The 115,343-nt window shown below is 35.7% G+C and carries 101 protein-coding genes, 2 pseudogenes and 1 other annotated feature (1 of these 104 cut by a window edge); of the genes and pseudogenes, 91 read left to right on the top strand and 12 right to left on the bottom strand.

The window, feature by feature from the left end:
• From LB888_RS03405 to LB888_RS03305, 21 genes are all read left to right on the top strand, one after another.
• Nucleotides 1–104, top strand: the end of a protein-coding gene (locus LB888_RS03405) for an ABC transporter substrate-binding protein (protein ID WP_318753625.1). It extends 1,162 nt beyond the left edge of the window; only the last 104 of its 1,266 coding nucleotides appear in the window; the start codon falls outside the window, past its left edge; the stop codon is at nucleotides 102–104.
• Between the two features lie 309 nt (nucleotides 105–413).
• On the top strand, nucleotides 414–1,007 hold the full coding sequence (clpP, locus tag LB888_RS03400) for an ATP-dependent Clp endopeptidase proteolytic subunit ClpP (protein WP_066125953.1): 594 nt from the start codon (nucleotides 414–416) through the stop codon (nucleotides 1,005–1,007).
• 478 nt (nucleotides 1,008–1,485) lie between these two features.
• Nucleotides 1,486–2,526 (top strand): sugar-binding transcriptional regulator, encoded by a 1,041-nt coding sequence (locus tag LB888_RS03395; protein ID WP_318753624.1) that lies wholly within the window; start codon nucleotides 1,486–1,488, stop codon nucleotides 2,524–2,526.
• 30 nt (nucleotides 2,527–2,556) lie between these two features.
• Nucleotides 2,557–3,558, top strand: coding sequence for a type I glyceraldehyde-3-phosphate dehydrogenase (gene gap / locus LB888_RS03390; RefSeq protein ID WP_276933953.1), 1,002 nt, complete (start codon nucleotides 2,557–2,559; stop codon nucleotides 3,556–3,558).
• A 103-nt stretch (nucleotides 3,559–3,661) separates the two neighbouring features.
• On the top strand, nucleotides 3,662–4,852 hold the full coding sequence (locus LB888_RS03385; protein ID WP_311920294.1) for a phosphoglycerate kinase: 1,191 nt from the start codon (nucleotides 3,662–3,664) through the stop codon (nucleotides 4,850–4,852).
• Nucleotides 4,853–4,928: 76 nt separating this feature from the next.
• Complete coding sequence (gene tpiA, locus LB888_RS03380) at nucleotides 4,929–5,687, top strand: triose-phosphate isomerase (RefSeq protein ID WP_311920295.1); 759 nt, start codon at nucleotides 4,929–4,931, stop codon at nucleotides 5,685–5,687.
• Nucleotides 5,687–7,216: a 2,3-bisphosphoglycerate-independent phosphoglycerate mutase gene (gpmI, locus tag LB888_RS03375; protein ID WP_318753623.1), complete on the top strand. Its 1,530-nt coding sequence runs from the start codon at nucleotides 5,687–5,689 to the stop codon at nucleotides 7,214–7,216. Before tpiA ends, gpmI begins: the two co-directional genes overlap by 1 nt.
• Before the next feature lie 112 nt (nucleotides 7,217–7,328).
• Nucleotides 7,329–8,630 carry a phosphopyruvate hydratase gene (eno, locus tag LB888_RS03370; protein WP_318753622.1) on the top strand — a complete coding sequence of 434 codons (1,302 nt, stop codon included), beginning with the start codon at nucleotides 7,329–7,331 and terminating at the stop codon, nucleotides 8,628–8,630.
• 1,188 nt (nucleotides 8,631–9,818) lie between these two features.
• Nucleotides 9,819–10,502 (top strand): response regulator transcription factor, encoded by a 684-nt coding sequence (locus LB888_RS03365; RefSeq protein ID WP_318753621.1) that lies wholly within the window; start codon nucleotides 9,819–9,821, stop codon nucleotides 10,500–10,502.
• Complete coding sequence (locus LB888_RS03360; RefSeq protein WP_318753620.1) at nucleotides 10,495–11,409, top strand: sensor histidine kinase; 915 nt, start codon at nucleotides 10,495–10,497, stop codon at nucleotides 11,407–11,409. The genes LB888_RS03365 and LB888_RS03360 overlap by 8 nt, the downstream gene beginning before the upstream one ends.
• A gap of 88 nt (nucleotides 11,410–11,497) precedes the next feature.
• Nucleotides 11,498–12,256 (top strand): ABC transporter ATP-binding protein, encoded by a 759-nt coding sequence (locus tag LB888_RS03355; protein ID WP_318753619.1) that lies wholly within the window; start codon nucleotides 11,498–11,500, stop codon nucleotides 12,254–12,256.
• A gap of 2 nt (nucleotides 12,257–12,258) precedes the next feature.
• Nucleotides 12,259–14,247: an FtsX-like permease family protein gene (locus LB888_RS03350; protein WP_318753618.1), complete on the top strand. Its 1,989-nt coding sequence runs from the start codon at nucleotides 12,259–12,261 to the stop codon at nucleotides 14,245–14,247.
• 161 nt (nucleotides 14,248–14,408) lie between these two features.
• Nucleotides 14,409–15,353: an exonuclease domain-containing protein gene (locus tag LB888_RS03345; protein WP_318753617.1), complete on the top strand. Its 945-nt coding sequence runs from the start codon at nucleotides 14,409–14,411 to the stop codon at nucleotides 15,351–15,353.
• 39 nt (nucleotides 15,354–15,392) lie between these two features.
• Nucleotides 15,393–15,752, top strand: a complete 360-nt coding sequence (locus LB888_RS03340) for a hypothetical protein (protein ID WP_318753616.1) — start codon at nucleotides 15,393–15,395, stop codon at nucleotides 15,750–15,752.
• Nucleotides 15,637–16,401 (top strand): GNAT family N-acetyltransferase, encoded by a 765-nt coding sequence (locus tag LB888_RS03335; protein ID WP_318753615.1) that lies wholly within the window; start codon nucleotides 15,637–15,639, stop codon nucleotides 16,399–16,401. The genes LB888_RS03340 and LB888_RS03335 overlap by 116 nt, the downstream gene beginning before the upstream one ends.
• Nucleotides 16,402–16,411: 10 nt before the next feature.
• Nucleotides 16,412–16,951: a DUF1697 domain-containing protein gene (locus LB888_RS03330; RefSeq protein WP_318753614.1), complete on the top strand. Its 540-nt coding sequence runs from the start codon at nucleotides 16,412–16,414 to the stop codon at nucleotides 16,949–16,951.
• Between the two features lie 12 nt (nucleotides 16,952–16,963).
• Nucleotides 16,964–17,380, top strand: coding sequence for a GNAT family N-acetyltransferase (locus LB888_RS03325; protein WP_318753613.1), 417 nt, complete (start codon nucleotides 16,964–16,966; stop codon nucleotides 17,378–17,380).
• Nucleotides 17,381–17,687: 307 nt separating this feature from the next.
• The gene (locus LB888_RS03320) at nucleotides 17,688–18,131 is read left to right on the top strand and encodes a helix-turn-helix domain-containing protein (RefSeq protein WP_318753612.1); all 444 of its coding nucleotides are present in this window, start codon (nucleotides 17,688–17,690) and stop codon (nucleotides 18,129–18,131) included.
• 10 nt (nucleotides 18,132–18,141) lie between these two features.
• On the top strand, nucleotides 18,142–18,696 hold the full coding sequence (locus LB888_RS03315; protein ID WP_318753611.1) for a hypothetical protein: 555 nt from the start codon (nucleotides 18,142–18,144) through the stop codon (nucleotides 18,694–18,696).
• A 24-nt stretch (nucleotides 18,697–18,720) separates the two neighbouring features.
• Nucleotides 18,721–19,713 carry an ATP-binding cassette domain-containing protein gene (locus LB888_RS03310; RefSeq protein ID WP_318753610.1) on the top strand — a complete coding sequence of 331 codons (993 nt, stop codon included), beginning with the start codon at nucleotides 18,721–18,723 and terminating at the stop codon, nucleotides 19,711–19,713.
• Nucleotides 19,714–19,816: 103 nt separating this feature from the next.
• A complete protein-coding gene (locus tag LB888_RS03305) occupies nucleotides 19,817–21,781 on the top strand; it encodes a S9 family peptidase (protein WP_318753608.1) in 1,965 nt (654 codons plus the stop codon).
• Nucleotides 21,782–21,911: 130 nt separating this feature from the next.
• Here the strand turns inward: LB888_RS03305 and LB888_RS03300 are convergent, their stop codons facing one another.
• Genes LB888_RS03300 through LB888_RS03285 form a run of 4 tightly spaced genes read right to left on the bottom strand, consistent with a single transcriptional unit; the run spans nucleotide 21,912 to nucleotide 24,811 of the window.
• Entirely contained in the window at nucleotides 21,912–22,565 is a 654-nt protein-coding gene (locus LB888_RS03300; RefSeq protein ID WP_276645877.1) for an amino acid ABC transporter permease, read from the bottom strand.
• An 11-nt stretch (nucleotides 22,566–22,576) separates the two neighbouring features.
• Nucleotides 22,577–23,227, bottom strand: a complete 651-nt coding sequence (locus LB888_RS03295) for an amino acid ABC transporter permease (RefSeq protein ID WP_318753607.1) — start codon at nucleotides 23,225–23,227, stop codon at nucleotides 22,577–22,579.
• A gap of 1 nt (nucleotide 23,228) precedes the next feature.
• Nucleotides 23,229–24,065 (bottom strand): transporter substrate-binding domain-containing protein, encoded by an 837-nt coding sequence (locus LB888_RS03290; protein ID WP_318753606.1) that lies wholly within the window; start codon nucleotides 24,063–24,065, stop codon nucleotides 23,229–23,231.
• 11 nt (nucleotides 24,066–24,076) lie between these two features.
• Nucleotides 24,077–24,811 carry an amino acid ABC transporter ATP-binding protein gene (locus LB888_RS03285; RefSeq protein ID WP_318753605.1) on the bottom strand — a complete coding sequence of 245 codons (735 nt, stop codon included), beginning with the start codon at nucleotides 24,809–24,811 and terminating at the stop codon, nucleotides 24,077–24,079.
• A gap of 453 nt (nucleotides 24,812–25,264) precedes the next feature.
• Between LB888_RS03285 and LB888_RS03280 the strand changes: the two genes are divergently transcribed.
• The 10 genes from LB888_RS03280 to LB888_RS03235 all read left to right on the top strand — a co-directional run bounded on the left by LB888_RS03280 (nucleotide 25,265) and on the right by LB888_RS03235 (nucleotide 39,455).
• Complete coding sequence (locus LB888_RS03280) at nucleotides 25,265–26,128, top strand: 3-hydroxyacyl-CoA dehydrogenase family protein (RefSeq protein WP_078755888.1); 864 nt, start codon at nucleotides 25,265–25,267, stop codon at nucleotides 26,126–26,128.
• A 52-nt stretch (nucleotides 26,129–26,180) separates the two neighbouring features.
• Nucleotides 26,181–27,398, top strand: coding sequence for an acyl-CoA dehydrogenase family protein (locus LB888_RS03275; RefSeq protein WP_318753604.1), 1,218 nt, complete (start codon nucleotides 26,181–26,183; stop codon nucleotides 27,396–27,398).
• A 97-nt stretch (nucleotides 27,399–27,495) separates the two neighbouring features.
• Nucleotides 27,496–28,743, top strand: a complete 1,248-nt coding sequence (locus tag LB888_RS03270; protein WP_318753603.1) for a thiolase family protein — start codon at nucleotides 27,496–27,498, stop codon at nucleotides 28,741–28,743.
• Nucleotides 28,744–28,759: 16 nt separating this feature from the next.
• Nucleotides 28,760–30,808, top strand: coding sequence for a 3-hydroxyacyl-CoA dehydrogenase/enoyl-CoA hydratase family protein (locus tag LB888_RS03265; RefSeq protein WP_318753602.1), 2,049 nt, complete (start codon nucleotides 28,760–28,762; stop codon nucleotides 30,806–30,808).
• A 52-nt stretch (nucleotides 30,809–30,860) separates the two neighbouring features.
• A complete protein-coding gene (locus tag LB888_RS03260; protein WP_318753601.1) occupies nucleotides 30,861–32,402 on the top strand; it encodes a class I adenylate-forming enzyme family protein in 1,542 nt (513 codons plus the stop codon).
• Between the two features lie 39 nt (nucleotides 32,403–32,441).
• Nucleotides 32,442–34,028: an acyl CoA:acetate/3-ketoacid CoA transferase gene (locus tag LB888_RS03255; RefSeq protein WP_078755883.1), complete on the top strand. Its 1,587-nt coding sequence runs from the start codon at nucleotides 32,442–32,444 to the stop codon at nucleotides 34,026–34,028.
• Nucleotides 34,029–34,381: 353 nt separating this feature from the next.
• Nucleotides 34,382–34,624 (top strand): hypothetical protein, encoded by a 243-nt coding sequence (locus tag LB888_RS03250; protein ID WP_318753600.1) that lies wholly within the window; start codon nucleotides 34,382–34,384, stop codon nucleotides 34,622–34,624.
• Between the two features lie 173 nt (nucleotides 34,625–34,797).
• Nucleotides 34,798–36,999: a helix-turn-helix domain-containing protein gene (locus tag LB888_RS03245; protein ID WP_078755881.1), complete on the top strand. Its 2,202-nt coding sequence runs from the start codon at nucleotides 34,798–34,800 to the stop codon at nucleotides 36,997–36,999.
• A 283-nt stretch (nucleotides 37,000–37,282) separates the two neighbouring features.
• Nucleotides 37,283–38,959, top strand: coding sequence for a DUF6020 family protein (locus LB888_RS03240; protein ID WP_318753599.1), 1,677 nt, complete (start codon nucleotides 37,283–37,285; stop codon nucleotides 38,957–38,959).
• A gap of 67 nt (nucleotides 38,960–39,026) precedes the next feature.
• A complete protein-coding gene (locus LB888_RS03235) occupies nucleotides 39,027–39,455 on the top strand; it encodes a pyridoxamine 5'-phosphate oxidase family protein (protein WP_276648329.1) in 429 nt (142 codons plus the stop codon).
• Between the two features lie 336 nt (nucleotides 39,456–39,791).
• On the opposite strand, the gene LB888_RS03230 is transcribed toward LB888_RS03235, so the two are convergent.
• Complete coding sequence (locus LB888_RS03230; RefSeq protein ID WP_318753598.1) at nucleotides 39,792–41,009, bottom strand: D-alanyl-D-alanine carboxypeptidase family protein; 1,218 nt, start codon at nucleotides 41,007–41,009, stop codon at nucleotides 39,792–39,794.
• Nucleotides 41,010–41,389: 380 nt separating this feature from the next.
• Between LB888_RS03230 and LB888_RS03225 the strand changes: the two genes are divergently transcribed.
• The 13 genes from LB888_RS03225 (at nucleotide 41,390) to rplT (ending at nucleotide 56,683) form a co-directional block, all read left to right on the top strand.
• Nucleotides 41,390–42,340: an O-antigen ligase family protein gene (locus LB888_RS03225; protein ID WP_318753597.1), complete on the top strand. Its 951-nt coding sequence runs from the start codon at nucleotides 41,390–41,392 to the stop codon at nucleotides 42,338–42,340.
• A 494-nt stretch (nucleotides 42,341–42,834) separates the two neighbouring features.
• The gene (locus LB888_RS03220; RefSeq protein ID WP_318753596.1) at nucleotides 42,835–43,512 is read left to right on the top strand and encodes a phosphoribosylaminoimidazolesuccinocarboxamide synthase; all 678 of its coding nucleotides are present in this window, start codon (nucleotides 42,835–42,837) and stop codon (nucleotides 43,510–43,512) included.
• A gap of 14 nt (nucleotides 43,513–43,526) precedes the next feature.
• Nucleotides 43,527–47,159 (top strand): phosphoribosylformylglycinamidine synthase, encoded by a 3,633-nt coding sequence (locus LB888_RS03215; protein WP_318753595.1) that lies wholly within the window; start codon nucleotides 43,527–43,529, stop codon nucleotides 47,157–47,159.
• Nucleotides 47,160–47,187: 28 nt separating this feature from the next.
• Nucleotides 47,188–47,658: a 5-(carboxyamino)imidazole ribonucleotide mutase gene (purE, locus tag LB888_RS03210; RefSeq protein ID WP_318753594.1), complete on the top strand. Its 471-nt coding sequence runs from the start codon at nucleotides 47,188–47,190 to the stop codon at nucleotides 47,656–47,658.
• A 10-nt stretch (nucleotides 47,659–47,668) separates the two neighbouring features.
• Nucleotides 47,669–48,913: an amidophosphoribosyltransferase gene (locus LB888_RS03205; protein WP_318753593.1), complete on the top strand. Its 1,245-nt coding sequence runs from the start codon at nucleotides 47,669–47,671 to the stop codon at nucleotides 48,911–48,913.
• 1 nt (nucleotide 48,914) lies between these two features.
• Nucleotides 48,915–49,940, top strand: a complete 1,026-nt coding sequence (purM, locus tag LB888_RS03200; protein WP_318753592.1) for a phosphoribosylformylglycinamidine cyclo-ligase — start codon at nucleotides 48,915–48,917, stop codon at nucleotides 49,938–49,940.
• Complete coding sequence (purN, locus tag LB888_RS03195; protein ID WP_318753591.1) at nucleotides 49,937–50,515, top strand: phosphoribosylglycinamide formyltransferase; 579 nt, start codon at nucleotides 49,937–49,939, stop codon at nucleotides 50,513–50,515. Before purM ends, purN begins: the two co-directional genes overlap by 4 nt.
• Nucleotides 50,500–52,014 (top strand): bifunctional phosphoribosylaminoimidazolecarboxamide formyltransferase/IMP cyclohydrolase, encoded by a 1,515-nt coding sequence (gene purH / locus LB888_RS03190; protein ID WP_318753947.1) that lies wholly within the window; start codon nucleotides 50,500–50,502, stop codon nucleotides 52,012–52,014. Before purN ends, purH begins: the two co-directional genes overlap by 16 nt.
• Before the next feature lie 10 nt (nucleotides 52,015–52,024).
• Nucleotides 52,025–53,272: a phosphoribosylamine--glycine ligase gene (gene purD / locus LB888_RS03185; protein WP_318753590.1), complete on the top strand. Its 1,248-nt coding sequence runs from the start codon at nucleotides 52,025–52,027 to the stop codon at nucleotides 53,270–53,272.
• 20 nt (nucleotides 53,273–53,292) lie between these two features.
• Nucleotides 53,293–54,969, top strand: coding sequence for a formate--tetrahydrofolate ligase (locus tag LB888_RS03180; RefSeq protein ID WP_318753589.1), 1,677 nt, complete (start codon nucleotides 53,293–53,295; stop codon nucleotides 54,967–54,969).
• A 413-nt stretch (nucleotides 54,970–55,382) separates the two neighbouring features.
• Nucleotides 55,383–55,515: a sequence feature (ribosomal protein L20 leader region), on the top strand.
• A 28-nt stretch (nucleotides 55,516–55,543) separates the two neighbouring features.
• Nucleotides 55,544–56,077: a translation initiation factor IF-3 gene (gene infC, locus LB888_RS03175; protein ID WP_078755868.1), complete on the top strand. Its 534-nt coding sequence runs from the start codon at nucleotides 55,544–55,546 to the stop codon at nucleotides 56,075–56,077.
• 21 nt (nucleotides 56,078–56,098) lie between these two features.
• On the top strand, nucleotides 56,099–56,296 hold the full coding sequence (gene rpmI, locus LB888_RS03170; protein ID WP_066124248.1) for a 50S ribosomal protein L35: 198 nt from the start codon (nucleotides 56,099–56,101) through the stop codon (nucleotides 56,294–56,296).
• 30 nt (nucleotides 56,297–56,326) lie between these two features.
• Entirely contained in the window at nucleotides 56,327–56,683 is a 357-nt protein-coding gene (rplT, locus tag LB888_RS03165) for a 50S ribosomal protein L20 (protein WP_318753588.1), read from the top strand.
• 72 nt (nucleotides 56,684–56,755) lie between these two features.
• Here the strand turns inward: rplT and LB888_RS03160 are convergent, their stop codons facing one another.
• Nucleotides 56,756–57,850: an AraC family transcriptional regulator gene (locus LB888_RS03160; protein WP_318753587.1), complete on the bottom strand. Its 1,095-nt coding sequence runs from the start codon at nucleotides 57,848–57,850 to the stop codon at nucleotides 56,756–56,758.
• Between the two features lie 101 nt (nucleotides 57,851–57,951).
• Between LB888_RS03160 and LB888_RS03155 the strand changes: the two genes are divergently transcribed.
• The 6 genes from LB888_RS03155 to LB888_RS03130 all read left to right on the top strand — a co-directional run bounded on the left by LB888_RS03155 (nucleotide 57,952) and on the right by LB888_RS03130 (nucleotide 65,837).
• Nucleotides 57,952–59,919 (top strand): right-handed parallel beta-helix repeat-containing protein, encoded by a 1,968-nt coding sequence (locus LB888_RS03155; protein ID WP_318753586.1) that lies wholly within the window; start codon nucleotides 57,952–57,954, stop codon nucleotides 59,917–59,919.
• A 15-nt stretch (nucleotides 59,920–59,934) separates the two neighbouring features.
• Nucleotides 59,935–61,374, top strand: coding sequence for an alpha-N-arabinofuranosidase (locus tag LB888_RS03150; RefSeq protein ID WP_276648298.1), 1,440 nt, complete (start codon nucleotides 59,935–59,937; stop codon nucleotides 61,372–61,374).
• Nucleotides 61,375–61,377: 3 nt separating this feature from the next.
• Nucleotides 61,378–61,623 carry a DUF6171 family protein gene (locus LB888_RS03145; protein WP_318753584.1) on the top strand — a complete coding sequence of 82 codons (246 nt, stop codon included), beginning with the start codon at nucleotides 61,378–61,380 and terminating at the stop codon, nucleotides 61,621–61,623.
• An 18-nt stretch (nucleotides 61,624–61,641) separates the two neighbouring features.
• Nucleotides 61,642–62,610 carry an aldo/keto reductase family protein gene (locus LB888_RS03140; RefSeq protein ID WP_318753583.1) on the top strand — a complete coding sequence of 323 codons (969 nt, stop codon included), beginning with the start codon at nucleotides 61,642–61,644 and terminating at the stop codon, nucleotides 62,608–62,610.
• 84 nt (nucleotides 62,611–62,694) lie between these two features.
• Nucleotides 62,695–64,347, top strand: coding sequence for a sialate O-acetylesterase (locus LB888_RS03135; RefSeq protein ID WP_318753582.1), 1,653 nt, complete (start codon nucleotides 62,695–62,697; stop codon nucleotides 64,345–64,347).
• 20 nt (nucleotides 64,348–64,367) lie between these two features.
• Nucleotides 64,368–65,837 (top strand): GH39 family glycosyl hydrolase, encoded by a 1,470-nt coding sequence (locus LB888_RS03130; protein ID WP_318753581.1) that lies wholly within the window; start codon nucleotides 64,368–64,370, stop codon nucleotides 65,835–65,837.
• 104 nt (nucleotides 65,838–65,941) lie between these two features.
• Here LB888_RS03130 and LB888_RS03125 read toward each other — a convergent pair whose 3' ends face one another.
• The gene (locus LB888_RS03125; RefSeq protein ID WP_318753580.1) at nucleotides 65,942–66,787 is read right to left on the bottom strand and encodes an AraC family transcriptional regulator; all 846 of its coding nucleotides are present in this window, start codon (nucleotides 66,785–66,787) and stop codon (nucleotides 65,942–65,944) included.
• A 316-nt stretch (nucleotides 66,788–67,103) separates the two neighbouring features.
• Here LB888_RS03125 and LB888_RS03120 point away from each other — a divergent pair, with 316 nt between their 5' ends.
• From LB888_RS03120 to LB888_RS03055, 13 genes and pseudogenes are all read left to right on the top strand, one after another.
• On the top strand, nucleotides 67,104–68,780 hold the full coding sequence (locus LB888_RS03120) for an extracellular solute-binding protein (protein ID WP_318753579.1): 1,677 nt from the start codon (nucleotides 67,104–67,106) through the stop codon (nucleotides 68,778–68,780).
• A 90-nt stretch (nucleotides 68,781–68,870) separates the two neighbouring features.
• Nucleotides 68,871–69,830 (top strand): ABC transporter permease, encoded by a 960-nt coding sequence (locus LB888_RS03115; RefSeq protein ID WP_318753578.1) that lies wholly within the window; start codon nucleotides 68,871–68,873, stop codon nucleotides 69,828–69,830.
• 12 nt (nucleotides 69,831–69,842) lie between these two features.
• Nucleotides 69,843–70,739, top strand: coding sequence for a carbohydrate ABC transporter permease (locus LB888_RS03110; protein ID WP_078755858.1), 897 nt, complete (start codon nucleotides 69,843–69,845; stop codon nucleotides 70,737–70,739).
• 21 nt (nucleotides 70,740–70,760) lie between these two features.
• Nucleotides 70,761–71,381, top strand: coding sequence for a DUF624 domain-containing protein (locus LB888_RS03105; RefSeq protein ID WP_318753577.1), 621 nt, complete (start codon nucleotides 70,761–70,763; stop codon nucleotides 71,379–71,381).
• Between the two features lie 27 nt (nucleotides 71,382–71,408).
• Nucleotides 71,409–73,520 carry a glycoside hydrolase family 3 C-terminal domain-containing protein gene (locus LB888_RS03100; RefSeq protein ID WP_318753576.1) on the top strand — a complete coding sequence of 704 codons (2,112 nt, stop codon included), beginning with the start codon at nucleotides 71,409–71,411 and terminating at the stop codon, nucleotides 73,518–73,520.
• 13 nt (nucleotides 73,521–73,533) lie between these two features.
• Nucleotides 73,534–74,652: a glycosyl hydrolase family 8 gene (locus tag LB888_RS03095; protein ID WP_318753575.1), complete on the top strand. Its 1,119-nt coding sequence runs from the start codon at nucleotides 73,534–73,536 to the stop codon at nucleotides 74,650–74,652.
• Entirely contained in the window at nucleotides 74,652–76,184 is a 1,533-nt protein-coding gene (locus LB888_RS03090; RefSeq protein ID WP_318753574.1) for a glycoside hydrolase family 43 protein, read from the top strand. The genes LB888_RS03095 and LB888_RS03090 overlap by 1 nt, the downstream gene beginning before the upstream one ends.
• A 20-nt stretch (nucleotides 76,185–76,204) precedes the next feature.
• Nucleotides 76,205–76,582 (top strand): annotated as a pseudogene (locus tag LB888_RS03085) (polysaccharide deacetylase family protein).
• Between the two features lie 30 nt (nucleotides 76,583–76,612).
• Nucleotides 76,613–78,793 (top strand): endo-1,4-beta-xylanase, encoded by a 2,181-nt coding sequence (locus tag LB888_RS03080; protein ID WP_318753573.1) that lies wholly within the window; start codon nucleotides 76,613–76,615, stop codon nucleotides 78,791–78,793.
• Nucleotides 78,794–78,930: 137 nt separating this feature from the next.
• On the top strand, nucleotides 78,931–79,128 hold the full coding sequence (locus tag LB888_RS03075; RefSeq protein ID WP_318753572.1) for a hypothetical protein: 198 nt from the start codon (nucleotides 78,931–78,933) through the stop codon (nucleotides 79,126–79,128).
• 34 nt (nucleotides 79,129–79,162) lie between these two features.
• The gene (locus LB888_RS03070) at nucleotides 79,163–79,708 is read left to right on the top strand and encodes a polysaccharide deacetylase family protein (RefSeq protein WP_318753571.1); all 546 of its coding nucleotides are present in this window, start codon (nucleotides 79,163–79,165) and stop codon (nucleotides 79,706–79,708) included.
• A 112-nt stretch (nucleotides 79,709–79,820) separates the two neighbouring features.
• A pseudogene (locus LB888_RS12145) lies at nucleotides 79,821–81,187 on the top strand (MATE family efflux transporter).
• Complete coding sequence (locus tag LB888_RS03055; RefSeq protein ID WP_318753569.1) at nucleotides 81,174–82,115, top strand: alpha/beta hydrolase; 942 nt, start codon at nucleotides 81,174–81,176, stop codon at nucleotides 82,113–82,115. The pseudogene LB888_RS12145 and the gene LB888_RS03055 overlap by 14 nt, the downstream one beginning before the upstream one ends.
• A 62-nt stretch (nucleotides 82,116–82,177) precedes the next feature.
• Here LB888_RS03055 and LB888_RS03050 read toward each other — a convergent pair whose 3' ends face one another.
• Nucleotides 82,178–83,041, bottom strand: a complete 864-nt coding sequence (locus LB888_RS03050) for an AraC family transcriptional regulator (protein ID WP_318753568.1) — start codon at nucleotides 83,039–83,041, stop codon at nucleotides 82,178–82,180.
• A gap of 138 nt (nucleotides 83,042–83,179) precedes the next feature.
• On the opposite strand from LB888_RS03050, the gene LB888_RS03045 reads away from it, so the two are divergent.
• From LB888_RS03045 to LB888_RS03025, 5 genes are all read left to right on the top strand, one after another.
• On the top strand, nucleotides 83,180–84,460 hold the full coding sequence (locus LB888_RS03045; RefSeq protein ID WP_318753567.1) for an ABC transporter substrate-binding protein: 1,281 nt from the start codon (nucleotides 83,180–83,182) through the stop codon (nucleotides 84,458–84,460).
• Between the two features lie 74 nt (nucleotides 84,461–84,534).
• Nucleotides 84,535–85,410: a carbohydrate ABC transporter permease gene (locus LB888_RS03040; RefSeq protein ID WP_078755850.1), complete on the top strand. Its 876-nt coding sequence runs from the start codon at nucleotides 84,535–84,537 to the stop codon at nucleotides 85,408–85,410.
• Nucleotides 85,400–86,224, top strand: a complete 825-nt coding sequence (locus LB888_RS03035) for a carbohydrate ABC transporter permease (protein WP_078755849.1) — start codon at nucleotides 85,400–85,402, stop codon at nucleotides 86,222–86,224. The genes LB888_RS03040 and LB888_RS03035 overlap by 11 nt, the downstream gene beginning before the upstream one ends.
• 18 nt (nucleotides 86,225–86,242) lie before the next feature.
• The gene (locus tag LB888_RS03030) at nucleotides 86,243–89,224 is read left to right on the top strand and encodes a glycoside hydrolase family 2 TIM barrel-domain containing protein (RefSeq protein WP_318753566.1); all 2,982 of its coding nucleotides are present in this window, start codon (nucleotides 86,243–86,245) and stop codon (nucleotides 89,222–89,224) included.
• Between the two features lie 10 nt (nucleotides 89,225–89,234).
• Nucleotides 89,235–91,412 (top strand): alpha-galactosidase, encoded by a 2,178-nt coding sequence (locus LB888_RS03025; protein ID WP_318753565.1) that lies wholly within the window; start codon nucleotides 89,235–89,237, stop codon nucleotides 91,410–91,412.
• A gap of 398 nt (nucleotides 91,413–91,810) precedes the next feature.
• Here LB888_RS03025 and rnjA read toward each other — a convergent pair whose 3' ends face one another.
• Both rnjA and LB888_RS03015 read right to left on the bottom strand, forming a co-directional pair.
• Nucleotides 91,811–93,538 carry a ribonuclease J1 gene (gene rnjA, locus LB888_RS03020; protein WP_318753564.1) on the bottom strand — a complete coding sequence of 576 codons (1,728 nt, stop codon included), beginning with the start codon at nucleotides 93,536–93,538 and terminating at the stop codon, nucleotides 91,811–91,813.
• Nucleotide 93,539: 1 nt separating this feature from the next.
• Nucleotides 93,540–93,755, bottom strand: coding sequence for a DNA-directed RNA polymerase subunit epsilon (locus LB888_RS03015; RefSeq protein ID WP_318753563.1), 216 nt, complete (start codon nucleotides 93,753–93,755; stop codon nucleotides 93,540–93,542).
• Nucleotides 93,756–94,010: 255 nt separating this feature from the next.
• Between LB888_RS03015 and comGA the strand changes: the two genes are divergently transcribed.
• The 17 genes from comGA to LB888_RS02930 all read left to right on the top strand — a co-directional run bounded on the left by comGA (nucleotide 94,011) and on the right by LB888_RS02930 (nucleotide 108,103).
• Nucleotides 94,011–95,021 (top strand): competence type IV pilus ATPase ComGA, encoded by a 1,011-nt coding sequence (gene comGA, locus LB888_RS03010; RefSeq protein ID WP_276649385.1) that lies wholly within the window; start codon nucleotides 94,011–94,013, stop codon nucleotides 95,019–95,021.
• Nucleotides 94,975–96,051 (top strand): competence type IV pilus assembly protein ComGB, encoded by a 1,077-nt coding sequence (gene comGB / locus LB888_RS03005; protein WP_318753562.1) that lies wholly within the window; start codon nucleotides 94,975–94,977, stop codon nucleotides 96,049–96,051. Before comGA ends, comGB begins: the two co-directional genes overlap by 47 nt.
• A gap of 17 nt (nucleotides 96,052–96,068) precedes the next feature.
• Nucleotides 96,069–96,413, top strand: coding sequence for a competence type IV pilus major pilin ComGC (comGC, locus tag LB888_RS03000; protein WP_078755843.1), 345 nt, complete (start codon nucleotides 96,069–96,071; stop codon nucleotides 96,411–96,413).
• Nucleotides 96,403–96,816, top strand: coding sequence for a competence type IV pilus minor pilin ComGD (comGD, locus tag LB888_RS02995; RefSeq protein ID WP_311921078.1), 414 nt, complete (start codon nucleotides 96,403–96,405; stop codon nucleotides 96,814–96,816). Before comGC ends, comGD begins: the two co-directional genes overlap by 11 nt.
• Nucleotides 96,797–97,129: a type II secretion system protein gene (locus LB888_RS02990; RefSeq protein WP_143412045.1), complete on the top strand. Its 333-nt coding sequence runs from the start codon at nucleotides 96,797–96,799 to the stop codon at nucleotides 97,127–97,129. The genes comGD and LB888_RS02990 overlap by 20 nt, the downstream gene beginning before the upstream one ends.
• Nucleotides 97,101–97,526, top strand: a complete 426-nt coding sequence (locus LB888_RS02985; RefSeq protein WP_318753561.1) for a competence type IV pilus minor pilin ComGF — start codon at nucleotides 97,101–97,103, stop codon at nucleotides 97,524–97,526. Before LB888_RS02990 ends, LB888_RS02985 begins: the two co-directional genes overlap by 29 nt.
• Nucleotides 97,516–98,274 (top strand): hypothetical protein, encoded by a 759-nt coding sequence (locus tag LB888_RS02980; RefSeq protein WP_318753560.1) that lies wholly within the window; start codon nucleotides 97,516–97,518, stop codon nucleotides 98,272–98,274. Before LB888_RS02985 ends, LB888_RS02980 begins: the two co-directional genes overlap by 11 nt.
• 249 nt (nucleotides 98,275–98,523) lie before the next feature.
• Nucleotides 98,524–99,585: an aminopeptidase P family protein gene (locus LB888_RS02975; RefSeq protein ID WP_318753559.1), complete on the top strand. Its 1,062-nt coding sequence runs from the start codon at nucleotides 98,524–98,526 to the stop codon at nucleotides 99,583–99,585.
• 60 nt (nucleotides 99,586–99,645) lie between these two features.
• Complete coding sequence (locus LB888_RS02970; RefSeq protein WP_159443868.1) at nucleotides 99,646–100,077, top strand: Asp23/Gls24 family envelope stress response protein; 432 nt, start codon at nucleotides 99,646–99,648, stop codon at nucleotides 100,075–100,077.
• Nucleotides 100,067–100,516, top strand: coding sequence for a transcription antitermination factor NusB (gene nusB / locus LB888_RS02965; protein ID WP_234982918.1), 450 nt, complete (start codon nucleotides 100,067–100,069; stop codon nucleotides 100,514–100,516). The genes LB888_RS02970 and nusB overlap by 11 nt, the downstream gene beginning before the upstream one ends.
• 428 nt (nucleotides 100,517–100,944) lie before the next feature.
• A complete protein-coding gene (locus LB888_RS02960) occupies nucleotides 100,945–102,225 on the top strand; it encodes a serine hydrolase (protein WP_318753558.1) in 1,281 nt (426 codons plus the stop codon).
• Nucleotides 102,226–102,460: 235 nt separating this feature from the next.
• Entirely contained in the window at nucleotides 102,461–103,927 is a 1,467-nt protein-coding gene (locus LB888_RS02955) for a DUF1538 domain-containing protein (RefSeq protein WP_318753557.1), read from the top strand.
• Nucleotides 103,928–103,946: 19 nt separating this feature from the next.
• A complete protein-coding gene (locus tag LB888_RS02950; RefSeq protein WP_318753556.1) occupies nucleotides 103,947–104,939 on the top strand; it encodes a hypothetical protein in 993 nt (330 codons plus the stop codon).
• Between the two features lie 1,075 nt (nucleotides 104,940–106,014).
• Nucleotides 106,015–107,220, top strand: coding sequence for an LPXTG cell wall anchor domain-containing protein (locus LB888_RS02945; protein ID WP_318753555.1), 1,206 nt, complete (start codon nucleotides 106,015–106,017; stop codon nucleotides 107,218–107,220).
• Nucleotides 107,221–107,289: 69 nt separating this feature from the next.
• Nucleotides 107,290–107,424 (top strand): asparaginase domain-containing protein, encoded by a 135-nt coding sequence (locus LB888_RS02940; protein ID WP_318753554.1) that lies wholly within the window; start codon nucleotides 107,290–107,292, stop codon nucleotides 107,422–107,424.
• A 132-nt stretch (nucleotides 107,425–107,556) separates the two neighbouring features.
• On the top strand, nucleotides 107,557–107,850 hold the full coding sequence (locus LB888_RS02935; RefSeq protein ID WP_318753553.1) for an asparaginase domain-containing protein: 294 nt from the start codon (nucleotides 107,557–107,559) through the stop codon (nucleotides 107,848–107,850).
• Nucleotides 107,851–107,893: 43 nt separating this feature from the next.
• A complete protein-coding gene (locus LB888_RS02930; protein WP_318753552.1) occupies nucleotides 107,894–108,103 on the top strand; it encodes a hypothetical protein in 210 nt (69 codons plus the stop codon).
• Between the two features lie 173 nt (nucleotides 108,104–108,276).
• On the opposite strand, the gene LB888_RS02925 is transcribed toward LB888_RS02930, so the two are convergent.
• The gene (locus tag LB888_RS02925; protein WP_078756639.1) at nucleotides 108,277–109,083 is read right to left on the bottom strand and encodes a helix-turn-helix domain-containing protein; all 807 of its coding nucleotides are present in this window, start codon (nucleotides 109,081–109,083) and stop codon (nucleotides 108,277–108,279) included.
• Between the two features lie 170 nt (nucleotides 109,084–109,253).
• Here LB888_RS02925 and LB888_RS02920 point away from each other — a divergent pair, with 170 nt between their 5' ends.
• A complete protein-coding gene (locus tag LB888_RS02920; RefSeq protein ID WP_276647929.1) occupies nucleotides 109,254–110,432 on the top strand; it encodes an iron-containing alcohol dehydrogenase in 1,179 nt (392 codons plus the stop codon).
• A gap of 248 nt (nucleotides 110,433–110,680) precedes the next feature.
• Here LB888_RS02920 and LB888_RS02915 read toward each other — a convergent pair whose 3' ends face one another.
• Nucleotides 110,681–111,382, bottom strand: coding sequence for a glucosamine-6-phosphate deaminase (locus LB888_RS02915; RefSeq protein ID WP_276933944.1), 702 nt, complete (start codon nucleotides 111,380–111,382; stop codon nucleotides 110,681–110,683).
• Between the two features lie 268 nt (nucleotides 111,383–111,650).
• Between LB888_RS02915 and LB888_RS02910 the strand changes: the two genes are divergently transcribed.
• The 5 genes from LB888_RS02910 (at nucleotide 111,651) to LB888_RS02890 (ending at nucleotide 114,603) form a co-directional block, all read left to right on the top strand.
• Nucleotides 111,651–112,352, top strand: a complete 702-nt coding sequence (locus LB888_RS02910) for a hypothetical protein (protein WP_318753551.1) — start codon at nucleotides 111,651–111,653, stop codon at nucleotides 112,350–112,352.
• A gap of 9 nt (nucleotides 112,353–112,361) precedes the next feature.
• On the top strand, nucleotides 112,362–112,730 hold the full coding sequence (locus LB888_RS02905) for an arsenate reductase family protein (RefSeq protein ID WP_276648625.1): 369 nt from the start codon (nucleotides 112,362–112,364) through the stop codon (nucleotides 112,728–112,730).
• Nucleotides 112,723–113,883: a hypothetical protein gene (locus tag LB888_RS02900; protein ID WP_318753550.1), complete on the top strand. Its 1,161-nt coding sequence runs from the start codon at nucleotides 112,723–112,725 to the stop codon at nucleotides 113,881–113,883. Before LB888_RS02905 ends, LB888_RS02900 begins: the two co-directional genes overlap by 8 nt.
• 112 nt (nucleotides 113,884–113,995) lie before the next feature.
• Nucleotides 113,996–114,370 carry an ArsR/SmtB family transcription factor gene (locus LB888_RS02895; RefSeq protein WP_078756633.1) on the top strand — a complete coding sequence of 125 codons (375 nt, stop codon included), beginning with the start codon at nucleotides 113,996–113,998 and terminating at the stop codon, nucleotides 114,368–114,370.
• Between the two features lie 71 nt (nucleotides 114,371–114,441).
• A complete protein-coding gene (locus tag LB888_RS02890) occupies nucleotides 114,442–114,603 on the top strand; it encodes a hypothetical protein (RefSeq protein ID WP_159443925.1) in 162 nt (53 codons plus the stop codon).
• Nucleotides 114,604–115,343 lie beyond the last annotated feature (740 nt).

Below are 115,343 nucleotides of genomic sequence, written 5' to 3'. Positions count from 1 at the left end.
CTGAGTTCAAAACAGCATTAGAAAATATTATTATTAATGATGCTGATGCAGCAACTGAAATGGCAAATATCGAAACATTAGTAAAAGGATTTTTAGGTCTATAATTAACAAGACGATCGAGAAATGACAACAGTACGGAAAATGAAGGCTTTAACAGAGGCCTTCATTTTGTTTTATAGGCTCTTTGTCAAATAGTGTGAATGAACAGAGGCATTTTTGTTGACCCACACCGAAAAGTATAGAACCGTTTTATAAAAGATAAACAAAATGATTGTTTCTTAGAATGCTTTTTATTGAAACTTGTATCAGTGTTCGATAAAATGACGAAGGAAATATTCAAGTCAATAAGATTGACCTTATTTGACTAATGGAGTATAATGAATCCAGATAAAGTGAGAAAAGGAGCGATAAATTTGAATTTAATACCTACAGTAATTGAACAATCTTCACGTGGAGAACGTGCCTATGATATTTATTCTCGTTTATTAAAAGATAGAATTATTATGCTAAGTGGACCTATTGATGATAATGTGGCTAACAGTGTCATTGCCCAATTATTATTTTTAGAAGCCCAAGACTCAGAAAAGGATATCTATTTATATATTAATTCACCTGGGGGGAGCGTTTCTGCTGGATTAGCTATTTTTGATACAATGAATTTTATTAAGTCTGATGTACAAACGATTGTTATCGGAATGGCTGCGTCGATGGGTGCTTTCTTATTAGCAGCAGGACAAAAAGGCAAACGCTACGCTTTGCCTAATTCTGAAGTGATGATTCACCAACCATTAGGTGGAGCGCAAGGTCAAGCAACTGAAATCGAAATAGCTGCCCGTCATATTTTACATACGCGCGAGCGTCTTAATACGATTTTAGCTGATCGTACAGGGCAACCAATCGATATTATTGCCCGCGATACGGACCGTGATAATTATATGACTGCGGAACAGGCAAAAGAATATGGTTTAATTGATCATATTATGGAAAATAACAAATCGTTAAAATAATTGAGCGAAAAGAGGATGGGCAAAAACTTTTTAAATTCTGTTCAGGCATATCTATTTAATTAAAAGCGCAGTGGTTGAGTGGCCTCAAACTGTGTCTTTCGACTTGTTTGAGGCCTACTCAACTGTTCGGGGGTGGACAGACGAAGCGAAAATCAACTGATTTTCTACTTCTTGCCCACTCCCAAAGAAAATCTTAATTCTGGACGAAAGTCCAGAATTTTTTTATGAAAATATATGTAATATTAAATCCTTTCAAAGAAAGCCCTTAACCATTTGTTAATATTGAAATAATTCATCTTATTGGCCAATAATCGCCCATATAAGAGGGTTCAATGTCGGCTAATATTATTTGATTTTGATTGCAAACAATATTCAATAATGGTATAGTAGTAATATGGAAAACGATGAACTGATTATTTAGAAGAGTTTTTTATAAACTTGATTGATTGGTCATTTGTTGCCCAAGAGGAGGAACACCATGAAGGATGTTTTTTCTATGATGCAAGCAATAGCACCCGATTTAAGTGCAACATTGCGAACGCGCTATGAAATCCTCTATCACTTAAGACAAGTTGGTGAACCTTTAGGTCGAAAAAATTTAGCTGAACGGATTAACAGTTCTGAACGTTCAGTGCGAACGATTATTGATTTAATGCGTGAACAAGATTTAGTTGAAGTGACAAGAGTGGGGATTCGCTTAACGGAACATGGACATATTGTTTCAGATATGATTTCTGAGACAGTTAAAAACTCAAGTCGTTTACACGATATTGAAGAATCATTAAAAAGTCATTTAGGTATCTCCAATTGTTGGGTTGTACCAGGTGATTTAGATCATGATTCGGTCGTCTATCGGGAATTGAGTTACGCTACTCAACAAGTATTAGAACGCTACTTGAAGTTTGGTCGTAGTATTATTGCGGTGACAGGTGGTGAGACCTTAGCTCATGTCGGCGAAGGTTTAACTGAGAAATTGTCCCAAAATCGTGAATTAGTATTTGTTCCAGCCCGTGGCGGTGTTGGGGGTGGATTTAATATCCAATCCAATATTGTTGGCGGTGTGATGGCTCAAAAAACGAATTCAAAATATGTTCCTTTATTTCTACCTGATGCAATGGAAGAAGATGCGTCGAAAATATTGATGACAGATCCTTCGATTAGTCAGGCAGTGGCATTGAGTAAGAAAGCAGATTGTTTATTAGTCAGTGTTGGATCCGCCGAAGTGATGGCAGAGCGTCGGGAGCTTACTGCACAACAACAACAATTATTAAAAGAAAAAAAGGCTATTGGTGAAGCGTTTGGCGTGTTTTTTGATGAACAAGGCCAAGAAGTATTACGATTACCACGGATTGGTATTCAAATAGAAAACGTGAGCCACATTCCTTTAGTTCTAACAATAGTGGGTGGTGCTACAAAAGCACGTGCCGTAGAAGGCTATTGTAAATTAGTCCAACATCATGGATGGTTAATCTGTGATGAGGGCATCGCAAATATGATTTTAAATGGGGAAACTCATTAAAATAAAAAATCCTTAAGGAGGAAGTCAATTATGACAGTAAAAGTAGGTATTAATGGTTTTGGACGTATTGGTCGTTTAGCATTCCGTCGTATCCAAGAAGTAGAAGGAATCGAAGTAGTAGCAATCAACGACTTAACAGATGCTAATCAATTAGCTCACTTATTAAAATATGATACAACTCAAGGACGCTTTAATGGTGAAGTTGAGGTGTTAGACGGAGCTTTCCGTGTTAACGGTAAAGAAGTTAAAGTTTTAGCTAACCCAAATCCAAATGAATTACCTTGGGGCGAATTAGGAGTTGAAATCGTATTAGAATGTACTGGTTTCTTCACTTCTAAAGAAAAAGCTGAATTACACTTACAAGGTGGCGCTAAACGTGTTGTTATTTCTGCACCTGGTGGTAATGATGTACCAACAATCGTTTACAATACTAACCATGATATCTTAACTGGTGACGAAACAGTTATCTCTGGTGCTTCATGTACTACTAACTGTTTAGCTCCTATGGCAAAAGTATTACATGACAGCTTCGGAATTGTTGAAGGTTTAATGACAACTATCCATGCTTATACTGGTGACCAAAATACTTTAGATGCACCACATCGTAAAGGTGACTTACGTCGTGCTCGTGCTGCAGCTGAAAACATTATTCCTAACACAACAGGTGCTGCTAAAGCTATCGGTTTAGTTATTCCAGAATTAAACGGTAAATTAGACGGAGCTGCACAACGTGTTCCTGTAGCAACTGGTTCATTAACTGAATTAGTAACTGTATTAGAAAAACCAGTTACAGCTGAAGAAGTTAACGCAGCTATGAAAGCAGCAGCTAACGAATCATACGGTTATAACGAAGACGAAATCGTTTCTTCTGATATCGTAGGTATTACTTATGGTTCATTATTCGATGCAACTCAAACAAAAGTTATGACTGTTGGCGACAAACAATTAGTTAAAACTGTTGCTTGGTATGACAATGAAATGTCATATACTGCACAATTAGTTCGTACTTTAGAATACTTCGCTAAAGCTTAATTTATCAAATAGCGTTTCAAAAGCGTCTATCCAAAAGTGCGGGGAGGCAAAGACGCTTCCCTGCATTTTTTATTTATAAAAAACTCTTTAGGAGGAGAAAAGTATGGCAAAAAAAACAGTTGAAGATTTACAAGTCCAAGGCAAAACAGTATTAGTGCGTGTGGATTTTAACGTTCCAATGAAAGATGGTGTTATTACCGACGATAATCGTATTGTTGCGGCTTTAGATACCATCAAATATTTAATCAACAATCAAGCTAAAGTTGTTTTATTCTCTCACTTAGGCAAAGTGAAAACGGAAGAAGACAAAGCTGGTAAATCATTAAAACCAGCTGCTGACCGTCTAGCTGAATTATTAGATCAAGAAGTAAAATTCTCTCCAGTAACTCGTGGTGCAGAATTAGAAGAAGCTGTTAAGTCTTTAAATGAAGGTGAAGTATTAGTTGTTGAAAATACTCGTTTCGAAGATATCGACGGCAAAAAAGAATCTGGTAATGATGCTGAATTAGGTAAATATTGGGCTTCATTAGGTGACTTATTCGTCAATGATGCTTTCGGTACAGCTCACCGTGCACATGCTTCTAACGTAGGCATTGCTTCTCATTTAGAATCTGCTGCAGGTTATTTAATGGAGAAAGAAGTAAAATTCTTAGGTGAAGCAGTGGATAACCCTGTTCGACCATTCGTGGCTATTTTAGGTGGAGCAAAAGTATCTGATAAAATTAAAGTGATTGAAAACTTATTAGACAAAGCTGATAAAGTTATTATCGGTGGCGGTATGGCTTATACATTCTTAAAAGCTCAAGGTAAAGAAGTTGGTAATTCATTATTAGAATTAGATCGCGTTGAGTTAGCTAAAGAATTATTAGCTAAAGCGGGTGATAAAATTGCTTTACCGGTAGATGTCGTTGTAGCTGATGACTTCTCAAATGATGCGAATACTAAAGTAGTATCTATCGACGATATTCCTGCTGATTGGGAAGGTTTAGACTGTGGACCTAAATCAGTAGAGTTTTACACTGAGATCTTAAAAGATGCGAAAACAGTGGTATGGAATGGCCCAATGGGTGTATTCGAAATGCCTAATTTTGCTAAAGGTACTATTGGTGTTTGTGAAGCTATTGCTAACTTAGAAGATGCCACAACAATTGTTGGTGGTGGAGACTCTGCGGCAGCAGTTTTACAATTAGGATATGAAGATAAATTCTCACATATCTCTACTGGTGGTGGTGCGTCATTAACTTATTTAGAAGGCGCAGTTTTACCAGGCGTCGAAGCAATTAACGACAAGTAATCAGAAAGCTCAATGCCAGGGTGGGGGAGTAACTCTACCCTGTCATTAGTTAAGAAATATAAAAGGAGAAGATAGAATGTCACGTAAACCAATTATCGCTGGTAACTGGAAAATGAATAAAACGGCTACTGAAGCTCGTGAATTTGTGGATGCTGTCAAAAACAATATCCCATCAAATGATTTAGTTGATACAGTTATCGGTTCACCTGCATTATTCCTTGAAGGAATGAAAAAAGGGGTTAAAGATACAGAAGTTAAAGTAGCAGCTCAGAACTGTTATTTTGAAGATGAAGGTGCATTTACTGGAGAAATTAGTCCTAAAGCTTTAGGTGCCTTAGGAGTAGAATATGTCATTATTGGTCACTCTGAACGTCGTGAATATTTCCACGAAACAGATGAAGACATCAATAAGAAAGCACATGCTATTTTCCGTAATAACATGACACCAATCATCTGCTGTGGTGAAACTTTAGAAACTTACGAAGCAGGTAAAGCAGAAGAGTTTGTTGGTGCTCAAATTAAAGCAGCCTTAAAAGACTTAACGGCAGACCAAGTAGCTTCATTAGTCATTGCTTATGAACCAATCTGGGCAATCGGTACTGGTAAATCAGCAACTCAAGATGATGCTCAAAAAATGTGTAAAGCTGTTCGTGACGTGGTAGCAGATGACTTCGGTCAAGATGTTGCAGATAAAGTTCGCGTACAATACGGTGGTTCAGTTAAACCTGAAAACATTAAAGACTACATGGCTTGTCCAGACGTTGACGGCGCATTAGTAGGTGGCGCTTCTTTACAACCTGATTCTTTCTTAGCATTATTGGAGGCAGTAAAATAATGAGTAAATCTCCCGTAGCGATTATCATCTTAGACGGATTTGGCTGGAGAGCTGATAGCAATGGTAATGCGGTTGCTTTAGCTAAAAAACCAAATTTTGATCGATATTACAATGAATTTCCACATTCAACAATGAAAGCATCAGGATTAGATGTTGGTCTTCCTGATGGTCAAATGGGTAACTCTGAAGTTGGACACACCAATATTGGTGCTGGACGTATTGTTTATCAAAGTTTAACCCGTATCGATAAAGCCATTGCTGATGGTGAATTCGCAACGAATGATGCTTTGGATCACGCTTTTCAACAAGTATTAGATAATGATTCAGCTTTACATTTATTTGGTTTATTATCTGATGGTGGTGTTCATAGTCATATAAATCATTTATTAGCCTTAGTAGATACTGCTAAAGCTAAAGGAATCGAAAAAGTTTATATCCATGCCTTTATGGATGGACGTGACGTGGATCCAAAAGCTGGACCAGGTTATGTTAAAACTTTAGAAAATCACTTAGCTGCAACCGGCGTAGGTAAAATTGCCACTGTATCTGGTCGTTATTATGCGATGGACCGTGATAAACGATGGGAACGTGTGAAATTAGCTTATGATGCTATTTTCCATAGCGAAGGACCAACCTTTGATTCAGCACAAGCTGTTTTAGAACATAGCTATGCTGAAGGCGTAACAGATGAGTTTATCGTTCCAGCTGTGATTACAGAGAATGGCCAACCAATTGCTAAAGTTGAAGACAATGATTCAATCATCTTCTTTAACTTCCGTCCAGACCGTGCGATCCAATTATCAAATGCAGTTACCGATAAAGAATGGGATAACTTTGATCGTGGCGTACAAGCGAAAAATGTTAAATTAACAACTATGACGCTTTATAATCCTAGTATTGATGCAGAAGTAGCATTCCCACCAATTCCAATGAAAAATGTTATCGGTGAAGTATTATCAAATGCTGGATTAAAACAATTACGTATCGCTGAAACGGAAAAATATCCACACGTTACATTCTTTATGAACGGTGGACGTAATGAGGAGTTCCCAGGCGAAAATCGTATTTTAATTCCATCACCAAAAGTAGCTACTTATGACTTAAAACCTGAAATGTCAGCTTACGAAGTAGGCGATGCTTTGTATAATAGCATTATGAATGATGAAAATGACGCGATTATCTTAAACTTCGCAAACCCAGATATGGTTGGACACTCTGGTATGTTAGAACCAACCATCAAAGCAATCGAAGCAGTTGACGAAAACTTAGGTAAAGTGGTTGATGCTATTTTAGAAAAAGGTGGCTATGCGATAATTTTTGCTGACCACGGAAACTCAGAGACGATGATAACTCCTGAAGGAACGCCACACACCGCTCATACGACAGTTCCAGTTCCAGTGATTGTCACTAAACATGGAATTGAATTAAGAGAAGATGGTCGATTAGCAGACGTAGCGCCTACAATGTTAGATTTATTAGGTCTTGAAAAACCAGCAGAAATGACTGGTGAATCATTAATTAAAAAATAATGAAAAACCTCGAAATGCTTTGCATTTCACCCGATTTATAATTACAATAGAGATAGGTATTTTATACGATCTCAGTGTAAAAATTTATACCAAATTAAAGGAGAAATAAAAAATGCCATTTATTACAGATGTTTATGCACGCGAAGTTTTAGATTCACGCGGTAACCCAACAATCGAAGTTGAAGTTTATACAGAAAGCGGTGCTTTCGGTCGCGGTATGGTACCTTCAGGTGCTTCTACTGGTGAACACGAAGCGGTTGAATTACGTGACGGAGACAAAGAACGTTACTTAGGTAAAGGTGTTTCTAAAGCAGTTGATAATGTTAACAATATTATCGCTGAAGCTTTATTAGGATACGATGTTTTACAACAACAAGCAATCGATAAATTAATGATCGAATTAGACGGTACTCCTAACAAAGGTAAATTAGGTGCAAACGCAATCTTAGGTGTTTCTATCGCTGTTGCACGTGCAGCTGCAGATTACTTAAATGTTCCTTTATACCAATATTTAGGTGGATTCAATACTAAAGTTTTACCTACACCAATGATGAACATTGTTAACGGTGGATCTCACTCTGATGCTCCAATCGCTTTCCAAGAGTTCATGATTTTACCTGTTGGTGCTCCTACATTTAAAGAAGCTTTACGTTGGGGTACTGAAGTATTCCACGCATTAAAAGCAATCTTACATGACCGTGGTTTAGTAACTGCTGTAGGTGACGAAGGTGGATTTGCTCCTTCATTCGAAGGAACTGAAGATGGTGTTGAAACTATCTTAGAAGCTATTAAAAAAGCTGGTTTAGAACCAGGTAAAGATGTATTCTTAGGATTTGACTGTGCTTCTTCTGAATTCTATGAAAACGGCGTTTACGACTACACTAAATTCGAAGGTGAAAATGGTGTAAAACGTACAGCTGAAGAACAAGTTGATTATTTAGAAGAATTAGTAAACAAATACCCAATCATCTCTATCGAAGATGGTATGGATGAAAACGACTGGGAAGGTTGGAAATTATTAACTGAACGTATCGGTGATAAAGTTCAATTAGTAGGTGACGACTTATTCGTAACAAACACTGAAATCTTAGAACGTGGTATCGAAAACGGCGTTGGTAACTCAATCTTAATCAAAGTTAACCAAATTGGTACATTAACTGAAACATTCGATGCAATCGAAATGGCTAAAGAAGCTGGTTACACAGCAGTTGTATCACACCGTTCAGGTGAAACAGAAGATTCAACAATCGCTGACATCGCTGTTGCAACTAACGCTGGCCAAATCAAAACAGGTTCATTAAGCCGTACAGACCGTATCGCTAAATACAACCAATTATTACGTATAGAAGATGAATTAGGCGAAGTTGCTAAATACAACGGCTTAAAATCATTCTACAACTTAAAAAACAAATAATTAGTTAATAACTAATTGATGTCGCGCTCCCTCAATGAGGGGGCGTTTTTGTGCTTACATGGATAAAAGTTGGAAGGGTGCTATTTATCAATTATAGGTTGCAAGCATGAAATAGCAAAAAAGCAAAGAAATGCGAATAGATTGCAATTTCTCTGCTTGAAATTTGATTGTAGAATTGATAGATAGATTATCGCATGTTACGCATGATACTGCCCTAATCGATTTTTTACATTAGGAAAAAAGCCCACTTGTTGCGAGAACTAGGAAAATGAAATAATAAAGATAGAGTCCTACAATGAGCTGATTCAAAGAGCGCTGTCTTTTGAATAGAATCAGGACCATTATGATTAAAAGAGTCGAACTTAACTTATTGTTAAGGATGATGTTAACATCAAGCAAATGGAACGGTAGACTGACAATCGGTAAAAGAAAGTATATCAGTAGCAAAATGATTTGTAAGCTTTTCGAATAGATAAGTCTCATAGTATTCACTCCTTTAAATTAATATATACCCTACCTATTTCTTTAGCATTTGTATCATTAAACAAATTGCTTTTTTGTTTCTAAGGAAAAATGGATACAAGTCCATATGGCGACTCCCTAAAGATAAAACTCGGTCAATTAAATTTTGAGAATTAATAAGTCCTACTCATATTTCACTTATATTTTAACAAAAAAACAAGAAAAATCAAACTAGTCTTAAGATTTGGAATGTGGTCTAATTCAACAATAACTCTGCAATAATTAAGTTAATGAAAAATCGAGAAAAGAGTCAGACGGCTAGAAGTTGAATGTTTTATTATTTTTTAGGTTAGTCTATACCTACTTATCATTGGTTATTTGTTTATAAAATGGTAAGATAAATCTAACAGAAATCACGTGATGAATTTCATAAAGAGAGGACGGTAATATGCGAAAACAACGAGAAATGAGTGCCCGTGAATGGTTAATCAGGCGTAGACTAAGTCGTGTTTTTCATTTCCTATTAATCGTATTAGGTATTATTCTCTATTATAAAATTTGGCGCAATCCCTATTTAATGTATCCAGTCATTAGAATAGCCTTCATTTTTGTGCTTATTTATTACCCGATTCAATGGCTTTTATTAATCTATGACAAATGGAAAAGAAGAAAGCGACGTTAGTATGAGTTTAGTAAAATAGTGTTAAATAACTTAGGAGGTGGCTTATGCAAATACTCATTGTTGAAGATGATAAAATAATTGCTCGACAATTAAAAGGCGAGTTGGAAAAGTGGCAATATCAAGTTGCTTTAATTGAAGACTTTACGAAAGTCATTGAAGAATTTAAAGCATTCGAACCTCATTTAGTATTAATGGATATTGGGTTGCCAGCTTTTAATGGCTATCATTGGTGTCAACAAATTCGACAATTTTCAAAAGTACCCATTATTTTTATTTCTTCTCGAGCAGACAATATGGACCAAGTGATGGCAATTCAAATGGGAGCGGATGATTACTTAACCAAGCCGATTGATATAAGTTTATCTTTGGCTAAAATCCAAGCGCTCCTTCGCCGTTCTTATGATTATACTGTTGAAGCGCCACAAACGAGCTATGGCGGGTTAAGTATCGATTTTGCTAATGCGAGTGTTCTCTATGAAGGAACAACGGTCGAATTAACTCATACTCAATTACAAATCATGGAGTCATTAATCGAAGCTAAAGGTGGATTTGTCTCGCGAGAAGCGATTATGGATCATTGTTGGGATCAAGCTAATTTTATTGATGATAATACCTTGTCCGTCAATATTTCGCGCATTCGTAAACGCTTGGAAGATCAAGATGTCAAAATGAGTATTCAAACAAAAAAAGGACTTGGTTATGCTCTGAAGGTGAATGAAAATGAATAGATTGAAACAATATCTTAAACTAAAATGGACATCTTTGCTTTTGTATATAACACCAATCGTTTTAACGATGATTGTCATGATCGTCTACCAATTAGATGGACAGATGATTCAATATATATTATGGTTGAGCTTATTTGTCGGCGTAATTTTATTTGTAATTAGTTTAATTCGCTTTGAACATGACCAATTACAACAAGAAGAATTGCAAGTTTTACAAGATGAAAATCACCATTTAAAACAAGAACTCCATCATATCCGACTCGAAACCGAGACGTATTTTCTGACTTGGCTTCATCAGATGAAGACGCCGATTGCGGGGGCACAATTATTATTGAGAGAAGAGTGCGGTGACAATGCCAATGAATTACGCTTATTAATGACCGAAATTGATAAATACACGAGTATGGCATTATCATATATAAAATTAATGAATCCTGGTACGGATTTGGAGTTTACTAAGTTAACATTAGATGAATTGTTAAGTCCACTGATTAAGAAATATCGATACCAATTCTTTTATTATAATGTGAGTTTGGAATATGAGAGATTAATACAAGTGGTGATTACTGACGGTCACTGGAGCTCCCTGATGATTGAACAAATTCTTTCAAACGCATTGAAATACTGCCAAAATGAAAATGACGCAAAAATATCAATATATTTTAATGAGGCAACACAAGAGTTGGCAATTCAAGACAATGGTATTGGTATACAAGCAAGTGATTTGACTAAAATCTTTGATAAAGGCTATGTTGGCTTTAACGGACGTTTACATGAAAAAGCCAGTGGTCTGGGGTTATATTTAGTCGATCTAATCTCAGAACGCTTAACACAACCTGTTAGAGTTGAATCAGAACTGGATCAAGGTTCTATTTTCTATATCAAGTTTAATCTTGCAAAAATGTAAGATTAGACTTGTTTTTGTTAGATTAGATAAAGGCAGCTACTCTTGATATCCGGTAAACTTAAGTTAACAAATCAAAGGAGTGAGCAAAATGTCATTATTAAAAATACAAAATGTTGAGAAAGTATATGGTAAAAAAGGTTTTGGTGTACTAACGAAAGCTCTTAAAAATGTTAACTTTGAAGTCAATGAAGGAGAATTTGTCTCAATCATGGGGGAGTCTGGTTCGGGTAAAACAACCTTACTAAATATCATAGCAACTTTGGACCAACCGACGAATGGACAAGTTCTACTAAATAATTTACCATTATCTGAGATTAAGTCAAAAGATATTGCGAAGTTCCGTCGAGAACGTCTCGGGTTTGTTTTCCAGGATTTTAACGTGTTAAATAACTTCAATAATAAAGACAATATCCTCTTGCCATTAGTTCTCTCGGAAAAAAAGATAACCGAAATGGAACAACGTTTATCAGAGATTACCCCTATCTTAGGGATTGAATCCTTATTAGAGAAGTTTCCGTACCAAATATCAGGAGGGCAACGTCAACGCATTGCGATTGCGAGAGCGATTATTACGCAACCGGATATTTTATTAGCTGATGAGCCAACGGGAGCATTAGATTCGAAAACCTCCCAAACAATTTTAGAATTATTTCAGTCATTAAATGAGATGGGACAAACGATTTTAATGGTAACCCACTCGATTAAAGCTGCAGCAATGTCGAATCGCGTCTTATTTATTAAAGATGGGATTGTCTTTCATGAAATTTATCGTGGGAATGATTCAGTACAGGTGTTCCAAGAACGAATTGCGGATAGTTTAACTGCAATGAATCAAGGTGGCGAATAATTATGAAATTAGGACTTTATTTACAACTTGCTTGGCGAAATTTAAAAGCCAATCATCAATTGCAAATACCATTCGTATTGGCCAGCAGTATCATGTTTGCAACGCTGTACATCATGGCATCATTAAAGACCAATAAATTTGTGACAGAACGCCATACGGAGTTACCCATCTTAATGGGACTGGGGATTTTTATTGTAGCTTTATTGGCCATCATCTTTACCATCTATGGTCAAACATTTATCGCAAAAAGAAGAAGTAAAGAATTCTCATTGTATTCTATTTTAGGATTTGAGAAATTGCATATTTCAATGGTTATTCTAATTGAGCAATTTATTAATTTTGTGGTGATTGGTTTATTGAGTATTGTAATGGGGCAATTAGTTGGGACGATTATGTTTAAGGTGATGACAAGACTGCTTAAAGACGTAGCCGCCACCTTAGGCGATTATCCACTTTCTTGGTATGCTATCTCTGTAGTACTAATTTTATTGGCGGGTATCTTGTTCGTATTATATCTATTTCAAACATTCCGAGTAAGCTTGTTAAATCCAATTGATTTAATGAGCCAACAAAAATCTGGAGAAAAAACTGGGAAATTTCAATGGATTTGGTTAATTTCTGGATTGGTGTCACTGGGTGCGGGTTATTATATAGCTTGGACTACAAAAGGTCTCTTGGATGCCATTTTAATGTTCTTCATAGCAGTACTGCTCGTGATGATGGCAACCTATTTCTTATTTATGACATTAATCTCATTTGTATTGAATCAATTAAAGAAAAATAAGAACTACTATTATCAACCAAATCATTTCCTATCAATATCTGGAATGTTATACCGAATTCGTTCAAATGCTATAAGTTTAGCGAGTATTGCCATTTTAAGTACAGGTTTTATGTTAGCGTTAGGAAGTACCATTTCGATTTATGGCGGGATTGAAGATACTATAAAAATGCGTCATATACGCGATTATGAAGTTTATTCTTATGATCATGACTATTTTTTAGATGAAAGCCCCGACGCTATTTTGGCAAAGAAAGAAGCACTTCAAGAGCAAATAAATCAGTTATCGGACGTTCAAGAAGTAAAGGATGTTTATCTAACTGAAAGTATTTATATAAATTTAAGATTATCAAAGGATATGAATACTTTAGAAAAATTAGCAAATATCGAGATCATGTCAAAAGATCGGACTTTTATTGGAACGATTATGACCATAGAAGATTATAATCAATTGCATGGGACCAAGCATCAATTAAATGAAGGCGAAATATTATTAAATGATTTGAACGAGGTTTTAAAAGATAAGAAAGAGCTCAATATTGCCGGGAAACAGTATCAAGTCAAATATAATACCGATCCTATTTATACCAATGTTATTATTGATTATGTCCAACTTGTGGTACCAACACGAGAAGAGATGATGGAACTTGGTAAGTATTATCAACTAGAGAATACGGTTATGGGGCCAGGTAGTTTTAGAATTTCCTTTGATGTAACGAAAGATAGTGATGCTCTAAAAGATAAAATAGCAACTGTTTTTGCTGGGGGTAATCAACGTGTATTAAGCGTTGAACAGACCCGTAAAGAAACGTATCAATTTAATGGTGGGTTCCTATTTTTAGGGATTATGATTGGTGTGGTGTTACTGGTCGGTACCGTCTTAATGATTTATTATAAACAAATAACCGAAGGGTATGATGATAAAGCCAACTTCCAAGTCATGAAACAAGTTGGATTACCAGAAGAAATGATAAAAACAACGATTAAACAGCAAACGTTTTGGCTCTTCGCCTTACCGATTATTGTGGCTGTTATTCATGGTTTAGTTGCAAGTAAGATAATTTTCCGCCTTTTAGGGTTGTTCGGTATTTATAAATTATCACAATTCTTTATCCCTTATCTGATTGTTATTACTGTTTTCGTGGTAATTTATTACATTGTGTATCGTGTTACTTCAAATGTTTATTATCAAATTGTGAATGAAGAATAAATTTACTAAATAACCGTTAATTACATTTTTGCGGTGAAAATGAATCTATTGGGAGTGGGCTAGAAGTTGAAAGTACTTCAAGAGCTCGCTCCCTTTTCTGTTCTCTCTTTTATCGGCATGTTATAATAAAAGAGCAAAAATAAGAAAAGGGTGTGGTAGTCATGACAGAATTACCAAAACAATTTGATTGTTGCGTCATCGATTTTGAGACCGCAACACATTATAATAATTCAGCCTGTTCCATCGGTATGGCGTTTATTAAAGACCTTGAAATCGTTGAGCAATTTTATAGTTTAATCCAACCACCAGGAAATCGTTATGCTCAGTCCAATATTCGCGTGCATGGCATTACCTCGAAAGGGACTGCAACAGCGCCAACTTTTGGCGAAATTTGGCCGCAGATTGAATCCAAAATCAATTCAACGCACTATATTTCAGCTTATAATAGTCAATTTGATATGGGTGTTCTGCTTGAATCCGCACGATATTATGGCATCAAAGTTCCGGAATTTAAGACATTTGATGCGATGTTTTTTAATCCAAGTTATCGCAATCAGACTATGAAATTAAGTGCCTTAGCCCGTCAATTTGGTTTTACTTTTGAAGCGCATAATGCAATGGCAGATGCCGAAGTAACAGCCAAAATTTTAATTGCGACGATGAAAGAATATCGTACGGATAATTTTGGGGAGTTTTTAAAACTTCATCAAATATTTGTCAAACCAATAAGTCGATTTAATACGACAACGGCGAATCATTTTAAACCGAAGTTTCAAAAATTTAAAAAAGCACTGAAAATTACCGATATTAATCAAGTGCCACCAAAAGAAGAATTCTCTGGCCATTGGTTACAAGATAAAAATGTAGTCTTAACGGGTGAGTTTGAAACTGGAAAAGATGAATTAATGATGAAAGTGCGCTATCATGGTGCAATTTTAAAATCAACGGTTACTAAAACGACGAATGTTCTAATTGAGGGCTGGCAAGATCCGAAATATCAAGATGAAAATGGTCTGGTTGAAAAACAACGGAAGGCTCGCCAATTAGTAGAAGAGGGGCATCCAATTATGATCCTATCAGAAGCTGATATATTGGAACAATTGTAAGGGAAGTTAATGCTTCAATCAAAGAAGGAGATACATTTTATGATAGAATTAAAGCCTTTTAATGAGCAAGATTTAAAAATAATTTGGGCCATTGGTTTTAAAGAAGATTATCCAGAATGGTCAAAATGGAATTCCCCATATTTTGATGAATATCGTTCGTATCAAACCTTCGAAGAATTCAAACAAAGTAAAGTATTTGATTATTTGATGTCTGATACTTGTCGAGGGATTTATTTAGATAATAAGCCGATTGGGATGGTGTCACGCTATTGGGAAAATAAAAATGACCCGTTGGTTAGAGATTGGGATTATCATTTATCAATCGAATGTATGGTCAAAAGGGATTGGCTCCATGGCATTAACTCAGTGGGTTACCCAAACATTTACCGATTTTCCTGAAGTACAACGAGTTGGTTTGACGACTTGGTCGGGTAATCAAAGAATGATGCGTGCGGCTGAGAAAATTGGGATGACACAAGAAGCGTGCATTCGAAAAGTAAGATACTTTGAAGGTATCTATTATGATTCAGTCAAATATGGCGTCTTAAGAGATGAATGGGAAAAGCATCAAGATGCATTGGGAAGTAGTTTCAAGGAACTAGAGAATTTTCCCAACATTCGTAGAGCAAAAGTAAAAGATGCGGATGCTATTGCGGAATTAAGTCGTGTTTCATTGGGTTATGAATGTAACAATGAAGAAGTTAAGTCTAAGCTCACAGAATTATGCAATAAATCGAACCTAATCATTCTTGTACATGTTGCTGCAGAGTCGGAAAAAGTGGTAGGCTTCGTACAAGCAGAACTTTATCAGGCAGTTTACTTCAAAGATGGATTAAATATATTAGGTTTAGCAGTATTACCAGCGTATCAAGGGCGAGGAATTGGTCGACAATTAATGACAGCCGTTGAATCATTCGCTAAAGCAAATCGATTATCATTCATTCGATTAAATTCTGCAGAATACCGTCATGAAGCGCATGCTTTTTACGAAGGAGTTGGCTACCGTTCGAATAAAATACAAAAAAGATTTATTAAAGAAATTGAGTAGGGGTGGTAGGATGCGATATGTATTATTGTTACGAGGAATCAATGTGGGTGGCAACAATCGCGTGGTTATGAAAGAATTAAAAGAACAATTGACAAAGGTGGGCTTTCAAAATGTGAGTTCCTATATTAATAGTGGCAATCTGTTTTTCGAAACGGAACTTGAGCGAACAACGATAATAGAACGTCTCAATCAGCTTTTTGAAATACATTATTCATTTGACCTTAAGTATTCATTGATAGATGCGAAAAGATATTTAGCAGAATTTAACCAGCTTCCAATCTGGTGGCAAGAGGAAATGGCTCGTAAAGACGTCTTGTTTTTTACAGATGAAATTAATCGAGAAGCAGCCATTAAGAAAGTCAGCCAATATTCTTTACATAATGAAAAAGTACATTTTGGTGAGTTAGCTATTTATTGGGGAAAACTAGATGAAGCAGAATTTTTAAAAACGGCCTACCATAAGCAATTAGCAAAAGAATCATTTTATAAACAAATTACTATACGCAATGGCAAGACCTATCAAAAAATTAAGGAGATTCTTGAAAGTTAGGAGTGAATTAAGTTGCAATATATTGAAAACCCAAAAATTGACCTTGATCAATTACTTGATTTGTATAAGTCAGTGGGATGGACAAGTTATACCGGTCAACCAGAAATGTTGAAAAATGCCTATCGTCATTCACTCTATACCCTAGCTGCTTATGATGGTGAGCGACTCATTGGAATAATTCGAGCCGTTGGAGACGGTTATTCCATTCTTTTTATTCAAGATTTGTTAATTTTACCGGAATTTCAACGTCAAGGAATAGGATCAAACTTGTTAAATAAAGTCATTGATACGTTCCCTAATGTTTACCAACTGCATTTATTAACGGATAATTCCGAAAAGACCAGAAAATTTTATGAATCTAATGGCTTTAAAGATGTCAAAGATATTCAATGTACCGCCTTCACTTTTATCGGAAAAGACAAGAAATAAAAAAACATTAATTTTCTCGCTTTATTGTCCTATAAACATCTCAATATTATTATAAACCAGAACGGTCCTCTAAATCTTAGTGTACTGCTCTCCAAAAGTTAGTTTCTTGGTCTAACTTTTGGGGGCACTACATAGTTCGCATTTAGGGGGCTTTTTTTGATGCTATTTAAAAAGTGATATTAATGCTCATTTCCTGAATTTTAAGAAAAGTGAAGAATGCTCCTTGACATTTATTAGTTTATATAGGAAAATATAGGAAATTGAAGTTAGGAAAAACTAGGAAACAAAATGGGGAGGGGAAGAGAATATGAATTCAGAACAAACTTATTATACTGGGAAAGAAGTCGCTGAAATGCTAGGAGTAACAACCCGTACGATTCGTAATTATTTAAAAGAGGGTAAACTAAAAGGTACTAAATTTGGTGGTCGCTGGAATTTTACTCAAGCAGATATTGATGATTATATTCAACAAGAAGAGCAACAGTACAAATCAAATTCAAATGAAAGGTTTGAAGGAGTTGAACATTTTAATCTAGAAATAATACAAATATTTACCAATGCGCATTTACTAGAAAAAGCAATTGAAAATGTTTTGACTTTGATGAATCAGTTAATATTAGATAAACCAGAATATCAATATCGTTTTTTTTATAAGAGGATCGGTGAGACGCAAGCTGTGTTTAATTTTAATGGTCTATTGAGCGGATTTTCTTTATTAAGTGAAAGCATAGCACAGGTATTAAAGGATTAGGTGAGTAATTATGCAATTATTAAAGAAAATTGGTCCGAAAATTTATTTGATAATACTGATAAATGTGATAATCATTGTCTTATCACGTATCGTAATTCCGTTATTAGTACCTAATAATCAAAGCCTATTGTCAATGGATACCCGTACTATTTTATTCTTTTTTGGATTTGTTATGCTGGGTTCATTTACGATCCAATCAGTACTGAGTATTTTATTTGAAAATTTGATGACGCAATATAAAGTAGAACTATATTTAGATCAGGTCGCTAAACTCCAACAAATGCAATATGATGCCATCTTAAAATTAGGAACGACATCCATTGTGACTCGATTTTTTGAAATGGTTGATGCCATTTATTTCTTTCTCTCGGGTGGTTTAGCTTCGTTCTCATTAGCACTCATTCTAATTATTATTTCCTTAATTATTGCTTGGTGGATTGACATAAACGTGTTTATTGCCTTAATTACCTTAATTCCGATCAACTATTTTGGGTTTAAGAGAATCAATCAAGAATTGTCGAGACGCATGGCCTTATTTCAAAAGACCTTTAGTAAGACACAATAAAATATTATACAAGCGCTAAATAATGTGGAATTTTTAAAAACAAGATCAAATACAGAACAAGTTCAAAATTTGATAAGTTCGGATTTATATCATTCCTATCAAGCGCTTGCAGAGACCAATAAATTTGCAGGTATCTCATCTAATCTTATTGGAATGTTAAATCAATGTGTTCAATATTCTATCTATATTTCCATAACATTATCAGTAGCAAGAAATCAAAGTTCTATTACCCACTTGTTAACCACTAGTATTGTGTTGCCTACCTTTTTTCAAGCGTTAAGGGAATTGAACAGCGCCAATCTTGATTTTTCATCATTACGAGTGTCTAACGAGTACCTTGAGAAAGAAATAACCCCATTTGTTGAAGTGGAGCCAGCAGGTCAAAATTTAACGGAAGTCACTCAGGTCGAGATGACAGAAGTACGATACCAAATAGAAGAGCAGCGGTTCCAGATACCTGTGCATCAAGTTTTTTATAAAGGTGATTGGATTCATATTGCTGGACCTTCAGGAGTAGGTAAGAGTTCATTAGTCAAATTATTGTTAGCTTTAAGGGAAAGCACAGGCATCAAAATTAATCAAGTGCCGCTCGATTCATTTGAAAAAGCCAGTTTAAGAAAAAAGATTGCTTATGTGACACAGGAAATTCCAATTTTTAATAAAACTTTAGAGGAAAATATTGGATTAGGACGATGCTTATCACCGAAAGAAAAAGAAAAGATTGAGGACAGTCAAATTTTAAGTTCAATTTTAAGAACAAAAGACTGGCAAACATCCATTTTAAATGCCGGAAATAATCTTTCAGGTGGTGAAAAACAACGGATTGCGATTGCGCGTTTGCTTTCATCTAATCCAGACATCATCATTATAGATGAGAGTACAAGTGCCATTGATCATCAAACATCTGAAGCCATATATCAATTGTTAAAATCAACCTTTAGCGACACCATTGTCTTTGTAATTACTCATGATCAGACTAAGCAAGTGTTTTGCAATCGTGTTATAAAATTAGGGTAGATACCATTTATTTATTGTTATTGTCGATTTATTGATGGAAAAATAACATAAAAAGGGTTAAACTATTAACAATGCTAAATACTTTTATGTGTGGAGGAAAAGAATGAAAAGAATTACCAATGACAGTCTCTTTGAATTAAAAAGCTTGGCGAATCCTAAAGTAGCACAAAACAAAGTGTTCTTTATTGAAACCCAAATGCGTAAAAAGGAAAATGATTATTTTGGTGAGATTAAAAGTTATGATTTAGATACGAAACAGCTTAAAGTGTGGAGTCCAAACAATGTTTCCGTACAAAGTTTTGATATTTCACCTGATCAAACGTTCTTAAGTTATACGGCAAAAATTGAAGGCAATGAAAAGTCACAATTATTTTTGATGCCTATGGATGGTGGCAGTCCAATTCAGTTAACCTCAGAAAAGGCTGATATTACGAGTTACCTTTGGTCTAAAGATAGTCAAACGGTCTACTATCAGGCAACCAAAAAAGAAGAGATAGATGCTGACGAGAAAAAAGATAACTCATCAAAAGAATTTCCACAACCAATTCATATTGAAAAAATTACCTATAAAAATGATGGTGCAGGATATGTTAAAACTGATTTAACCTACGCGATTAATAAAGTTTCAGTGGCAACGAAAGCGGTAGAAGAGGTAATTGTGTTGCCTTACTCTGTAAGCTTCGCTGATATTACGAAAGATGAATCAAAACTATTTATTAATACGAATCAAGCCAATGAAGACGAACTGGCATTTGCTAAAGGCGCCATTAAATGGATAGATTTAAAAGCGAAAAGTTTCGAGTCGTTTGAAGCAACTAAGGAATTTGCTTCAGCAGGATTTGTTGCCTTAAATCCAAGAGAAACGCATTACTTATTAGTTACCAATGACTTTACTAATGGTTTTGTAACCCATTCAAAATTATATGTATATGAAGTGGCTACGAAGAAATTAACCAATGTACTGCCAAAATTTGAGTACGATTTAGATGATAGCTTGGTGGCGGATTTCCAACAAGCGGTTCATGGATTCGAATTTAAATGGCTCGATGATAAGCGCTTTATCTTTTCAGCTACTGTAAAAGGTGAAATTCATTTATTTGAGGGTAACCTTAAGGGCGAAGTAGAAGGCAAATTGTCCCAGTCAATGCATCTTACTTCGGGTATCGAAGAGTCTGGACGTTATTATATTACTTATTCTACCCCAACTGTTCCAAGTCGTTTAGCGGTAGTTGAGGCTGACAAACAATTAGAAGATTTATATAATCCGAATGAGCAATTTGAAGCAGAGCATGAGATTGTGAATCCTGAACGATTCTGGTTTAAAGGTTATGATAATTGGGATATTCAAGGTTGGTATTTAGCACCAATCACTGAAGAAAAACAACATCCGGCAATCTTATACGTTCATGGTGGACCTCAAGTCGCTTATGGCGAAAGTTTCTTCCATGAAATGCAAGCTTTAGCACAAGCAGGGTACGGTATCATCATGTTAAATCCTCGGGGAGGAAGTAGCTATAGTCAAGAATTTGTTGCAGCTATTTTAGGTGAATATGGTCATCACGACTATGATGATTTGATGTTAGGGGTTGATTATGTTTTAGCACAACACCCTGAAATCGATCAAGACAGATTATTTATTGCAGGTGGTAGCTATGGTGGCTTTATGACCAATTGGATTGTCGGCCATACTGATCGCTTTAAAGCGGCTGTGAGTCAACGTTCTATCTCAAACTGGATTAGTTTCTATGGCGTTAGTGACATTGGGATGTTCTTTGTCGAGTACCAATTACAACGCGATTTATCAGATGTGGAAGGTCTATGGAAGTTATCTCCACTTGCATACGCTCAAAATGTGAAGACACCAATCCGCTTCTTGCATGGACAAAGTGATTTAAGATGTCCTCAAGAACAAGCGGAACAAATGTATATTGCAATGAAAAAACATGGAGTGGAAACGGACTTAATATTATACCCACAATCAAGTCATGGATTGTCACGTGAAGGTCTTCCTAACTTGAGAATGGAACGATTAAATCATGTGAAAGAATGGTTTGATCGTTACAAATAAACAAAATATTAGTAAAAAACGATATTAAAAGCTCACTTAGACGCTAATTTTTAGTTTCTAAGTGAGCTGTTTTTTTAATAAAATAAAAAAATTTCGAAATAGTGTTATTGTTTGAAAAATATATTGTTTATCAAACCGACTTCTTCACTTCATATCGACGTGCGACTAATGATAAAGAATAACATACAATGAAATATAGAACCGCGGAAATAAAGAATACTTGTAAAATAACATCGACATCTTGGTTATAGATAATTTTCGCATTATGCATAATTTCCGGTAAGGCAATAATCGTCGCTAAAGACGTATCTTTAATTAAGGCAATTAATTGACTTACAATCGCTGAAATCATATTACGGATTGCTTGGGGTAATAAGATTAAGCTTAAGACTTGCCAAGTATTTAATCCAGATGCGTATCCGGCTTCTTTTTGTCCACTAGGTAAGCCTTTTAATCCAGCGCGGATAATTTCTGAAATCATGGCTGATTCGAAAATAGTCATGGCAGTTACTGTCGACCAGAAGATAGATAAACGAATGCCAATTTGTGGTAATGCAAAATAAGTAAAGAAGATAATTAATAATAAGGGTAAATTACGAACGGTGTCGATTAATAAAGCGAGCAAATCTGACACGACCGGTATATTTTCATAACGTAAAGTACCTAAAATAATCCCAAAAATTAAACTTAAAATGATGGTCACGGCAGCGACACCAATGGTCACCCATAATCCGTTTAATAAGAAAGAAAATTGATTGCCGGTAATAAATAATAATGTTGTCATCTAAATTCCTCCTATCGGCTGGTTTGACTTTGACGTTCTTCTAGGCGTTTAACCATTAGACTGATTGGTACAGTAATGATCAAGTAGAAGATTCCGACGATAATATAGGTGCCGAAGACATTATAGGTTTCACTGACAATTAAGTCGCCTTGATACATTAAATCTAGGCCAGCCACCATTGCAAAGATAGAGGAGTTTTTGACGAGGTTAATCATTTGATTGCCTAATGGTGGTAGCACAAGTTTTAAAGCTTGTGGCAAAATAATTAGGAACATCACTTGCGTTTTTGATAACCCACTTGCAAGACCTGCTTCTCTTTGGCCATTTGGAATAGTTGTAATCCCACTTTTGACAACGTCCGCAACGAAAGAAGAAGTATAAATACTTAAACCAATGACACCTGACATAAAGCCACTAATGTCCGCGCCAGATAACGGGACAACCACATAGAAAAACATGACAATAATTAACAACGGAATGTTACGAAATACTTCGATGTAGACAGTAGCGATACCACTAAGTAGTTTATTATCGGAGGTTTGAGCAATTGCCATTCCAATTCCAATGATAAAGCTAGCGATTAATACAATCAGTGAGGCCAATAAAGTATGTCCGAATCCGGATAAAAATTGACCAGAATAGGTATTAAATAGTTCAAGCATATTACTCAGCTCCTTTCGTTAATACTTCCCCAAACCATTTATTGTAGATTTGGTCATAGGTTCCATCCGCTTGCATGTCAGCAAGGTGTTGATTAATCTGAGATAAAAATCCTTCTTGTTGTTTATTAACAGCAATCCCATAAGGTTCATCGGTAAAGTTTTCACTGACAACACGATAGCCTTCGTTTCCAACTAATAAACCTAAAAGAATGGCATTATCAGTCGTAACGGCATCACCTTGACCTGCTTTTAGTGCGGTAAAGCCATCGGCATAGGTTTCTAATTCGATGATATTGGCTGCGGGTGCAGCTTCACGAATATTTTTAGCACTAGTTGATCCTTTAACCGTAATAACCGTATGCTCAGCCGTTAAATCCTTAACAGAATTAATATTAGCATCATTAGCAACTAATAAAGATTGCCCAGCTGCAAAATAGACATCACTAAAGTCAACGACTTTTTTACGAGCATCGGTGATAGTCATGGTAGCGATAATTGCGTCGATATTTCCGTTTTTTAGTAAAGGAATACGGGTTTTACTGGTAACTTCAATAAAGCGAGCATTTTCAGCATCACCGGTAATACGACGAGTTAATTCTTTCGCAATATCAATATCAAATCCTTCAATTTCTTGAGTTTCAACATTATAATAACCAAATAATTTCGTATCGTTTTTAACGCCCCATAGGATAGTTTGATCTTTTCCGGATAAGCGCTCAGCCACATCTTTAGTTAATGATTTTGAGGCAGCTTGATTAAAGACTAAGAGGAAAATCGCGATAATCGCAATAAACAATAGATAGGCGATTGTTTTACTGTGTTTTTTATAAGACTTCATACAATCACCTCTTAATGACGAATAATCTTACTTAGGAATTGGACCGCTCTTTCTTCTTTCGGTTGAGCAAAGAAATCATCAGAAGGGCTGTCTTCTACGATTTCACCTTGGTCCATAAAGATAACACGGTCGGAAACTTCTTTCGCAAATCCCATCTCGTGAGTAACCACAACTAACGTAATCCCTGCAGATTTTGCGACTGAATTCATTACTTCTAAAACTTCGCCAACCATTTCAGGGTCTAGTGCTGAGGTTGGTTCATCAAATAGCATAATGTTTGGTTTCATTGCCATCGCTCTCGCAATCGCAACACGTTGTTTTTGACCCCCAGATAACATCGTAGGATAGCTGTCAATTTTATCTAGCATCCCGACTTGATCTAATAACTCTTTCGCTAGTTTTTCAGCTTCGGCTTTAGGTTTCTTTAATACTTTTGTTGGTGCTAAGGTAATATTTTCTAAAACGGTCATATGCGGATAAAGCTCAAAATGTTGAAATACCATCCCGATATGCTTACGAATATTTTTTAAATCAACGTTTGGTGCATTCAATTGATCATCATCAATCCATAATTCTCCACTATCAATAGATTCTAAGCCATTGATTGTTCTAAGTAGAGTACTTTTACCTGAACCAGAAGGGCCAATTAGTACGACAACCTCTCCCGTCTCAATCTTTAAATTTATATTTTTAAGTGCATGATAGTTTCCATAGTATTTATCAACTTGTTTAAATTCGATTGTCATAGTTGATACCTCCTAAAATTTTTATTATTAGAATAACATTAAATTCAAATTAAATAAAGTCTTATATTCCAAACGATGTAAGATAATATTACATGAAATAACAACGACCTATCAAATAAGTATCTTCATTGACTATTGAGAGCAAAAAAATACACTTAATAAATATCGTTAGGCCATGGTGCGGTAGTCATAACCGAAGTGATGATGATGGTTTGTAATACGAATAAAAATTTTAATCAGTATAGTGCGTGATGAATAGATAAAAAAGTAAAATGCCGTGAAGAAAAACGGTTTTAAGGCGGGTGCTATCTATTATAAGATTTGCAAACACAATAATCCTACGTTTTGTACTAAAAAAATAAAAACAATCCTCACATATGACGATGATAACGCTTTTAGAAAACGTTATCATGAGAGTGTAAGATAAAATAAGGCACAAAAGGAGTGTTCAATATGTCAAATATCAAGACGGTTGGGGTAGTTGGAGCAGGCGCTATGGGTTCAGGTATTGCAAACCTTTTTGCGCAAAATGGATATCAAGTTATTTTGCGTGATGTAGAAGAACGTTTTATTCAAGCTGGTATGGATCGCATTACTAAGTTTATGGAAGGTTCTGTAAAACGTGGTAAATTAACTCAAGAACAAATGGATGAAACATTAGGACGTATTCGTACAACAACAGATTTAAATGAGTTTAAAGAAGTTGACTTTGTTGTTGAAGCAATCATCGAAAAAATGGATATCAAACAAGCAGTGTTTAAAGAATTAGAAGGCATTGTACGTGAAGATGTTATCTTATCAACCAATACTTCATCATTATCTATTACTGAAATCGCCAGTGTATTAGATAATCCAGCACGCTTTGCGGGTATGCACTTCTTTAACCCAGCACAAGTAATGAAATTATGTGAAATTATTTATGGATTAGAAACAAGTGATGAAACTATCAATATTGTTAAAGAATTAGCTGAAAGCATTCGCAAAGAAGTGGTTATCGTTAAGAAAGACGTTCCAGGATTCATCGTTAACCGTATTATGATTCCTCAATTCATTGAAGCAATCAAAGTATTAGAAGAAGGAATTGCTTCTAAAGAAGATATCGATAAAGCAATGCGTTATGGTTTAAATCACCCAATGGGCGCATTTGAATTACAAGACTATGCTGGGGTAGATATTGGTTACCATGTAATGAACTACTTTGCTAAAGAATTTGGTGACAATCGTTGGACACCACCTACTTTATTAAAAAATATGATTCGTGCAGGACGCAATGGTAAAAAATCTGGAAAAGGTTTCTACGATTACGACAAAAAATAATATTTCTAATAGGCTATAAAATTTAAAAAATAAAAAATTTGGAGGTATCCTCATGGTAAAAGAATCAAGAGCAGATAAGTTGTTTAATAGTGGCGAAATGTTTTATTCAGACTTATATAACTATGCAGATGCATTAACTGATGGTGAAAAAGAAGTCTTAAAAGAATTAGAAGAAGTATTAGAAAAAGACTTAAAACCTTTATTAGCTGAAAATTGGCACAATGCAACTTTCCCATTGGAAGCATTCCAAAAAGTAATTGATATGCGCTTAATGGATGATCCACGTTTATTAGAAGGACGTGAAGATGGACGTATCTCAGAATTATTCCGTGGATTTCGTGCTTATACTTTAGCGAAAACTGACCCAGTATTGGGAACTTTCTATACAGCTAATGGTGGTCTTTTCCATGAGTGTGTTCGCGTGGGTGGTAGTGAAGAGCAAATCGCTCAATTAATGCCTGGAGTTTACTCTTGGGAAGGTTTAGGCGTATTAGCGATGACTGAACCAGATCATGGTTCTGATATCGCAGGTGGTATGGGAGCAACAGCAAAACGTGAAGGCGACCACTGGATTTTAAATGGTCACAAAAAATGGATCGGTGCTGGTGCAATTGCTAAATGGCATGCGTTCTTTGCTCGTGACGTTGATGACAATCAAGTGAAATTATTCTATGTAGAGCGTGAATCTGAAGGGGTAGAAACTTTTGTAACACCTCAAAAAGCTTTCTTCCGTATGATGCCTAACGCAGAAATCATCTACCGTGATGTTAAAGTACCTGAATCACAACGTGCTCAAAATGTTAACTCTTGGAAAGATTGTGCTAACATTTTACGTAATACACGTTCAGACGTTGCTTGGTTATTAGCTGGTGCTACAGCAGGTGCGTTTGAAGCAGCATTAAAATATACTCGCGAACGTGAACAATTCGGTAAACCAATTGCTAACTTCCAATTAATTCAAGAAAAATTAGCACGTATGGCAATGAATGCTCAAGCAACATTAGCGATTGCTGTTCGATTAGCTGAACAACAAGAACAAGGTATTTACCGTGAAGAAGCTTCTTCAATGGCTAAATTACATAATGGTTTCCGTGCTCGTGAAACAGCGGCATTAGCTCGTGAAGTAGCTGGAGGTAACGGAATTCTATTGAAATACGATATTCCAAGATTCTTTGCAGATATCGAAGGTATGTATACTTACGAAGGAACTCATGAAGTGAACTCATTAATTATTGGACGTCACTACACAGGATTATCAGCATTCATTTAATCAAACAAAAGCGTGTGGCCAGACTGCTGAAATTCTCAGTGGTTTGGCAATCACTCATTTAATAGAAAAGATAAGACAAAAAAGGAGATATTTTATAATGTTAAATGCTAAACAAGAAGAAATCGTAATCGTTGGTGCTGCTCGTACACCAGTTGGTGCTTACTTAGGAGTTTTAAAAACAGTTCCAGTTGAAGTTTTAGGTGAAATAGCTTTAAAAGAAGCTGTTAAACGTTCAAACTTAGAAGTGTCTGACATTGATGAAGTTATTGTGGGGCACGTAACCGGAACTCAAACAACTAATAACTTAGGTAATATTATTGCGATTAACAGTGGATTAGACAATCGTTCAACTGGTATGACAATCAACCGTATTTGTGGTTCAGGTATCCAATCAGCAATTTCTGCAACATTAGAATTATTACATTCAAACAAAAAAATCATTGCAGCAGGTGGGGCGGAATCATTATCTAGAGCACCTTTCTTCTTACCAGAAAGCGTTCGTTATGAAGGGTTCAAAGCAGGTAACCAAGTATTGATCGATGCAAACTTAGAAGGACACTCTTCAGCTTCAGGTCGTGACTCTGGTATTCAACATATGGGTAATACAGCTGAAAATGTGGTTCGTAAATATGGAATTCCTCGTGAAAAACAAGATCAATTTGCAGTTGATTCACAAGCGAAAGCTGCCGAAGCAATGGAAAATGGTCGTTTTGCACAAGAAATCGTACCAGTAGAAATCGTAGGTCGCAAAGGTCAAGTAACTGTAGTTGAAAAAGATGGTCACCCAAGACCAGGTACAACATTAGAAAGCTTAGCAAAATTACGTCCAGCATTTGAAAAAGATGGAACTGTAACAGCAGGTAATGCTTCAGGATTAAATGATGGGGCTGCGTTTGAAATCTTTACTACTCAATCATTAGCTGAAGAAAAAGGTTTAGAAGTAATGGCTCGCGTAGTAGACTATCAAATTTCTGGTTGTGCACCTGAGACAATGGGATTAGGCCCAGTATTTGCGATTCGTGAAATGTTAGAGCGTCAAGGAATGGACTTAGTCAAAGATATTGATATCTTAGAAATTAACGAAGCATTCGCAGGTCAAACAATCGGATGTTTAATTGAATTAGGTATCGACATGGATACTGAATACTATCAAAATAACTTTAACCCACATGGTGGTGCAGTTGCTTTAGGACACCCATTAGGAATGTCAGGAGCGCGTATTATTACTTCATTATTATATGAATTCAAAAATAATCCAGATAAACGCTATGCAATTGCTTCAGCATGTATCGGTGGTGGACAAGGTATTGCGTTGTTATTAGAAAACGGCTATTACAAAGGTTAATAGGAGGAAATCATTAATGACACAAGAATTTACAGTAGCAGTAATTGGTGCCGGAACGATGGGTTCTGGTATCGCTCAAAAAATTGCCCAAGAAGGAATTAAATGTTATTTAGTAGATGTAAACCAAGCAGCTGTTGAACGCGGAATGGGCATCATTGAAAATATGTTAAACCAAGGGGTAGAACGTAAAGTTTTCACTGAACAATTTGCAAAAGAAACATTGGATCGTTTAATCCCAACAACAAATTATGAAGACTTAAAAGAGGTTGACTTCATTGTTGAAGCGGTATTTGAAGATGAACAAGTAAAAGCAGATGTATTAAGTAAATTAGATAAAATCTGTGATGAAAAGACCATCTTAAGCTCAAATACTTCAAGTTTCTATATTAAAAACTTAGCAAAATCAACTAATCGTCCGGATCGATTCATTGGAATGCACTATTTCTTCCACCCAGCGAAAAACCGTTTATTAGAAATCATTTCTCATGAAGGTACGAGTGAAGAAACAGTTGCGATTGCTAACAAATTTGCTGATTTACACGGTAAAACTTCTATCACTGTTAAAGATGCTCCTGGTTTTGCGGTTAACCGTTTCTTTGTTCCATGGTTAACAGAATCTGTTCGTATTTACGAAGAAGGTTTAGCTAATAAAGCAACTATTGATGCAGCCGCTCGTGATGCCTTCAAGATTGGAATGGGACCATTCGCTTTAATGAATGCTACCGGAATTCCAGTTGCTTACCATTCTGCTAATACTTTAGCGCGTGAAATTTCAAAATTCTATAAACCGGCTGAGTTATTAAAAACACAAACTGAATCAAAAGAATTATGGGATGTTGAAGATGGCGAAGTAGACGAAAGCAAATTCGAAGCAGTGAAAGAACATTTATTAGCAACAGCGATTGGTGTTGCAGGTAAATTAGTTGACGAAGGTGTTGCAACTATTGAAGATGTTAACCGTGGTGCAGTAGTAGGTTTACGTTGGAAACAAGGACCATTCCAATTAGCTAATACAATTGGGGTTAAAGAAACCTATGAAATGACGAAACGTTTAGCTGAAAAAAGTCCTGGTTTTGAATTAAGTGAAACCTTAAGAAAACAAGCTGAATTAGGTGAACCATTTGAGTTTAGCTTTGTCGATTATGAAGTAAAAGATGGTATTGCAAATATTCGCATTAACCGTCCAGAAGCAATGAATGCTTTAAACCCAACAGTAGTTGGTCAATTAGAAAAAGCGTTTAATGAAGCTGAAGCAGACGAAACGGTTAAAGGAATTGTCTTCTCAGGTGCAGGTAAAGCCTTTGTTGCGGGAGCTGACTTAAAATTTTTCGTAGATGCAATTAAAACAAATAACTTAGACAATAACTACAACTTCACTTCAGGTGGACATAAATTATTACGTCGCATCGAATTAAGTGATAAGTTAACGATTGCATTATTAGATGGTTTATCTTTAGGTGGTGGTTCTGAATTAGCCTTAGCATGTCAAGCAATTGTTGCAACTGAAAAAGGATCATTTGGTTTCCCTGAGAGTGGCTTAGGAATCTACCCTGGATTAGGCGGTATGTTACGTACTAACCACCAAATTGGTAAAGAATTAGCGAAATATTTTGTCTTAACAGGAAAAGGTATTTCAGCTCAAGCAGCCAAAGATTTAGGCATTGTAACTAAATTAGTCGATGCAGCAGATGTTCAGTCAGCAATCAAAGATTTAGTTGAAAATGGTGCACCAGATAAATATCGTCAACGTGAAGTGCCAATGCAATACGCTGAAATTAAGCATGCCTTTAACGATGATAACTTTGAAAAAACAATCAAAGGCATTGCAGGCGACGGTGTTCGTGAAGAGTTCGCTCAAAAAACAGCCAAAACAATTGGTTACAAAGCACCCGGCATTTGTAAAGTCATTCCGGAAATGATTGATCGTCAAGCTGAAATGACGATTGATGAAGGAATTGAGTATGAATTATCTTTATTAAATGAAACTTTTGCGAAACCAGAAGCATTAATTGGATTAGAAGCATCGTTAGCAGGTAAGAGACCAGATTATAGCAGCCTAAATTAGTAGAACAAATAATACACGTCCCAGAGTGGATATTGTAAAAGGAGCATAAATGATGAGAATAGATTGGTTTGCTGATCGAGCACGTATCAGTGGTTCGAAAGTAGCAGTAATAGAAGCCGAGAAGGGCCGCGAGTGGACTTTTGACCAAATGAACCAACGTGCCATTAATTTAGCGGCTTATTTACAAGAGAAAGGGATTCAATCTGGGGATCGTGTTGCATTGTTTTCCTCAAATGACGTAGCCCATTTTGATTTTCTGTTAGCTTGTACAAAATTAGGAGCCGTCTTTGTGCCGATGAATTGGCGCTTAAAAGATACGGAAGTCCTTCATGTTGTACAAAATTCAGAACCAAAATTGTTGGCTTATTCAAGAGTACATAAAACACGTTTAGGTCTAATATCGGAAGAATTACTCGATGTTGATATTGACAGTGAGGACTATGATGCGATTGTTGATCCTAGTAAAAATAAGACATTCCAACCCAATCAATTATTGTCTGAAGAAGACATCGCAGTCTTGATTTATACAAGTGGTACGACAGGTTTGCCAAAAGGAGCAATGATTAGTCATCGCGCTATTATTTGTAATGGCTTAAACAGTATTCCAAGTTGGAACATTCATGCCGAAGATCGTGGTATGACCACCACACCGATGTTTCATACAGCCGGACTCTTCTGTTTCACGATACCTATCTTGATGGCAGGAGGTCAAATGGTTGTTCAACGCTTCTTCGATGCAGATGAGACCATCGAAATCATCCGTGATTTTAAACCGACAAAGGCCTTCTTTGTACCAACGATGTGCTATATGTTAGCACATTCGGATCTATTTAATAAAGAGAATTTGAGCTCTTTAAATTATATTATTTCTGGTGGTGCACCACTATCTGAGAATGTTTACCAGTTATTTGCCGATCATGATTTACCATTAGTGAACTCGTATGGACTAACGGAGATTGGACCAAATAATTTTTCAAATACACCGGAACGTCAAAGAATGAAGAAATTATCTGTTGGAAAACCAATCATGTTTAATAATGTGAGACTAGTAGATGATGAAGGTAATGACGTGCCGCAAGGTGAAGTGGGTAACTTGATTATTAGTAATAACGCTAAATTTAGTGGCTATTGGAATAATACAGAAGAAACAGCGAAAGTGTTGAAATATGATTTTGTCTTTACCGGAGACTTAGCACGTATGGATGAAGAGGGAGATTACTTTATCGTAGGGCGTAGTAAAGACATGATAATTACCGGTGGCGAAAATGTCTATCCAAGTGAAGTAGAAAAAGTGTTAAATCAATTCCCAGGAGTAGTCGATTCAGTAGTATTTGGTATTCCAGTTGAACAATGGGGTGAATCCGTGGTGGCAGCAGTCATTACCAAAGGTTTAGATGAATCCATTATTGAAGAGTTAAGCGAATATGCTAAGTTAAATTTAGCTGGCTATAAGACACCAAAACGCTACTATTTATTGGATGAATTTCCAAAAACACCCATTGGCAAAATCGATAAAAAAGCATTATTAGCGATGGCACAAGAAATTGAAGAAGGTCGTCAAGATTTAAGTAGACCTAGACAAATCATTATGTAATACAAATAGATAATAACAACCTATTTAGGAGGAAAAAGAATGAGCAAAGTAATTTCGTATCGTGAAGCCGCGAATTTAGTAAATGACGGCGATTTATTAGCAACCTTAACGTTTGGATTAGGTGGGCTACCAGAACAATTATTAGTAGGTGTCGAAGAACGTTATCAAGAAGAACAACATCCAAAAGACATTACCTTCATGTGGTCTTGTGGGATTGGTAATAACCAATATGGACGTGGTGCAGACCATATGACCGCGCCAGGATTAGTTAAACGATTAATTGCGGGTCACGTAGGATCATCTCCAGGCATGGTTGAAAAAATCGTTAATAATGAGTACGAAACCTATCTATGGCCACAAGGGGTTATTACCCAATTATACCGTGCCATTGCAGGACGTAAACCAATGTTAACGAAAGTCGGATTAAAAACATTCGTAGACCCTCGTTTAGAAGGTTCTCGTTCAACAACCATTACTAAAGAAGATATCATTAAGGTAGTTGAGTTAGACGGTGAAGAGTGGCTACAATACCCGAATTTAAAAATTGATGTTGCTTTCATCCGTGGATCTTATGCTGATGAAAATGGGAACGTATCAGTTAAAGATGAAACTTGTAAATTAGAACAATTAGAACTCGCAATGGCTACTAAAAACTCTGGTGGGATTGTCGTTGCGCAAGTAAAAGATGTTGTTCAAAATGGTTCAATTCATCCGAAAGATGTTCAAATTCCATTTGGTTTAGTTGATTATGTTGTAGTAGCAGAAGAAGAAAAATATCACCAACAAACAATGGGAACTTACTATAACCCTCGTTTAAGCGGCGATATTAAAGTGCCAGTTAAAACCGATAGCGTCAAACCAGCTAAATTAGATGTACGTAAAATTACTGCTCGTCGTGCTGCAATGCAATTACGTCCAGGGGATACCATTAACCTTGGCTTCGGTTCTCCAGATATGGTTGCGCAAGTCGCAAGTGAAGAAGGTGTAGCAGATCGTTACAATGCTACATTAGAGATGGGGTTATGGGGTGGAATTCCTGCAGTTGGCTTAGACTTTGGATCAGCTCTAAACCACGAGGCATCTATTCCAATGGCTAATCAATTCGACTTCTATGATGGTAACGGATTAGATTTAACCGTTTTAGGTATTGGAGAAATTGACCAATACGGTAATAATAACGTGACTAAATTCGGTCCGAAAGTACCAGGACCTGGTGGCTTTATCAATATTTCTCAAAACACGAAACGCATTGTCTTCATCGGTTCATTTACGGTAGGAGGTAAATCACACTGTGAAGATGGTAAGTTAGTCATTGATGATCAAGGTAAAGGACCTAAATTTATTAAGAATGTTGAACAAGTTTCATTCTCTGGTGAATATGCAATGGAATCAGGACAAGAAGTCTTATACATCACTGAGCGTGGAGTATTTGACTTATTCGAAGGACAAGTTCGCTTGATTGAAATTGCACCAGGTGTCGACTTACAAAAAGATATTTTAGATCAAATGGAATTTACTCCATTAATTTCAGAAGACTTAAAAGAAATGGATCCAGGTATCTTTAGTGAAAAATGGGGTGGCTTAGCAGCAATCATTGATGCGAACGCTAAATTAAACGAAAAATAAACAAATCATACAATACAAACTCTTTAAGGAAAAAGTCGGGAGGTTAGATACTTCCGGCTTTTTTGATTATTAAAATAAAACTGAATTAATACAAGGGCTCTATAACATTGAGTGGGCATAAACTTTGATAAATTTTAGTCAAGATTATTGTTCATTAATTAATAGCGCATTAGTTGAGTGGTCTCAACCTGCGTCTTAACGTAGCTGAGATTAAACTTGAAAAATTCAGTCAAATTAATGCACGTTAATTTATAGCGTAGTGGTTGAGTGGCATCAACCTGCGTCTTAATGTAGCTGAGATTAAACTTGAAAAATTCAGTCAAATTAATGCACGTTAATTTATAGCGTAGTGGTTGAGTGGCATCAAACTTCGTCTTAAAGATATTGAACATAAATTTGAAAAATTCAGTCAAATGAGTGCATATTCATTAAAAGCGCAGTGGTTGAGTGGCATCACACTTCGTCTTAAAGATATTGAACATAAATTTGAAAAATTCAGTCAAATGAGTGCATATTCATTAAAAGCGCAGTGGTTGAGTGGCATCAACCTGCGTCTTAAGGACTTGTTTGATACCTACTCAACTGTGCGGGGGTAGGCCGACGAAGCAAAAATTATTTAATTTTCTACTTCTTGCCCACTCCCACTAGCCTCAATTCCCTTGAGAAATTGTTATTCTAATATAAGCAGTTAAATGTGTTTGAAAGTGCTTTTACATAGAGTGTTTCGTGTTATACTAAAGAGAGAATATATAAGTGAGGTCAAAATAAAATGACTAATTTAGAAACTAAACAATCACGAGAAGAGTTTATTCGTCATATAGAAGAACATATGAAGCAAGCTTCCCGTAAATTATTAAAAATAAATTCTAGAGATGAAATTATGACCGTTCTAGGAGAGAGTTTTAAAGAATTACTTAAATGTGACTTTGTTGGGATAGGTTTAAATTTAAATGGCTACTTAAGACTCCATTATTTATCAGGAGATATCGACATTGAAAAGATTTTTCCTTATCCCACAGATAAAGTCAATCCGATATTGTATGAAAGAAGTATTAAATCCGATGATAATTATTTGGACCCTGATTCTGTTTTAATTCAATATTTTAAAAAGAGTGGTATTGATTCATGGTTTACAGTTCCAATAGCGGAGGATCATTCAGACTTAGGGATAATTATTGTAGGTTATTATGATACGCGTCCCTTTTTTAACGAAATGCGTGAATTATTTAAAGAATTAGGTGCTTATGCAGCAATTGCGATGAAAATGATTCAACGTAATGAGTCGAGCCAACGTCAAATATTGTATTTTGCACAAGCCTCTCATCAACTGATGATGCAAAATTCAATTGAAGATCTGCTAGAGAAAGTGGTGACATTATCCGGTCGCGAATCGCGATCTCATTACACAGGGGTTTACTTACTCGATCAAGCGCATGAAGCTTTATTACTACAAAAACCCACTTTTGGTTATGTCACGTTAGATGATTATATCCCACTTAGTAAAGGGAATTTATTAAAAGATTATTTACCGAGAGTGGAACAAATTGGTTATTCGCAAATCACGATACCATTAGTTATCAATGAACAAATGGTTGGCGCGATGGTATGCGAAAAACCAGCCGAACAGATTTTTTCTGGAAAAGATTTTGAGTTGCTGCAAACTTATGCGAATTATTTTAGTGCAATGTATGAAAACTTGTCATTGAGACGCCAAGAAAAAATACGTCGTCAAGAATTAGAGGAATTGTTTAATTTACAAAATAATTTAATTAAAAGTTCGTTAGAGCAAACGGATATTGATAAGATGAATCAACTATTAGGTGAATTTGTCGAACGGGATATTATTGTCTTTGATCAATTTTTAAATCCTTATTCTAAATATTTACAAAAAGATTCTAGTTTAGAACTCGATGTTTTAATGAAGGAAATTAAGAACTATAAGTTAAAACATGTTCATTTGGCTAGTGAATTTAGAATCTCAGTTCAAGATACAGAAATGGTTTTTAGACGAATTGAAGGTGACCGTGAGGCATTGGGATTTATTGCTTATTCTGAAAATAAGGTTAATTTGAATAAAGAAACGTTTAATTTGGCTATTTCAATGGCATTAAATATTTATGCAACCTTCTTCATGAAATATAAAATTGAACGAGATGCTTTAAATCAGTTGAAAAATAGTTTCGTTGGGACATTGTTCTCTGGAAAACCTCATGAAGAATTAAATCAAATCATTACTTATGCTTCATATTTCAACTTTGATATTGATAGTTCCTATGATGTAGGCTTATTAGCAATTGAAGATGTTGTACCTCATTCGGATGATTTAGTGGTGAGACGAATTGCGCGTAATACGGTGATGAATGAGTTGATTTATCATTTATCAAAATTCGATTCTAAATTAGTAACCGCTATTTATAAAGGAAGAATTGTGCTGTTGAAAGCTATTCAGGGTGAAGAACCAGGTATTTATTGGCAAAAACTCTTTAGGACGATTCGAAAAGCTGTGAATCCCCAAATAGGGTTATGGATTGGCATTGGCGGGCAGGTATTAGAATTAAAAGATTACCGTGATCGTTATGACAAAGCGAAACATGTTTTAAATGTTATCCAAAGAACAGGACATGAACCAAACTTTGCGAGCTATGATGAGTTAGGGTCTTATGTGATTCTTAACGAATTAAATCAAATTGATGAAACAAAACTATTTGTTAAATCCCAATTAGGTAAGCTTTGGGATGCATCGATTGATAGTAGTATGGATTTATTTGAAACCTTAAGAGTCTATTTAAATAACCATTGTAGTGTCAAAGCGAGTGCAGACGAACTGTTTTTACACCGTTCAACCATGAATTATCGCTTAGAAAAAATTAAAGAGATTTTAGAAATAGAGTTGGATGATAATAAACATCAATTTAATTTACTATTAGCCTATCATTTATTTGATCTTTTTGGAGAAAAATTATTTGAATAATATTTATATTGAATAGCCTTTTTGTTTTGTAGTCGAACAGGAAGGCTGTTTATTTTTATCATTATCTAAGATAATCGTTTTACTATCTCATTGAGCTTGTTCTAAATATTAATTCGTTAGTTTAGGATAAGGTTAAGAGATGAAAGCATAATTTTATGTTGAAACCAGCCATAAATTATTAAGAGGGAGTCTGTATTTTTATTAATTTTCTAGTGTATAATGAGTGAGATATAAAGTGAAAGGGAGTATGTATGTGAAAGGATTGTTGATAAGAGGAGTGATATTGGTCAGTACAATACTAATGTTTGGGCTCAACCATCTAAGTATCTGGCATTTAGTCTTAATCATCGGCTTTATTGCAGTCACAAAGGACGTTGAAATAAGGTTTAATCGGAAGGATTTAGGATGGATGGTGTGTTTTATTTTATTGAATGTTTTTTCTTTTTATATGAATCCACCGAAGCAATTGGGCTATGAAATGGTACTGGCGGTTTTAAGAGTGGGCTTCTATTTTTCATTATTTAAAATCGTTACTGCTATGACCGCTAAAAATATGCTGTATCACATAGAAGGATTGCTTAGTAACTGGCAAAAGACTCAGTTTTTAATAATGATGATCCTGGCATTACTCAGTATCTATTTTCCGCTACTGCTTGCTTTTAGCCCAGGGAATATGTATATTGATTCCTATTCTCAATGGGGACAAGCAATGGGAGGGATTCCCTTATCGGATTGGCATCCGGTCTTGACCACCTTATTGATGAAACTCTCTTATAAATTAATCGGAACGCCAGTCGTGTATACCTGGATGCAAGTGATGGGCTCCATCATGGTCCTGACTTATTTTAGCAAGCAATTATTGGATCTTCGACTTAAAAAGTCTTATATTTTATTAGTAGTGTTTACCATTCTATTCACGACTCTGTTACTATCAAATATGGTTACTCTTTATAAGGATAATTTGTATAATCTTTCTTTAGTTTTAGTCACCTTATTTTTAGTAAGGATTTATTTTATTGAACCAACTTGGTTGCAACATTGGAGCTCGAAGATTATATTTGCCTTTAACTTTAATGTGGTGCTATTAGGTCGGCATAATGGGTTTTATGTAGGCATCGCATTTTTAGTGATATGGTTATTGTTTTCTTTTGATAAATGGAAAGATGTAGCCATAATAATGGTCTTAACAGCTTTAATTTTTATGGGGTATCACACATTATTAAATCAACGATATGCTATTGTACCAGGTTCACCGAGTGAGAAATATAGTATGGTATTACAGCATATCGGTGCAGTGGTTGATGCAGGAAAACCATTAACGGAAAAACAAAACGAGTTTTTAGATCAAATTTTACCACGAGCAACTTGGCAAGAAAAATATACCCCTGTTATGATTGATCCAGTCAAATTTCACCCGGACTTTAATAAAGAATTTATTAACACTCATCAAAAGGAGTTGTTAAAGAACTGGTTAACCATTGGTCAACAATATCCGCTACTCTACTTAAGAGCAGAATTACAGCAAATACGACCATTATGGGATGTGAATGGATGGGAGCATGGTTTGCCAGGGACTCAAATGTTTCATTATATGATCAATTCACCGAAAGCGTATTATGATCCTTATTTACAGCATTATGATTTTGCAGTAGAGCCACTACGTAATTTGATTGCTGAGTGGTCTTATCAGCAAGCTCCGCATGATGGTGTTCATAAGCCTTTTATTACGAGTGTGGCATCAGTTAGTATTTTAGTTTTATTTGCATGCTCCTTTTCAGTAATATTTGCTAAAAGATGGACATATTTATTGATTTTATTGCCTTCTTTACTTCATTTGGGGACATTATGTTTGGCGATGCCCGCTTATAATATTCGTTATATTTTAGCACCCGTTATCACTTCGATGATGTTAGCCATAATTTTTAAGGTTGTATCAACAAAAGCTTTGATTTCATCATAATGATATCGCTTTTATCTGAAATATGGTATAATTAATTTAGTATAATATTTAGATAGGGGTGCATTTGATGCAAGTAGAAGATATTTTATCGATTTTACAAAATGATATTAAAGCGGCAGTATTCTCATCAGTAGATGCTGAAGGCAAACCACATGCCCGTTATATTAATGTGGGGGTAGCCAATGAACAAGGAATTTTCTTTATGACGAGTCCGAAGACTAATTTTTATAAGCAATTACAAGGGAATCAAAATGTTGCGATTACGGCGTTGAAACAAGATGATTATTTAATTCAAGTGATTCGTATCGAAGGGAAAGTAAAAGAAATTGGTCGAGAAGGCTTAGAAGAAGTTTTAAAAGATAATCCGTTCGTTAAACATGTTTATCCTAATGAGAATGATGTTGCAGCCGTGCAAGTCTTTCAAATGTATGAGGCAGATGGATTTTATCAAAGTTTAACACAAGGACATAAATACACCTTTACCATTGGTAAATAACGGATTTAGAGATTAACTAAAGACTCTTGAATAAGACTAAACGATGACTAGATGATGTCTAAGTAACATAAAGTGATGTTATGACAGGAATATTTTGTTCTTGCTTAATATTAGAATGAAAGTGGGTCTAAAGGGAGTGGAGCAGAAGTGGAAAATCGAATGATTTTCGCTTCGCTTGTTCACCCTCCGCACAGTTGAGACTACTCACCCCTTGCGCGATAAACTAAATAGCTGATACCAAACAAATTTTTAAAGTTTTTGCTCAGCCTCTGAGCTCACTCTTTTGATATAAATAAAAGCTCCTCAAGTCGATTGAGGAGCTTTAATTATATGGTTTTATTTAAAGAAATTAAAAATATCTTTCATAAAGTTTGTGATCGGATTATCACGACGGTTTTCATTTGGAATACCGTGTTCTTTAATCAACGATTCGATTTCATCGCTTTGAGTGGTTTCGCCATCAACGGTAGTTTCTTCTTCTACTGGTTTTTCGTGTTGATTAATAGGCAAACCTTCGTTTTTATATAGCTCAGGATATTCTGCTAATTTATCAAGTAAAATTTCAATTTCCCAATAAGAACTCATCGTCATTTCTGCGGTATCGAATAGTCCCATCACAACGGCATAAATTTCACGACCGTTTTCCTTACCGGAAGCGACAAAGTTTTTACCTGCTGCATCAGTCATACCAGATTTTAAGCCGGTGATTTCTGCTCGTTCATATGCGCCACCTGGTAATAATTGATTAGGATTGGACATGACAACTTCATATTCTGTTCCTTCTTGTGCGACATAACTTTCCGCGCTAGTCACTTCCAAAACTTCAGGGAAGTCGCGTACAATATGTTGTGCCATCAATGCCACATCAGAAGCAGTCATTTGATTTTCATTTTCGGCAACTGAACCTTCAATCCACCAATCTTCTGGGATATATTGATTTGGAATACCAGAAACAGTATAAAATTCAAAGTTGGTCATGCCCCAAGAATTTAATAATTCGCGAATCGCTTTAACACCTTCTTGTTCTGAACCGTATAAATGCCACATTAAAGCAGATGTTGCGTCGTTACCTGATAATAACATAACACCGTAAATTAAGTCTTTCACGGTATACTCAACCCCACCATATAATCCCATGGCTGACATTTCTGGATTAAATGACATATTATCTTCAATTGCTTGAGGGATTTCAATTTTGTCATCCATTTTCAATTTTCCGTCTTTAATAGCTTGGTAGACTAAATATATTGACGCAACTTTTGACATAGAAGCGATAGGATAACGCGTATTGGCTTTTTGTTCAGCTAATACACGATTTGTTTCACCGTCCATCACCACGTAAGAACGAGCGTCAATATTGGAGGCGTACCAGTCTAAGATGTCTTGAGGGTAATCCTCGGGTAAGACATAGGGGTCAGTCTCTTCAATAACGGGTACGTCTCCTCTTAAGATTGGGGTTTTTGATACCTGTGCAGAAACGCCAATCGGTCCACTAATCATGGATAAGGTTAAAAATGTTAGTAGATATTTAGAAAATTTGGATGTTAAATTCAAAATAAATCCTCCTTAGTAATAGTCCCTAATAATTATAGCAAATAAAAGACAAAATGTGGTATAAAGTTAGAAAAAATTCTAATTTTTCAAAAAAACTTCACAATTAATAGTCACGATTATGCTATTATATAATGTATATATAATTTTAAACATTGTGTTTCTGGAGGTGTTACTATGAAATTATTGATCCGATATACTTTACCAGAACGTCTCTTAATTTATGCAACTATGAGTATTGTACTGCCATTTTTCATTAGCGGTCCGATAATATTCATGATTTTATTGATTCTAATGTATCAAAAACGCGATAGCTTATTAGAACTTTCAAAGGCACTATCACCCTGGTTGATTTTTTTGTATATGCAGAAGTGGTTGCATTATTGAATTATAATTTTTTAGGTGCTCTGCTTCCATTAGGTTTTTTATTATTTGCATTATTCTTTTGGGTTTATCGTCAAATAATAAAACGTGATTTGTTTGTTTTATTAATGAAGATTTTGAGTATTGAGAGCGGCCTGATTAGTATACATGCCATTAGTACTTATTTTAAATTTATTCAAGAGCGTTCATTACCTTGGACTTATATAATGACTGAAGCAAGTCCTCAATTTAGAGCTGAATCATTCTTCTTTAATGCTAACTATTTCGGGCTCTATATTGTGATGGCGATGGTGATTACTATTTATTGGTTTACTATTGCCAAAAACAAAGGGGAATATGCTTTCGTTTTATTAATTTTATCCTTAAATAGTATTTCAGTTATTTTAACTGCTTCGAGAATGTTAATTCCAACGGTTTTAATTGGTGCTTTTGTGATATTATGGTTTAATTATCGACGTATAGCAATTGTGTTTTTAACGCTAGGTATGGTGGGTTTAGTGGTGATTATTTTAAACCCGAGTATTTTCCCACGTTTTCAGTCACTAGCTTACGGTTTCGAAGATCGCTTTATGATTTGGTCTAATGGATGGGAAATATTTAAGACGCGACCATTAACTGGAAGAGGTCCTTTAGCCTATATTAATTTCTACTATTTAGTGACGAATGAAGCAGATATGCATTCGCATCAAATATTGATAGACTTTTTAGCTAATTACGGAATTTTCGGGTTATTAATTTTTATAAATGCCTTAACGCCTTTTGTTCGTACTTTAATAGAACAATTAAGAGAACCATCTAAGAAGAAAGATTTAGCCTTATTAATGGCGATGGGAGTATTGGTTTTGGTTCATGGTTTAATGGACGTATCGATTGTATGGCTTCAAACGGGATATGTCTTTCTTTTAATTGCATCCTCACCGATTGAAGCATTTGATTATCAAACAAAATAAAATTAAAAATAGCCGATGAGACTGAGAAGAAACTTAAATGATTTCTTCCTAGTCTCATTTTGTTATTTAATGACACTATAATTGAGTGTTATCAAATGGCGATCTAGGAAGTTGTTTGATACGACTCAAAATTATGACTGGGCGAGCAGATGAAGCGAAAATCGGTGGTTTTCTACTTCTTGCTCGCTTTTTTTATCTTTGGGATTAGTAAAAAGTAAAAAATAAATAGATAATGATACAACCTCAAAAGACTATCTTTCATTTAAAACACGAACATTAAACAGGAGAAATAAAACACAATAAGTTTTTTTACACAATAATTATTATATTTGTTTATAATAAAAGCATAGATGGGATAATAATTATGGCTTTATTAGAATGACATTCAAAAAACACGAATGTTAAACTAAAAAAATCTGTGTGAGTTATATTTCTCATCATTTTTTTATTTTTATAGTTAGTCGGAGCAGATAAAAAGTAAAGGAGTCAATGGAATGGAAAACATTTATCGAGGTAAAACGAAAGATTTATTGCAAGACGAACAAGGTAAAACCTATTTTCACTTTAAAGATGATATGACTGGTAAAGATGGCCAATTTGATCCAGGTGCCAATCAGGTTGGTTTAACGGTTGAAGGTTCAGGGAAAGCCAATGTCACCGTTTCTAAATATTTCTTTGAACTCCTTGAAGAAAAAGGTATTCCAACACATTTTGTTGAGGCCAACATTGATGAGAATACGATGGAAATTAAACCGGCTAAAGTGTTCGGAAAAGGCTTAGAAGTTATTTGCCGTTTTGTAGCGGTGGGCTCATTTATTCGTCGTTATGGATTATATGCTGAATCAGGTATGCCACTGGAAGGGTATGTTGAATTTACACTAAAAGATGATGACCGCGAAGATCCACTGATTAATGAAGATGCATTAGAAATCTTAGGAATTTTAAATGAAGGTGAATATGCTAAGATCAAACAATTGACTCTTGATATTTCAACTATTATTAAAGAAGATTTAGCCACTAAAGGATTATCACTTTATGATATTAAATTAGAGTTTGGACGTTTAGCGGGTAGTGATAAAATTGTGTTAATCGATGAAGTGTCTGGTGGTAATATGCGTGTTTATAAAGAAACTGAATACGTCAATCCATTAGATATCGTTCATTATTTATAAGAGGGGACAACAAAATGCGCGTAATTACAGAATCCATTCAAGGACAGTTAGGAAAAGTTGAACGATTAGCGAAAGAAGCACGTGAGTTTTTAGGATGGGAAAATGAATTTGTCATTCACTACTTTGATATTTTTGATTTTGAGAATTTAAGTGAAGCTGAATTAGAAACAGTTAAAGACCGAATGTTATCAACGCCGCATCGTCTTTTACATCAAAATACTGATGATATATTTGCTGGACATGCATTTAGATGTCGTCAAGTAACAGGCCAATACAATGAAAAGGAAGAAATGACCGAACGAATGATGCGTCAAGTCTTAGGTTTTGATCATGGACGCGTTCATCATTCTGAAGTGATTGTGATTGAAAATATTTCGGCTACTCAATTTGAAATGTTTAAGCAATATTATTTGAATCCTGTTGAAAAAGTAGATGTGGCTTTTGATGCAGCCAATCCGGTGATTCAAGCGTCAGCAACGACCGATTTAGAACCGATTAGTGGATTTTTAACAATGGATGATGAAGCGTTAAAAGCATTTGGTACACAGTTTGCCATGGATTTTGATGACTTGAAATTATGTCAAACTTATTTCCAATCAGAAGACCGTGAACCGAATTTAACCGAATTAAAAGTAATTGATACGTATTGGTCCGATCATTGTCGCCATACAACATTTAATACGCACTTAAAAGATATCGAGGTAGAAGCAGGCGAATTTGCACCTCTATTCCAAGCAGCGTTAGATAAGTATCTGCAAACCCGTCAACAATTACAACGCACCGATCGTCCGATTACTTTAATGGATTTAGCCACTATTCAAGCGAAAAACTTAAAAGCGGAACATCAATTAGAGGATGTCGAAATTTCTGCTGAAATCAATGCGTGTGCTTTAGAAATAAAAGTAGATGTAGAAGGAACCCAAGAAGATTGGTTATTATACTTTAAAAACGAAACCCATAACCACCCAACCGAAATTGAACCATTTGGGGGAGCGTCAACCTGTATTGGCGGTGGGGTCAGAGACCCATTGTCAGGTCGCTCTTGGGTTTATCAAGCAATGCGTTTGGGTGGCGGAATGAATCCTAACCAAGCATGGGCAAATGTTCGTAAAGACAAATTGCCACAACGAGTTATTGCTAAAACGGCGCTTGCTGGCTATGCGGATTATGCCAATCAATATGGGGTTACCGCATCTTTTAATGAGGATATCTATCATCCTGGTTTTGAAACAAAACGGATGGAATTGGGTGCACTCATTTCGGCGGCTCCGCGTGAGAATGTTGTTAGGGAAGAGCCTCAAGCTAGTGATTATGTTGTTTTATTAGGTGGACGTACTGGACGTGATGGTTTAGGTGCTGCTGTTGGCTCGTCAAAAGTTCAAACAGAAACTTCACTTGAAACGGCCGGTGCAGAAGTTCAAAAAGGAAATGCGTCCATTGAACGTAAAATCGGCCGTCTCTTTAGAAATGGCGATGCTGTTAGATTGATTAAACGTTGTAATGACTTTGGTGCCGGTGGGGTATCCGTTGCGGTAGGTGAATTAGCCGATGGTCTTATGATTGACTTGGATAAAGTGCCAACCAAATATCCAGGAATGCATGGCGGCGAGATTGCATTATCAGAATCACAAGAACGAATGGCTGTGGTGGTTTCAAAAGATGATATTGATACTTTTATGCAATATTGTGCGGATGAAGATGTTGAAGCAACCATTATTGCGGAAGTTACTGCGTCAAAACGCATGGTGATGCATTGGAACGGTCAAAAAATTGTCGACTTAAGTCGTGAATTTTTAAATACTAATGGGGCCGAAAAAGAAGCGGATGCCCTTTTAGTTAACCCAACACAGAAACCTTTTGATCACGAAGAGTTTGCCTTTACCGAAGAAAATGTGATGGCTTTTGTTCAAACTTTAGCTGAAGCCAATCAACAAGCAATGGATGAACAATTTGATGCGTCAATTGGTCGTGGAACGGTGCTTTATCCATATGGTGGAAGATTCCGAGCAACGAAAGAATTAGGAATGATTTCTCGTTTACCAGTTGATAAAGGTGCAACTCAAACGACATCTGCGATGGCATATGGTTACCATCCATATTTAGCAGAACGTTCACCGTTCCATGGAGGATATTATGCGGTAGTAGAATCAATTGCTCGTTTAGTTGCGATGGGATTTGATTACAAAAAAGCACGCTTATCTTTCCAAGAATATTTTGAATCTTTAGGGAACAATCCAAGAGCATGGGGCAAACCAGTATTAGCATTATTAGGTGCGAATGAAGTGATGGCGGCTTTAGGATTAGCTGCTATCGGCGGAAAAGATTCAATGTCGGGTACTTTCGAAGAATTAACGGTGCCGCCGACATTAGTAAGTTTCGCGGTAGCGACGGGAACCATTCACCAGGTTGTATCACGAGCCTTTAAAAAAGCGAATCATCCGGTTGTCTTAATAGAATCAGTTATTCAAGCAGACGGTACCTTAGATTTAAGTAATTTTAAAGCGACACTTGAAAGATTACATCAGTTAGCGATTGAAGGAAAATTAGCTGCTGTTTCTACGGTCGGTGTCAAAGGTTTACTATCAGAAGTATTGAATATGGCTTATGGAAACCACATTGGAATCCAATTGCATGACAGAATGGCTCATCGTTTAACTGAAGCAATGATGGGATCTTTTGTAGTTGAGGTAGAAGACTTAACTGTTTTAGAAGGGTTAACCTATGAAGTGATTGGTCAAACACAAGTGGAAGTAATTAGTTTAGCGGATGTTCAACTTAAGATTGCCGACATTCATCAAGCAAATAAACAAGTTTTAGCTTCAGTGTATGAATTGATTGAAAAACCAATGCAAATAAGTCCAAAACCAGTGACTCAAACATACAGTGAGCAAGTTAAAAACAATCAACCTCGTGTATTGATTCCAGTAATTTTAGGTGCCAATACGGAATATGACTTACGTGATGCTTTTGAAGCGGCAGGTTTTATGACAGAATTTCACATTATTCAAACTTCAAGTCATGAACTCTATCAACAATCTGTGGCGGCACTAGCAGCTAAAATAAACGATTATCAAGTAATTGCTTTGGCTTCAGGTTTTGTGTTTGCTAATGAACCAAGTGAATCTGGCTTTGGTTGGGATTTAGTACTTCAGGATGAAGCTGTTCGACAAGCCATCATGCAACATCTTGAACAAAAAGGGCTAATTTACGGAGCTGGTTCTGCAGGAGCAAGTTTAATTCGTGCCGGTTTAATTGAATTCGGACGTTTCCAACCAGGAACCAAGATTCAAGTCAACCAAAACCCATATGGCAAATTTATGGCAGACATTATTCCAAGCACCCTAGTGTCTAATTATTCAGCATGGGCGAACAAAGCGACATCGCCAATATTCTCAACCGCAGTAGCGACTGCTTGGGGACAAATTGATTTAGGGGATAAAGCAGATGAATTATTTGCTAATGGGCAAGTGTTATCGGTATTTAATGAGTACCATCATGCACCCGCAGTGGATGCGATGACCAGTCCAGATGGCTTAGTCTTTACTTCCGTTTCAAACCCTGAAAGAATGGATAAGGATTTATACGTCAATATTGAAATTGAAGCTTTACCGCCATTTATTCAGTCAGCTCGTCAATATTTTAATTAAAAACTTTAAATATAGAAAGGATATAGCAATGATAACAATTATTATGGGATCTTCCTCCGATAAAGAAATTGCTCAAAAAGTCGTAGAACAATTAAAAGAATTTGGTTTACCTTACAAAGTATTAGTGATTTCTGCTCACCGTGCCTTAGATTTATTACTGGAAGAAGTGGAACGTGATGAGGCAGATGTGTACATTGCGATGGCTGGAAAAGCAGCCCATTTAGCGGGGGTATTAGCTGGTGCGACGATTAAACCAGTAATCGGAATTCCGGTTAAATCATCAACGCTTGATGGTCTTGATGCATTATTATCAACTGTGCAAATGCCTTCAGGTGTTCCAGTCGCAACGGTTGCGATTGATGGTGGAGCTAATGCTGCGATTTTAGCAGCTCAAATTTTAGCGGTTCATGATAAAGACATCGCTGCAAAATTATTAGCCTATAAACAACAAATGAAACAAAATGTTATCAAGATGGCTGATGACATTACCGACCTATAAGGGGCTTACCATGAGTGGATTATTTGGATACTTTTCAACAGAACCCAAAGATGTTTTTACTTCCATTTATTTTGGTATTTATGCCTTACAACATAGAGGGCAACAATCATCTGGTATTGCGACCGTGCATGACGGAGAAGTGGACCTTTGTGTTGGACCGGGACTTATTAAGCGGAGCTTTGCCCGTGGGAAAAATGATGATTTGAAAGGATCAAAGGGCGTTGGCTTTGTAAAATATAAGTTCCGTTATGACCACACACCGGATATGCCAATCCAACGAAATGGGGCGGTGATGGTTTTTGATGGTGTGGTTACCAATGAAGGTTCTTTTTTTGACGATTTATGGGATCGCCTTGAAGGCGAATGTGCAGACTTAAGAGAGTACTTATTGAGTCTTGAAGGTGCGTTTAGTTTTATTTATGTGAATGATGACAAGATGATCGCCTACCGCGATATGAAGGGCATTAAACCTTTATGTATTGGTTATGATTCACAAACGACGATCGTTGCGACTGAATCATGTGCCATTGAGTCGATTGGTGCACGTTTTGTTCGCGACTTGCAACCGGGTGAGATTTTTATTCATACCGCAAATGGGCAAACATCTTATTACCTTTCAAATGAAACGTCTAATATTTGTGCATTTGAATTTATTTATACCGCTCGTCCAGATTCGGTAATTGATAATATTTCAGTTTATGATGCGCGTTACCGTTTAGGAAAAATGTTGAGCTTAGAGGCACCAGTTGAAGCTGATATTGTGATTGGTGCTCCGGATTCTGGTGTGATTGCTGCTTTAGGTTATGCCAAAGAATCCGGCATTCCTTTCCAAGAGGGGTTTGTCCGTAATCGCTATGTCGGCCGTACATTTATCGAAGAAACGCAAGTCGAACGCGAACGTGGCATTCAGATTAAGTTAACGCCGATTCGTGGCAACATTATGAATCGTGACATTATATTAATTGACGATTCAATTGTTCGAGGCACTACTATTAAACGAATTGTAAAGAATTTAAAAGAAAAAGGAGCTAATAAAGTACATGTCAGAATCGCGGCACCGCAAATTGTTAGTTCGAATAATTTAACGGTAGATATTCCTGATAATGACGAATTAATTGCTTATGAACATAATATTGAAGAAATGAAAGCCATCATTGGCTGTGATTCATTAGCTTTCTTATCGCTAAATGGTTTATACAAAGCGATAGGACGTCAACAAATGTATGGCGACTACTTTGAAAGAACGGAGGCATAATGTGGGGTTGGATTATAAAACAGCTGGCGTCAATAAAGCAGCCGGTTATGAGCAAGTTGCATTAATGAAAGATATGGTTAAAAAAACACATGGTCCTGAAGTACTAACCAATTTAGGAGGTTTTTCTGGTGTTTTCAAACCTGATTTAATGGGGATTAAAAAACCGTTGTTAGTCTCAGGTACTGATGGGGTAGGCACCAAGTTGATGATTGCACAAACCTTAAATATTCACCATACAATTGGTATTGATTGTGTGGCAATGTGTGTCAATGACATTTTATGTCAAGGTGCAAAACCATTATTCTTCTTAGATTATATTGCAACCGGGAAATTGGTTCCCGAAAAGATGGCAGCCATTGTCGAAGGTGTGGTTAATGGTTGTCAACAAGCCGGAGCAGCATTAATTGGTGGCGAGACAGCTGAAATGCCCGGAATGTATTCAGAAGATGAATATGATTTGGCGGGATTCGTGGTAGGTTTGGTAGATGAAGAAAAAGTAATTACCGGTGCCAATATCAAAGCCGGTGATGTGGCAATTGGGCTAGCTTCATCGGGGGTCCACTCTAATGGTTTTTCATTGGTACGAGCAATCTTAAATAAAGCCAATATTAACTATGAAGATAATGTTTCGGGATTAGATAAAACGGTTGGCGAAGTCTTATTAACACCAACACGTATTTATGCCAAAGAAGTAGCAACCTTATTCGAATATGTTGAGGTAAAAGGAATTGCCCATATAACTGGTGGCGGTTTAGAAGAAAATCTACCTCGCATCCTTTCCGATAATCTAGGTATTACAATCGATACCCAAGCGATTCCTGAACAAGCCATTTTTAAATTGTTACAAGAATGGGGACAAATCGATCGTGATGAAATGTTTGGCACCTTTAATATGGGCGTTGGACTAGTAGTGGTCGTCTCTCCAGCAGCCGTAGAGACAGCACTTAATTGTCTAGCGACTGTTGATAGTTCGGCCTTTGTTTTAGGAACCATTACCGATGACTTTGCAGGTGTCCATTTATCATGAAAAAGACAAAGTTAGGTGTATTAATTTCAGGAGGGGGCACCAATCTTCAAGCCATTATCGACGCTTGTCAACAGCAGGTTTTAGATGCTGAAATAGCTATCGTCATTTCATCAGATGCTGCAGCCTTTGGCTTAGAAAGAGCGCGTTTAGCTGGCATTAAGACCCTGACCAGCCGCTTAGAAGGTGATATAACCTCTGCCTTACAATCAGCCCAAGTAGATTATGTAATATTAGCAGGTTATTTAAGAAAAATAGGGCCAGAACTATTAGCGGCCTATCCAACTCAAATTTTAAATATTCATCCTTCTTTAATTCCGGCATTTAGCGGTAAAGGATTTTATGGTTTAAAAGTTCATGAAGCGGTGATTAGACGTGGGGTCCAAATAACGGGTGCGACTACTCATTTAGTTAATGCGGAGTTAGATGAGGGACCTATCATTCGTCAAGAAATGGTTCGGGTATTACCAGAGGATACCCCTGAAAGCTTACAACAACGTGTATTAGAAATCGAACATCATATTTTAATTGAAAGTATTAAAGACTTAATAGGAGGAAATTCATCGTGCGTGCATTAATTTCAGTATATGATAAAACAGGTATTGTCGAGTTTACTCAAGGTTTAGTTGACCTTGGTTGGGAAGTATTATCGACTGGTGGTACTCAAAAATGTTTAGAAGAGGCTGGGATTGCGGTCACTCCTGTTGAGGATGTTACCTCTTATCCAGATATGTTAGGCGGAAGAGTAAAAACACTCCACCCAGCTATTCATGGAGGAATCTTATTTAAACGAGATAATGAAGAACACCGCCAAACTTTAGCAGAACATGATATTCAAAGTATTGATATGGTCGTGAATAGTTTATATCCATTTGAAGAGACGGTTGCTAAAGTCGATGCGACTCATGCTGATATTATTGAAAAAATTGATGTAGGCGGTCCATCGATGATTCGTGCGGCAGCTAAAAACTATCAAGATGTCACTATTATCGTGGAACAAGCGGATTATGATTGGGTATTAAGCCGATTACAAGAAAACGGGAGCTTAAGTTTAGCGGAGCGTCAGACCTTAGCTGGTAAAGCTTTTAATTTGACAGCCTACTACGATGCACAAATAGCAGCTTACTTTAATCGTACTAATGAAGTAGCTTTCCCTGAATATTTAACCTTAGCTTATAAGACACCACAATCCTTACGTTATGGCGAAAATCCACATCAACAAGCTGCATATTATTCAACTAGTCAAAAGAAATATAACTTTAAGCAATTACATGGCAAGGAATTATCCTATAATAATTTAAATGATTTAAAAGCTTGTTTGGATTTATTGTTAGAATTTGAAGAACCAACTGCTGTAGCAGTTAAACACGCGAACCCATGTGGTGTTGCGATTGGTGCAACATTAGCAGAAGCGTATCAAAAAGCGCATGACTGTGATCCGAATTCTATTTTTGGCGGTATTATTGGCCTTAATCGTCCAGTCGATTTAGAAACGGCACAATTACTAAGCAAAACCTTTTTAGAAATTGTGGCAGCGCCTGAATTTTCGGAGGAAGCATTAGCTGTATTGCAAGCGAAGAAAAACATCCGTTTGTTAGAAATACCGACTTTAGAAGACATTAAACCCAATAATTTACAATTCAAAGAAACAGTCGATGGTTTATTATTACAAGAGACTGACCGTGAACTTTTTGAAAAATGGGAGTTAATGACTGAACGTGCGATTACCGAAGAAGAGAAACAAGATTTGATTTTTGCGTGGAAAGTGTGCAAACATATTGCATCTAATGCAATGGTAGTAGCTAAAAATGGCCAAACCTATGGCTTAGGTCATGGCGAAGTGAAACGCGTTTGGGCTTTAGAAAAATCACTTGAAAGATCAGAATTTCCATTAGAAGGGGCTGTTGTAGCATCAGATGCCTTCTTCTTTAAAGATACTATTGATACATTAGTCGATTATGGCATTAAAGTGATTATCCAACCGGGTGGTTCAGTTAAAGACGCGGAAGTGATTGAAGCCGCTAATCAACAAGACATCTCGGTTATCTTTACTGGCATGCGTCATTTCAAACATTAGGAGGCAATCTGTGAAAATATTGATTATCGGAAATGGTGGCCGTGAACATGCGCTAGCTTGGAAAGTGTCACAATCGCCACAAGTTGAAGAAGTGTTTGTAGCGAAAGGCAATGCTGGTATAGCCTCAATTGCGACTCAAGTTGAAATAGAACCAACAGATATTCCAGCTTTAGTGGCTTTTGCTCAAGAGAGAGCGATAGACCTGACCATAGTGGGTCCTGAGGAACCACTATGTCTAGGTGTAGTTGATGCTTTTGAAGCTGCAGGGCTCGTTATCTTTGGACCGAATCGTCATTGTGCTCAGTTTGAAGGCTCAAAAGATTTCACCAAACAGTTTTTAGTCCGCCATCAAATTCCAACTGCTACCTATGAAACGGTAACCTCTTATGAAGAAGGAATCCGCGTGACTGAATCGTTATCTTTGCCAATCGTTTTAAAAGCAGATGGTTTAGCACTAGGAAAAGGGGTTGTGATTGCTCAGACAAGAGAGGAAGTAAAAGAGACGCTTGACTCGATGATGAATCATCACCAATTTGGTGTAGCAGGTCATCAAGTGGTTATTGAAGAATATTTAACGGGTGAGGAAATATCACTCTTATGTTTGGTTTCCCATAATAAATTATTTCCATTAGATATGGCCCATGATTATAAAAAAGCCGAAGAAGGCGATCAAGGACTTAATACCGGCGGTTTAGGTGGCTATTCTCCAACTGATAGTCTTGCCATTGATTTGCATCAACGGGTTCAAACTCTTTTAGCACAAATTGAATATGGATTAGAGTCAGAAGGGTTTGATTTCACAGGGGTTTTATTTGTTGGATTAATGGTCGATCATCATCAACCCAAAGTCTTGGAATTTAATGTTCGTTTTGGCGATCCTGAAACGCAAGTGCTTTTACCAAGACTTGAATCGGATTTAGTTGAATTAATTCAAAAGGCCATTGCAAATAATTTGAATGAGCATGACCTTCAGTGGTCTCCCCAACATTCAGTTGGGGTGGTGCTTCATTCTAAAGGCTATCCACAAACGTTTGATAAAAACCATCCGATTGAATTACCGCCATCAATAGCTTCGGATCAACTATTATTTCATAATGGAACCGAAAAAATAGAAGATACCATTGTGAATATCGGCGGGCGAGTATTAACTGCAGTGGGATTGGGAAGTAGTCGAGCGATGGCTAGAGAAAGAGCCTATGAGTTGGTTAAACAAATTAAAAGTTCAAATTTAAGTTATCGTCAAGATATCGGCCAATAAGAGAAGGAGAGTAAGAATTTTTGTCACATTTAACTGATATTGAAATTGCACATAGCATCCAACCATTACCAATCCAAGTCATTGCGGATAAATTAGGTATTCAACCAACCGAGTTATCCCCTTATGGTCATGATAAAGCAAAGGTTTTAGTCAACAAAATAGCTGATTTAGACGAACGTCAAGACGGTAAACTGATTTTAGTGACAGCCATTTCGCCAACGCCGGCCGGTGAGGGTAAAACAACCGTTTCAGTTGGATTAGCCGATGGTCTTAGACAGATTGGTAAGAATGCAATGGTTGCTTTACGTGAACCTTCTTTAGGTCCAGTCTTTGGGATGAAAGGTGGTGCTGCTGGTGGAGGTTACTCGCAAGTTATTCCGATGGAAGATATCAATCTTCATTTTACAGGAGACTTCCACGCAATTTCCGCAACCAATAATTTAGTGGCAGCTGCTTTAGATAATCATATTCATCATGGTAATGAATTAGATATTGATGCTCGTTCCATTACTTGGAAACGTGTCGTTGATATGAATGATCGTCAACTTCGTAATATTGTTTCAGGATTAGGTAAAAAATCAGATGGCTTTCCACATGAAGATGGTTTTGATATTACTGTGGCTTCAGAAATCATGTCTATTTTATGTTTAGCGGAAAATATGACCGACTTAAAGTCCAAATTAGGCCGAATCATTGTTGCTTATAACAATAGTGGTGAACCTGTTACGGTGGAAGACCTTCAAATAACAGGTGCGTTAGCTGTATTAATGAAAGATGCCATTAATCCGAATTTAGTACAAACATTAGAAGGCACACCAGCCTTTATTCATGGTGGTCCTTTTGCCAATATCGCGCATGGTTGTAATTCAATCATCGCTACGAAGACAGCAATGAAATTAGCAGATTACACCGTTACCGAAGCAGGCTTTGGTGCAGATTTAGGTGCAGAAAAATTTATGGACATTAAATGTCGCCTTGGCGAAATAGAACCTGATGCTGTCGTTGTAGTGGCGACTATCCGTGCTTTGAAAATGCATGGAGGTGTTAAACGCGAAGATTTATCTAAAGAAAATGTGATAGCACTTGAAAAGGGTGTGGCCAACTTACGTCGTCACGTACAAAATGTGACTGAACAATTTGGCAAACCAGTCGTGGTGGCGATTAATAAATTTGCTACCGACACGGAGGCTGAATTTGCGGTAGTGCAGAAAGTGTGTCACGAATTGGGAGTCGAAGTGGCTTTATCAGATGGTTGGGCTAATGGCGGTAAAGGAACAATGGAACTAGCAGAAAAAGTTGTTGCTGTTGCCGAAAAAGAATCAAAATTGCAATATGTTTATCAATTAGAGGATACGATTGAAGAAAAATTGCAAGCAATCGTTCAAAAGATTTATGGTGGACGTCAAGTGAAGTTAACCCCACAAGCTCGTCGTCAAGCTCGTCAATTAACGACCTTAGGATTCGACAAATTGCCTATTTGTATGGCGAAAACACAATATTCATTTACTGATAATCCAAAATTATTAGGAGCGCCAACTGATTTTGAAGTAACCGTTCGTCACTTAAAAGTGTATGCAGGTGCCGGCTTTATTGTAGCATTAACGGGCGATATTATGACCATGCCCGGTTTACCTAAAGTACCTGCTGCCAACCATATGGATATTACCGAGGAAGGCGCAATTATCGGATTGTCTTAATTATGAAAAAATAAATTAATCATACATGATGTTAAGATGGTTTCTTTGGAAACTATCACTTGTATACTTTAGTCTATCTTTATATAGTAGCAATGTTTTTTTACACAGTTATATTGCTATTAAATAGGAAACAAGGATTAAGTGATCGTTGCACAGTATCGATATAAAGAGAACACAGTCGCTTTCTAAAAGGTGGATCTTTGTCAGATACTGTGTGATTTGAATTTTGTAAATAGGAGTGGACAACCATTTTCTATATTGGTTATAATAAGAAAAGTGCGTTTGATTGTTGTTGTACCGAAGTGTTTAATCAAAATAAAGCTATCGAAGTTTGATTAGAAAAGAACTAAATAAAAATAATCACGTTTAAGGGTTGCGTAAGTAGATTATCTATGGTACTATATAAAAGTTGAGAAAACAAGTAGAAACTGCCGTTTCTCGCCAACACTAGTAGGTGTGTGGCAAATAAGAAGACTTCAATGGTTATTCATTGTACGTCTATTATTGCGGCAAGTTTATTATGTAAACTTGCTTTTTTATTGTATGACGGATCCTACTTGCCGCTCAAACTATTATGGAGGTGGAAATTATCGTTAAAGAATTACCAATTAACGAAGAAATCCGAGCTAATGAGGTACGCGTAATTGGAGACAATGGCGAACAAATCGGAGTAAAATCATTAGATGATGCATTGACAATTGCTGAAACATTCGGTCTAGACTTAGTATTAGTATCACCATCTGCACAGCCACCTGTTGCCAGAATTATGGATTACGGTAAGTATCGATACGAAATGCAAAAGAACGAAAAAGAACAACGTAAAAATCAAAAGACAATTACAGTTAAAGAAGTTCGTTTGAGTCCTTCTATTGAAGACCACGACTACAATACTAAATTACGTCAAGCGATTAAATTCTTAGGTAATGGTGATAAAGTTAAAGCGAGTATTCGTTTTAGAGGACGTGCCATTACGCATAAAGATTTAGGTCGTGAAGTTTTAGAAGATTTTATTGAAGATACAAAAGAATTTGCTGTTGTTGAATCTCAACCTAAAATGGATGGTCGAAGCATGTTTATTATGCTTTCACCAGTAAAATCAGCAGAATAATAGATTTCAGGAGGAATAATCATGCCAAAACAAAAAACTCACCGTGGATTAGCTAAACGTGTAAAACGTACAGGTTCAGGGAAATTAAAACGTTCGCGTGCTTTTACTAGTCACCGTTTCCACGGAAAAACTAAAAAACAACGTCGTCAATTAGCAAAAGCAACTTTGGTACATCCGTCTGACATGAAACGTATCAAACATCAAATCTCAGCATTATAATATTCTAGAAGAACTAAGGAGGAATGAAACATGGCACGTGTTAAAGGTGGATCAGTTACCCGTCAACGTCGTAAACGTACATTAAAATTAGCAAAAGGTTACTATGGAGCGAAAAGTGTATTATTCAAAACTGCTAAACAGCAAGTAATGAAATCATACTCTTATGCATACCGTGACCGTCGTCAAAAGAAACGTGACTTCCGTCGCTTATGGATTACTCGTATCAATGCAGCTGCTCGTATGAACGGTATTAGCTACTCAGTATTAATGAATGGCTTGAAAAAAGCAGATATTGAAGTAAACCGTAAAATGTTATCAGAATTAGCAATCAACGATGCTGAAGCATTTACAGCTTTAGTTGAAGAAGCTAAAAAAGCATTAGCATAATTTAATTATCAATCACTATTAAGCGTCGACTGGATTCAACCAGTCGGCGTTTTTTAATATATATGGTATATATTAATTACTCTTTATGCGGTTGAGTTTTCTAAATTCAGATGGTGTGACCTGATAGCGCTCAATAAAGATACGATTAAAATAATAACGATTCGAGTAACCTAATTTTTCTACAATTTCTTGAACACTAAGGTTGGTGTTAATTAAGAGCTGTCGAGCGTGTTCTAATAAAAAGATTTTCCCGTAATCTAATAAACTCATCCCGGTATTTTTTTTGACAATTCTAGCGACATAATTACCATTATACCCCGTTAACTCTTCTATTTCTTTACGAGAAAATAAGCCCATTTTATCTTTATAGGCAGAAGCTATCGTAAACAAAATGTGTTCTTCCGTAGTTAATTGCGCTAGATGGGTTTCAATATTAAAAACAGCTTTATCTTCTAAAAAATAAAATAATTTACATATTAGTCCCTTCATAATATGGCTTTTACCATGATAACCAAACAATAGTTCTGTCATCAATTCATTAATAAATTGATGAATTATTGTCAAATGCTGAAAATCTTTAATACGAATGTCAACATATTCTTTACTATTATAAAATGGATTTTTATTATTTCGATGGAATAATTTCGAAAAAAATGAACTTAAGGATGAGGGAATCTTTTCTTGATTATAGGATAAGTTATTATCAAAAATTTCGATGATATACTCTTCCTTAAACAGAAATTGGACAATTTCCAGTTCACAATCCATGAATTCCTTATGATGAATATTCTTATTACCAAACCAGCAATCTCCAGCTTTAAAACTGACAATTTCATTTTCGATTTTCATTTTACATTCTCCAGACAAGACAATCGTTAACTCATAAAAGTCGTGTGAATGCATGGGCATCTCGGTTTGAGTAGTAGCTTCATAGGTTGAAATGAACTGCTTTTTGTGTTGTTCGCTAAATTCAAAATAGATACTTCGATTTAATGTTGGATATAAAGCCTGGTATAAAATTAAATAGGGCATCGAAATATCATAAATAACTAAATCAGTATTAGGTTTGTGACTAAGGTGCAGATGTGAATTTTCAGATGATGGAACGGTATCTGGATTAAGTTGACTAAATAACAAATTGTTTAATTGAGTTTGTTTAGGATACATATTTCCTCCAAGTTGTTCAAAATGGATATTTTTATACGCTTTCATTTATTATAGTATAAAGATGATGAGTTGTATAGTAATAAAATGTTAGGAGGAATAACTTGTTAATTTATGTCAATGCTAGAGCAAAATATGATGGGGATGGTTCGAAAGAAAAACCATTCAAGCATATTAACGATGCTGCTAAAATTGCGGTTGCTGGAGATGAGGTTTTAGTGGCTCCAGGATTATATCGTGAATATGTTAGTCCCGTTAATGGCGGCGAAGAGGGTAATCCCATCATCTATCGCTCAACCGAACCCTTAGGTGCTATTATTTCAGGTGCTGAACGTATTACAAACTGGGAACCCTATCAAGATAATGTTTGGAAAGTATCCCTTCATAATGATACGTTTGGTGACTATAATCCCTATACGACATTAGTTTGGGGAGATTGGTATTTCGGACCTGCAATTAATCATACCGGAGCTGTTTATATGAATGATTTCACTTTCTATGAAGTTCAAAGTCTAGAAGGTTGTCTTAAAGGTGAAGTGGACGAACGTTCTTGGGAACCTGAAAAATCAATTTACAAATGGTATACAAAACAAAATGGGGAATATACTGAAATTTACGCAAATTTTCATGGCAAGAACCCTAATGAGGAAAATGTTGAAATAAATGTTAGACGAAGAGTCTTCATGCCTAAAGAAACAGGTCGAAATTATATTCAAGTATCTGGATTTAAATTAAAAATGGCGGCTACCACTTGGGCTCCACCGGCATCCTTCCAAGATGGCTTAATTGGCCCGCATTGGTCTAAAGGATGGGTCATTGAAGACTGTGAAGTGAGTCATAGTAAATGTGTAGGCATTTCCTTAGGTAAATATCGTGATCCGGAGAATGACCAGTATTTCACGCATCGTCACCTTAAAACACCAACTCAAATGGAAAGAGATGCTGTTTGCCGTGGTCAATATCATGGATGGACCAAAGAAAATATTGGACACCATCTTGTTCGACGTAATCATATTCATCATTGTGAGCAAGCCGGTATTGTAGGACGTATGGGAGCAGTCTTCTCAACAATTGAAGATAATCACATTCACCATATAAATATCATGCAGGAATTAATTGGGGCTGAAGTCGCAGGTATTAAACTTCATGCGGCCATTGATGTTCTAATGAGACGCAATCATATTCATCATTGTTTTACGGGGATTTGGTGTGATTGGCAAGCTCAAGGAACGCGTTTAACTCAAAATTTCTTACATGATAATCATCCACCAAAAGGTGATATTGAAAAAGGACAATTAAATCAAGATATTTTTGTTGAAGTAAGTCATGGACCAACGATTATTGACAATAATGTTTGCTTATCAAAACATTCAATGCGTATTGCCTCCCAAGGATGTGCGATTATTCATAACTTGTGTTCTGGACCATTTATATCTATTGGAGGGGGCACCGATACACCTTTAGAGGATGGACGTATTGATATGCGTTATACCCCTTACCATATTCGGCATCGTACAGAAGTGGCAGGGTTTATGACTTTCTTGCATGGGGATCATCGTATTTACAATAATATCTTTATTCAAAAATGGGGACAAGATAAAAATGAGGCTGTTACAGGCACCTCGCTATTTAATGAATATCCTTTATATGAAGACTGGATAAAAGATTTTGAATTAGAAAATGAGTTTCCTAGCATGATGAAAATGCATAATGCTCATTTTGGCAAGTTACCAGTTTGGATTAATGGTAATGTTTATTTAAATGGCGCGGAAGCCTTCGATAAAGAAGAAAAACAATTAACTTTAGAAGAATCCATTAAATTGGAACTAATCGAGCATGATGGACATTATACTTTAGAAACAAACATTGCGGAGTATCTGAATGCATTTAAGGTTAATTTAATTCAAACTGAAATGCTAGGAGTTGCTTTTGAACCAGAACAACGTTTTGAAAGTGCCGATGAAACAGATATTATTTTCAATCAAGATTTCTATGGCAATCATCGTGACCTAACACCGTATCCAGGACCATTTGCTACTTTAGAAGATTCATATGAATTTATCAAAAAATAAAAGAGGAGGCGTAACATGAAAGTTACAGTTATTAATAAAAAGGGACCAAAAATTTCGAAATATATCTATGGTCATTTTGCTGAACATTTAGGACGTTGTATTTATGGAGGTATTTATGTAGGCGAAGATTCTGAAATTCCAAATGTGAACGGAATGCGACAAGATGTCGTTGAAGCACTAAAAAATATTAAAATACCAGTATTGCGTTGGCCAGGAGGATGTTTTGCGGATGAGTATCATTGGAAAGATGGTATTGGTCCAAAGGAAAATCGTAAAAAAATGGTGAATACCCATTGGGGCGGTGTAACAGAGAATAACCATTTTGGAACACATGAGTTTTTTGAATTGATTAAGCAATTAGAATGTGATGCTTATGTTAATGGCAATGTGGGCAGTGGCACAGTTCAAGAAATGCAAGAGTGGGTGGAATATATCACCATGGCTGGAGAATCGCCAATGGCTAACCAAAGACGTGAAAATGGACAAGATGAACCTTGGAAAATGAAATTCTTTGGTGTCGGTAATGAAAGTTGGGGATGTGGTGGTAATATGCGCGCTGAGTATTATGCCGATGAGTATCGCCGTTACCAAACTTATGTTCGTCAGTATGGAGATCAACCGATTTATAAAATTGCTTGTGGCCCAGCTGTAGATGATTATTATTGGACAGAAGTATTAATGAAAAACGCGGGGCGTTTTATGGACGGTCTTAGTTTGCACCATTATGCAATGACGGGTGCGTGGGAAGATAAAGGTCCAGCAACTGGTTTTGAGGAAAAAGAATGGTGGTCATTAATTAAACATGCTCAATATATGGATGAATTAATTACACGTCATTCCGCAATTATGGACCAATATGATCCAGAAAAACGAGTAGGATTAATTGTGGATGAATGGGGAACTTGGTTAGCGGTTGAACCAGGTACAAACCCGGGATTCTTATATCAACAAAATTCAATTCGTGATGCTATGGTGGCAGCCATTACATTCAATATTTTTCATAAACATGCTGAACGAGTACATATGGCAAATATCGCTCAAACAGTCAATGTGTTGCAATCAATGGTATTGACAGAAGGTGCCGAAATGGTTAAAACACCTACTTATCATGTTTTTGATTTATATAAAGAACATCATGAGGCTGAGTTTGTTGAAAGTTTTGGCGACGAGAATGAAACGATCACCTATACCATTTCAAAAAAAGACCAAGTGATGACTATTTCTATCTGTAATTTTTCATTGACTGAAAATGAAACCATTAGCTTTGATAATATCAATGCGAAGTCAATCCTTTCTGCAAAAGGAATAAAAGGCGAAAAAATGGATGATTATAATGATTTTTCTCACCCAGAGACAGTTACAATTCAAGATGTGGAAGAAGTACAAATCTTTGATCAAACATTAGAAGTTAAAGTAGCGCCAATGTCAGTTGTGACAGTCCAAGTAGCGATTTAGCCTATGGAAAAACGACCGTGTTTTGGATGTGAAACCAAAGAAGAACTAATGAAGATAGATGTATCACAACTGATTGAAGATCAGTTAGCACTTGAATTGGATCGTGTCTCAGATGACGTTTGGCTACAAAGACAACAGCTCTGTCTAAATTGTCCATTTCGTAATCAAGACACGTGTAGTAAATGTGGTTGCTTTTATCAGTTTCGTACAGCATTAAATCACAAACGTTGTCCGGTAGGTAAATGGTAGAAAGTAAAGGGAAAAAGTATGAGATATCGTCGTTTAGGAAAATTTGGCCTAAAAGTTAGTGAAATTGCGATTGGTAGTTGGATGACTGATGTTAGTGACCAAAAAACTCAAGATATTGCTGAAGCGACCATTGATTTAGCAATTTCGAAGGGGGTAAATTTTATTGATTGTGCCGATGCTTATAGTGGCGGTGCAGCTGAACGTTTTTTAGGTCGTATTTTACAAAAGTATCCACGTAAAGAGTTGGTATTGTCCAGTAAGGTGTTTTTCCCAACAGGAAAAGATGCTAATGGAAGAGGATTATCAAGAAAACATATCTTTGAATCCATTGAGCAGTCATTAGCAAATATGCAAACTACTTATTTAGATATGTATTTTTGCCATCGGTTTGATCATGAAACACCTTTAGAAGAAACACTACAAGCATTGAGTGATTTAGTTGATCAGGGCAAAGTGCTGTATTATGGAGTGAGTGAATGGACGCCAGTTCAATTATTAGAAGCACTCATCATAATAAAGGAAAAGGGATTACATCCAATTTCTGTGATTCAACCACAATATAATATTTTTGATCGTTATATTGAACATGAGATGATGGATGTGTGCGAACGCCATGGGGTTGGGATTGTGCCATTTTCTCCCTTATCACAAGGGCTCTTAACAGGTAAATACCGTCAAGGTCAAGCAATACCTGAAGGTTCACGTGCAACCTATCAAGACCAAATACAAGCGATGTTGACTGAAGAAAATTTAGAAAAAGTCGAAGTTCTAATAAATATTTCTGGACGATTAGACACTGATTTAGCAAGCTTTTCTCTTGCGTGGGCTTTAAGAAAATCAGCTATCTCATGTTTGATTACCGGTGCAACTAAACCAGAGCAGTTAGAGAATAATTTAAAAGCGTTAGCAGTTGAAATAACACCTGAGATAGAGCAAGAAATAGATGCCTTATTTGAATTTAAAAAATTCAATCGAAAAATAGGATAAATTAGCGTCGGTAAGTGGACCAATGGAGTGACCATGCCTATACTCCTAGTCCACTTACCTTCGTGCATTAAATGAGGTGATAATTTGATAACATTAGCCAGTATTTTTACAGATAATATGGTTCTGCAAAGAGAAAAACCAATTGCTATCTTTGGAACGAGTGACCAAGATGAGACGGTATCTGTCCATTTAAATGAAGAATTGATCCATCAAGAGCAAGTTTTGAAAGGAAGCTTTTCTATCCTAATTCCTGAGCAGCCTGCACAAGTGAATGTTACATTGAAAGTAAATGACATTGAGTTAAAGAATGTGGATATAGGCGAGATTTGGTTAGCAGGTGGGCAAAGCAATATGGAATTTTGGATGCGTTATGAACAACATCTGGAGGAAGAAATAACGAATACGGACCCACATTTAAGAATGTATACAGTCGGACAATATTCGTTTGAAGGAGAACGCGAATTAGGATTTAAGCAATGGAATCAATGGGATCGTTGGGTGACTGCTGAACCTTCAACCATTCCTGAGATGTGTGCCATTGGATATTATTTCGCTAAAAAAATGCGTGAAAAAGGTATTCCTGTGGGGATAGTTTCAAGTAATTGGGGAGGGACGAGTGCTGTTAGTTGGACTCCGAAAGCAGCCCTAAGTAAGAATCCGCAATTAAAATTTTACATGGATAATTTTAATGAAATTGTGTCTAACTTAGATTTAGAGCGTTACTATGGTATTAAAGAGGCTGTCCGACCACTTTTATCAAGTCAAGAAAGCTATGAGGGTTTTAGTCATGTGATTAAAAACACCTATTTACCAAGTGTTCTAGAAAAAATTCAGGCAGATGAAGCGGCGCAACCTAAGTCGGCTAATTGGATTGAAATCAATGGTGAAAAGATTAATATATCAGAATTGACCTATGAAGAAATGACCGAAGTGGGTCCTCAAGATGTAAAAGAGCCAGGGTGTTTATTTGAACAAATGATAGCCCCTATAGCGGGATTTAGCATTAAAGGTGTTTTATGGTATCAGGGTGAGAGTGATTGTGATTTAGCCGAACATTATCATAATTTATTCAAACAGATGGTGCAGTCGTGGCGTGAGGCATGGTTAGAACGTAATAAAAAGCAAACATACCTTCCGTTCTATGTTGTACAAATTGCGCCGTTTGGTGAATGGTTAGGCAATGAGGGTTCCAAGTTTGTTAAAATACGTGAGCAACAAGAACTCATTGCTGATTCCGTTCCGGATAATTACTTAATCAGTTCATCAGATGTCGGCAATATTTTTGATATTCATCCAAAAAATAAAAAGGTATTAGCAGAAAGATTGTATCAATTAGTTGACCACATTGATTTTGGAAATCCTGCAGCTGCTTATGCTCCACGAGCTAAAAAGTTGAATGTTGAAGACGGAAAAGCAATTGTTATAATCGAAAATTGTCAACAATTAGTCAAAGAAGATCGTGATTTTGAAAGTTATAATGGATTTGAATTAGCAAAAATACCGGATACTTTTATCCCTCCAATAACGGATGGTATCAATGGACTAGAAATAATAGTTGATGGCATAACTGATAAAGAAGTAAAAGTAAACCTAAGTGGCAATCAAATGATTATCGAATCACCAGCAATAGCACCTTTGCGTGATATTAAAATCAATTTTGCAAAAACGGCTTTTTATGAAGTGAATATATATAACGAATTACATCACCCCCTGATGCCGTTTGCATTATCGAATTAAATTTTTGAGAGGAGAATTTCATGAAGATAGAACTGGATATGAAGTCAGAAGGTATCCAATTTAATAATCATAGTGATTTATGTATTGGAACCGGGCGGATGGGACTAGCACTACAAGAAAATTATCAAAAGCAATTAAGATATGTTCAAGAAACAATTGGATTTAAGTATATTCGTGGCCATGGTCTTTTTTCAGATGATATGGCGATTTATCATGAATATCAAGATAAAGACGGCAAAACTCACGTTGAATATAATTTTACCTACTTAGACTTAGTCATGGACTTTTATCAAGAGATAGGTTTAAAACCTTATCTTGAATTAGGATTTATGCCCGAAGAATTAGCTTCTGGTACCCAAACAGTCTTCTATTGGAAAGGCCAAGTGACGCCACCAAGAGATTATCAAAAATGGACCGATTTAGTTGTTGTAACTTTACAACATTTAATGGAGCGATATGGAGAAGATGAAGTTTTAAGCTGGCCAATTGAAGTTTGGAATGAACCTAATTTACCTGGCTTTTGGGAAAATGCCGATATGGAAGAGTATTTCAAATTATTTGAAGTGACTTTTAAAGCAATAAAAGCTTTTAATCCAAAATTTAAAGTTGGGGGGCCTGCTGTATGTGGTGGAGTAGAAGAGACTTGGCAACCTAAATTTTTAGAGTTCTGTCGTGATCGCGAGATTGCATTGGATTATTTTACTCGTCATTTTTATACCATTGATCAACCGACTGTGGATGGGCATTATAGTTATACCAGATTAAGAAACCCCGATGAATCATTGGAGGAATTAACCGTTACTCGTCAAACAATTGAAAGCTTTGATGAATTTAAAGGGTTACCTATCCATATTACAGAGTTTAATACCTCATATCGACCAGACACACCATTACATGATACTAATTTAAATGCTGCTTATGTTGGGTATTTGTTGTCGCGATTAGGGGATACCTCGCAGTTGTATTCATATTGGACTTTTGGAGATGTCTTTGAAGAGATGGGGGTGCCCTTTACCCCGTTTCATGGAGGATTCGGTCTTGTTGCAAATGGAAATATTCCGAAACCAACTTATTGGACTTTTTATTTCTTTAAACAACTTTATCCTAATTGTATATACCGTGATAACAATGTGGTTATTACTACTGATAAAGACAAAAATGTACGAATTGTTTATTGGAATTTTGCAGAAGAAAGTTTAAAAATACATTTTAAAATTAATGGGATGAAAGGAATGCAATCCATGATTCACCAGGTAGTCAATCCCAAAACAACTAATCCAAGAAAAGTTTGGCATGATTTAGGTGAGCCAGCTTCATTGAATAAAGAACATCTTACTTTGATAAAACAAGGGGCACAGCCAAAATTAATATCTGATTTACTAAAAGACGGTGATTTTGAAGTGAAAATTAAACCACATGAAATTGGCTTAATAACTTTAAAATCAGTAAAGATTAAGAGTGATCGTGGTTTTTATATTGATAGAATATAATGAAACTAAAGTTGGAAGTAATGATAATTTAACTTATATTATAAACCAACTCAAAAAATACGGCTAGGTAACAACAAGTAATTTGTTCTTTACCTAGTCTTAATTTATTTTCCTTTTATTTGATTAGTTCTTAAGAAAGCTTCTGTATAAAAGTCTGTTTTAGCGTTGGTATGTTCTAAGTTAAAGGTACTATTGCGATATTCACGTGGCGTAATATCCATCATTTTTGAAAAGTTGCGATTGAATGTACGAACATTTTGGAAGCCAGCGAGATTTGAAATTTCAGTAATAGGATAACTAGAATTAGATAATAAATAACATGCACGATTAATCCGGTGTTGATTCATAATATGAGAAAAGTTCGATTCAAAAGTAGAAGAAATAATTTTAGATAAATAATCATTACTATACCCAATATCCTCACTTAAATCGGATAATGTCTTGTTTTTATCGTAATTTTCAGAAAACCATGATGCAATTTTTTCTGTAATGGAATCTTTCAATTGTGAGTCAATAAGATCCGTATGTTTTTCGTAAAGAGATAATATTTGATACAGTGCCCATTTATGAGAAAAAATAGAATCGTTATGAAATAATTTGTCCATTAGATCTGATACGTCATTTTCCGACAATTGAATAATAGGGTAAGCAAATTTTTTACCTTGTACTTGTTGGAAAAAATCAACAATATATTCAGGAGAAAAGATCCAAATATGTCCTTGATTTTTTACAAATGATTGGACACCATGCGATTGGAAGGGTAATATTAAAAGCATTTGATTTGGTTTTAAGGTATAAATGTGATCATCGATTGAAATTTGAAACTCGCCGTATTCACAAAACCAGAGTTCAAAACTTCGATGAATATGTTTTTCGAAATCTAAGTCAGTTGGGTGATATTCACGATGTTGCATCTCTTGACCGAAATGATAATTCTCTAAATCTGTCATGATAAACCCCTTTCTTGCTTATGTCTATAATATAATTCAGAAAGAGAAATATGTAAAGGGTTGCTTTTGCTTTACCAAGCTTGAAGTAAAATAGTAGGTGTTTTAGCATGACTGATTTTGTCTATTTGTAAGCGTTTTATGTCTTTTAAACGGAAACGGTTTATTATAAACTATAAACAGAAGCTTAAGAAAAGTCTAAGGCTCAAGTAAGTCTACCGAGGACCCGAAAGGAGGAAGTCTTTACTCGGATTGTTGTGCAATTATAGTTTGTTTACTAAACTAACCTACAAATCAAATTTTTTTAGGAGGAAATGTGATGAAAAAATTGAACAAATTAGCACTTTCAGCATTGACACTTTTAACTACAGCATCAGTTGGTAGTACCCTTCCAGTAAAAGCACAGGAAGAAAGACATTATACAGCATTTATTGCGAACCCAGGTGTTGAAATTTCAGAAAATACACGTATTAATGATGCGTTTGCTGAAGAATTCGGTTGGCGTGTGAAAGTAACTTGGTTAACTGGTCAAACAGCCAAAGAACGTATAGGGGTAATGGTAGCAGGTGGTGAGTATCCAGATATTGTAGAACCATCAGATGCTCGTAATGCTATGATCGATGCTGGAGCATTCATTCCTTTGGAAGATTATTTAGATGATTATCCAAATTTAAAAGGCATTTTAAGTGATGTTCAATGGGAAAAAATTAAAGCTGATAATGATGGCCATATTTATACGATTCCTCAATTCGCAGTTAGAGAAGGCAATGTGGATACAAAAACTGAATATGGTGGTGAAGCATTCTGGATTCAAAAACGTATTTTAAAATGGGCTGACTATCCTGAAATTAAAACACTTGATGAGTATTTTAAATTAATCGAAGATTATTTGGCAGAAAATCCAGAAACTGATGGGCAAAAAAATATTGGATTTGAAATCATTTCTGATGATTGGAGAGCATTTGCATTGGAAAATCCACCAATGTTCTTAGCAGGACATCCAAATGAGGGTGCTGCAATCGTTGATGCTGAAACAAAAACAGCGCATGTTTATGATCAAATTCCAGAAGCAAAACAATATTTCCAAAAATTATCAGAGGAATATTCTAAAGGAATTATAGACCCAGAAACATTTACAGCAAAATATGATCAGTATATTGCGAAATTGTCATCTGGTCGTGTTTTAGGAATGGTTGATCAAGGATGGAATTTCCAACAAGCCGAAGATTCCTTAATTTCACAAGGAAAAGATGAATTAACATATGCTCCATTAGGTTTAACATTGGATCCGAATGTACTACCTCAATATCGTGAAGGCGATGTTTTATCAACACAAGGTGGTATCGGTATTACCGTAAGTGCTAAAGACGTAGAAGGAATCTTACAAATGTGGGATGATATGGTATCTGAAAAAGGTATGATTTTACGTGGTTGGGGTGTTGAAGGTGAAGATTATTTAGTTGATGAAGATGGAATGTTCTACCGCACTGAGGAACAATGGGACAATTGGAGAAACCCTGACTATGTCCAACAAAATGGAGTACCATTTGGATACATGCCTCAATATACTGGTTTGTTACCTGATGGTAAAAACACTGTTTCACCAGGTGAGCAACCTTCTGAATATAGAAAAACATTGTCTGAAATAGATAAAGAAATGCTAGATGCCTATGGTGTTGAAAATTCCAACCAAATGATGCGCAAACAGGATCCTGTTCACCCATGGTTCCCACTTTATACAGCTCGAGGAAAATGGACAAGCTCTGATCCTGCGGGAATTGCTTTCCAAAATATGAATGATGTTAAGATGCAATGGCTACCCAAAATAATTATGGATGGACCAGATAAATTTGAAAAGAATTGGGAAGATTATATGAATGCATATAATGCCCAAGTAGATGTTGAAGCTTACGAAAGTGCATTAACAGAAGAAGTTCAAAGAAGGTATGATCTTGAACAAGAATTAGTTAAAAAAGCAGAGGAAAACGAAAATTAATCAAAGAATCATCTTTAAATGTTAGCCGAGTGTTATCTTTGAGATTCACGTCGGCTAAATTTTTATTAATAGAGATTGGAGGTTTATTGTATGGAGAATACAGCTATTAATCAAGTAAAAACACATCGTGTTGCAAAGAAAAAAACATTTTTTGAAAAAGTTTGGAATCAAAAAGATTTAGTCCTATTATCCTTACCATTTGTCATTTATATTTTAACATTTAACTATGCTCCATTAATAGGGTGGGTAATGGCTTTTCAACGTTATAAACCTGGAAAAGGATATTTTAATCAAGAGTGGGTTGGACTAGAAAACTTTATGTTCTTATTTAAAGATGCTACTTTCCTTCGGGTTGTAAGAAATACATTAGCCATGAGTATTATCAATTTAACATTAGGATTCATCTTTTCAATTGGTTTTGCAATCTTACTTAATGAAGTGAAAAACAAACATGCTAAAAAATTTATGCAAACGGTATCGTATTTACCTCACTTTTTGTCTTGGATAATCGTAACAGGAATTGTCATGGATGTATTAAGTCCGGATACAGGGATTGTTAATCAGTTATTATTAAAATTAAATATTATTAATCAACCGATAAATTTCTTCTCAGACCCTAAATATTTTTGGTGGATAGTGGGATTTGCTAATGTTTGGAAAAGTACAGGTTGGGGAAGTATAATTTATCTTTCAGCCATGTCAGCGATTAATGAAGAGCTTTATGAATCAGCCGAAATAGATGGAGCTAACCGAGTTAGAAAAATTTGGCATATTACATTACCGGGAATTAAACCGACCATCTTTATATTATTGCTAATTAATTTAGGGAATATTTTAAATGCTGGATTTGAAGTACAATACCTACTAGGTAATGGTTTAATACAAAGTGTGTCTCAAACCATTGATATCTTTGTCCTGAAGTTTGGGATTAGCTTAAATAATTATTCTTTAGCGACAGCTGCAGGTATTTTTAACTCTTTTGTTAGTATAATTTTAATAACATTGGGTAATAAGTTAGCTAGAGCTGCTGGTGAGGAAAGTTTATTCTAGGAGGTGGATTATATGAAAAAAATTTCTATTTCAGATTTAATATTTGATATTTTTAAGTGGGTCTTTTTAGTGTTTTTCATAGCAGCCACTTTATATCCAATATTAAATACTGTGGCAGTCGCTTTAAACGACGGTATGGATACATTGCGAGGCGGAATTTATTTATTACCAAGACAATTTACATTAGATAATTTTAGAGCTGTGTTCAGAAGACCAACATTGATGAATGCTGCATTTATTTCAGTAGCGAGAACGGTTATTGCAACACTGACACAAACATTCTTAACAGCTTTATTAGCATATATTTTGAGTCGAAAAGAATTTATCTTTAGAGTACCCATTACCTTATTGGTTATTTTAACTATGTATCTAAATGCTGGTATGATACCGGGATATATTTGGACTCAAAAATTAGGTTTATTAAATACCTTCTGGGTATATGTAATTCCTGGTATTATTAGTGCGTTTAACTTTTTAGTAATTCGTACTTATATTAACGGTTTACCAGATAGTTTCGTTGAAAGTGCCAAAATGGATGGGGCAGGACATCTCCGTATTTTCTGGAGTATTATTTTACCATTATGTAAACCAGTTCTTGCGACGGTTGCCTTATTTATTGCGGTTTGGCAATGGAACTCTTGGTTCGATGCGATGTTATTCAATGGTTTTAATGACAATTTGAGTACCTTACAGTATGAGTTAATGAAACTCTTATCATCAGTTATGAGTCAGGGTGCTAATGCGGATAGTATGCGTAATGCTGCTGAAGCTGGTAACTCAAGTATGGTTACACCGGCTTCTGTTCGTGCTGCGACTACCATTGTGACGGCATTTCCAATTGTTTGTTTATATCCATTCTTACAAAAATATTTTGTTTCAGGTTTAACTATTGGTGGGGTTAAAGGATAATACTAAAAAGGGGTGATGAAAATGGAACACAAGAGTAAAAGAGCTCAGGAGCGCCAAGAACGGATAGACGGAATAAATAAATTAGCCGACTATGCTTTGATGGGTATTCTGTTTTTATTTACTTCAATCCCGTTATTGACGGTGGGCGTTTCAATTTCTGCTTTGTATAAGACAATTTATGAATATAAAATTCAAGAAAAGCCAAAATTTATTCACATATATGTAATAGCGTTTCTTAATAGTTTTAAACAAAGTACCATCGTTTGGTTAGGCTATTTGTTATTGATTATAGCCTTTGTATTAAATCGACAGTCTTTAATTGACAGTTATGCTCTATTAAAAGATGCCTTACAGATTTTTCATATTTTAATGATTATTCTCGCAACACCGGTAGTTCTATTGATGTTATGTTATATTGCAAGATTCACCGATAATCTTAAAACAGTCTTTAAAAATTCAACGATCATTCTATTATTAAATATCGTTACAGCGATCAAACTTCTGATAGGATCAGCGTTAGTTGCTGTATGCATTTGGTTAGTCCCAATTTTAGGAATGATTTTACCACCCTTTATGATTTCGAAGGGGATAGAGATGGTTGAGGGTATTTTCGCTCAATTTAGATTAGCAAATAATAGTTAAAAAATATATTCAAGAGGTGACTAAACTTTGTTAACACATAAGGAAGCAAGAGTACAAGCCAAAGAAATTGTTGCAAAGATGACATTGGAGGAGAAAATCGATCAAATTAATTTTAGAGCTCCAGCTATCGAACGTTTAGGCATTCCAGATTATAACTATTGGAATGAAGCCCTACATGGTGTCGCTCGAGCAGGGGTTGCGACGGTATTCCCTCAAGCAATTGGCCTAGCGGCGATATTTGATGAAGCATTTATGGAAAAAGTAGCGGATGTTATTTCTACTGAAGGACGTGCAAAATATAATCAATATCATGGTGAAGCGGACAACGATATTTATAAAGGATTAACTTTTTGGTCACCAAATATAAATATTTTCCGTGATCCACGTTGGGGGAGAGGACAAGAAACCTATGGTGAAGATCCTTACTTAACTGCACGCATGGGGGTTGCGTTTATTAAAGGGTTACAAGGTGATGGACCCTATATGAAATTAGCCGCTTGTGCGAAGCATTTCGCGGTACACAGTGGTCCTGAAGCCGACCGCCATTCTTTTGATGCAGTTGTTTCTAAAAAAGATATGTATGAAACATATTTACCAGCATTTGAAGCTGCTGTTAAAGAAGCCGATGTTGAAAGCTTTATGGGTGCATATAATGCAGTCAATGGCATTCCAGCTTGTGTGCATCCGGAATTATTACAAGAAATTTTAAGAGGAAAATGGAATTTCCAAGGACATGTCGTATCTGATTATGCTGCGTTAGAAGACGTACATTTAAACCATCATTATACTAATAATGCAGCGGAAACAATGGCATTAGCAATGCAAATTGGTTGTAACTTATGCGCTGGTAATATTTCTGATGCCTTGTATGAAGCGCATGGACGTGGACTGGTTACGGAAGAAGAAATTACTAATTCGGTTATTGAATTATATACCACACGTGTTCGACTAGGAATGTTTGCAGATGATAACGAATTGGATCAAATACCATATGAAGTGAATGCAAGTAAGGATCATCAAAAGGTTTCTCTAGAAGCAGCACGTAAATCAATGGTTCTATTAGAAAACAAAGATTTCTTACCACTTAATAAAGTGGATATTCAAGCGGTAGCAGTGATTGGACCTAATGCTCGCAGCGTTGAAGTCTTACAAGGAAACTATTTTGGTATTGCGGAAAGAAATACGACCTTTGTTGATGGTTTGCAAAATTATTTAGGCGACGATGCCAGGGTGTTTTATGCTCCGGGTGGTCATTTATTTAAAGAACATGCAGAGTCTACTTTGTCTCGTCCATTCGAAAGAGAATCGGAAGCGATAATTGCGGCGAAACATTCGGATGTGGTGGTTCTATGTCTAGGATTAGATCCAACTATTGAGGGAGAACAAGGGGATTCTGGTAATGTATACGGTTCGGGAGATAAGTATGATCTCTTCTTACCAGAAGTACAACGTCGTCTAATAGAAAAAGTATTAGCCATTGGTAAACCGGTAATACTGGCGGTATCAGCTGGTTCTGCGATTTCATTAAATGGGTTGGAAGAACACCCTAATCTTAAAGCGATTGTTCACACTTGGTATCCAGGTAGTCATGGTGGAACGGCTCTAGCTGAAATGATTTTTGGAGAGATTAGTCCAAGTGGAAAATTACCATTAACCTTCTATCGTACGGCAGAAAACTTACCTGATTTCTCAGATTACGGTATGAAAAATAGAACTTACCGTTACTTAGAAGAAACACCATTATATCCATTTGGCTATGGCTTACATTATTCTAAAGTGGAACTTAAGGATTTAGTGGTGAATAAAGCAAATGAATGCTATAACGTTGAGGTAACCGTTGAGAATACGGGCGACTTTGATATTGAAGAAGTGATTCAAGTTTATGCTAAGACAGATTCAAAACATGAAACATTAAATGGTAAACTAGTTGGATTTAAGCGTATTGCTTTAGCGAAAGGTGCTATAGAAACCGTGAAGCTTGACGTGCCAGTTTCGAATTTAACAGTGGTGGATGATGCGGGTGAACGCATTTTAGATGGTGAAAAAGTCTTATTGACCATTTCGACCGGATTCCCATGTGACCGTCTAGCTGAACTAAATCAACCAACACCATTATCTGAAGAATTATTATTAAAATAACAAGGAGAAAGCGATGAAGAAATATACAAATTTGTTCCAAGAGTATGGATACGATGAAAAAGAAATTCAAGAAAGACTTGATAATATTTGGTATGAAATGTTTGAAGGACCAGACAAAGTATATTTTGAAAACGACGAAGGTTTAGGTTACGTCGTTGATACAGGGAATATCGATGTCAGAACTGAAGGAATGTCCTATGCGATGCTATTAGCCGTTCAATATGATAAAAAAGATTACTTTGATAAATTATGGGGCTGGACTAAAAAATACATGTATATGGATACTGGCGAAAACGCACATTATTTTGCTTGGTCGGTTGACCCTTCAGGTGAGAAAAACTCATATGGACCTGCTCCAGATGGAGAAGAGTTCTTTGCAATTGATTTAATTTTTGCGTCTAATCGCTGGGGTGATGGCGAAGGAATCTATAATTATTTACATGAAGCGCAAGAATTACTGAAATACATGGTCCATAAAGGTAGTAAATTCGAAGGCGATCCAATGTTTGATCCTGAAACTAAGTTAATTAAGTTTGTTCCGAATTGCGATTTTACTGATCCATCCTATCATGTGCCACATTTTTATGATTATTTTGCGATTCATGCTTTCGAGGAAGATCGCGCATTTTTTAAAGAGGCTGCACAAGCGAGTCGTGAATATTTACCGACTGCTTTCCATCCAGAAACTGGCTTAAATCCTGAATATAGTTTATACGATGGGACACCGAAATATGATAGTGAACATCCACATTTTTATAGTGATGCCTATCGTACGGCCATGAACGTAGCGATTGATATGGAATGGAATGAAAAAATTCCTGTTTTACAGGAAAGACTTAAAACATTACAACAATTCTTTATCGACGAAAACAATCCAGGTTATCAATATGAGTTAACCATTGAGGGAGAGCCAACCGATAAGGAAATCTTACACCCAGTAGGGTTATTAGCAACTTTAGCTGCAGCTTCGTTGGCTAATAAAGAAACAGATAATGCGAAAGAATTTGTCAAACGATTCTGGGCGACACCTATCCGTAAAGGTGAGAGAAGATATTATGATAACTTCTTATATGCATTCTCATTTATGTCATTAAGCGGTCGTTACCGAGCATTCGAGAAAGTAGGCGAATAATGAATTTATACAAGAATCCAATTTTAGAAGGTTTTTCTCCTGATCCATCTGTTTGTGCGGTAGGGGATGATTATTATTTAGTTACGTCGACCTTTGCTTATTTTCCTGGTGTTCCTATTTATCATAGTAAAGATTTGGTTAATTGGACTCAGATTGGCAATATTTTAGATAGACCCGAACAATTACCATTACAAAATGCGGACCATTCTCAAGGGATTTTTGCACCAAGCATTCGCTATCATGATGGGATATTTTATATGACCACTACCAATGTTACCAATGGAGGCAACTTTTATGTAACGGCGACAGACCCAGCGGGGCCTTGGTCAGAGCCACACTATTTAGAAAATGCACCGGGCATTGATCCTAGTTTATTCTTTGATGAAGATGGCAAATGTTATTACGTTGGTACCAGACCTAATCCCAAAGGGGTCACCTACAATGGAGATTGGGAAGTTTGGTTACAAGAATTAGACTTAGAAACGCATCAATTAGTAGGTGTGAGTACAGCCTTATGGAAAGGAGCGTTGCGAGACGCAATTTGGCCAGAAGGACCGCATATCTATAAAAAAGATGGTTATTATTACTTAATGATTGCTGAAGGTGGAACGAGTTTTAATCATGCCATTACCATTGCGCGTTCAGAAAAAGTGGATGGTCCATACATTGGTAATAAAAATAATCCGATTTTAACGCATCGACATTTAGGTAAAGATTTCCCAGTTTGTAATGTTGGACATGGTGACCTTGTTGAGACACCGGAAGGCCATTGGTATATGACATGCTTAGCTAGTCGTATTTTTGATGGGTATAGTAATTTAGGAAGAGAAACATTTTTAGCAGAAGTGAAATGGGAAGATGGATGGCCGGTGGTGAATCCAGGCGAAGGCCGTTTATTAACCGAAGCCCCTCATTTATTACCATTGTTACCAACTGAGAAAGTCAGTCACTTTGCCATTACCAAAGATAATCCAGCTTTCTTATATTTAAGAAACCCTATTGAAGAGAACTATCGTTGGAATGAAACGGACCATTCGGTAAGTTTAATACCTAGCCGAGTAAGCTTACAGGATATTGATAGCCCAACCTATCTTGGTTTAAGACAGAAATCAATGTATTATCGCTTCGCTGTCGAAATCGATGCCAGATTAGACGCTAATTCGACTGGTGGGATTGTGTTGTTACAAAATAATCTTTATTACATTCAATTAAGAGTTGAGAAAAATCAAACCGATTATCAGGTTTTAATGGAATCAGTATTAGATGGTGAAACGACAATTTTAGGTCAACAAACGGTGCCATCCTCATCAATGACCTTAATCTTTGAAGGGGACGGACAACAATTAACAGGTAAAGTCTTATTTGATGGTGATGAATTAGTAGTAGCGGATAAAGTGGATGCCCACTATTTAAGTACAGAAGTAGCAGGCGGATTTGTGGGATGTACTTTAGGAGTTTTTGCTATATCTGAAGATAAACCATCAGAGGGTTACTTAAAAGTAAATAATATCACACATCAAATCAATCGATGATTTTAATGAGGTGAGTTTAGATGAAGAAATTAGCCATTACATTTGATGATGGACCTAATGAATACACCAATGAAATATTAGATATATTAAATCAGTTCGAGGTTAAGGCAATCTTCTTTATTTGGGCAGAATTGGAAGCGTAACATCAAGCAGTTATGACACGAATGGTTGAGGAAGGACATCAACTTGGCAACCATACTTTCACTCATCCGGACCTAACAAAAATAACAGCCGATGAAGTGAGAGTAGAAGTTGAAAAAGCTGAAGAAGTCATTAAACGCTATACCGATAAAAACCCACATTTGTTGAGACCACCATATGGGTATATTAATGAAGAAGTTGAAAAAATCAAAATTAACTATAGACATCTTTGCTTAAATACAGTAAAACACATGTAAAGTATTGAAAGCGATAACCTAGGAGGATTTATGAAAATTAAATTATTAACGTTCATTGTATTGAACACTTTACTTATAGGATTAGCTTTTCCATCTGTTTCCCTTGCTGAATCAAATGAGGGTTATCATATCACTTTTGAAGACGGGCCAGAAGGGTTTGGACCAAGAGGTGAGAATGAAACAGTCGAACAAACAAATGAGGATGCATATGAAGGAGAGCACGCATTAAAAGTCACTGGTAGAACAGAAGCTTGGAATGGGCCATCGCTTCAAATTAGTGAATTAGTAGAAGAATCTATGGAATATCATTTTTCCGTTAGGGTGAAACTTGTAGACGAAGGATCCGCTGAATTACAGTTATCCACTCAAATTGGGGAGGGGAATAATGCTAGCTATCAGACCATTGATAATCAAATGGTTAATTCTCATACATGGAAGCTTTTAGAAGGGACTTTTAGATACGACTCTATAGTCGATGATTTTATTAGTGTTTACGTTGAAAGTTCAGGGAATGATTCCGTTTCTTACATGATTGACGATTTCACTCTAACCCCCACTGGCAACAAAATCGAAACACTAACTCAATCAGATGTCCAGTCAATAAAGGAAGTGTATGAGGAGTACTTCTTAATAGGTAATGCTGTATCTATGTCAGAATTGGGTGGGCAGAGATTAGAGCTTCTTAAAGAGCATCATAATTTGGTAACTGCTGAAAATGCGATGAAGCCGGCATCATCTTACAACTCTAATCAGGAATTTGACGTTACCGATCAAATAAGATTGGTAGATAGAGTGAAAGAGGAAGGATTACTGCTTCATGGACACGTATTAGTCTGGCACCAGCAATCACCAGAATGGCTACATACGAGAGATGGAGAACGATTGTCGCGGGAAGAAGCTTTAGCTAATATGGAAAGTCACATAGAAAAAACCATTTTAGCATACGGGGACAGCGTTATTTCATGGGATGTAGTAAACGAAGCAATGAATGATAATCCAACTGACCCTGAAATGTGGCGTTCTATGTTAAGACGATCAGAGTGGGCTGAAGCCATTGGAGATGACTATGTTGAATTGGCTTTTATGAAAGCTAGGGAAGTGCTAGATGAAAACGGTTGGCACGATGTCAAACTTTACTACAATGACTACAATGATGATAATCAAAATAAAGCCACAGCTATTTATCATATGGTAAAAGAAATTAACGAAAATTATGCAGAAAACCATCCTGGTGAACGTTTAATTGATGGTGTGGGAATGCAAGGACATTACAATATGGGAACCAATATAGATAATGTCCGGCAATCTATAGAGCGATTTAAAGAGTTAGATGTAGAAATAGGTGTTACAGAGTTGGATATTCAAGCAAACACTACTTCGGAATTAACAGAAGAAGAAGAAATTGCTCAGGGAATTCTGTACGCTCAGCTATTTTCATTGTACAAAGAGCATTCTGACGTAATCTCAAGAGTAACGTTTTGGGGGTTAAACGATTCTACAAGTTGGCGATCGGAAAGTAGTCCTCTTCTTTTTGATGGGGACTTACAGCCCAAAAAGGCCTTTGAAGCAGTTATTGACCCGGAAGGCTTTTTAGCAACCTATGCTTCAGAGAAGGAGGAAGTGGAAAATAGGCGGACTGTAGCAACTTATGGGACCCCTGAAATAAGTGAAGAGTTAGATGAACTTTGGTATGCAGCGGATTCTATAGACGTGAATCGTTATCAAATGGCTTGGCAAGGAGCCACGGGTGTGGGGAGACTTCTTTGGGATGAAGATTATCTATACGTTCTCGTAGAAGTCGATGATAGCACTATTGATACGACTGGAGAAGAAGACTGGGAGCAAGATTCGATAGAAGTATTTCTTAGTGAGACTCGTCATTCTGACTCTTCATATAAAGAAGGAGATGGTCAATACCGGGTGAATGCAGATGGTGAAGAAACTGTTGGAGAAACAACGGCTCAGGCCATTGAGCGTTCACTTGTGACTCAAACGGCTACAGGATACAGTGTGCAAATGGCTATTAAATGGCAGGTTTTAGACCCTGAAGAAGGAGATGCCATTGGTTTTGACTTACAAATAAATGATGCGACATCTGGAAACAGAGAAAGTGTAGCTATATGGAATGATTTAAGTGGCCAAGGATATCAAAACCCCATGGTCTTTGGTGAGCTTGAATTAGGAGGATACAGTGTTGATTCAGAAAGGTAGAGTACAAACAGAAACAAGTTCTATGGTCGCTAAAGCGAGCCATAGAACTTATCTAAAAATAATTCAACAAAAAAGATTATTATTCTCCACCAACGTCATTTGACGTAGAACCAAAAATCATTGATAAAAAGATTGTCTTGTGGACAGCAGATTCAAAGGATTGGTCAAAAATTGAGGCACCAGAAATAATCCAAAAAGTTCAAAAAAATGTTACCAATAACGACATATTGTTGTTGCATTGTTTTGAACAAACGGTAATAGCATTACCTGAAATCTTAACAGATTTAACTGATAAAAATTATCAATTTGTGACCGTAGATGATATCTTAAGTTAGCTGGTTGTTGACGATTTAAGTGAGGTGAATTTAGATGAAGAAAATAGCCATTACATTCGATGATGGACCTAATGAATACACCAATGAAATATTAGATATATTAAATCAGTTCGAGGTTAAGGCAACCTTCTTTATTTGGGCAGAATTGGAAGCGCAACATCAAGCAGTTATGACACGAATGGTTGAGGAAGGACATCAACTTGGCAACCATACTTTCACTCATCCGGACCTAACAAAATTAACAGCCGATGAAGTGAGAGTAGAAGTTGAAAAAGCTGATGAAGTCATTAAACGCTATACCGATAAAATCCCACATTTGTTGAGACCACCATATGGGTATATTAATGAAGAAGTTGAAAAATTCATTGATAAAAAGATTGTCTTGTGGACAGCAGATTCAAAGGATTGGTCAAAAATTGAGGCACCAGAAATAATCCAAAACGTTCAAAAAAATGTTACTAATAACGACATATTGTTGTTGCATTGTTTTGAACAAACGGTAATAGCATTACCTGAAATCTTAACAGATTTATCTGATAAAAATTATCAATTTATGACCGTAGATGATATCTTAAGTTAACTGGTTGTTGACGATTTAGTAAGAGAATTTATTAATTAATGTGAGATAACTATTCGATAATAATGTTATCTCACTTTTAATCTATTGATTTAAGTGTTTGGGAGTAAAATGTATGGCAAACGATATGACTAAAGGTAATCCAATAAAACTTATTTTGCTTTTTGCAATTCCGCTTTTTATTGGTAATATTTTTCAATAAATTTATAATATGGCAGATACTTTTATTGTGAGCCGTACAATAGGGGTGGAAGCTTTAGCTGCAGTAGGTTCTACTGGGAGTATTATGTTTTTAATTTTAGGGTTTGCTCATGGCTTAACGTCCGGCTTTGCAATTCCGTTATCACAAAAATATGGAGCTAAAGAATATCATCAGCTAAATAAATCATTTGGTGTCTCTTTGATGATAACTTTTGGTATCGGTAGTGTTTTATCTATTGCCAGTATGATGTTAAGTCGAAAGTTGTTAGAAGCCATGCAGACTCCACCTGAAATTATGGAACATGCTGCTAAATATATTTTTATTATTTGTAGTGGAATCTTAGCGACCATGTTATATAATCTACTATCTAACATTTTGCGCGCCATTGGGGATTCTAGAACACCGTTGGTTTTTTTAATCATTGCTAGTTTTATCAATATTGCTTTAGATTTGTTCTTTATCTTGAAGTTAAAGATGGGCGTTGATGGAGCAGCAATAGCAACGGTTGTTTCACAATGTTTTTCAGCAATTGCATGTTTAATTTATATATGGCGTAATTTACCAATGTTACATCTTAAAAGAGAATCTTTTAAAACAACTAAAGAAGAAGTGCGCCATCACTTAGGAATAGGCTTTCCTATGGGATTCCAAATGTCAATTATTGCGATTGGTGCTATTGCTATTCAAATCTCCTTAAACCGTTTGGGATCAACCGCGGTAGCGGCTTATACAGCATCAAATAAAATTGATCAAGTCGCTACGATGCCGATGATGTCCTTTGGCGTGGCTATGGCAACGTATGCAGCACAAAATTATGGTGCAAAAAATATGAGCGCATTTGGGTTGGAGTTCGCGATACAGTAAAAATATCTGTTACATATAGTTTTATTGTGGGGATATTAATTAATTTATTTAGTCATCATTTAATTGAAATCTTTATAGGGAAAGGCCAGACAGAAGTGCTTGCACTTTCAAAATGGTTTTTCTTAACAAATTCTTCTATTTATTTCTTCTTAGCTATGTTGTTTATTTACCGTTATACGCTGCAAGGTGTGGGTGAGACTAGGGTACCAACCATTGCAGGAATTATCGAATTATCTATGAGAGTGTTTGCTGCCGTTATTTTATCGAAATATTTTGGATTTATTGGCGCCATTATCGCAAACCCCTTAGCATGGATAGGAGCATTAATACCGATGATGTGGAAATATTATCGCTTTAAAAAAGCACATACACTTCAAGAATTTGGAGGAGATTTAATTGTTAGTGAAAAAAATTAATTTAGTCGAGAATGATGTTCATGCCACTTTAACAACGTATCTATTAGATGATTCGACTGAATTATTAAATGGAAAGAAAAGACCGGCTATTATTGTATGTCCAGGTGGGGGATATTTTAATTGTTCCGACCGTGAAGGAGAGCCTGTAGCTTTAAAATTAAATAGTATGGGCTACCATGCGTTTGTTCTTAGATATAATGTCTATTTAGAACCAGATGATGATTATATGATTGTTCATCAAAGTGAAACATTAGAGCCAAAAGAACGGACTCAATTTCCAAAACCAATGCATGATATTGCGAAAGCGATGCTATTAATTCGTGAATATTCCGAAGAGTGGTTGGTTGATGTTGACCGAATTGGAATATGTGGTTTTTCTGCTGGTGGTCATAATGTATTATCTTACGGTGTTCACTGGAATCATGATCTGATTCAAGAAGCCTTTGATAATGTTGGGAAAGCACTGCGACCCGCTTTGGTGATTGCCGGTTATCCAATTTCAGATTATTTTGCAATGAGAGATTATTTGGATAAAAAGCGACCAGAAGGAAAAGCTTTCTTTAGTAAATCAAGCACAGTATTATTTGGCACCTGCACCCCGAGTGATGAAACTTTATTTTTAGCAAGTCCAGCGCGTCAGGTAAGTAAGGATACTCCACCAATGTTTTTATGGTCAACCTTTGGTGATCAACAAGTACCGATTGAACAAACTACCTTGATGGCGAAAGCATTAGCAGCTGAAGAAATCCCATTTGCTTGTCATATTTTTGAAACAGGGCCGCATGGATTAAGTGTTGCAACCCAACTGTCATCGGATGCGCAATCCAAAATTAATTTAAATGTAGCGAAATGGATGGATTTGTTAGAAACGTGGTTGTTAGAAAGATTCAAGTTAGAATTACCTGCAAAAAGTTGGTATGAAGAATAAAAAAGCGTCGGCTGGTATGAAACCAGTCGACGTTTTTTGAGGTTATTATAGATTATTCAGACTTAATCGCCAAATTTTTCCCAAGATTCTAAATAGGAATCATAGTCATGTTGTTCGCGAAATTTGCTCGGACTTAAATCATAATAATTAGAAAAGCTCTTAGAAAAATAGAGTGGATCATGAAAGCCGACTTTTTGACTTATCGCACTAATTGTGTCATCGGTGGTTAAAAGTAAAGAAGCTGCGACTGTTAATCGTCGGTCGAGTAAAAATTGCTGTGGCGAAAAGTCGTATTTTTTCTTAAATAATTTATATAAATAACTACGACTGACCGCTAGGTATTCAGCGACTTCTTCTATACTAATCTCATTCATATAATTGGTATAAATATAATGGTAGGCCACTTCGGCTAATTCTTTCGAGACCAACGAGTTGGTCGTATTTTTAACCGAAAATTCCTTTTTTATATAATTAAATAATAAATACAATTGACTCTTGTACCAGAATTCATTAGGTAAATTTGATTCATTTTTTAAGGTAGTTTCACAAATGTTTTTAATTACCTCTTGAGTTTTGCCATTAGGATGGAACTTTATTACATGCTCATTTTTCAACAAAGTACCGGTAAGATATTCATCCAATTTGTCTCCTTTTAGTCCAATCCAATAGGTCGTCCAGGGATGTTCTAAATTAGGGTAATAATGAACATCATCAGAGTGGCGAATAATATAGCCTTCGTCCTTGCTAAGACGGTATTCTTGTCCATCAACCTTAAAAAAACCTTCCCCATCCACTACTAAATGGAGGACATAATTTTGATAAACTTTGTACTGATAAGTCTCGACTTCGTTATAAGTTTGGATGCCACACTCATCAATATTTAAATCCGTTTCTGGATTGTTAAAATAAACCCATAAATTTCTCATAGCACCCTCCATTGATTGGAAACATTATTCCATGTATTTTTATTCATTATAACATAGATTATTCTACAGTTGTATCATATAATTTAAAGTGTAGAAAACGTTTTCAGATTTGTTTCAAAAAATTAGGAGGAAAAAAGAATGAAAAAATGGATGAAAAAGTTTAGTGGTTTATTAGCAGTCGGAACTTTAGGATCAGCTTTAGCAACAAATCTTCCAAGTGTTTCAGCTCAAGAAGAAATTAATGTGTGGGCATGGGATCCGAACTTTAATATTAAAGCCTTAAATATTGCGGCGGAATATTATGCAAAAGAAAACCCAGATTTAAAAGTAACAATTGAAGAAAATGCACAAGATGACATTATTCAAAAATTAAATACAGCAATGAGTGCTGGTGTAACAGATAGCTTACCAAATATTGTTTTAATTGAAGACTATCGTGCACAAAGTTTCTTAACAGCATATCCAGATACTTTTATTCCTTTAAATGATTATATTAATTCAGAAGATTTTGCACCATATAAAATTGAAGCAAGTACGGTAGAAGATAATTTCTATTCAGTACCTTTTGATACTGGGGTTACAGGTTTATATGTACGTACGGATATTCTAGAAGAAGCAGGATATAAAGTAGATGATTTACAAGACATTACTTGGACAGAATTAGAAGAAATCGGCTTAAAAGTACAAGAAACTACTGGTTTAAAAACTTTATCAATGGATTTAAATGATCTTGGACTATTACGTGCGATGATTAACGGATCTGGTTCTTGGTATACGACAGAAGACGGAGTCACACCAAACATTGCTAACAATGCTGCTTTAAAAGAAGCTTTTGCTACTTTCAAATCAATGTATGAAAAAGATTTAGTGAACGTTCATAGTGACTGGGCTCAAATGTTAGAAGCGTTCAACACCGGTGTCGTTTGGACTGTTCCGCAAGGAAACTGGATTACACCATCAGTTGTTCAAGCAGCAGATCAAGCTGGTAAGTGGACGGTTGTGCCTTGGCCTAAACAAGAAGTGGATGGAGCAACTCATTCTTCTAACTTAGGTGGTTCTTCATTCTATGTGATTAATAAGGAAGGTTCAGAAGCTGCAGCTGATTTCTTAGCTAAAACATTTGGTTCTAATGTTGAATTTTATGGTGATTTGATTACGGAAATGGGTGCTTTAGGTACGTATTTACCTGCACTAGAATCAGATGCCTATGATACTGAAGTTGAATTTTTTGGCGGACAAACAATTTATAAAGATTTTGCCGAATGGTCTGCTGAAATTCCTTCATTAAACTATGGTATTCATACCTATGCAATTGAAGATATTATGGTGGCAGCTTTACAACAGTATTTAGCTGGTGGCGACATCGATCAAATCTTCCAAGATGCTCAAGCCCAAGCAGAAAACCAATTAAATAACTAATATCTGTGTAAAAAATAAATTAAGGGCTGTAGAATGACAAACTTCTACAGCCTTTATAAATAGGAGTGAGAATTATGAATGTCTTTCAAAGACGAAAATTATTAGGTTGGGCTTTTATTGCTGCACCAGTGGCCTTAATCATTTTATTCTATTTTTATCCAATGCTATCAGCCTTTATCATGTCATTGCAGTCTGGAAAAGGTGCGAATTTATCTTTTGTAGGATTAACTAACTATAAGCGTTTATTATCTGATCCAGTCTTTATTCAATCTTTAAAAAACACCTTAATATTCTTGATTTTCCAAGTGCCGATTATGGTTGTTCTAGCTATTTTCTTCTCGGTTTTATTAAATAATAAAACGTTGAAGTTCAAAGGGATTTTTAGAACGATTGTGTTCTTGCCGTCTGTCACTTCATTAGTTGCGTATTCTTTAATATTTAAATATATTTTCGCAAATAATGGTGTTTTAAACCAAATACTAATGGCAATCAATGTTTTGGATAAGCCAATAATGTGGTTATCACATCCATTTTGGGCAAAGGTGGTCATTATTATTGCTATTACTTGGCGTTGGACAGGTTATAATATGATTTTCTTCCTTTCCGCTTTACAGAATATTGATGACCAAATTTATGAAGCGGCGGATGTAGATGGTGCGTCACCTATTGATAAGTTCTTTAAAATTACGTTGCCATTATTAAAACCAGTTATTTTATTTACATCAATTACCTCAACGATTGGGACCTTGCAATTATTCGATGAACCAATGAACATTACTCAAGGTGGACCGGGTAATGCAACGATGACCATCTCACAATATATCTATAATCTTTCGTTTAAGTATACACCAGACTTTGGCTATGCCGCTGCGGTTTCTTATGCGATAGTTATTTTAGTCATTATATTCTCTATTATTCAATTGAAAGTAGGTAATCGCGATGAAAAATAAAAATAATATTTTTATATATATCTTTTTATTGATGATGTCGATTGTATTTGTCTTTCCGTTTTACTTCATGATTATTTCAGCGACGAATGCCAGTGTCGATGTAACGAGCGGCTCTTTATTGCCAGGAAAAGAATTATTAAACAATTTGAAAAACGTGTTTGAGCAAACAGATATGGTTACGGCTTTAAAAAACTCTGCCATTATTGCTGTCTCACAAACTGTTTTAGCATTAATAATCAGTTCTATTGCCGGGTATGCTTTTGAAGTCTATCGTTCCAAATGGACGGATATTGTCTTTAATATTATTTTGATGTCAATGATGATTCCATTTGCCGCCTTAATGATTCCATTATTTAAATTCTTTGGCCGTTTATCAACCATTAATCCTATGATTGGATTCAATACTTATGCATCAGCTTATTTACCTTATATTGCAACTGCGTTCTTAATCTTTTATTTCCGTCAAAATACTAAAATGTTCCAACAAGAATTGTTAGAAGCTGGGCGGATTGACGGTTTATCTGAAATTGGTTTATTCTTTAGAATTTACATGCCGACGATGAAAAATACCTACGCAGCAGCAGCGATTATTACTTTTATGAATGCTTGGAATAATTACTTATGGCCATTGGTTACTTTACAAACTAATGAAATGCGTACAGTACCGTTACTATTATCTAATTTAGGATCAAGTTATGCACCGGACTATGGCTTAATGATGATTGCGATTTTAATCGCCACCATCCCGACATTAATTATCTTCTTTGTATTACAGAAATATTTTGTAGCGGGTATGTTAGGTGCTGTTAAATAAGAAAGGATGAAGAAAAAAGTGTTATTACCTAATTATTTTGAAAATTTAGAGGTATTTCATGTAAATACTTTGCCTAGGAAAAATTATTATGTCCCATTCCATACAGATGAATTGTTTGAGACCTTAACCGATCGTACGAAAAGTGAGTACTTCCATAATTTAAATGGCGATTGGGATTTTAAATACTTTACGAGTGTCAATCGAATTGAGAAAGCATATTGGGAAGACGATACTGATTTAAGTTATGACCAAATTCCTGTACCAAGTTGTTGGCAATTATATGGCTATGACCAAATCATGTATACCAATACTGAATATCCGATTCCGTTTGATCCGCCTTATGTCCCATTTGAAAATCCGGCTGGTTTATATCGTCGTCATTTTAAAATCAATAAAAAAGAACAAAAAGAATATCAATTAACCTTTGAAGGGGTCGATTCTGCTTATTATGTTTGGGTCAATCATCAATTTGTAGGTTATAGCCAAATTTCTCATGCCAGTTCAGAATTTGACATTACGCAATTTCTTCAAGATGGCGAAAATACATTGCATGTGTTAGTGTTAAAATGGTCGGATGCGACGTATCTTGAGGATCAAGATAAATTCCGTTATAGTGGCATTTTCCGTGATGTGTATGTCTTAGAGCGTGAGGTTGACCGAGTAGAAAGTTTCTTTGTTCGTCAAAGTTTCAATGATGATTTATCATTAGCTACTTTATCCGTTGAGCTTAACAAAACATGCGAAAATTTAGACGTTAAGTACCAATTATTAGCACCGAATAATGAGGTGGTCCATGAGGGAACGACATCAGACAGTGATTTTACGATTGAAGTGATGAATCCAGTTTTATGGAATGCGGAAGAACCTCAATTATACCGCTTATTGTTATCCGTAGGCAGTGAACATATTCAACAATTAGTAGGAATTCGCTTAGTAGAAATGAAAAATAATCAATTTTATGTGAATAATCGTTCGGTAAAATTAATAGGGGTTAATCATCATGATACGAATGCAAACACTGGAGCGACCGTGACACTTGATGATCAATGGAAAGATTTAACGCTAATTAAACAATATGGATTTAATGCTTTAAGAACAGCCCATTATCCAAAAAATGGCCAATTTTATGAATTGACAGACCTAATTGGGTTATATGTTATGAGTGAAGCGGACTTAGAAGGTCATGGGGTGGTAGACCTATATGGAATGGGTGGTAATGATAATTACAATGTTTTACCAGAAGATCCAGCCTTTGAAAGAGCTTTTGTCGACCGGATGGATGCTTCGATTATCCCATACTTTAATAATAGTTCCATTGTAATGTGGTCAGCTGGTAATGAGACCGGTTATGGTCCTAATATTGAAGCGATGTTAAAACATGCACGTCAGTTAGATCCTTCTCGTCCATTGCATTATGAAGCGTATTGGTACTATGACCGCAGTAAAGAATATGATACTCAATATTTTGATAGTTGGAGTCGTATGTATGCTTCACCTACGGAAATTAAAGAATATTATTTAGACATTGAAAATATTGAAAAAGCGTTTATGTTATGTGAATACGCCCATGCTATGGGGAATAGTTCGGGGGATTTGACGGAATATTATGAGTTATTCTACCAATACCCAGAATTTGTCGGTCTTTATGTTTGGGAATGGGCTGACCATGCGGTCAATCTGAATCGTTTTGAACCTGATAAAACACCGGTTTATCGTTATGGTGGCGATTTTGGTGAATATCCGCATGCAGGTAATTTCTGTATGGACGGTTTAATGTATCCGGATCGAACACCGCATGTCCTGGTAAAAGAACACCAAAACTTATTTAAACCTTTCTTGTTAGAAGACCTTGATTTAAATGCAAAGCAGTTTACGTTTAAAAATCGTCTCGATTTTGTTAATGCAAAAGACCGTTTTAAAGTGACTTTAGAAGTAGCGGATTTAACAGGAGCAATAGTGGCAACTCACGAATTACCAAGGCTAGATATTGCACCACAAGCCAGTTTGACAGTTGATTTAAAGGACACATTGACGGATTTAACCACAATTAGCATTATCCGTTTTGTTTATCACGATTTATCGGATAATTTTGTTGGTTTTGATTGGGTTGAAGTCAATGAATTTGAGTTAACTTTAGAATTACCAGAATCTTCCACCAATATTACTTATGCGGAAACGAATGCAACCGTGTCCATTACAACTGCTTTTGGTGAGGTCGTATTAAGTAAAGCAAACGCAGCGATTGAGCAATTAAAAGTGAATGAACAAACACTTTTAAATCAACCGGGAGAGTGGAGTATCTGGCGTGCACCGACTGATAATGATCGTAACATTAAGCGCGAATGGCTACAAGCCAATTTTAATCGTCATCAAACAAGAGTACATGAGACGCATATTACGCAAGCAGATGATCAAGTAAAAGTGTCCTTTGATGCGGTCATGCATGCTGTCGCAAGACAAAACTTCTTGGAGATGACCCTTGAGTATACTATCTTTGCCAATGGTTTGATTGAAGTGGCAGGAAAAGTGGCTAAAAATCCAGTGATTCCATTTTTACCTCGCTTAGGTATGACCTTGCCGTTACTAGCGAGCTTCGAAAAAGTCAACTATCATGGTTATGGACCGGAAGAAAACTATCGTGACAAACACCATGCATCCTATAAAGGGAACTTTACGACGACGGTAACAGAGATGTATGAACCTTATGTTACACCACAAGAAAATGGTAATCGAAGTATTAACCAACTCGTGCTAACGAATGGTCAACAATCATTGACGGTTCATTCTGTGAACGGCATGCATTTTAATGCTTCTCATTATTCAATTAAACAATTAACAGAAGTGATGCATCGTGATAAATTATTATTGGAGGATATGACTTATCTCCAACTAGATCCACAACAATCTGGTATTGGGACGAATGCTTGTGGACCAGAATTATTCGAGCATTATCGCTTAGATGATGATTTTGAATTTAAGTTTAATTTATTTGTGAAATGAGGTTAAACCATTGATTAAAGTACAAGACCAATTATTTAATATTATTGCTGGTCAGTTTTCATTAATACTTGGCGTACATCATGGTTATGTGACGGTGAAACATCTTGGAGGAGCGATTGACGAGTATCGTCAATCGAATCCCTTAATTGAAAAAGACCATGCGTTTTCGGGTGGCCCTTATACTGATGACCGTACTTATTCGCCTGATACCCAGCGTCACGTCGTAGGGCAATTAGGTCGTAGTGATTTTCGTCAACCATCTGTTATTATCCAACATCATCAAAATCAAGTGACGGATTTTAAATTTGAATCAGCAGAAGTTTTAAAGGAATTTGACGGGCCTAAAGGTTTACCGATGCCGCGTTTAACGGCTGAAAGTGAAATTTTACATTTACAGTTAATCGATGAAGTGGCTGGTCTCCGATTGCATCTTTACTATGTCACGTATCCGGAGTATTCTACTATCGGACAGTTTACCAAAATCGAAAACATCGGTGATGAAACGGTTAATGTGCATAAATTACTTAGTGCTATGATTGATTTACCAAATGGCCAATATGATTTAATGACCTTACAAGGGTATTATGGCATGGAACGTAAAGTTGTTCGACAACCACTTCAGCAAGGTTTAATAGAAATCGGCTCTATTAGAGGATCATCTGGTCATGGTCAAACACCCGCGTTAATTTTATTAGATCATCTAACGCAAGAAGAATATGGTGAAGCTTTAAGTTTACAATTAATGTATAGTGGAAATTTTGAAGCATTTGCGCAAACCAATCAATTAGGCGAGTTGCGATTAGGGATAGGGATTAACGAAACACAATTTAGTTATGATTTAGCACCGGGAGCGAGTTTTGATACACCTTTCGTGATTTATCAGCATACTTATCAAGGTCTAAATGCACTAACACAATTGAGTCATCAATTTATACAAGCGCAAATTTTACCGCAACCGCACCAATATCAATTGCGTCCTATCTTAATCAATAATTGGGAAGCGACTTACTTTGATTTCAATTCTAAAAAATTAAAAGCCATTGCCAAACAAGCAGCTGAAGTGGGTATAGAATTGTTTGTTTTAGACGATGGATGGTTTGGTAAGCGGCAAAATGACCTCAGTTCATTAGGTGATTGGGTCGTCAATACCGAGAAACTTGGGGGAGAGCTATCGGAATTAATAGATTATGTTCATGATTTGGGGCTTCAATTTGGACTTTGGATTGAACCGGAGATGATATCTGAAGATTCGGATTTATACCGTCAGCATCCTGATTGGGTTATTCAAGTTCCAGGACGCAGTCATACATATTCAAGAAGCCAATTAGTATTAAATTTAGCAAATCCTGAAGTAGTATCGTATTTGAAAGCGACCTTTGATGAACTACTCGCTAATCATAAGATTGATTATATAAAATGGGATAGCAATCGTAATATTTCAGATGTTGGAAATGGCTCCACTTATTTAGATACGATGAAGCAGTCGCATCAGTATGTTTTAGGATTATATGAGTTAGCATCTTATTTAACGAATAAATATCCTAATATTCTTTTTGAGTCTTGTTCAGGTGGTGGTGGCCGCAATGATTTAGGCATGATGGCATACTTTGACCAGACGTGGACCAGTGATAATACCGATGCGATTGAACGCTTAAATATTCAATATGGATCCTCGATGCTGTTTCCGGCTATTCATATGGGGGCGCATGTCTCAGCTGCACCTAACCATCAAATGAAGCGTATGACTAGCTTGAATACGAGAGGGCATGTAGCGATGATGGGGAATCTAGGTTATGAATTAGATATTACCTCTATGACCGAAGCGCAATTAATGAAAGTGAGCCAACAAGTGGCAACCTATAAAACAATTCGCCCCGTTATTCAATTGGGGAAACAAGTACGTCTAATGAATCCTTTAGATTCAAGCAATCAACCACAAAACTATACAGCTGTTCAACATTATAATGATGAAACAGTTGTATTAACAGTTGTTAAAGTATTGTCAACCATGGAGAAAATGGAACCCGTTGTTAAACTGAAACACTTAGAATTAAATGCTGATTATCAATTAGTCGGAAAAGAACACATTATTTATTCTGGTGCAGAATTAATGTATGCGGGGATTTCATTGAATTTTCCTCCTGGAGATTTTGTGAGTCAACAATGGGTCTTTAAAAGAATAAAATAGTTACTAATCGTAATAAGAAGCGGACGAGTTTTTGTCCGCTTTTATATTTCGAACAATTGACCAATAAGTTAAGCAGTATAAAAATTTATTACTTTGCTAAAATGTTTAGGGATTGGGCAAGAAGTAGAAAATCGAAAAATTTTCGCTTCGTCTGTCCTCCCCCTGCGCTGTTAATTATCGAGCACTCACTCTACCAAGTGTATCAAGTTGATGCTCAGCCTCTTTATAAGAGATAAAATGACTCTTAAAGAGCATAGATAGTTATCCGTTACCACTCACGTGCATATAAAAAACCCCTTAAAAGTAGTATCCATTTTTGGTAGCTACTTTTAAGGGGAGTCTATTTTTAAGGGGAGTCTATTTTATTAAATATCTTTCAAAGCGTTTAGCTAAAATGATTAATTTTGTGACTGATTATTAGAAGTTACCCGTTTACGGACACCTTTATTAATGTCTAATAAGATTGGTAAGACCATTGGTTTACGTTCCGTTTTCTCGTGAATGAGAGGATAAATCGTATCAAAAATCACATCGCGAATCATTTTTTCAGTTACCACAGCACCATTTTCGTTTAATCCACGATTAATGGCTGAACGTAATTGATTTTGCATTTCATTGATTAAATCAATGGATTCACGCATATAAATAAAGCCACGAGACATAATATCAGGACCACTAATTAACGCATGGTTTTGATAGTCAATTGTCGCAGTGACGATGATTAAACCATCTTCTGACAAGGTATGACGATCACGTAGGACGATACTTCCGATATCACCAATACCACTACCATCAACGTAAACATCTTGTGCTTGAAAATTACCCGCCACACGAGCACTATTTTGAGTAACAGCTAGCATATCACCATTGGCTAAAATAAAACAGTTTTCTTTTGGAATACCGGTTTCTTGTGCTAATTCTGCTTGAATACTTTGCATGCGATATTCACCATGGACCGGCATGAAATATTTAGGTTTCATTAGACGTAACATTAACAGTTGTTCTTGTTGCCCACCATGTCCTGAGGTATGAATATTATTAATTTTACCATGGATCACATTGGCACCTAATTCAGTTAAACGGTTAATGACACGATTGACACTGATGGTATTGCCTGGAATAGGTGAACTAGAAAAAATTACTGTATCTTCCGGCTGAATCGAAATTTGACGATGGGTACCATTAGCAATACGACTTAAAGCAGCCATCGGCTCACCTTGAGATCCGGTACATAATATAATCAGTTTATTACCGTCTACGGAATCAATGTTTCGACCATCAACGAAAAGATCTTGTCCGTCCGTTTCGATATAGCCTAATTCGCGCCCCGTTTTAATCGCCGATTCCATACTACGTCCAAAGACTGCGATTTTACGATCAGTTTCTTTGGCGACTTCGACTACTTGTTGAAGTCGTGAAACATTCGAAGCAAAAGTAGCGAAGATGACTCGTCCTTGAACTCCTTGGATAATATTTTTAATTGATTGACCCACAATTTTTTCTGATTTAGTGAAAGTTGGGATTTCTGCGTTAGTGGAATCACCTAATAACACTAAAACTCCTTCTTCACCGATGCGAGCCATGCGATGCAAATCGGCTGGTTTGCCAACAGGAGTAAAGTCAAATTTATAATCCCCTGTAAAGACAATATTGCCAGGAGGTGTCTTAACTACTACGCCATATGCTTCGGGAATACTATGGGTTGTCAGGTAAAAACTAACGGTCGTTTTTCTAAAGCGTAAAACGGTATTTTCGTCAATTTCAGTGATATTCGCATCTTTCAACAAACCGCGTTCTTGTAATTTGTTACGGATTAATGCACTGGCTAATTTACCGGCATAAATAGGAACATTTATTTGTTGTAACAAATAAGGAACGCCTCCGATATGGTCTTCGTGACCATGGGAAATAATTAATGCCGATACTTTATGATTATTTTGTAAAATATATTGAAAATCAGGAATGACATAATCAATTCCCAATAATTCATCTTCCGGAAACATCACACCGCAGTCTAGTAGGATAATCTCATCTTGAAATTGGACACCATACATATTTTTTCCAACTTCGCCTAATCCACCTAGAGCAAAAATGCCTGTTTCGTTATTTTTAAGTGTCGTAGACATTCTAAAACTCCATTATTTTGAAATCAGGATTATGTTCGCGCTCATATTCTAAATGAGCTTCTGATAACTCCTGTAAATATTCAATATTGTATGGTGTATTCTTATCAAATTTAGCGCGAGCTTCCACAATATTATCTGCTTCGATATAAAGTGATTTAGTGTTCTCTCTTAATGGAACTTGGTTTTTAGTTTCTTGGTATGTTGCTTTAAAAATCATATGAATCTCCTTTTATTTTTTATTACTGGGTTTAAAAGTTTTCAAAACGTGCATTGCAATGAAATTTTATTGCGAATTGATCGCATAAGAACACGAACTTAATGGTCAAAACTGTTTAAACGGGCTATGCTATCAATATTTTATCACACAAAGTGGATTAAGTATAGAAACTTTAATTTAATAAAAGGCTTACTTAAAAAGTGTTTGATAATATTTTGCGTATTTAATGATGACCGGTCAAAGAGGTGGTAAGAAATGATTGAACAACAAGCGAAAATAATGATTGAAGAAGCATTAACTGAAAATACATCCGACATTCATATATTGCCAAGACATCAAGTGTATGCCATTTATTTTAGAGTAAATGGTGAAATGGTATTTCAAAGAGATGAAAGTGAAGTTTGGGGCCGTAAATTAATTAGTTATTTTAAATTTTTAGCTAATTTGGATGTAGGTGAGAAGCGTAAGCCACAGTCTGGTTCGATTCATTATCAGCTAGCAGGTGGTGCAGTAGAATTGCGTTTATCGACCATCACCAATGTGAACTTATGGGAATCACTGGTGATTCGTTTAATTCGACAAGTAACGCATCATCAACAAGCACTGATGACTTATTTTCCGAATGAACTAGCACACCTAAGACAATTAGTGAGAAGAAAAAGTGGATTGTTATTATTTTCTGGGCCTGTCGGTTCAGGAAAAACAACGACTATTTATCAATTACTACGTGAGCGAATGAAAGAAGAACCACTGCAAGTGATTACCATGGAGGACCCTGTCGAGATTATCGAAGAGACCTTTTTACAAACAGAAGTCAATTTAAGAGCGGATATAGATTATGATGTCTTAATTAAAGCTTCTTTACGTCATCATCCTGATGTTTTGTTAATTGGTGAAATTCGTGATGAGATAACCGCCAGAATGGTAATTAGAGGAGCATTAACGGGCCACTTAATGATTGCGACGATTCACGCAAAAAATACTTTAGGCGTGATTGGTCGATTACAAGAATTATCAGTCAGTAATGAACAAATTCGTCAAACTTTAATCGGGGTTATTTCCCAACGATTGGTGCCTTGTACATCTGTCCTTAAGCCCAAATTAGGAGGGCGAGCCGCTATTTTTGAGGTGTTAGCTGGTTCAACATTGCAAGAGGTTTTATCACAAGGGGAGGCGAGTTTTCCAGAGATTAATGATTATTTAAGAAAGGCATGGTCATATGGATACATCACCAGTAAAAGCTACCATCAGTTTGAAGTGGTTTAAACGTCCTTTACCTAAAAAAGTGAAAACCAAGGACCAGGCACTCTTTTTACAAAATTTATTTGAGTTATTATCAGAAGGATTTTCATTAAATCAAGCGCTAGTCTTTATGGAATTACTGATGCCTCAATATCGAGAGCTGATTAAAATTATAGTGCAATCACTAGAACAAGGTGCAGGACTAGAAAGAGGACTTAGACAAATTGGATTTTCTTTGGATATTGTCGCGCAAATTTTTTATGGACAAAAACAGGGACGGTTTTATCCGGCTTTACAAAAATGTTCGGAGTCTTTAAAGCTTCAAGCTGATTATCGTCAAAAAATAGTAAAGACATTGACTTATCCGATCGTTATGTTTGTCTTTTTAATTGCGTTATTATTAGGCATGAGAATATTTCTACTTCCCCATATTCTTAGTTTTATTTCAGTTGAAGTTTATCAAACCACGCCACTTATTCGTTTATTAGTTTTATTTTTTTCCTATTTACCTCAAATATTAATCAGTCTATTTGCTATTAGTATTTTGGGATATTTTTTTATTGATGTCTATTTACTCCGAAAAAGTGCGATGCATCGTTATAAGATACTACTAAAAATTCCTCTGTTAAATAAATGGATTCGATATTATTGTACATATAAAGTGGCCCAAAATTTAGGTTATTTTTTAGAAGGAGGTTTTTCTTTACAGCAGACTTTTGATTTTATTGTACAATATCCGATTGATCCTTTTTTAACAGAAGTGGCGGCCTATTTAACAGAAAATTTAAAGAAAGGAGAAGCGCTAAGTGATAGTTTAGACGCTTTAAGACTATTTCAACCGGAATTAGGGATGATTGTGTATCAAGGTGAATTGACCAGTCAACTATCCACGAAGTGTCTACTGTTTTCAAATAAATTAGTGACAGAATTAATGGAAGATGTCGCCAAAAAAATTAATTATTTGCAACCTATTTTATTTGTTTTGATTGCGCTTTTAGTAATGGGAATGTATTTGATGATGATGTTGCCAATCTTAACAATGGAAGGTTTATAAAAGAAAGAGGTGGAAAAATGAAAAGAAAAATTATCAAACATTTCAGCAATCGCAAGGGATTTACGCTTTTGGAAATGTTAATTGTCTTAATTATCGTTGGATTATTGATGGCGATTATTATTCCAAATGTTTCCGGACAAAAAGAGCGGATTGAGACCCAAGCAACTGAAAATATTGCTGAAATTGTGGAGACACAAGTGAATACCTATCAGTTAGTTGAAAAGAGTGATGATGCGACCTTAACGCTATTAGTTAGTGAAGGTTATTTGACACAAAAACAAGCTGATGAAGCAGAACGTTTATTAGGTTTAAGTCCAGACACCGTTATTACCGTTCCGATTAGTAGTGACAGTGGACAATAATAGGGGGTTTACTTTAGTTGAGATGTTGATTCATTTAATTATTATTAGCTTTCTAATATTACTTATGATAAAAATCCCTCATCGTCAAATAGCTAATCAAATTGAAAATCGTCTGTTTGTGGATCAATTAGTCGCACAATTGAATTATACCCAGCAGAAAGCACTCTTTCATAATAAACGTTATACGGTAACCTTTGATCAATCCCGACAGGAGGTTCGCTTTAATGATCGCAACCTGCAACTACCCGAAACATTATATTTTAATCAAACTTTTATTTTTGACTATTTAGCAAATGGGCGAGTCAATCAATTTCGAACGGTTACATTATATACTAACGAAGGCCCCCATGTTAAAATTGTCTTTCAATTAGGAAGTGGTAAATTTGTGGTACAAACAGAATAATCAAGGATTCGCCTTAGTTGATAGTATGGTTGCTTTTATTATCTTTAGTTTAATGTTGATGTTGTATTTACCAGCTTATCATAGAGAATTACAGCGACTAGAGGAGTTAAAGTTAGTTGCCAATCAATGGCAACTATTTGATGATTTAATCCAAATGTCGCAACAACAAACATCGTTGGATTTAGATACGCGCATAGAGGCTTACACTCTTTTATATGAAGAAGGAGTCACATGGCAAGCCAATAATGGGGTTTATCAAATTGTATTTGATGGAGGCAATCAATATGAAGTCCAATTGCTCAATTTACAATAATCGAGGAATGATTTTGATTGAAGCATTAATTAGTTTGATGGTGATTAGTCTAATGATGCATGGTATCTATCAAATTATGAACAGTTATCAAAGGGTTCGTTTCGCTCAATCACAAGAATTATCGGCCGATGGACACCAGTTTTTATCATTATTGGAAGCAGAGTTGCGACAATATCAAGTGGAAGAGGTGAAGCATAATACGATTAAGATGAAAAATGAGGCTGGCTATTATCAGATTGTGTTAGAAAACAATAAAATTTATAAAAAGCCAGGACATCATCCCTATGCTTATCAAGTACAATCATGGGAACTAAATCAAAAGGGAAGTTGCATTGAAGTGATGGTCACCTATCAAAATCAACAAAAATTTTTCGGAATAGTAAAATATGAAGAATAATAAAGCATTGGCGTTGCCCATTGTGATAGTCTTTATGTTTTTATCTCACTTAACCTATATTAGTTTATTGAACTATAACCAAATTCAATCATTGCGTTACCGAGATATTGCGGGTTACTATCAAGGACAAAGTATGTTGACGATTAGTAATACTTTCCTGAAAGAAAAGGATGGTAGTCAACAATTAATTCAGCGGTTAAACGAAGTAATCGAACATCAAACCACTTATTTATTACCTAGACACGGGGTCGTTATGGATGAAGCCAACTTTCATTCACAATTGACAATGATTCAAGTTGAAGAACAAGACCTGCCACAAATCCATATTATTTCTCATCAAATCTATATTGAAGAACATGCTATGCAAAAGATAGAAAATGATGGAGGATTAGATGAATTATTTGTAGAAGGGGTGGTGTTACCTAATAAATTACCTCAAGCGTTTGAAGAAGCACCTATTCAATCTCAAGTGCAAGAAATGTTGCATTCTTTGAGTGAACTAGGGTGGGAGCAACAATCTAACAAGAGACGTAATTTTCAAGGACAACTGAACATTCAACCAGCGCCTTATACCCAGTTTGACTTTAATATCGGACAAGTTAAGGTCAAAAACAATGCGGATGGTCGACAAGTTACGGTTTATGATAAAGCTGGCCATCAGCTTTATCAACAACAACAATTAAATGAAAAAGTAGGCTTTTTAATACTATCGGAAGTGATAATATTGGAAGAAATGATAGCGCCATAATACCATCCTTGAATAAAGCATTATCATCGAAAAAAGTGAAACCACTTTTTAAATTCTATAGTGAAATAGATCGATGATGATGCTTTTTATGACTCTATACTTTTGGGTGTGGGTGAACAGAAATTGTTCTGTTCATTCACATCTTTTTTAAGCAATACAAAAAGTTATTGAATTCCGATATAATCTAATTAGCGACAAAAAGTTAATTCTTTGATACAATATAATTAAATTATTTAGAGGGGTGTTCAGATGTCTAGAGTTGAACAATTAAGACAAGAATTAACGAAATACAATGCCGAAAGTATGCTGGTAACGAATTTAAAAAACGTTCGTTACTTAGCTAATTTCACTGGTTCAGCAGGAGTGGTATTCGTTACTCCTACCCAACAATATTTTATTACAGACTTTCGTTATAATACTCAAGCAGCCGAACAAGCAAAAGGCTTCGAAATTATTATCCATAAAAACGGTGCGTTTAATGCTGTTGCAGAAATTATTGAGCAAGAAAATATTCAATCAGTTGCTATTGAAGCAGATGAAATGAATGTCGCAACTTACTTGAAATTAAAAGATTTATTTGACGCTGAGATGATTGAAACAGAATTATTATTAGAAACAATTCGTTCAGTAAAATCAGAAGATGAAATTAAAATCATCAAAGAAGCTTGTGAAATAACGGACCAAGCATTCGAGCATATTTTAACCTTCATCAAACCAGGTGTAACAGAAATTGAAGTAGCTAATGAATTGGAGCGTTTCTTAAAATCTAAAGGAGCTTCTGCGATGTCATTTGATACGATTGTTGCCAGCGGATTACGTTCAGCCATGCCACATGGAGTCGCGAGTGATAAAGTAATTGAAGAGGGTGATGTGGTAACATTAGACTTTGGTTGTTACTATCACGGCTATAGTTCCGATATGACTAGAACGATTGCGGTCGGACATATCGATCCTAAAATGGAAGAAATTTATCATATCGTCCTAGAAGCACATGAACGTGTCAATAGAGCAGCTAAAGCGGGGATGACAGGTAAAGAATTAGATGCCGTAGCACGCGATTATATTACTGAAAAAGGATATGGACCAGCATTTGGCCATAGTACCGGACATGGACTAGGGCTTGATGTGCATGAACAACCAGGTATAAACTTCCGTAATGAACAACCATTATTAGTGAATCAAGTGATTACTAATGAACCAGGAATATATGTAGAAGGTTTGGGCGGTGTTCGGATTGAAGATGACTTGGTTATCACTGAAGATGGAGCCTATGGTTTGAATCGTAGTCCTAAGAATTTGATAATTTTATAGCATTTCGATGGTATATCCGTTAAAATGGGGATAGCAGAAAGTAAAAGAGGAGGAAAGCATATGACAACTCATGAAAATACTTCAATGAATACTCACGGAACCCCTCAATTGGGTGAAATTAACATTACAACATCGGTATTGGAAACTATTGCCGCTCAAGCAACTAAAAAAGTAGCTGGTGTTTATGTTAGTAAACAATCTTTCCAAAAGGTTTCAGGGAGTTTCTTTAGTTTAGAACGTGAAAAAACAGGTGCAAAGATTAAGCGTCAAGACAATCATATTGCCGTCGATATTGATATTCGTGTAAAATATGGTTATTCGGTACCTGATGTAGCGATGAATGTTCAAGAAAGTGTTAAAGAACAAATTTTATTTATGACGGATTTAGTGATTGATGAAGTGAATGTCCATGTCATTTCAGTAGAAGCTGAAACAACAGGATCTGAATTATTTCATTTAGACGAAGAAAATGGTGACACAGTTGACGAATAAGTTAAATAAAAGACGCCAAGTCCGTGAAAAAGCGGTCCAAATTTTATTTCAATTAGTAGATGCGCCTGATTATTTAACTGAAGAAGTTGCAACTGAATTTGCATTGGAAGCTGGTAATGATCCAGAAGCGGGTTTTGACGAAGTCGAAGACCAATACTTATTTGAGTTAATCAAAGGGGTCCAAGAAAATCGTGATGAGATTGATCAAACGATTGAAAAATACTTATCTGATTGGACAATTGATCGTTTAAATCGGATTGACTTAGTAGTCTTAAGAGTCGCACTATATGAATTAATGTATGTGAGTCGTGAAACGGTACCAGCTAAAGTGGCAGTCAATGAGGCAATTGACTTAAGTAAATTATTCAGTGATGAAAAATCGCGTCGCTTTGTTAGTGGTGTGTTATCTGAATATTTAAAACAAATAGAGACAGAATAGAGTTTGGCTTAGTTGAAGCCGTCAACCTTTGCGGTGACTCACTCTGTTGAATAGTAAAACAATAATAGACATTGAAGATAAAAGGAAAGATAGCAACTTTAATGGTTCTATCTTTCTTTTTTTGACTTTATTCAATAGAGTGAAGCACTGGCCGTTAAAATAAGAGTGCGACTGACCTTAGCGATCAAAATTCATCTGGGAAATCTACACGTCTTCTAAGATTGTTAAAATAAAACTGCGAATTACCTTGGTTATCAAAGAGTTAGGGTAACACGTTTGGCATTATATTTTTAACAGTCTATCGTGCTTATTTAATCCGTTCGATCAACTGATAAAAATGAGTGAAAGAAAATAGTGTGAGATAATGGTTTCTAATTGAATACCATTTCCTAATTTACATATAATTGTATTACAAGGAGGATTGAAAAATGAAACAGAATAAAAAATCAGAACATAATCGAAAAAAGTTACATTTACGAATGTCCTTTAGTCCTCTATTAGGGACAGGATTGCTTCTTGCGGTACTATTAGTGGCGATGCAAGTAGTGAATTCAAGTGGGAAAAATCCTATAAAGCAATTATTTTCAGAGAAGCAAACTTCTATCAGTGAATCAGTGGTTAATAAATCGAGCAATACAGAAGAAACTAATCATGACCCAATAAAGTCTGACAACATGTCATCCTTGAGTGAAAGTGAACCAAAGAAAGCAGAAAATTCTCAGTCTCAAGTTGAAAGTCACCAGTCTGAAGCATTAGCAGAATCAGAAGAGGAGGTTAAGCATTCTATTGAAGAAGCTACTCAATCGGAAGAATCAATAGCAACAACGACATCAGCGCAAACAACTATTAGGGACTCACATGAAGAAAAACCTAAAATTGTCGAAAACAAAAATAAACAACAATGGTTACCGAATATTAAAGTAGAAGGTATTTTTAATCCGTTAATTTATTCATTAGACGGAGAATATAGTCTCTATTACCAAGCGCTTGATCATAAGACTAGTTCACAACCTTTAATCTTAAATAATCAACCGATGCGATCAGCTAGTATCATTAAACTTTTTGTCCTTGCGGCGCTATTTGAGCAAGTAGAAAAAGGGGAAATGGATTTAACAGAACAATATGTCTTAAAAGCAGAAGACAAGGTCTCGGGAACAGGGGACATTCAAAACATGCAAGATGGTACGGAATTAACCTTATTAACCTTAGCTGAGAAAATGATTATCATTAGTGATAATACCGCCACTAATATTCTGATTAATTTAATAGGTGGTATAGAGAAAGTTCAAAACATAATTGTGGAACTGGGATATTCTGATGTGCAATTAAAGCGGTTGATGGTTGACCTTGAGTCATTAAAAGCCGGGGAAGATAATTATGTGACGGTAGAAGATGTTGGTCGAATTTTAGCAGATATTTATCAAGAAAAATTGGTATCAAAGTCAGCTTCACAAAAAATGTTAGCTGTTTTAAAGCAGCAAACAGATCGACAAATGCTCGCGCGAAATCTGCCGAGTGACGTTACTTATTACGGAAAAACAGGGAATTTTGAAGACTATGGTGTGCAAAATGATGCGGCCATTATTGAGACGCCAAAATGTGCCTTCATCTTAGTTTTCTTATCACAAGATGGTCAAAAAGAACAACAATTGAAAGCGATGAATAAACTAGGAAAAGTAGTAAGCGAACTATTCATTGAAATTGAATAGCACCGAGTAGAATATATTGCGAATGGGATTTGTATGGCGCCCATCAAGATAGACACCGATGAAGGTGCAGAGCATTTGAGTCAATAAATGTTGCTATAGATATTTACGATTTTAGTCTCAGTTAAAGTCTATTATCTATAACAGTGTGTATTTAAGGATATTTCCGTTTGTTTGAATAGAATAAAATTGATGGTATAATATTATTAGTAAATTTTTTAAAAAAGGAGGAATGTGAATGCTTCAGAAGTTAAAAGAGGTTATGATGGCAGTAATCCCCATCGCAATTTTAGTTGTTATTATTCATTTGTTTTTAACCCCATTAACGCAAAAACAATTTACACTATTTGCTATTGGTGTCGTATTAGTGCTGTTCGGATTAGCCATATTTTTACTTGGTGTTGATATTAGTATTTCCAGAATGGGACATATTTTAGGACATGGTTTAACTAAAACAGGAAATACCAAATTACTAGTTGCAGGTGGAATTTTGATTGGCTTTATTGTCTCGATTGCCGAACCTTCTCTAACAATATTAGGGGATCAAATAGCGACAATGTCCAATCAAAGTTTAAGTCAGATGTTAGTCGTCGTCGTCGTATCTTTAGGTGTGGCGTTTTTGCTGGCTTTAGGGATGCTTAGAATTGTTTATGCTTGGAATATTTCAAAAATAGTGACGATTTTTTATGTACTTATTTTTGTTCTTGCTATTTTTGTGGATGAAGCAATGGTGACTTTTGCCTTTGACTCATCAGGAGCGACGACAGGTGCTCTAACGGTTCCTTTCGTACTGGCATTAAGTACTGGTATTTCTTCATTATCAAATGAAGAAATTGAACAAGATGATATGAGTTTTGGTTTAGTTGGGATTGCTTCCATTGGACCGATTTTAGCAATGTTGATTTTAGGTTTGTTTTCGAGACAATCTTTAGCAGGCCAGTTTATTGAACAAGAACCATTAGACCAATCGATTGCCCTAATTGTATGGGAATCCTTAAAATCTAGTATTGGTCAAATTGTAGTCGGAGTTATTCCCTTATTAGTTATTTTTCTTATTTACCACTATTTTATTGAAAAGCAAACACCTCAAACCTTTAAAGATATTATGGTTGGATTAGGTTATTTAATGTTTGGTCTCGTACTGTTTTTAACTGGTGTTTCGGCAGGATTTATGCCTATAAGTCAATATTTAGGCGGAGCTTTGTATGAATCGCAAGCACAGTGGGTTCTAGTGTTAATTGGCTTTATATTGGGTGTGATGGCGATATTAGCAGAACCAGCCATTTATGTTTTAATTAACCAAATCGAAGATGAAACCGGGGGCTCTATTTCAAAGAATTTAGTATTAGTGCTTATTTCTTCAGGAGTAGGCGTTGCGATTGCTTTAACTGTTTTAAGAATTTTAAATCCTTCTATGAGATTATGGCATATTTTATTACCAGGTTTTCTACTAATTATATTGCTGTCGCATAAAGTGCCAAAATTATTTGTGGGGATGGGGTTTGATTCCGGTGGAGTAGCCAGTGGTCCAATGACCGGTACCTTTATCTTTGCATATGTTCAAGGAATCGCCATTGCTAGTCCGGTCTCTGATCCCATTATTGATGGTTTCGGTATGATTGCGGTAGTGGCCATGGTGCCTATTTTATTTATAGAAATATTAGGTTGGGTTTATCTTAAGATTGAACAAAACCAACAGGAATAATTTGAGGAGTAATGTATATATGACTAAAACGATTAAAGAAGATCCTGTTTTATTAGCAATAGCGGTTCTGAACCATAATGAAGGTGCCCGCTTTGTTAATGAAGCGATTAAATTAGGATTAAATGGAGGAGTGGTTAGTCCTGCAACGGGATTAATTGGCTCACCATTATTGAATCTATTATCTATTCGTCATGACCGTCGTGATTTTGTGATGATTTTTGAAAGAGAAAGTGTGTTAATTCCAGCCTTAAAGTCTTTGGTAAATACGTTTAAAATGGATTTACCGAATCATGGAATTGTTTTTGTTTTAAAAACTGGTTTCCAATTAAGTCGTGACTACATGCTAGAAAATAATGATTGGAATGAGACAGAGGCTGATTATCAATTAATGGTATTAAGTTTTAAACACGGTCGTGCCTCAGAAATTGTGCAAAAAATTAATCAAGTTTCAACTGCAGGCGCAACGATTTTTACTGGAAAAGGTGAGAGTATTCTGGAACGTCAACAAATGATGGGCCTAGTATTTGCACCACAAAAAGATGTTATTTTAAGTGTGGTTGAAAGTGATCAAGTACCAGATGTTTTCACTGTGATGGAAAAATCATATCAATGCACTCAAACTAAAGGTATGTCCGTATGGAGTATTGATATCCATAATTTTTCACGTAATCGCTCATTAACACCATTAAAGACCGATTCTGAGAGAGAAATTCTAATATCGATTGTCAGTGAAGAATTAGAAGAAGAGTATATTAAGATTATGAAAAAACATCGCATGAATGGTGGAACTAGCTTGAAAGGTCATGGATCGGTTTCACCAGAAATGATGGAGAAGATTTTTAATATTACAGTGAATCCACAAAAGAAAATTCTTTTTACTATCGATACGACGAAAAAGATTGAAGCAGCCTATCATGATATTTTATCGTCAGCTAAAATGAATGAAGCGCATAAAGGAGTCTATTTAACAATTCCAGTACATGCGGCTTATGGCTTGTATCAGGAGAATTAAACAACTTACACGGAAGTATTCTTTATTTAGTATTCATAAATTAAGAACAAACTAATTTTGTCAGAAAGATTCGTTGTTTATATTAAGGTGTGGGCAAAAACTATAATAATTATGTTTGAATCCAACACTTTAATTAATAGTGCTGTGGTTAGTGGTCTCAATATGTGTTGTAATGATTTGTTTGAGACTTAATCGACTTTTCAGGGAGTGGACAGACAAAACGAAAATCATTTGATTTTCTACTTGTTGTCCACTCCGTAACTGATTTTGATAGGTAGATAATGATGTCAGAAGGGAAATTAGATGCTAAAAAAGATCAATTGGCTGGAAAAGCAAAAGAAGTTTTAGATGAAACGGTCAATAATCACCAATGAGTAGCTGAAGATAAGACGGGAAATCTTGCTAGAATAATGAAAGTTTAGCTAATGATGCTAAGAAAATTTTGAAGAGTTGTAAGATATTGTAGAAGATACAGAGAATAAAGTTAATGACAATTTGAGGAAATAATAGAGAGTATTACTCCTAAATAATGCATAAATTACAAGGCTACAGCTGATGGTTCAGTTGTAGCTTTGTGCTTAAAAATATGTTTTCGACTTAATAATTATTGGTTCATTATAAATGCAAGAATTGTTAAGGGTTAAGTAGTGTTTGAAAAGTAGTAATATAAGTGATAGGCTAGGTTTGAAATAGAGATAAAAACGGGATGTAGCACAATGCGTGAATGAGTAAAGACTAAAAAATAATTGCTAAAGAGCTAGCTGAAATTGTAAAGGTAACACCTAATTTTATTGCTACCTTAGAACCTAAATCAACGAATGTATCTTGGTGAACCTTAAGTATAATTTTCGATATTTTGATATTACATCCATTGAAGACCTCGCACTTATGAAGAGAGACTATTTTATGTGAGTGGCTTACTAGGCAGTTATGCATATTGGCCAGTCAGTGGCATTAATATAGGATAATAGCATCGCGCCGAAAAAGTATGACGAATCATTGCGACTATTTCTTTATTGTTTAAAATATGTCAAACATGTTATAATAAATGTAATAACTTTAGGAGGATAAAATTATGAAAAAATTAGTCATTGGATTAATTTGCCTTTTCCAAGTAATGTGTCTTCCGAACATATCAGTAAAAGCAAATGAAACAACCACGGTACGCCATGAAACTAGTACCGAAACAACTAATAGCGAAACGACGGTTACAACTGAAGAGTCGACCACCGTCAGTACGATGGTTGAGGTGCCAGAAGAGCTAATAGGGGCACAAGTCGCCGATTATTTAGTAGCGGATCAGTTTTATCAAATCACTATTAAAAATACTGCCGATGAAGTAGTTTATCAAAAAGATGATGCGATTTTTCTTCAAAGTGATTTAGAAAAATTACAAGCAATATTGAAATCTTCAAGTCATCTCTACATAGACCTTGGTGATGGTCAATATGCTTTACCTGTTGCGTCACTTAGATTAGTGAATCAAACCTTGACTTTTATTTATGATGATGTCATAGGTTATTCAGCTGTCTTCCATGAAGGGGTAGTTACCAATTCGGGAATGATTATTAGTGATGCAAGTGACCCTGTAATAGAGACCGTTACAATTGAACAGCCTGATATTAGTGGCTGGGTTGTTAATCAGCCTAGTAATATGACGGCTGAAATCCTAACGATTTCGTTGAAAAATCAAGAATATTGGGCAACCATGCCTTATAAAGTAGGAGTTAACGGAGACGTTTTAGATGAGAGTAATACAATTTATTTAGGTGCTTTTACATTAACAGAGTCACCTTATAATTTACATTTAAATATCGTTCCCAAAACAGAAGCACCAAAAGAGAAAGAAAATAATCGACGCTTAACAAATAAGCTTAAAACTGCTTTGGATAGAGAAAAGACTGTTCAAGAAAATACCACAACCGATAATGCGCCAATGACAACTACTACCGTACAGGACGAGAATATGCAAAGCGATACTGTCACTGAAATGAGTCATGAAGCAACATCACCTAGCGTTGATGAACAACCAACGATTCCTGAGATGGCAACATCCATTGAAACTACTGAGGTGACTCAATCGCAATACAGTACTGAAAATACAGTTACGACTAGACAAACAACTGTTGAGGACTTACAAGCTGTTGTTCCTAATCAAGATAATAATCGTCGCAAATTACCTTTGACGGGTGAAACATCAGGAGCTATTATGATGATAGTGGTACCGCTACTGGTTCTGGGATTGTTATTAGTAGTCTTTAATAAAAAAGAAAAAATATAATACAATGTCATCTACTTGCTATTCAAGAATATTTTGAGTAGGGTAGATGATTTTTTATTAGAGGTAACCATGAAGAAAATTTTAATCATTAACACAGGCGGAACGATTGCAATGAGCGAAGACCAAATAACCGGTAAAGTATCGCCTACGAGTGAAAATCCCTTAACCAATCAAGGTCAATATTTTAAACAATTAGCACATTAACAATCGTTGATTATTTTCATTTGCCTTCACCCCATATAACAGTGGATCATTTATTAGAATTGAGTCATTATGTTCAGAAGATTCAAAATCAATATGATGCCACTCAACCACTGCTCTCTGAATTAAATAGATATGCCTGAACAGAATTTAAAAAGTTTTTGCCCAGCCTCATCCATTCCTTTAACGATGACGGGAGCGATGCGTTCTAGTAATGAAATTGGTTCGGATGGTTTATCAAATTTATGCAGTGCAATCTTCGTTGCCATGGATGAGGAAACAACTCAACATGGTGTTGAGGTCGTCATGAATGAAGAGATTCATGCAGCTACTTATGTGACGAAGACTCAAGCGACAACTATCGAGAAAAGAGTGGGACTCATTAAAGCGTACTTAGGTATGGAGGCTGAAAGGTCTGGAGATATTTGACCATTATGATGGATTGGTCATCGAAGGTTTTGGTGCGGGTAATTTGCCACCACAATTAATGGTGAAACTTCAAAATTTATTAGCTAAAGGAGTTAAAATTGTCATGGTATCTCGAGCTTTTAATAGCATCACTGAAGATGTATACGATTATCAAGGTGGTGGCAAGCAATTAAAGCAAATGGGGATTGTCTTTGCACAAGGATTAAGCGGCGTTAAAGCGAGAATCAAATTATTAGTTATTTTAAATAGCTGACGAGAAGCATCATTGCCCGAGTTATTTTCAAGACAGGCCTATCAGTATTAATTGTTAGAAAACAATAGTATAATCAAGTTAAAGACTCTTTGAATGAATCGATTAAACAACTGAGCTTATGAAGCGAAAACAGTTATTAAGTTTAATGAGATATCATTCAAAGAGTTTTTTAATTATGGATGACGATGTTTTTTTCTAAATTGTGATGGCGTAATATGATTAATCATTCTAAATGCTTTAGTAAAATGTGACGGTGAATTAAAGCCAACTTTAGCTGAAATATCCGCTATTTGCTCGTCAGTATGAATTAAAAGTTTTTCTGCTTCTTCGATACGCACATGAATCAAATAATCAATTGGCGAAAGTCCAGTATTTTGTTTAAAAATACGGATTAAGTAAAATTTATTAATATCTGACACCTCTGCCAATTGTTCTAGCGTCACTTTTTCCGAATAATGATCACGGATATAATTTTGGACTTCTTGTACATCTTTTGATTTTGCTAATTTGCCATTATCCTTAATTGAAATATCCGAATGACGCAACACATAAATCATGATACATTCTACTAGGCGTTTAATAATTTGGTCAGTACCTCGACTTTTTGATTCATTTTCAAGTAATAATAAATCGAAATAATGACGTAAAGTACGTCCACGGTTATGCACTAAAAAGTGACCATCTACAGAATCAAGATTGACAGAAGAGGTAAAGACAAAACCGGTTAATAAAATTGTGATGATTTCTGAATTTTTATCTACTTCAAACGATATTTTTTGTTGCGGATTTAAAATTAAGATATCATTTTCTTGACAACGATAATCTTTGTCATCAATTCCAAAATGAGTTTGGCCTTTTTTGACATAAATCAACATCAAATTATCTTCTGTCTGTAATACTTTACTATCCTTAGTTTGTAACAAATAATGTTCAATTCGACTGATTTTAATTGAAGAAGAATTTATATTGGAAATATACATATATTCAGCCCCCATTTTTATTCTTATATTTCTATTATACAAAATAAAATAGAAAAATAAACATAAGTTGACCTAATAATATATAGAAAAATACAAAAATAAAACAGATTTCTTTTTGTATCAAGATGAACTTTGTTATAATAAAAGCATCAAATATAAGGGGTGTCATTATGCAGAATTTCGTCTATGATATACCAACTAAGGTCTATTTTGGAAAAAATCAAATTGAACGTTTACCGGAGTTAATTCATCGTTTTGGCAAGCGTGTGTTATTAACATACGGTGGTGGCAGTATTAAACGCAATGGTCTATATGATCGTGTAAAAGAATTACTAGCCGATTGTGAGATTTATGAATTAGGTGGGATTGATCCCAATCCGCGAATCGAATCAGTGCGTGAAGGGGCAAAATTATGTAAACTGCATCATATTGATGTGATTTTAGCAGTAGGTGGAGGCTCAACGATTGATTGTTCCAAAGTCATAGCTGCTGCCTCAAAATATGATGGCGATGCGTGGGATTTAGTTGCAGATTCAAGTAAAATTAAAGATGCTTTACCTTTAATCGATATTTTGACTTTATCTGCTACTGGAACAGAGATGAATACAGGTGGGGTTATCACCAACTTTGAAACGAAAGAGAAAAAAGGTACAGGAGCTTATGTTTTATATCCCTATGCCTCAATTTGTGATCCGACGTATACTTTCACTGTGCCTAAAAATCAGACAGCTGCCGGCACAGCAGATATTATGAGTCATACATTTGAAATTTACTTCAATCGAGAAGAAGGTGTGTTTGTTCAAGATCGCTTAGCTGAAGGGATATTAAAAGCGTGTATCCATTATCTACCTATTGCATTAGAGCAACCGGATAATTATGAAGCGCGTGCTAATTTAATGTGGTCTTCTACGATGGCCCTTAATGGTATTACTTCGATCGGACGACCAGGACCATGGACATGTCATCCGATCGAACATATGTTATCAGCCTATTATGATATCACCCATGCTGTCGGATTAGCCATTTTAACACCACGCTGGATGTCGTATATTTTAAATGAAGAAACAGTAGATCGTTTTGCAATGTATGCTCATAATGTATGGGGAATTCCCTATCAAGCTGATCAGTTTTCGATGGCTAAAGAAGCGATTGAAAAAACATATCAATTTTTTGTCGACGCTGGCCTACCGATGACTTTACCAGAAGTTGAAATCGATGAAGAGTACTTTGAAGAAATGGCCGAACGGGTTGAACCACGTTTAACGAATAGCTATGTTCCATTAACTAAAGATGAGGTCGTAACCATCTTAAAAGATTGTATGACTTCGGGAGTTACCTACCAACATTAAATTGAATGATCAATCGATGATGACAACCTGTCCTGTCTGGGCAGGTTTTTTTCAGTCTTTACAAAAAATAAGCGAAAAGCAGTCTGAAAGGAGCAGAGGTATATTAAGCGGTATCGAAACCTTAATTGTCTAGTCAATCATCTAAATTTACAGTTAATTTTAAGAAGGGGGACTCATTTCGAATAAAGGGTGTCGAAATCAAACTAAAGCCCCATACCGAAGTATGAGGCTTTGAATTATAATAAAGATTAGATGAGTGATGCAGCGTCTTCATCTACGATGACCGTTACATCGGGGTGGTTAATTAAAACTGTTGCCGGGCAATCTGTTGTTACTTCACCGGCCATTAATTGTTTAATGGCATTGGCTTTGTTTTTACCGAAAGCCATTAAGATAATTTTTTTAGATTTCATAATGGAAGCAATTCCCATACTGTAAGCTTGACGAGGAACATCTGCTTCAGATTCAAAATAACGTTTATTTGCTTGGATAGTTGAATCAGTTAAATCAACTAATGCAGTTTTTGCATCAAAGGAAGTACCAGGTTCATTGAAACCAATATGACCATTTTCACCAATACCTAAAATTTGTACATCGATTGGATTTTCATCAATAATTGCTTCATAACGAGCAGCTTCTGCCTCTGCGTCAGTATTTAAACCATCTGGAACATAAGTTTCTTTAAATGGTTTGTGATCGAATAAGTGTTGTTGCATAAAATAACGATAGCTTTGAGGATGATCGCCGCTTAAACCGTAATATTCATCTAAATTAATAGAAATTGAATCGGTGAAATCTAAATCTGATGCTACAATTAATTCATATAACTTTTCAGGTGTACTGCCTGTTGCTAAACCGAAAGTGTTAGCACCATTTTCCTTAGCTTCTTTGATAATTTCAAAAGCTTTTTGTGAACCTTCTGCCATTGTCTTAAAAGTTAAAAATTCCATAATTCTCCTCCTTGTGAAATGTTTTTCATCAATATTATTATAGCATTATCACTATAGGTATTCAAACATAAAAAAGACTTTTTAAGCCATAACAAGCAATAGGAGATACTTAGGGAACTGAATTTAAGAATGGGGTTTATAACAATACGATTCCAAAACGAAAATTTGATTAATGTTTTACTACAAAATGGTAACAATTAGATTTTTCAATTTATATTATGATAATATAATTATGAAGAGGATTAACTGATGAAAGGTGGCGACAATATTGTTAAAGACCAAGCAACATTACATGAAGACAACTTTTTCGATAGGATTAATAACATTATTTGCAAGCGTTCATTTAACTTCAAATACAATGGTCGCTGCACAAGAGAACAGTTACTCTACTAATCAAAATACTCAAATTTATACGGAAACGAGTATCATAGAAACCACAACGACTAAAGTTTATGAGGAAATTATTGAAGAGAGTGGTGAAGTGACCCCAGGGGCACCAGGTTCATTTGATGATGACACAACAACTCCTGAAACAACAGAGCCATTAGAGACCGAACCACCAACTGAAACCACGGTATCTTCAGTCGAAGTAACGGATAGTACTGATCAATCACCGGCACCGGAGTCATCTACTACGACGAGTATTAATCAAGGAACTGCCCCAGGTCAAACTGAGACGACTTCTTTTATTACGCGTATTATCACAGGGAATAAAACAACCGCCAATGATGCTCGTAATCAAGGAAAACTATCAAAGAGTGATCGACCACTATTCAAAGAAAGTCAAGCGCATTCGCTTACTAAATTATTCTTAAAAAAATATCTTCAAACAAATATTGAAACATATTCCGATGTTAAAGTTTGGAGCTATGCTTTGTTAACCGTAACAACAGGTAAAACAGAATGGTTAAATCCAGATGTGGTGATGCCTTTGGTTGTCACGATTGCTGAAATATTGACTAATTATTAAGGAGCAACAATGTATTATTTAATAGGACTTAAAACGTGCAGTACTTGCCGTCAAATCGAAAAATTATTAAGACAAGCGGATATTACGTATCAATATCAAGATGTCAGAACGGATCGACCAACTGCGGATCAAATTCGTGGTTGGTTGTCTTCTATTAATGAGGAAAATATCGATAAATTAGTCAATACCCACGGGCAAGTTTATCGAGAACGCCAATTAAAGAATGATTGGAAAAATTTTACAGTCGAAGAAAAAATCCAAACACTAGCATCTGATGGAATGTTAATTAAACGCCCGATTTTAATTACCGATAACAATCGCCTGTTTGTGGGAAATGAAGTCAAAAAATATTTGGAGGAAGGGGCAAATCATGCATAAAAAATTAACAAAACTTAGTTTGCTTTTATTGTTGACAAATTTTTCTTTGCCAATAATGCATGCAGAAGAAAGTAGCCAAACAGAAATAACACTCCAAACAGAAACAACCGTAACACCTGCTGAAGCATCTACTACACCAGCAGCTGATGAGTCAGATACTACCAGAAATATTACTTCTATTGTGGAAAAGAATGGTGAGAGTCAATATGACTTTAAAGATCCACAAGCGCTACTTGAGGCACTTAAAAATTCTCCTGAGAATAAGTCCACAATGTTTAATTTAATGGAAAGTGAAAACGGTGTGGATTTTATGCTTGATAGTTTATCAGCTTTAAAGGATAATCATCTTTACTATATTTTAAACCAAAAAGGTAATGATGGCGGCACTAATGTTCTGATTCAAACTGACGAACAAAATAATGTTAAAACTTCGTTTTATTTAGCAGAAGATTTAGCAAAATTAGCTGCGGAACGCTTAAATAATGACTATGAACAATATAAAGATAGTTCAGTCGAAGCTTATTATGTCTACGCACAAGAACATATCGATGATATTTTAGGCACTTATATTGAGCATCCAGAGGTTAATGAAAGTAATCATACACTTTTACAACGATTGAATTCAGTTGATCATTGGATGTTAGAATTAATCACTCAATATGTTGAAAAGAACACGAACCGTGCTGAGGTTCATGAAACAGAACAAGAAGGAACAGTTTATGTCTTTAATATCGATCAAAAAGAGTCACAACAACTAGTCGAATTGGCTCAATCATTAGTGGAAGCTACTGATGAAACGAAGCGTTTAACAGAAGAATTACAAAAAGGGTATCTTGGCACAATCAGTTTCTCAATGAAATTAGGGGAAATAGCCATGAGTCTATCAACCGATGATGCGCATCATGTTATTGAATATCGTATAGGTTTAGAAAAAGCAACGATTAAACAACCAGAAGCTAAAAAGATCATCTCAAGCCAGGAATTTATTAAGAAAACAGGTATTGATATCTTTGATGATGGGTTAGTTTCAGTGATAACCACGGAAACAACAAGTTCCAACGATGAAGAAAATACGCAATCTGAGGCAACCGCAGAAATAGACTCTGCTGAAGAAACCACAACATTAGCAGAAACCACCATCGGTGAGGAATAGTTAAAACGATTAAAATAAAGAGGAATTGATAACTCTATTAAAGCGTTTATAATGTATCAAATAGCAATTTCATCTATTTGATGATATAATTTTGGAAAAGAGGAGGCATAATATGAAAGAGTACATCTGTATGGCTGATGTAGAAATTGAACGTGAGAAAAAGAAATTATCGAACTTTGTTGACGAAGCAACCCTAGAACATAAAGCAACTATTTTTAAAATATTAGGGGATTTAAACCGAGTTAAGATTGTCGAAATTTTATCTCACTATCCTCAATTATGTGTAAATGAAATAGCTCAATTTATTGATGCTTCTGTAGCGACCACATCACATCATTTAATTACCTTAAAAAATAACGGCATTATTAAATCTGTAAAAGAAGGGAAACATGTTATCTATATGTTAGATACTGATTATGTAACCAGTCTATTTGAAACAGTGGATTTATTACGTGTCCAATGTCCTAAAATGAAAGCAGCTAAATAATTTATATTTAATTGTAGGCGGTTTTACGGTATAATATAATCATAAATAATATTTATGATGGAGGGTGTAAAATGAAAGATGCAGACAAAGAAAAAGTAGTAAATTGGGACAATCTATCTGAAAACTTAGATGAATTAAATATCGATGGCGTTTTAGATGGTGAAGATAGTAATCAACATATTGTAGCGACAGAAGAAGAATTTCAAGAGCTTTTAAAAGGATTATTTGAATAATATTTTTACCGAAGCAGAGTAGCGGAGCTTAATTCGAATACTCTTTGCTTCGGTTTTTTTGTTAATCGTCAAGATGACAGTTTAAGAACTAAATAATTATTTTATTTGATTACCGTGCTATTTAGCTGAAAAAATGAATTGTAAAAGATATATATAGAACAAGTAAATTGATTGAATCTTGAATTAAGAGCAGTATAATGAATGTAAAGATGACAATTGAAATAACTAAAAATGAACGACTGAGCAGATTTATGAATGAGAGTTGCAGTAAGTATTCACATTAACAATAAAATTTGTTTAGGCTTTATAGAATGCGAAAAATGCCCTTTAAATGAATAGTAATTATAGTCGTTTTTTTATGAGTCATTTTGATTAATAAAGGATTTAGTAAAGCTTGGCAAATCATTCATTATAGCGGTGATGTCAAATTAATAACTAAGTCTAAGTAAGACTATAAACTACTTAATAACATGGAAGGAGGATAGCACCTTGAAACCGTCTGAAAACTGAAAGGAGGTTATCCAACTATCTCTGTCTTGGCCGTACAGTAAAACGGCTTTTTTGTTTGAAATAAGACGCTTAAATAAGTAATCATTATGAAATAATCTGTGGAGAAAAAACTCTAAATATAATTATTCCACGTCACTAAAAAATAGTTAGTATAATCTAAAAGTCAAGAAACAGTATTGGTTCATCTGCTGCATCAAGATCGACTAAATCTACTTGCAAACTCTATAATC

Source organism: Globicatella sp. PHS-GS-PNBC-21-1553, assembly GCF_033564055.1.
Classification (GTDB): domain Bacteria; phylum Bacillota; class Bacilli; order Lactobacillales; family Aerococcaceae; genus Globicatella; species Globicatella sulfidifaciens.
The sequence above is the reverse complement of the archived record's forward strand: the minus strand, read 5'-3'. Positions and strand labels throughout refer to the sequence as shown.

Excerpts from the sequence above, each read along its gene's own strand:
- LB888_RS03080 (WP_318753573.1), top strand. The coding sequence starts at position 76,613 with ATGAAAATTAAATTATTAACGTTCATTGTATTGAACACTTTACTTATA.
- comGB (WP_318753562.1), top strand. The coding sequence starts at position 94,975 with ATGGATACATCACCAGTAAAAGCTACCATCAGTTTGAAGTGGTTTAAA.
- LB888_RS03355 (WP_318753619.1), top strand. The coding sequence starts at position 11,498 with ATGTCATTATTAAAAATACAAAATGTTGAGAAAGTATATGGTAAAAAA.
- LB888_RS03140 (WP_318753583.1), top strand. The coding sequence starts at position 61,642 with ATGAGATATCGTCGTTTAGGAAAATTTGGCCTAAAAGTTAGTGAAATT.
- LB888_RS03120 (WP_318753579.1), top strand. The coding sequence starts at position 67,104 with ATGAAAAAATTGAACAAATTAGCACTTTCAGCATTGACACTTTTAACT.
- LB888_RS02955 (WP_318753557.1), top strand. The coding sequence starts at position 102,461 with ATGCTTCAGAAGTTAAAAGAGGTTATGATGGCAGTAATCCCCATCGCA.
- rplT (WP_318753588.1), top strand. The coding sequence starts at position 56,327 with ATGGCACGTGTTAAAGGTGGATCAGTTACCCGTCAACGTCGTAAACGT.
- gpmI (WP_318753623.1), top strand. The coding sequence starts at position 5,687 with ATGAGTAAATCTCCCGTAGCGATTATCATCTTAGACGGATTTGGCTGG.
- LB888_RS02890 (WP_159443925.1), top strand. The coding sequence starts at position 114,442 with ATGAAAGATGCAGACAAAGAAAAAGTAGTAAATTGGGACAATCTATCT.
- LB888_RS03335 (WP_318753615.1), top strand. The coding sequence starts at position 15,637 with ATGACCCGTTGGTTAGAGATTGGGATTATCATTTATCAATCGAATGTA.
- rnjA (WP_318753564.1), bottom strand. The coding sequence starts at position 93,538 with ATGTCTACGACACTTAAAAATAACGAAACAGGCATTTTTGCTCTAGGT.
- LB888_RS03050 (WP_318753568.1), bottom strand. The coding sequence starts at position 83,041 with ATGAGAAATTTATGGGTTTATTTTAACAATCCAGAAACGGATTTAAAT.
- LB888_RS03105 (WP_318753577.1), top strand. The coding sequence starts at position 70,761 with ATGGAACACAAGAGTAAAAGAGCTCAGGAGCGCCAAGAACGGATAGAC.
- LB888_RS03125 (WP_318753580.1), bottom strand. The coding sequence starts at position 66,787 with ATGACAGATTTAGAGAATTATCATTTCGGTCAAGAGATGCAACATCGT.
- LB888_RS03260 (WP_318753601.1), top strand. The coding sequence starts at position 30,861 with ATGAGAATAGATTGGTTTGCTGATCGAGCACGTATCAGTGGTTCGAAA.
- LB888_RS03265 (WP_318753602.1), top strand. The coding sequence starts at position 28,760 with ATGACACAAGAATTTACAGTAGCAGTAATTGGTGCCGGAACGATGGGT.
- LB888_RS03300 (WP_276645877.1), bottom strand. The coding sequence starts at position 22,565 with ATGACAACATTATTATTTATTACCGGCAATCAATTTTCTTTCTTATTA.
- LB888_RS03350 (WP_318753618.1), top strand. The coding sequence starts at position 12,259 with ATGAAATTAGGACTTTATTTACAACTTGCTTGGCGAAATTTAAAAGCC.
- LB888_RS03290 (WP_318753606.1), bottom strand. The coding sequence starts at position 24,065 with ATGAAGTCTTATAAAAAACACAGTAAAACAATCGCCTATCTATTGTTT.
- rpmI (WP_066124248.1), top strand. The coding sequence starts at position 56,099 with ATGCCAAAACAAAAAACTCACCGTGGATTAGCTAAACGTGTAAAACGT.
- LB888_RS03385 (WP_311920294.1), top strand. The coding sequence starts at position 3,662 with ATGGCAAAAAAAACAGTTGAAGATTTACAAGTCCAAGGCAAAACAGTA.
- LB888_RS03160 (WP_318753587.1), bottom strand. The coding sequence starts at position 57,850 with ATGTATCCTAAACAAACTCAATTAAACAATTTGTTATTTAGTCAACTT.
- LB888_RS03360 (WP_318753620.1), top strand. The coding sequence starts at position 10,495 with ATGAATAGATTGAAACAATATCTTAAACTAAAATGGACATCTTTGCTT.
- LB888_RS02915 (WP_276933944.1), bottom strand. The coding sequence starts at position 111,382 with ATGGAATTTTTAACTTTTAAGACAATGGCAGAAGGTTCACAAAAAGCT.
- LB888_RS02960 (WP_318753558.1), top strand. The coding sequence starts at position 100,945 with ATGAAACAGAATAAAAAATCAGAACATAATCGAAAAAAGTTACATTTA.
- LB888_RS02980 (WP_318753560.1), top strand. The coding sequence starts at position 97,516 with ATGAAGAATAATAAAGCATTGGCGTTGCCCATTGTGATAGTCTTTATG.
- LB888_RS02935 (WP_318753553.1), top strand. The coding sequence starts at position 107,557 with ATGCCTGAACAGAATTTAAAAAGTTTTTGCCCAGCCTCATCCATTCCT.
- LB888_RS03150 (WP_276648298.1), top strand. The coding sequence starts at position 59,935 with ATGAAAGTTACAGTTATTAATAAAAAGGGACCAAAAATTTCGAAATAT.
- LB888_RS03110 (WP_078755858.1), top strand. The coding sequence starts at position 69,843 with ATGAAAAAAATTTCTATTTCAGATTTAATATTTGATATTTTTAAGTGG.
- LB888_RS02905 (WP_276648625.1), top strand. The coding sequence starts at position 112,362 with ATGTATTATTTAATAGGACTTAAAACGTGCAGTACTTGCCGTCAAATC.
- LB888_RS03270 (WP_318753603.1), top strand. The coding sequence starts at position 27,496 with ATGTTAAATGCTAAACAAGAAGAAATCGTAATCGTTGGTGCTGCTCGT.
- LB888_RS03215 (WP_318753595.1), top strand. The coding sequence starts at position 43,527 with ATGCGCGTAATTACAGAATCCATTCAAGGACAGTTAGGAAAAGTTGAA.
- LB888_RS03245 (WP_078755881.1), top strand. The coding sequence starts at position 34,798 with ATGACTAATTTAGAAACTAAACAATCACGAGAAGAGTTTATTCGTCAT.
- LB888_RS03275 (WP_318753604.1), top strand. The coding sequence starts at position 26,181 with ATGGTAAAAGAATCAAGAGCAGATAAGTTGTTTAATAGTGGCGAAATG.
- LB888_RS03130 (WP_318753581.1), top strand. The coding sequence starts at position 64,368 with ATGAAGATAGAACTGGATATGAAGTCAGAAGGTATCCAATTTAATAAT.
- LB888_RS03305 (WP_318753608.1), top strand. The coding sequence starts at position 19,817 with ATGAAAAGAATTACCAATGACAGTCTCTTTGAATTAAAAAGCTTGGCG.
- infC (WP_078755868.1), top strand. The coding sequence starts at position 55,544 with ATGGAGGTGGAAATTATCGTTAAAGAATTACCAATTAACGAAGAAATC.
- LB888_RS03320 (WP_318753612.1), top strand. The coding sequence starts at position 17,688 with ATGAATTCAGAACAAACTTATTATACTGGGAAAGAAGTCGCTGAAATG.
- LB888_RS03145 (WP_318753584.1), top strand. The coding sequence starts at position 61,378 with ATGGAAAAACGACCGTGTTTTGGATGTGAAACCAAAGAAGAACTAATG.
- LB888_RS02975 (WP_318753559.1), top strand. The coding sequence starts at position 98,524 with ATGTCTAGAGTTGAACAATTAAGACAAGAATTAACGAAATACAATGCC.
- LB888_RS03035 (WP_078755849.1), top strand. The coding sequence starts at position 85,400 with ATGAAAAATAAAAATAATATTTTTATATATATCTTTTTATTGATGATG.
- LB888_RS03365 (WP_318753621.1), top strand. The coding sequence starts at position 9,819 with ATGCAAATACTCATTGTTGAAGATGATAAAATAATTGCTCGACAATTA.
- LB888_RS03045 (WP_318753567.1), top strand. The coding sequence starts at position 83,180 with ATGAAAAAATGGATGAAAAAGTTTAGTGGTTTATTAGCAGTCGGAACT.
- LB888_RS03095 (WP_318753575.1), top strand. The coding sequence starts at position 73,534 with ATGAAGAAATATACAAATTTGTTCCAAGAGTATGGATACGATGAAAAA.
- LB888_RS02950 (WP_318753556.1), top strand. The coding sequence starts at position 103,947 with ATGACTAAAACGATTAAAGAAGATCCTGTTTTATTAGCAATAGCGGTT.
- tpiA (WP_311920295.1), top strand. The coding sequence starts at position 4,929 with ATGTCACGTAAACCAATTATCGCTGGTAACTGGAAAATGAATAAAACG.
- LB888_RS03295 (WP_318753607.1), bottom strand. The coding sequence starts at position 23,227 with ATGCTTGAACTATTTAATACCTATTCTGGTCAATTTTTATCCGGATTC.
- LB888_RS03345 (WP_318753617.1), top strand. The coding sequence starts at position 14,409 with ATGACAGAATTACCAAAACAATTTGATTGTTGCGTCATCGATTTTGAG.
- eno (WP_318753622.1), top strand. The coding sequence starts at position 7,329 with ATGCCATTTATTACAGATGTTTATGCACGCGAAGTTTTAGATTCACGC.
- LB888_RS02940 (WP_318753554.1), top strand. The coding sequence starts at position 107,290 with ATGAAGAAAATTTTAATCATTAACACAGGCGGAACGATTGCAATGAGC.
- LB888_RS03285 (WP_318753605.1), bottom strand. The coding sequence starts at position 24,811 with ATGACAATCGAATTTAAACAAGTTGATAAATACTATGGAAACTATCAT.
- LB888_RS03090 (WP_318753574.1), top strand. The coding sequence starts at position 74,652 with ATGAATTTATACAAGAATCCAATTTTAGAAGGTTTTTCTCCTGATCCA.
- LB888_RS02920 (WP_276647929.1), top strand. The coding sequence starts at position 109,254 with ATGCAGAATTTCGTCTATGATATACCAACTAAGGTCTATTTTGGAAAA.
- LB888_RS02970 (WP_159443868.1), top strand. The coding sequence starts at position 99,646 with ATGACAACTCATGAAAATACTTCAATGAATACTCACGGAACCCCTCAA.
- LB888_RS02945 (WP_318753555.1), top strand. The coding sequence starts at position 106,015 with ATGAAAAAATTAGTCATTGGATTAATTTGCCTTTTCCAAGTAATGTGT.
- LB888_RS03205 (WP_318753593.1), top strand. The coding sequence starts at position 47,669 with ATGAGTGGATTATTTGGATACTTTTCAACAGAACCCAAAGATGTTTTT.
- purE (WP_318753594.1), top strand. The coding sequence starts at position 47,188 with ATGATAACAATTATTATGGGATCTTCCTCCGATAAAGAAATTGCTCAA.
- LB888_RS03395 (WP_318753624.1), top strand. The coding sequence starts at position 1,486 with ATGAAGGATGTTTTTTCTATGATGCAAGCAATAGCACCCGATTTAAGT.
- LB888_RS03255 (WP_078755883.1), top strand. The coding sequence starts at position 32,442 with ATGAGCAAAGTAATTTCGTATCGTGAAGCCGCGAATTTAGTAAATGAC.
- LB888_RS02895 (WP_078756633.1), top strand. The coding sequence starts at position 113,996 with ATGAAAGAGTACATCTGTATGGCTGATGTAGAAATTGAACGTGAGAAA.
- comGA (WP_276649385.1), top strand. The coding sequence starts at position 94,011 with ATGATTGAACAACAAGCGAAAATAATGATTGAAGAAGCATTAACTGAA.
- purN (WP_318753591.1), top strand. The coding sequence starts at position 49,937 with ATGAAAAAGACAAAGTTAGGTGTATTAATTTCAGGAGGGGGCACCAAT.
- LB888_RS03015 (WP_318753563.1), bottom strand. The coding sequence starts at position 93,755 with ATGATTTTTAAAGCAACATACCAAGAAACTAAAAACCAAGTTCCATTA.
- LB888_RS03340 (WP_318753616.1), top strand. The coding sequence starts at position 15,393 with ATGATAGAATTAAAGCCTTTTAATGAGCAAGATTTAAAAATAATTTGG.
- LB888_RS03115 (WP_318753578.1), top strand. The coding sequence starts at position 68,871 with ATGGAGAATACAGCTATTAATCAAGTAAAAACACATCGTGTTGCAAAG.
- LB888_RS03330 (WP_318753614.1), top strand. The coding sequence starts at position 16,412 with ATGCGATATGTATTATTGTTACGAGGAATCAATGTGGGTGGCAACAAT.
- gap (WP_276933953.1), top strand. The coding sequence starts at position 2,557 with ATGACAGTAAAAGTAGGTATTAATGGTTTTGGACGTATTGGTCGTTTA.
- LB888_RS02925 (WP_078756639.1), bottom strand. The coding sequence starts at position 109,083 with ATGTATATTTCCAATATAAATTCTTCTTCAATTAAAATCAGTCGAATT.
- LB888_RS03235 (WP_276648329.1), top strand. The coding sequence starts at position 39,027 with ATGCAAGTAGAAGATATTTTATCGATTTTACAAAATGATATTAAAGCG.
- LB888_RS03070 (WP_318753571.1), top strand. The coding sequence starts at position 79,163 with ATGAAGAAAATAGCCATTACATTCGATGATGGACCTAATGAATACACC.
- LB888_RS02900 (WP_318753550.1), top strand. The coding sequence starts at position 112,723 with ATGCATAAAAAATTAACAAAACTTAGTTTGCTTTTATTGTTGACAAAT.
- comGC (WP_078755843.1), top strand. The coding sequence starts at position 96,069 with ATGAAAAGAAAAATTATCAAACATTTCAGCAATCGCAAGGGATTTACG.
- LB888_RS03040 (WP_078755850.1), top strand. The coding sequence starts at position 84,535 with ATGAATGTCTTTCAAAGACGAAAATTATTAGGTTGGGCTTTTATTGCT.
- LB888_RS03280 (WP_078755888.1), top strand. The coding sequence starts at position 25,265 with ATGTCAAATATCAAGACGGTTGGGGTAGTTGGAGCAGGCGCTATGGGT.
- LB888_RS02985 (WP_318753561.1), top strand. The coding sequence starts at position 97,101 with ATGAAGTCCAATTGCTCAATTTACAATAATCGAGGAATGATTTTGATT.
- LB888_RS03220 (WP_318753596.1), top strand. The coding sequence starts at position 42,835 with ATGGAAAACATTTATCGAGGTAAAACGAAAGATTTATTGCAAGACGAA.
- LB888_RS03315 (WP_318753611.1), top strand. The coding sequence starts at position 18,142 with ATGCAATTATTAAAGAAAATTGGTCCGAAAATTTATTTGATAATACTG.